Source organism: Aliarcobacter butzleri, assembly GCF_900187115.1.
Lineage (GTDB): Bacteria > Campylobacterota > Campylobacteria > Campylobacterales > Arcobacteraceae > Aliarcobacter > Aliarcobacter butzleri.
The window spans coordinates 346,029-461,371 of record NZ_LT906455.1 but is presented as its reverse complement, the minus strand read 5'-3'; the positions used below and the strand labels follow the sequence as shown (position 1 = coordinate 461,371).

Sequence of the window (115,343 nt, the reverse complement as noted above, 5' to 3'; positions counted from 1 at the left end):
TCATATAATTAAACACTTCATCAAGTGCAAAAAATTTATCTTCACTTGTTCCATGAACTTCATTGTAATAACACTTTCCAGTAGTTACATCAATAGCACTATAACCAACCAAATAAATACCTCTTATTTGATCAATTAAAAGTGAAGTTATATTATTTTCATCTTGGTCTATTACAAAATCAAAGTTTGTTCCAGGACTTACAACTGTATCCAAATATCTACTTACATTTGGAGGAAGTCCTTTTTGTCTGATAATTGCAATAGTATATTTTTGTTCAGATATTATTCTTGCTAAATGCTTTTCAAAAGCAATTGCTGGAACTCCAGCCATTATAGGATTTTCTTTTGAGTTTTCTAAAATAGATTTATTTTTTCGTGTAAGTTGAATGTTAAGAAGTTCTGCGATCTCTTTTGCTTTTCCTATTTTTTCTTCATCATTATTTACTTCATAAACCTCAAAAAAAGTTCCTATTTCCATAAGAACTAAAGCATTTGAACCATATTTTTTTTCAAATAACTTTTGAAGTTTAAAATAGGTAATAGTAAGAAGTTCACCCCTATTTTCTAAAAGTTCAGCAACTTCTTCTCTCACTATCTTCGCACTCCTGTCCAATCTCTTATTACTTTTCTATCTTCAGAGCTAATATTAGCTTTTGTATGTATTAAAAGATAAGGTTGAAGAGGCATAGCAGCATATATTGTTCTATAAATATCTTTTAAATGTCCTTCTTTCTCTTTTTCACTATAAGTTTCCCAAATTGAGAAGTTTAAAGCTTTTTTCCCTTCATTTACATGTTTTGAAATTGTCCAAGAAAAAGGAGCAATATATGAATACCAAGGATATACTGTTTCATTTGAATGGCAGTCATAACAAGCTGTTCTTAAAATATCCATGATTCCTTCTTCAGCTGTTATTTCTAAAGATTTATCTACAACTTCATTTTTTTTACTTGTTGGAATAAGTTGTATAACTAAAAAAAGTCCCAATAAAATTAATAAAAATCTTTTCATATGCCATCCATTAAATTATAAATTCTTCTTATTTCCTCTATAAATAGAGATAAGCTTATATTTCTTCCATATCGTTTAAACTCTTTTTTGTCAAAAAGTACAACGATTGTAGGAATTGAAAATACGCTAAAATGACTAGAAAGCTCTTTTGAAATATCTGTTTTTATTTCAAAAAGTTTCATTTTAGGAAAGTTCTTTGATACTTCAGTTTCAATTTTTGGTTTTAAAACTTTACAAACAGAACAATTATCTCCACTAAAATAAAGTATTATAGCTTGATTTTCACTTATAGCTTTTTTTAGTTCTTTTTCATTTTCTATTTGTATCATTTTATACCTCAAAAAAAAAGATAGCCCAAAAGCTACCTTTTATACTTGGTGTTCGCTACTTTTTGAAAGTCTTTTTTTCTGAGAAAGATAAGAGTTTAAAGCACCAATATATGCTTTTGCTGTTGCAAGCATAGTATCAATACTCAATCCATGTCCTACAAAAGCTGGACTTGTTTCATCAAAAGAAACTCTTGTTGTTACTTTTGCTAAAGCATCTTTACCTTCTGTTACAGAGATTACTTTATAGTCTTTTAATTCACCACTAAATCCTGTAATCCTATCAATCGTTTTAAAAATAGCATCCATTGTTCCATCACCAATTGCAGCATCTTTTATGATTTCATCTTTATATTTGATAGCAACAGCAGCTGTTGGAACACCATTTGTACAATCACTAATTTGTAATCCAATTAAATCATAAGTTTTATCATGATTTAAAGCTTCATCTGTGATTAACATTCTTACATCTTCATCACTTATCTCTTTTTTATTATCTGCTAAAACTTTAAATCTTTCAAATGCTGCATTTAACTCATCATCACTTACTTTATCAAACCCTAATTGAACAATTTTATCTCTAAATGCTGCTCGACCAGAGTGTTTTCCTAAGATTAAAGTACTATCTTTGATAACACCAACATCTTCAGGTTTCATGATTTCATAAGTTTCTTGATGTTTTAAAACACCATCTTGGTGAATTCCACTTTCATGTGCAAAAGCATTTTTACCAACAATTGCCTTATTTTGTTGTGGCTCAACTCCTGTGATTGTAGCAACCAATCTTGAAGTTGCATAAATTTCTGGAGTATTAATAGTTGTATACAAATCTCCAAATGCATCTTTTCTAGTTTTTATAGCCATTACAGCCTCTTCTAAAGCTGAATTTCCAGCTCTTTCACCTAAACCATTGATTGTTACTTCTATTTGTCTAGCACCATTTAAAACAGCAGCTAAAGTATTTGCAGTTGCTAATCCTAAATCATTATGATTATGTACTGAAATTATTGCTCTATCTCCTGCATAAGCACTTAATTCTTTAACCATTGCACCCAACTCTGTTGGTAATCTATATCCAACAGTATCAGGTAAGTTTATAGTTTTTGCACCTGCACCTATAACAGCATCCATAACTTCTTTCATAAAAGGAATTTCACTTCTTCCTGCATCTTCTAAAGAAAATTCAACATCATCTACAAAAGTTTTTGCGTATTCTACTGCTCTTATTGCTCTTTTGATAACTTCATCACCACTCATTTTTAACTTATATTGCATATGAATAGGACTTGTTGCTATAAATGTATGAATTCTACTTTTAGCAGCACTTTGAACAGCTAATCCTGCTTGTTTTATATCATTATCAACTGCTCTTGCTAAAGAACAGATACTTGAGTTTTTTATAATTTGAGCAATTCTACTAACTGCATCAAAATCACCTGGACTAGCTGCTGCAAATCCAGCTTCAATTACATCAACTCCTAATTTTTCTAATTGTAAAGCAACTTTAATTTTTTCTTCAGTATTCATCGAACAGCCAGGGCTTTGTTCACCATCTCTTAATGTTGTATCAAATACTATAATTTTATTTTTATCCATTGTAATTTACCTTTAAATATCTTATTTATTATATCTTTTTTTAATTAAAAAAAGAAAAACTGTCGCGTGATTGTATGTATTAAATTGTAATTATAAAAATTATAATTAGAGAGAAAAAGAAAGCAGGAGCAGAGAGTTTACACTTTTAATGAAATGGCTTTTATAAAAATCAAATATTTTCATATTACTCTCCTTTTTTATTTTTTGAATGATTAAGTATAGTTAATAAAAAATTTATTGTCAATAAAAAATTTTAAAATTTTATATAAATATTTATTAGTTTTTAATTGGTAATTTTATTATTACATTTGCTCCATTTTGCTCATTTTTAACTTCAATTTTTCCATTCATATTATTTTCTATAATAATTTTTGACATATAAAGTCCAATACCTGTACCTTTGCCTTCGTCTTTTGTAGTAAAATATGGTTCAAATATTTTATTTATGATTTCATCTTTTATACCTAAGCCATTATCTTTAATCGATATATAAATATATTCATCATCTATTTTTGTTTGAATAATAATCAATGGATTTTCTATTTTATTTTCTAAGACTGCATCTTTTGCATTTGTTAAAAGATTTAATATCACTTGGGAAAATTCATTTGCAAAACCAAAAAATTCTATTTCTGATGAAACAAAATCTTTTTCAAGTTTTATATTATTATGTTCAAAAGTTGATTCAATAAGTTCTACTGCTTTTGTGATACCTTCATTTATTTTAAAATTTTCTTTTGCTTTATTAGGTCTAAAAAAGTTTCTAAAATCATCTATTGTTTTAGACATATTTTCTGTTAACATAGTTGCTTTTTTAACAGATTTATCAATCATTTTTTCATCTAATTCACCAATTTCATAAGAGAACTTAAGATTTTGTAAAATCAAACCTAAAGCATTTAAAGGTTGTCTCCATTGATGTGCAATATTACCTATCATCTCTCCCATTGCTGCAAGTCTTGTTTGTTGAATTAATAATTGTTCTTGCTCTTTTTGTTTTGATGTTTCGACAATCACTTTTTCTTCTAATTCAGTATTTAGTTTCTTTTCTTGACTAATTAACTTTTCAATTTTTCCAGCCATTTCATTAAATGAATTTTCAAGTTGTCCAATTTCATCTGTTGAAGTTACTTTTATTCTATAATCCAATTCATTATTAGCAAATTTTTTTGTTCCAATTAAAATATCATCTATTTTTTTACTTAAATACGATGACATAAATAGTGCAATTATAATAACTAAAACAATCATTGCAAAAGTTACAGTTGATAATTCATTAATTAATGCTCGTATAGAATCTTTTATCTCAAATTTATTTTCATCCATAATTTTAGAAATAATTTGTGTTTGACTATCTAAGATTTTTGTAACTTCTTCTTTTGTTTCATTAGCAGCTGCATGAAAATCATCAACACTTGCACCTATTGAAACAAATCCAAAACCTCTTTTTGAGTTTCCATATTTACCTGTATAATAAGGAATTGTTGCGGCTGTTGTTAGCTTCCAAACATTGCTCCAATTAATTATAAATGAGCCATAACCTCCGTTTTGAGTTAGTTGCATCCAACCTTCGCATTGTGGAGCAAAATTTAGATATCTGCAATCAAGTCCAACATTTCCATCCTCTTTTAACTGTTTTAAATTTGGTTTTTTTTGCAAACTTTGTTCTTCAAATTTTGGATAGTTTTTCAAAAAATCATTAATATTTTGATTTGAACTATAAAATTTTTCTGCAACATCCAAACTTAACCAAGGCATAACTTTTTCGCCTGTATCTTTATCATAACCCAAAATAGAATAATGCCTTGGGTGAACTATACTTTTTCCTTCATAATCCCAAATAAAAGCATAATTACCTAAACTAGCATCTGTAATATTTTGTTTTAAATTGCTATTTGTTGGATTAACTGTATCTGTAAACTCTTGAAGATGTCTATGGTCTAATGCCAATGAAATATAACCAATTTTTTCATCATTTTTATATACAGGAGTTATAAATCTAATTATTCCTTCAAATCTTTTTCCTAAAGGATTTTCAATACCTGCATAACCATATTTTTCAGGTTCAAACTCAATACCTGATTTTTGTGCTTTCTCTTTTGTGAATAAACCAATAACTTTTGTTCCAATATATTCACCAATTACATCTGAAACATATATCTCATTTTTATTGAGCTTTTGAATCTCATCAAAATATTTTTCAGCCTTTATAAAAGTATTTTTACTATCTGAAACATTTACTTTTTGATTGTTTATTGTTGATACCTTATATTTCTCATTTCCTTGTAAATCAAAAAAACTTATCTCTTTGTAAATTGGTATATTTTTTGTTTTAAAATCAATTGGATCGATGTAATTAAACTCTTTTTCATTATCTTTCAAATTTGCAGTTTTTTTATCTCGTTCAACTTTTTTTATCTCTTCTTTTGTTTTATAACTATTTGTTTCATTGTCATAATAATATTCATCATGAATAGTTATCTCTTTTGTTTTTGCTTCAAAAAAGCTATCTAAAACTTTTTGATTTAACTCTAATTTAGATAAAAGAATCAAATCTCTATCTCGTTCATATAAGAAATTTGCGATATTCAAAGCAATTTCATTTGATAATCTTTCTAAAGACTCTTGTGATTTTTTATCCAAATTTTTTATACTATCTTCTATTGAAGCATTTGCAGTATTTGAAATAACTTCTTTACTTTGATTGTATAAAAAATTCGTACTTTTATTTAAATATTGTTCAAGTTTTAAAATTCCTTCATAAGCAATATAAGAGACAAATAATAAAGGAATAATCTTAATTAAAATAAAGATTATAATTAATTTAATTTTTATACTAAGATTTTTCATATTATTTCTTTAATTCATGTTCTAAAGATAAACTTTTTTCAATCATAGTTAAAAGTGCTTCTAAATTAAAAGGTTTTGATATATATTTATCAATTCCTAATTCCATAGCTTGGTTTAAATATTCACAATCATTATACGCTGTAGTTATTATGATTGGAATTTTAGGATTTATTTCTAGTATTCTTTTTGACATTTCTAAGCCGTTCATTTTTGGCATTTGAATATCTGTAATAATCATATCAATTTTATTTTTTAAAAAAATATTTATAGCTTCTTCACCATTTTTTGCTAAATATAGTTCTCCTAGATATTTTTGCAAAAAAAATGAAACCTCTTCTTGAGTCATCAAATCATCTTCAACATAAAGCAATTTTATATGTTTAAATAAATGAAGATTAATCTTTTTCATTATTGTCCTTATAACTATCTCTTATTGCTAAAAACTCATCTAAATTTTCAATAAATATATCTATTAGTTTTGGATCAAAATGTTTTCCTTTTTCATTTTTAAATAAGTCCAAAATATTCTCTAACGGCCAAGCTTTTTTATAACATCTATCACTTCCTAAAGCATCAAAAACATCTGCTACGGCAGTTATTCTTCCAAATATATGAATATCCTCACCTTTTAATCCCAAAGGATAACCTGTTCCATCCCATTTTTCATGGTGAGTATAAGATACAATCCCAGCAGCTCTAAGTGTTTCTCTTTTTGAATCTTTTAAAATATCGTAACCAATTTGAGTATGAGTTTTCATAATTTTCCACTCATCTTCATTTAACTTACCAGGTTTATTTAAAATAGCATCTGGAATACCAATTTTTCCAATATCGTGCATTGGAGAAGCAATAAAAAGTCTATTTACATCTTGTTGTGAAAGATTTACTTTTTGAGCTAAAAGTCTTGAATATTCAGCAACTCTTTTTACATGATTTCCTGTTTCACTACTTCTTGTTTCCCCTATTTCACCAAGTTTATAAATAATTTCTCTTTGAGTATCTTCTAACTCATCATGAAGATTTTCAATTTGTGTTATATCGTGTCTAACACTCATAAATTCTATAATCTCATCTTTTTCATTTCTTAAAGGAAAGAGTGTTACATGACAGTGAAAAACTTCGCCATTTTTCTTATAATTAGAGACTTTACCTTTCCAAATCTTTTCAGAAAATATCTCTTCTATTTTCTGATTTGACTCTTCTTCACTTAGATTATAATGTTTTAGTATTGAATAAGGTTTACCCAATAATTCATCTTTTGAATATCCACTAATATTATAAAATGCATCGTTTGCATAAGTAATATTTTTATTTGTATCAACTCTTAATATGATATTACTTTCATCAATTGCTTCTTTGTATGTGTTTACTAATTTTATTGTTTCATTTAAATCTAAACTATTTTTTTGTGTTAAATTTTCAAAATATTCTCTTGAAAGTTCTAAATCTGTAATATCATTAGCCAAAGATATAAATTCTAAAATATCTCCATTTGTATCTAAAATAGGTTTTACTATTAAATCTACAAAATATTCTTTTCCTTCTTTAGAAATATTTTTAATTCTTCCATGCCAAGATTTTTTTTCAACTTTAATTTTTTTCCACATATCTTTAAATATATTTTTGTCAATATTTGGATGACTAATTATATTATGAGATTTTCCTAATAATTCATCTTTTTTATAACCTGATATTTTTTCAAATGGTTCATTTATATAAGTAATTATTCCTTCTTTTGTGGCTTTTGAAACTATTGAACGTTCATCAACTACATCTTTATATTGCTTTAAAGTATTAAAAATCTCTTTATTTTCTTTTTCTAAAAAAATATTTTTTGAAACAGAAAATAGTGTTTCACTTAATGCATATAAATTTAATGGTTTTGTTAGATAGTTGGATATATTTAATTTTATAGCTTCAAATAAATATTCTATATCACTAAATGTGGTTACAATGACTGTTTGAACTTGAGGATTCATCTCTTTTATTGCTTTAATCATTTGTATTCCATCCATTACTGGCATTTGGATATCAGTTATGACTAAATCTGGATTATGTTTTTTGAATAGTTCTAAACCTTCTTGTCCATTTTTAGCAACAATTAGTTTTAAAGCTTTTTTTTCTAAAAAGTACTCTAACTCTTCTCTTGTATTATCATCATCTTCGACATATAATAATGTCATTTTTTTTAGATAAAAAAAATAGTCTTGTTTATTTTCCATTTTTTCTCTTTAGAAGTAAGATTTGATAAATTATACTACAAATAAAAAGAAAAGTGTTTTTAAATATTTTGTAAGTTTAAAGGTGAAAATTAGACTTAATCTAATTTCTACCTAATTTTTATTCATCAGTTGAAGTAGTTTTTTCTTCTGTAATTGCATCAGAGTGTAAATCTTCATCTTCAAAAACAGTTCCACCATTTTCTTTGATAATTTCTCTTACTCTTTCACCTGTAATTACTTCAATATCTAATAGTTCTGCTGTCATTTGCTCAATTGCGGCGCTATTATCTTTTAATGCTTGTAAAACAATTTCATATCTTTCATTTAATATTGTTTTTACGTGATTATCAAGTTCTTTTGCCATAGCATCTGAATAATCTTTTTGAGTTTGTCCACCTAAAAATTGATTTGTTCTTTTTTCTAAAACCATCAATCCAGCAATATCACTCATACCATAAATAGTTGCCATTGATTTTATAATTCCAGTTGCTCTTTCTAAGTCATTTCCAGCACCAGTACTAATTTCACCAATAAACACTTGTTCTGCTGCTCGTCCACCTAATAAAACATCAACTTCAGCAAGTAACTCATGTTTTTGCATCAAATATTTATTCTCTTCAGGAGTATTTAAAGTATATCCAAGTGCAGCAAGTCCTCTTGGAACAATAGATACTTTATTTACTTTATTTGCACCTTTTGTAATCTCAGCAATTAAAGCATGACCACTTTCGTGATATGCTACGATTTTTCTCTCTTTTGGAGAAATTCTTCTTGATTTTTTCTCTAATCCAGCAATTTGTCTTTCAACTGCTTCTTTAAAATCTTCTGGTCCTACTTCATTTTTTGAAGCACGTCCAGCTAAAAGTGCAGCCTCATTTACAATATTTGCTAAATCAGCTCCTGCAAGTCCAGCTGTCATTTTTGCAACTTCTTTTAAATCTACATTCTTACCTAATTTTACATCTTTGATATGTACATTTAAAATTTCAATTCTTCCTTCATAATCAGGTTTATCAACTAAAACTTGTCTATCAAATCTTCCTGGTCTTAAAAGTGCTGGGTCAAGAACTTCTGGTCTATTTGTTGCAGCTAATACAATAACAGGTGCATGTTCTGTTGAGAATCCATCCATTTCAGCTAAAAGCTGATTTAATGTTTGTTCTCTTTCATCATTTCCACCCATTGGTCCACCACTTGCTCTACTTTTACCAATAGCATCAATCTCATCAATAAATATAATTGCAGGAGCAACTTTTTTTGCTTGTTCAAATAAATCTCTAACTCTTGAAGCTCCAACTCCAACAAACATCTCAATAAATGCTGAACCAGAAACTGATAAAAACTCAACATTTGCTTCACCAGCAACTGCTTTTGCTAAAAGTGTTTTTCCTGTACCTGGAGGTCCTACTAATAAAACACCTTTTGGAATTTGAGCTCCAAGTCTTACATATCTATCTGGAGATTTTAAGAAATCAACAACTTCTTGAACTTCTTCTTTTGCTTCTTTGTTTCCAGCCATATCATCAAATTTTACATTTGGTTTTTCAGAATTTATCATCTTTTTTGATGAACCAATTCCAAGGATTCCTCCTGAACCACCACCCATAGATTTTTGCATTCTTTTTGCAATAAACATCCAAATAGCAAAGAAAATAAAGATTGGTAAAACCCAACCAAATAAAATATCAGCTAGAATATTTTCTTCATTTATTCCACCATAACCAATATTGTTTTTTTCTAATTCAGTAATCAAAGTTTCATCAGGTATTACTCGTCTTGCAGTATAAGTTATAACTTGTCCACCTTCACTTTTAGAAATAGCTCTAATTTGAGTATTTCCAATACCTACATATTCAATTTTTCCTGCACTAATTAATTTTTTCAAATCTGAATAAGCAATTGTTTTATTTGAACTTTGCCCAAATGCTTGAACATTAGAGTTTGACACTCCCATAGTTTCGTCAGAAAAAATAGTTTTAAATGCAAATATTGTAACTATTGCAAAAATTACAAATATTAAAATTGGATTATTGTTAAAAAAATTATTGTTATTATCGTTGTTATTGATATTGTTATTATCATTTTGTTGTTGTTTTTTTGACATTTAACTAAGACTCCTTATTCTTTTTAAATATTGCAGTTACCCATTCATTTTTATGAATAACTTTTATAACTTCTAAATCTTTAAATTTATTTAATACTCTATTCTCATGTTTATCTAAAATACCTGAAATAATCAGTAAACCATCAGGATTTAAAGATTTTTTTAAATCATTTGCTATCATAACTAAAACATCTGCTACTATGTTTGCTATTACAACATCATAAGTTTTTGTTGATTTATTTATAGAACCAACCCAACTATCATTAAATTTAGCATTGTTTAATTCAAAATTTGATTTTGTATCAACTATACAAACTTCATCTGTATCACAAATATCAACTACACAACCTTTTTTAGCTGCTGCAATTGCTAAAATACCACTTCCAGTTCCTACATCTAAAACTGTTTGTTTTTCTTTCACAAACTCATCTATTGCTTCTATACAAGAAGAAGTTGTTTCATGATGTCCTGAACCAAAAGATAATGCAGGGTCAATTATAATATCAATTTTATTATCTTTTTTTTCTTCCCAAGACGGACGAATAAAGAAATTCCCAACTTCAACTGATTTAACAGATTTTTGGTACTCTTTTATCCAATCAATATTCTCTTTTTTTTCATAAATTATTTCACATTTTACATCTAAAGCTTCAGAAAATCTCTCTATTCCAAACTTTAAATCATCTAGTTCATCTTCACTTCTAATAATTATACAACCATCATTTTCTTCAAAAGCATCTTCAGTTAATGACTCAAGTAGTTCTAAAAAAAGTTCGTAATTTTTTTTTGGTTTAAGCACCAATTCAAAATAGTATTTAGACAAATATTTCCTTTACAAAATACATTTTTACTTTTAAAAAGTGCAATATTCTATCGAAATAACTTTTTAATTCAATTAAAGTTATTAAAAAAAGTTTTCTATCATATCTCGCATAACATCAACTTCACTAACTTTATTTACAATATCTCGAAACTCGTTAGCTCCCGTGTAACCTTTTGAATATGAATGCAAAAGTTTTCTAAACATTATAGCACCATGATTTCCATGAAAATTTATCATAGAATCAAAATGTTCTAAAATAATCTCTTTTTTCATTTCATTTGAAATATCTTCAATTCCATGTTTTAGTTGATAAAACACCCAAGGTTTTCCAATAGCACCTCGTCCTATCATCACTCCATTTGCTTTTGTATATTCTAAAACTTCTTTAGCTTTTGCATAATCTTTAATATCACCGTTTGCAATAACAGGGATTGAAATAGCTTCTTTCATCTGTTTTATTGCATCATAATCAACTGGAGCTTTATATTTCCCAGCTCGTGTTCTTCCATGAACAGATACAAAATCAACACCACAAGCTTCAACTGCTTTTCCAATTTCAACTGGAATTTTTTCATTTACTCCAAGTCTTACTTTTGCACTTGTATATTGTTTTTTAGAGTATTTTTTTACTGTACTTAAAATCTCTTCAAGTTTTTTTAAATCTCCTAAAAGATTTGAACCAGAGCCATGATTAAAAACTTTTGGAGCAGGACATCCACAATTTAAATCAATTCCATCAATGCCCTCAACATCATTTAAAATTTCAACTGCAGCTTTGACTAAATCAACACTATTTCCTGCAATTTGTACAAAATATGGATCTTCAGTAGGAGATTTTTCTACCATTTTAAGTGTTCTTGCACTTTTATATACTAAAGCATTTGAACTAATCATTTCTGAAATAGTTAAATCAGCACCAAATTTTTTAACAACACTTCTAAAAGGTAAATCTGTATAACCTGCAAGTGGTGCTAACACCACTAAAGGTCTTGTAAAGTCGAGTTTATTCATTTATTTATATGATAGAGTTTCTACATTATATTTTTTTCCAGCATCTTTTAAATCTAAAAGTGCTTTGAAAGGAAGGAACTCATTTTCTTGCGTATTTGCTAATACTTCTCTTAATTTATCAATCATTTCAAACTCACATAAAACATGTAAATATGCTGTAGTTGCTTCATCATTTTCAGATGATAGTTTTTCAAAAATTGAGATGATTTCATCTGGATTTAATATTTTTTCATAAGTTTTTGCTAAATTTAAATAATCTTTTTTATCAAAATTAAGCTCTTTTACTAATGCTAAAATTTCTTCTTGAGTAAATCCAAATTCATTATTTAAAGCATCTTTTTCAAAAAGTTTTTGTGCTAACTCTTTATCTAATTTAATATTTTTATAAAGTTTTTTAATTGTAGTCATAGTTTTTTCACTTAAAACTTTTAAGAAAGCTTTTTTAACTACATCTAAAGAGTAATTTTCTGGTTTTTTTATAACATCAACTGCAAAATCAACTTGTTCTTCTATTTTATTTAAAAGATTTTGTTTTGCTAAATCAGAATTTTCATTTAATTTTACAGATTTAACAAATTTTCCTTTATTTATATCTTGTACAGCTGCAACAGTTTTATTTAAATCCTCATTTAAAGAAGTAAAAGTTTCTGATTTAACAGATATGTTAAGTTGAGATAAAATAGCATATAACTCTCTAAATTTTTTTGTTCTAAATTTTGTAGCACTATCTTTTCCAAGTAATTGTGCATTTATAAACTCTATCATTGTTTCATGGTCTTTTGATACTGCCCATTTTTTAAAGAAATCACATGCAGCATAAAAAAATAAATGTAAATATGTAGCTATTGCTAAAAACAAGAATGGTAAAATAATCCAAACTGAAACTGGTAAAATTTGACTATATCCAAATAGTGAAATTTCGTAATCACCTAACTCTAAACTATATAAAAATCCAAATAACAAAATAGCTAAAATTACAGTAGAAACAATATATCTTTTAAGCCCCATCTTATCTCCTTTTAGAACTTCTTTTTTTTAAGTTTTGATTATACAAAAATGTTTATAAATTACTTATGATATGGATGATTATTTTGAATACATAAGCTTCTAAATATCTGCTCAGTTAAAACAACATTTGCCACTTTATGCGCCATTGTTAAATCACTTAATGAAATTACACTATCACACTTATTTAAAAACTCTCTTTGAAATCCATATGCACCACCAATAAAAAAATTAACTTCATTTTTATTATCAATTAATGATGAAAAGGCATAAGTATCAACTCTTTTGCCTAAAACATCAAGTGCAATGTTATAACCTTTTAACAAAGGTTCATATGTTTGAGAATATGCAAGTTGAGACTCTTTTTCTCCAATAGTTTGCGCTTTTGCTATATTTTTATTAAATATATAATGAACTTCAACTTTTGCATATTTTGATGACATTTTTATAAACTCTTTTATAATTTGGTCAAAATTATCAGCTGTTGGTTTTAATATTGCATAAATATTAATTTTCATCAAAAAATCCACTTCCAACAACATTAAATTTTACATTTAAAATCTTATCTTCTATTTTTACACCACCAATAGCACAAACTGGATGTTTAGAAATTTTTGCTAAATAACTAATTTTTTCACCTAAAATAGTACTTACATCTTTTGTATTAGTTTGTTTATAAGCTCCAAGACCAATCATATCTAAGTTCAATTCATTTGCTTCTAAAATCTCTATTTCATTGTGAGTTGAAAGTCCAAGTAGTTTATCTTTGATTTTAGTTCTTACAAGTTTTATAGCAAGTTTTTTATCTTTATGAATTTTTTCTAAGTCTTCTTGACCTAAGTGCAAACCATCTGCAAAATCTATAAGTTCTATTTTATCATTTACAATTATTGGGATATTCAATTGTGATTTTAAATATAAAAGATTTATTTTTTGTTCTTCAAATGATGAAATTTTATCTCTATATTGGATAATTTTTACATCTTTTTTTCTACATAAATCAACAAAAGTTTCTAAAGAAATATTTTTTTTAAGTAGCGTTTCATAATCACATAAAACATATAAGTAGTTGAAAGCTTCAAGTTTAAAACCCAAAGCTTTTTCTAAATTTGAAATCATTTATTAACTAATTTTTTCTCTTTGAAACATTGTTAATAAATCTGTCAAAGTTTGCTTCATCTTAGATCTATTAACAACCATATCAATAGAACCTTTTTCAAGTAAAAATTCTGCTCTTTGGAAACCTTCTGGTAAATCTGCACCAATTGTTTGTTTTATAACTCTTTGTCCTGCAAATCCAATCAATGCTCCTGGCTCAGCCATAATAATATCACCTAAAAAAGCAAATGAAGCAGAAACTCCTCCCATTGTAGGATCTGTTAAAATAGAGATATATGGAAGTTTTGCATGATCAAGTTTTTTAAGTGCCGCAGAAGTTTTAGCCATTTGCATTAAAGCAAAAGTTGATTCTTGCATTCTAGCTCCTCCAGAAGCTGATACAATAATCAAACCTTGCTCTTTTTCAATAGCTCTATTTACAGCTCTTACTATTTTCTCACCTTCAACGCTTCCTAAACTTCCACCCATAAAAGAAAAATCAAAAACTACCATTTGAACAGGAATTGAATTTATAGTACACTCTCCACTCACAACAGAAGATGTTCTTCCTGTTTTATCAAAAGCTTCTTCAACTCTTTTTTTATAAGAAGTTTTATCTACAAATTTTAAAGGGTCATTTGGTTTTAAATCTGCATCAAATTCAACAAAACTATTTTCATCAGATAGAATTTCTATTCTTCTTTTTGCACCAATTCTCATATGAAAACTACATTTAGGGCAAACATTATCTTGATTTTCTACCTCTTTAAAGAACATTAATGCACTACAATTTGGACACTTTATCCAGTGAGTTGGTGCATCTTTTTTTGTTGGTTGTTCTTTTTTACTATCGAAAGATATTTTGCTAAATAAGTTTTTTAAATCCATATATACTCCTTTTAAATTGGTTCCCAATTTAAAAGGAACCCTTCTTTTTTATCTACTTTCAGGTCTTAAAAGTAGTAAATCTCTAATTTTTACTATTTTATTTAAAGATTTTTAAATTTTTCTAATTCGTCTAATTTTTCCCAAGGATAATCACTTTGTCCAACTTGTCCACGTGCAGCAACATCTGCATAAAGGAAAGTATCAGCACTTGGTTTATCCAAAGCAAATTTTTGTGTAATCCATCTTGGTGTTAATGGGAAATTTTCCATAACAAAAGCTGATAATACATCATCATTATGTTTTGTATAAGTTCCCATTGTATCAACAGCAACTGATGTTGGACGTGCAACTCCAATAGCATAAGATATTTGAACTATTGCTTTTTTAGCAAGTCCAGAAGCAACTATATGTTTTGCTATCCATCTTGCAGCATAAAGTCCACTTCTATCAACTTTAGTATAATCTTTACTACTTTGTGCTCCACCACCAATAGGCGCATATCCACCAAAAGAATCAACAATCAGCTTTCTTCCTGTTAAGCCACTATCATGTAATGATGAGTGATTTACATATCTTCCTGTTGGATTTATATGAATAATTGTACTATTTTTATCATATAATTTATCAGGTAACCCAGAGTTGTCAATTAACCCTTGAATCAATGTTCTTACTTCTTCAATTGGCATTCCTTCAACAGAAGGAGCACTTACAACTATTGTATGAATTTTTTGTGGTTTACAATTTTCAAAATTCTCTTTTGTACCATAATCAACAGTAACTTGAGTTTTTATATCAACCCCTAGTTTTTGATTATTTTTTAAAGCATAGTTATAAACTGTATCACAAAGTCTTCGTGCATATACTATTGCTGCAGGCATAAATTCAGCCGCTTCATTTGAAGCAAATCCAAACATAATTCCTTGATCACCTGCTCCAATTTCTCCAGTTGTTTGGTCAACTCCTTGAGAAATATCAGGACTTTGCTGATTTAATAAAACTTGTACTTTTACATCATCAGGATGAAGTGCTTGTTCTTTTGTAAATGCACTTTTTCCGTCATATCCAATTTTTGCTAATGCATCTTTTACTATTTTTTCATAATCATTTTGTGATAATTTTGCATTAGATTTTACTTCACCACCAATAACTATGTGTTTTCCAGCTACAAAAACTTCACTTGCAACTCTACTATTACTATCTTCAATTATTAATCTATCAACTATTGAATCTGCAATAATATCAGCACATTTATCAGGGTGTCCAGGGCTTACTACTTCACTTGTAAATAAGTATTGAGATTTTTTTTCCATTTTGTTTTCCATCCTTTGTTTTCCACAAGCTTTGCTTGAGTTGTTTTCCATCTTTTGTTTTCCATTTTTCTATCTCTTATAATTGTTAAGAAAATTAAAATAAAAATTTAAAGAATTCAATTTCCCTAAAAGGGAAAAAGTTTCTTATTTTAACAAAATTTAACTTATATGTTTTATATTTATTCGACAGTCACAGATTTAGCCAAGTTTCTTGGCATATCTACGTCATTTCCAAGTCTTATTGAAATTTCCATAGATAAAAGTTGTAAAACAACCAACATTTCAAAAAACTCTAACATATAGTGTTCTGATTTATTTATTTTTATAAAATCATCAGCCAAATCAAAATCAAGTGCAGAAATAGCACAAATAGTACTATCTCTAGCACTAAGTTCTTCTACGTTTGATTTAATTTTATCATAAAGTAAATTTTGTGGCATAAGTGCGATTGTAAAAAGTTCTGGGTCTGCAAGAGCAATAGGACCATGTTTCATTTCACCTGCTGGATAACCTTCAGCATGTAAATAAGAAATCTCTTTTAGTTTTAAAGCACCTTCTAAAGCTAATGGATAAAATACATCTCTTCCAATGAAGAAAAATCCATGTCCATGTAAATATCTTTTTGATAATCTTCTTGTTTTTTCATGTATTTTGTCACTAATACAAAGTGATTTTGGAACTTCTCTTAAAGTGTGAAGTTCAACTTCTAATTTTTCATTTGAAATTACATTTTTTGCTTTTGCAAAATATAAAGACAACATCCAAAGAACAACTGTTTGAGTAGAAAATGCTTTTGTTGAAGCAACACCTTTTTCAATTCCAGCTCTTGTAAGGATAGTAAAATCAGCTGTTCTTGTCATAGAAGAGTTATCAACATTACAAATCACTAAAGTTTTTAATCCTGCATTTTTTGCCATTTTTAAAGCTTCTAAAGTATCAGCAGTTTCACCACTTTGTGAGATAACAATAAATAAAGTATCTTTAGTTAAAAGTGGTTCTTTATATCTAAATTCACTTGCTACTTCAACACTACATTTTATTTTAGAAATTCTCTCAAATAAATATGAAGAAGTAAGTCCTGCATGATATGAAGTCCCACAAGCACAAATTTTTATTTCATTTATTCCATCAATTATTGATTTATCAATTTCATCAAATAAAATTTCATTATCTTTTATTCTTCCTAACATACAATCGCTAACTACACTACTTTGCTCATAAATTTCTTTTTCCATAAAAAATCTATATCCATCTTTTTGAGCAAACTGTTTTGATGTTGGTAATGTACTCCATTTATGATTATCACTGAAAAATTCTATACCAAAAGCAGTTGCAACTCCACCAACTTTGTCTTCTAAATAAACAACATCATTTGCTAATCCAATAAGTGGAGCATCAGATGAAGCAAATAAAACTTCATCTTCTTCAATTCCTCGTGCAACGATTAAAGGACTTCCTAATTTATAGAAAAATATTTTTTTAGGTTCAGCTTTTGAGATTAAAAGAATTGAAAAAGCACCTTCAAGTCTTGAAACTGTATTTTGAAAAGCTTTTGTAGCATCATTTAATTGGTTATTGTAATTTTCAAAAAGATGAACTATAACTTCTGTATCTGTTTGAGATACAAATTTATGTCCTTTTTGTGTTAATTCATCTTTTAACTCTTTATAGTTTTCAATTATTCCATTATGAACTACATAAGAATACTCTCCTAAATGTGGATGAGCATTTAGTTCTGTTGGTTTTCCATGAGTTGCCCATCTTGTATGACCAATTCCTAAATCATAATCTTTAGAAGGTACACTATTTACTTTTTCTTCTAAATTTACAAGTTTTCCTAATGCTTTAAAAACATCAATATTATCATCTTTAAGTACAGCAATTCCAGCACTATCATAACCTCTATACTCTAACTCTTTTAAACCATCTAATAATAATTTTGTAGTATCTTTTTTACCAATATATCCAACTATTCCGCACATTTTATAAAACCTTTATATATTTTTCAAAATTAATTATATTTAATAATCACTAAATATTTAGTTTTTCGATTAATTTATCATGTATTTTTCCATTTGTTGCAACTATATATTTATCTTCAAATAGATTATACTCTTCACCATTTATATTAGTGATTTTTCCACCAGCTTCACTTAATATTAAAACTCCAGCACTTACATCCCAAGGTTTTAAATTCATCTCATAATATCCTTCAAAAGTTCCACGTGCTACAAAACATAAATCAATAGAAGCACTTCCTAATCTTCTTAAGTCTTGACAAAAAGGTAAAACATCTTTTATTTTTTTCAAAACATCTTTTAAATCACTTTCATTTGAGCCACTTGTATATGGAAATCCTGTAGCAATAAGCGATTTTTGTAAATCTTCTTCGATACTAACTTTTAATTTTTTACCATTTAAAAAAGCACCTTTTCCCGCTCTAGCAAAATATAACTCATCTAAAATTGGATTATAAACAACTGCTAAAAAAGGTTTTTTATTTTTATAAACTCCAACAGATATAGCTGTATGTGGAACTCCATTTACAAAATTTGTAGTTCCATCTATTGGATCAATTATAATTGAATTATTAAACTCTACTTTTGAGTTATCTGACTCTTCAGCTATGATATTAAACTCTTCAAAATGTTTACTAAAATGTTTTTTTAGATAATTTTCAACAGCAACATCATATTTTGTTACTAAATCTTTTTTCGCTTTAAAAGATACTTCTTTATCTGAGTAATAACCATTTTTAAGTATTTTTCCAGCTTTTTTTATAATTTTTATTAATTTCTTTTTCATAGGATTTCCTAAATTTTTTTATTATTTTATCTAATTGAAACAAAATATATGTAAAATCCCTTTTATGAAAGATTTTATTCCTACTTTAAATCAAAACTTTACTTTTGGAAATTGTAAAAATTGCCAAGCACATTGTTGTAGTGGATTACATGGAAGTATTTATTCCCAAATTTTAAAAGAAGAGTTTGAAGCCACTTATAAAAATTTTCCTATCTTATTTATATTTGGTTCTTTAAAATTCATAAAACCTGTCATTTTGTTGTCTAATGGCTTTGATTTTTGTCCGCACTTAAAAAATTTTAAATGTACTATTTATGAAAATCGTCCAATCGTATGTAAAACTTATCCTTTAAGTCCAAATCTGGATAATCAAATTTATATAGATAGTTCTTGTCCTGAAATAAATAAAGGAAAAGAGCCTTTAAAGTTTGAAGAAAGTTATTTTAAAAACTATCAAGAAAAATATATAGAGACTCATTTTGAATTTGAAAATCTAAAAAAAGAAGATTTTATAAAAATATTTACTATTAGAAATATAGACTTTTTTAAATATATAGGTAACACAAACTCAAAATACCTGACTTTTCATAAACTATCATTATCAAATCTAAATAAATACTAAAATCAAATAAATATGAACAAAAATTCATATTTAATTCATCATATATTCATATTCAAAGATTAAACTTTCAAAAAATAAGAAAGGAGTTATCTTGGTTTCATATGCTTTTAAAGCACTATTTGCAAATAAACTAAAAACCTTTTTAATCGTTTTAAGTCTCATTTTTTCGATAGTTTCTATATTTTTGATTAGTTCTATTTCAAATGGAGTTATCTCTATGTATTCAACACTTCTAAAAAGTGATGGAGATATTATAGTTACTCAAGCAAAAATATCTGATACATTTTTTTCAAATGTAAATATCAACTTAATTGAACAAATAAATAACTTAAAAGATATAAAAGATACATCAGCGATGATTGTAGGAGCAAGTCCTGTTGAAAAACTTCCAATCATTGCAGTTTATGGAGTAACGCAAAATAGATTTAAAAATTACACTTTAACACAAGGAAAATATCCATCACAAAATGAAGTAATTATTGGAAAATCAATATTTGAACAACTAGTAAATAAAAATGAAATTCAAATTGCAAATAAAAGTTTTAAAATCTCTGGAGTTTTTAAAAGTGAAATTGGTTTTGAAAATGGTGGTGTTGTTTTAAATATAGATGATGCTGGAAATATTTTTAATAAATCAGCTTCAATGATTTTAGTAAACACAACTTTAAATGCAGATGTTGAAAATATTATAAAAGAGATTAAAAATTTATCAGAAGATATTGATGTTAAATCAACACAAAATTTTGTAGATAACTACAATCAATTCAAAATCATAAAAACTTCATCAAATGTTATTTCATTTATCGCTTTTTCCATGGGTTTACTTGGAATTGTAAGCCTTATGAGTATCACAATAAATCAAAGAAAAGCTGAATTTGGAATAAAAAGAGCTTTAGGAATAAAAACATCAAAAATCGTTTATTCAATAATGGTTGAGAGTTTTTTACTCGGAGTTTTTAGTTTTGTTTGTGCCTTTATTATTTCAAATGTAACTTTGTATTTTGTAAAAAATGCAAAAACTCTACAAGGTTATGTAAATGGAGAGATATCTATTGAATTAGGTTTTTATATCTTTGTTACTTCTATTTTAATGGCAATTATTGGTTCAATAATTCCAGCTTTAAATGCTGCAAAAACTGATCCAGTTGAACTTATTCAAGGAAATAAAATATGATAAAAGCAGTTCATTTAACACACTATTACAATAAAGATTTAGCTTTAGAAAATATAAATTTACAAATAAACAAAGGAGAATTTATATGTTTAGTAGGTGAAAGTGGAAGTGGAAAATCTACACTTTTATCACTTTTATCTACTCTTTTAAAACAAACAAGTGGTCAACTTTTTTTTGAAGGAAAGAATTATAAAGATATAGAAGATATCGATAGTTTTAGAAGAACAAATATCGGTTTTATCTTTCAATTTCATTATTTAATAAACTATTTAACAGTTAAAGAAAATATAAAACTCGCAAAAGAAAAAGCAACACATGAGGAAATTTATAATCTATTAAAAATTTTGAAAATAGAAAATCTAATAGATAAATATCCAAACGAAATTTCAGGAGGTCAAAAACAAAGAGTTGCAATAGCAAGAGCTTTGATAAACAGACCAAAAGTAATAATCGCAGATGAGCCAACAGGAAATTTAGATTCAAAAAACTCTTTAAACGTTTTTGAAATTTTTAAAAAATTAAGTGAAAGTGGAACAACAATAATAGTTGCTACACACGATAAAGATTTAGCAAAGTTTGCAAATAAAATTTATGAGGTAAAAGATGGAAAAATCAGTTAATTTTGAACAATTTATCAATAGACATTTTAAAATATCTATTGCTTTTTTTGCAATAGGATTATTTTTTGGAATTGTTTATTCATTAAACTTATTAGGATTTATTATAGATTCTGAAACTTTAAATCCTGTGAATATGAGAGCAATTCATATAAGTTTAATGCTTTATGGTTTTGTTCCTTTAATGCTTTCATATTTACCTTTCTTACTTATAAATAAAGAAGCTGGAATTTCAAATGAAGGACTTAAGTTTTTAAATCTTTATACTCTTATTTGGTATATATTTTTAGTTTTTATGGTTATGTCTTTACTTTTAGGTAAAAATAGAGGTTTAGCTTTTTATGATTTTGCTTATGAACTAAACTTTTTATTGGCATTTGCTGGACTATTTTATATCTTGGCTTTATACAAATTTATCAAACTTTATAAAGTTCTTCCTTTATGGATAAAAGTGTGTTTAAGAGTTGTAACAATTGCTCCATTTACACTTTTGATTTTGATGAATCCAACAATTGGACAAGTTGAAAGTACAATATCTGGACCTCATGGAGATAATACACTTGGAATGAGTTTAGCTTTAATTCCTATTTATTATTTAATCATCAAACTATTAAATGAGGGTGAATTCAAAGCTAGATGGAATATTTTATGGATTATTCCAACAATTTTTTATTTTAGTTCAGTTTTATACAGAATTTTTATTGGTCATCTATCATATAACCAAGAGTGGTTTTTGCAATATCTAACTCTTTTATATGTTCCACTTTTATATAGATGGTACAAAGATAGTAATATCAGTGATGTTGCTAAAAAAGCTCTATTAGTTTCTATTTTAGCTTTTTTATTTGTTGATGTTGAAGGAAATATTCTGTTCATTCCAGAAATTAGATGGGTATTTCATAGAAATGATTTAATAGTTGCTCATGCACATGTTGCTATGGGAATTGGAGTATTTTTTATGGTTATTTCAATGTTTATAAATCATATAAAAGAACTACATAAAAATATATTTTTAGAAATTTATTTAATTGGTATTTTAGGAATTTTTACAGCTTTAAGTATTTCAGGATTTACACAAGCTGGATTTAATTTACTTGAAACTCATACATTATGGATTTTTAGATCTTTATTTGGAGTTGTTGCATTTAGTTTTATATTTGCTTTTATAAAAATAAATACTTCTTACTCAAAGCTTCGATTATACAATCTAATAGGAATTTTAAGTGATGGAATTGGAGGAGTAATTTTAATTCTACTAGCAAGTTTTTTATATCCGATTTTAGGTTTTAGCTTTAGTGGAGTTTATGAATATGTTGTTTTTACTTTTGTAAGTACGACAGGAATTATTCACTACTTAGCTTTAAAAAATGAGAGTTATGAACAGTTATTAACAAATTTATCTGTGATTATTAGAGTATTTGCAAGTTCTATGTTTTTTGCTTTATATTCAAGTGGTAAACTTGGGATTGAAGGACTTGCAATTTGCCTTTTTGATTTAACTTTTGTTTTCATCTATTTAATTTTTATTCAAAAAAAGGAGTTTTTATGCAAAGATTAATTTTGATATTTTTTATTGCAAGTGAGTTATGTTATTACTTACTTATAGCACAAACTGGAATTGTTGAATATTTTTCATCAAACTTATTTTTAATAGCTCCTCTTCCAATTGGTGGAGTTATAGGTTCATTATTAGTTTCATACATAAAAATAAAAAATAAAATTTCACTATTTTTAGTTGCACAACTAATTTTAAGTTTTATGTATCCACATTACAACCTATTAACTCTTTTTATTTTAGGTTTTGTTGTTGGAAGTATGGCTCCACTAATTATAAATGAAGTTAAAAAAACTACATTTTTAGAACTTGGTCTTGCATTAAGTCTATCTTATGTTACAGGAACAATGCTTTTTAATTATGAAGTTTCTCAAAGAGAGATTATTGCAGTAACTCTTACGATGATAACTCTATTTTGTTCTTTATTTTTAAATTATATGAAAGAAGGAGAAAAACTAAATACAACAAGTCACTCTTTATTGATGATGATTTTATGGGTATTTTTAGATTCTGCACTATTTGAATCGCTTTCAAGAGATTTAGCCGTTTCTATTTGGAGAGGTGGTTTTACTTTTGAAATTGCATTATTTCATGTAATTGGTGTATTTAGTGCATTATTCTTTAAAATTGAAAAAAATCAAAAAGAGTTATTAATACTTACTCTTTTTGCACTTTCATATCTATTTTATTTTTTAAGGGAGGGTTTTATTTTATCATTGATTTACCCATTTGTAATTTCATATTACAATGTAGTAATTCTTCAATCTATAAAAAAATTAGATTTTAGAACAATCTCATTTTATATGATATTTATAGGTTGGATGGCTTCAGGTGCTGGACTTTCTATAGCTTTAGCTAACTTGATATTCTTTGTTCCAATTACTCTTTTATTTGCAATTTTTAGAGTAATGAGTAAAGAGTATTTACCAAATAGCAAGGAGATTAAATATGTTTAAAAAAATAGTTCTTTTAATAGTTTTAAGTTTTAGTTTGTATGCAAACAACTTATCAGTAGTAACAGGTGAAATAAAGGGTCATACAGAAGTTTTTGGCGATAGCGAAATCAACCCAACAACAAAAGAGGTAAAAGCTAATTTAATAGTTGAAAATAGTTTAGAATCAATAAAAGGTCAAATATTTTTCGATACATTAAGTTTAGTTAGCGAAAAAAAAGATAGAGATGCTCATATGTACGAATTACTAAATGAACCAAAATTTAAAACTATCTCTATTGATATAAAAAATATTGTAAAAAATGGTATAAATTACGATATTAATGGAGTTCTTGTTTTAAATGGTGTTTCAAAAGATATTACAGTAAAAAGCAATATAACTGAGCAGAATAATCAAATTTTATTTGATGGAGGATTTTCATTTAACCTAACTGATTTTAATTTAGAACCACCAACAATGTTCTTTTTAACAGTTAGAAATCAAATTGATGTTACTTATAAAATTCAATTTAAAAGATAAAAGATGATAAAACAACTTATATTATCGATAATTTTTGTAAATTCTTTATTTGCAGTAAATCTCAAAATTGAAGATAAAATAAGTAATTTTTCTTTAATAGACCAATTTGATAAAATTCATACAATTACAAATGATATAAAAATCATAATTGTAACTTTTGAAAAAGAGACTCTTTCGATGGTAAATAATTTTCTATCATCGAAAAGTCCGCTATTTTTGGAAAATCATCAAGCAATAGTTATAAATAATATCTCTTCAACTCCAAGTATAATTACAAAGATGTTTACTTTGCCAAAACTAAGGGATTATAAATATAGCATCTTGCTAATTTATGATGAAAACAATACAAAATTTACAAAACAAACTGGAAAAATAACTACTTATTCTTTGGAAAATGGTGTAATAAAAGATATTAGATTTTTATCTTCTACATATGAACTTGAGGAGTTTTTAAAATGAATTTAACTAAACATTTTCAAATCATAAATATAGAAGTAGAAGATAAAAAATTAGATGATTTAAAGATTCTTCATTTAAGTGATTTACACATAAATAAAAAAACTTCAATAGAAAAGATTTTAGAACTCGTAAATTTTTGTAATAATTTAGAGTTTGACTTTTGCATTATCACTGGAGATATAATCGATACAAAAGTAAAATTTATAAAAAAACAACTTGAAATTTTAAACTTATTGAAAAAAGAGGTTTTTTATATAAGTGGAAATCACGATTTATTTTATGGCTTAGAAGATTTAAAAAAAGAGTTAACAAATTTTATTTTTATGGATAATGAAACTTTAAAAATTAATTATAAAAATGAAATTATTCATCTAGCAGGACTTCCAGATAGATTTTCAAAATTCTTTAAAATAAAAAGAGAAGAAAAAGTAGTAGAAGATTTTTTACAAAACTCTCCATCAATATTTATTTCTCATCAACCAAAAGATTATAAAATTGCGTTAAATTCAAACTCAAATCTATTTTTGTGTGGTCATACACATGGTGGTCAAATCTATCCTTTTCACTATTTAGTAAAATTAGTTCAACCCTTTTTGGCTGGACTTTTTTATAAAAATAAAACAGCAATTTATGTAAATAAAGGCTTGGGAACTTGGGGAGTTGATTTTAGATTTAAAGCAGATGCAGAAGTTACAATATTAAAATTAATAACAAAAAGTGTAAAATGATTTCTATGAAGATACTAATAATTGAAGATGATTTAAAAATCATAAACTTTTTAAAAAAAGGTTTAGAAGAAGAGTGTTATATAGTTGACTTCTCAACAAATGGTGATGAAGGATTATACTTAGCTAGTATTAACACTTATGATCTAATCTTACTTGATATCATGCTTCCAGTTAAAAATGGAATTGAAGTATGTAAAAGTTTAAGAAGCTCAAATATTCAAACTCCTATTATTATGCTAACAGCTAAAGATTCTATTGAAGATAAAATCAAAGGTTTAGATATTGGAGCAAATGATTATTTAGCAAAACCTTTTTCTTTTGCAGAATTACTTGCCAGAATTAGAGTTCAATTAAGAATCACAACTACTACTCAAACAAAACTATCTATTGCAGATTTAGAGCTTGATTTACTCAATAAAACAGCTTCAAGATCAAATCAAAATATAGTTTTAACAGCCAAAGAGTTTTCACTTTTAGAGTATCTAATAAAAAATAAAAATAGAGTTTTAAGTGAAACAACAATAAATGAAGCACTTTCATCATTTGAAGATTCAAATATCAGTAATATTGTAAATGTTTATATTTATAGATTAAGAAATAAAATCGATAAAAATTTTGAAAATAAACTAATAAAAACAGTAAGAGGAATAGGATTTAAAATCAGTGAAGATTAATCTATCAATCAAAAAGAAACTTCTATTTTATAGTTTTTTTATTCAAACTATTATTTTAGTAATTTTTTCTTTTTCTTTATATAAAGCATTGGAAATTTCAACTATTGACAAACTTGAAGCAACGCTAAAAGTAATAGTTCTTGATATTACTGATGATATTTTAGAAAAAAATAAAATCACAGATAATATTTTAGATGAAGAAAAAGAGTACAATTTTGAACCTCTTTATATTAGAATTTTAGATACTAAAACTCACAAAGAAATAATCAAAACAGATAATTTCCCAAATAACATTGATCATAACGATGATTATTTAGATAAATTAAAAGAGAATGTAATAACTTTTGAAGAACAATACAGCTATTTTGTAAGTAGAATAAAAATAGATTTTCATGGTGAACAAAGTATCATTATTGAAGCAGTTACAACAAAAGATATTTTAACTTCAACTTTGGAAAATCTTCTTTATATTTTAGGATTTATTCTCCCAATAATTCTTATCTTTGCTGTTATTGGTGGAAATTTTGTAATTTATAAATCGTTTTTACCAATTGAAAATATCTTAGTTGAATTAAAACAGATAAATGCAAATGATTTATCAGCAAGATTAAAAACAACAAAATCAAAAGATGAAATAAACCAACTAATAAATGAAATTAATTCTTTATTATCAAGACTTGAAAACTCTTTTGAAAGAATGTCACAATTTAGTTCAGATGCTTCTCACGAACTAAAAACTCCTCTTACAATTATAAAAGGTGAAATGGAAGTAACCTTAAGAAAAGATAGAACGATAAACGAATATAAAGAAGCTTTAAAAACATCTTTAGAAGAGATATCAGGGATTGAACAAACAATAAATGATTTACTATTTTTAGCTAAAAATGAACAAGAGTTAATTGTAGATAAACAAGAAGAGTTTTATTTAGATGAACTTGCAGATGAAGCAATAAATGAACTTAAAAATTTTGCAAAACTTCATAAAATAAAAATATCTTTGATAATAGAAGATAGCTTAGAGATGAAAGGATTTGCAAGTTTATTAAAAATTGCAATAAAAAATATTTTGAAAAATGCTATTCAATTTAGTTATGAAAATAAAGAAGTTATAGTAAAAATATTTAAAGAAAATGATTTATTAAATATCTCTATTGAAGATTTTGGGATTGGAATTCCTACAAATGAACAAGAAAAAATTTATGAAAAGTTTTATAGAACAGATAAAAGTAGAAATAAAAATAGTGGAGGAACTGGTCTTGGAATGTCGATTATGAAGAAAATTGTAGATATTCACAAAGGAAAAATTTCTTTAATAAGCCAAGAAAATATTGGAACAAAAATAACTCTCTCTTTTTCTATTAAATAATTTTATAAAATTTCAGTTTGTTTTAATTTAAAAAGATGTTATAATTACATTATCTTTAAGATTATAGGAGGTTCAATTGACGAAAACTTCACCTTTTATAACTGTTAACTTTTAATTTAAACTATAAGTTTATTTCAAAGTAAACTTGATAAATAAAAGTCTTATTTATCGAAAAATAATTTTTAAAAGAGCTCTTTCGCGGAGCTCTTTTTTTATTTAAAATAATATCTATTTCGTTTATAATTTTCCTATTAATTTCATAACCATTTAGATTTTTATTAATTATAAATTAAAAAACCGCACCTTAAAAAAGGTACGGTTAAGAAAAATTAACAATTTTAGATAATTGTTACATCATTCCTGGCATTCCCATTCCACCCATGTCTGGCATAGAAGGCATTGCTGGTTTATCTTCTTTTATATCACTTACAGTTGCTTCAGTTGTAAGTAAAAGTGAAGCTACTGAAACAGCATTTTGCATAGCAACTCTTTCAACTTTTGCAGGATCAACAATTCCAGCTTCAAACATATCTACATATTCACCTGTTGCTGCATTAAATCCTAAATTTTCATTTGATGATTTTTCAACTTCATTTGCAACAACTCCTGCATCAAATCCAGCATTAATTGCAATTTGTTTTAATGGTGCTGAAATAGCTCTTAAAACAATATCTGCTCCAATTCTTTCATCACCAGTTAAATCAAGATTTACTTTTTTAGAAGCTTTAATTAAAGCAGCTCCTCCACCAATTACAATACCTTCTTCAACAGCAGCTCTTGTTGCACTTAAAGCATCATCAACTCTGTCTTTTTTCTCTTTCATTTCAGTCTCTGTTGCAGCTCCAACTTTAATAACTGCAACTCCACCAGAAAGTTTTGCTAATCTTTCTTGTAATTTTTCTCTATCATAATCACTTGTTGTATTTGATATTTCTGCTTTAATTTGATTTACTCTTGCAACAACTCTTTCATTATCACCATTTCCATCAACGATTGTTGTATTGTCTTTGTCAATTACGATTTTTGAAGCAGTTCCTAAACAACTAAATTCAGCTGTTTCAAGTTTCATTCCCATCTCTTCTGAAATTACAGTTCCACCAGTTAAAACTGCAATATCTTCTAACATAGCTTTTCTTCTATCTCCAAATCCAGGAGCTTTAACAGCAGCAATATGTAATGAACCTCTTAATCTATTTACTACCAGTGTTGCTAATGCTTCACCATCTACATCTTCTGCAATAATTACTAAAGGTCTTCCTGATTGATTTACTGATTCTAAAATTGGTAACATCTCTTTTAATGAAGAGATTTTTTTGTCATATAATAAAATGAATGGGTTATTAAACTCTGCAATCATTTTTTCAGGATTTGTTACAAAATATGGAGATAAATATCCTCTATCAAATTGCATACCTTCAACAACATCTAACTCATCAGAAATACCTTTTGCTTCTTCAACAGTGATAACACCATCTTTTCCAACTTTATCCATAGCTTCAGCTATCATTTTTCCAATAGCACTATCTGAATTTGCTGAGATTGTAGCAACTTGTTCAATCTCTGTTTTATTTGCTACAACTTTTGAAGATTTTTTAAGTTCAGCTAAAATAGCTTCGCAAGCTTTATCCATTCCTCTTTTTAAAGATATTGGATTTGCACCTGCTGTTACATTTCTAAGCCCTTCTTTGAAAATAGAATGTGCTAAAACAGTTGCAGTTGTTGTTCCATCTCCTGCTTCGTCATTTGTTTTTGAAGCTACTTCTTTTACAAGTTGAGCTCCCATATTTTCTAAAGTATCTTTTAATTCAATTTCTCTAGCAACACTTACACCATCTTTTGTAATTGTAGGAGCACCAAATGATTTTTGTAATAAAACATTTCTTCCTCTTGGTCCCATTGTAACTTTAACTGCATCAGCTAATTTTTCAACACCTGAATATAATCTATTTCTTGCATTATCACTAAATAAAATCTCTTTTGCCATTACATAACTCCTATAACATTTTCAATATTTAAAATTAGATATTCTTCACCCTCAAGTTTGAATTCAGTTCCTCTATATTGTTCAAATACAATTGTATCACCAACTTTAACATCTTCAACTTTATTTCCAATTGCAACAACTTTTGCAGTTTGTGGTTTCTCTTTTGCATTATCTGGAATATAGATTCCACTTGCTGTTTTGTTCTCAACTTCTGTTCTTTTAACAAGAACTCTTTCACCTAGTGGTTTAAAATTCATACTATTTCCTTATTATTAAATTAATTTTATATTTTTGAACTTATAAATTAGCACTCTAATTTTATAAGTGCTAAATTTTAATAAATTTTAAATTATTTGTCAATATATTTGAGTCAAATTAACTAAGAGTTTAAAATTATTTGTGTCTATTTATATATTTTAGAAGTAACTCTTCTAAAGATTTTTTTAAATTTTCTTCAAAAGTATTAAGAGAATCTATACATTTTAAAGCTAAATCATCAGCACTTTTTTTTGCACCATCAAGTCCTAATAAATTTACAAAAGAGTTTTTAAATCCATCATTTTGTGTAGTTTTACCAGCTTCTTCTTCAGTACAAGTTTCATCAATAATATCATCTTGAATTTGAAATAACAGTCCTAAATCTATTCCAAAATTATAAAGTTTTTCTTGTGTTTGCAAATCATATTCACTTATAATTGCACCCATTTTAAGGCTAGCTGCAATTAGTCTTGCCGTTTTATGAATATGTAAAAACTCTAATTGATTTAACTGTATTTTTTGTTTTTCAAAATGACAATCTATTGCTTGACCTATAATCATACCATTTATTCCACCATTATGTGCCAAACATTTGATAAGTTCAACTTTTATATCATTATGTAAAGAAGCATTTGCTATTAGGTTAAATGCTTCAGTGTTTAAAGCATCTCCAACTAAAATAGCTGTTACTTCATCATATTTTTTATGTAAAGTTTGAAATCCTCTTCTTAAATCAGAGTTATCCATCGCTGGTAAATCATCATGAATCAAAGAATACGTATGTAAAAATTCAACTCCTAATGCTACACTCATTGCATTTGGAACTAATAAAGATTTATTTGATTTTACAACAGATAATAAAAGCATCGGACGAAATCTTTTTCCACCTGCTTTTAACATATCAGCTAAAGCATCTTCAAAGTGAGGATGAAATGTTTTTGAGATAGGAAGATTTTTTAGTAAATAATCTTCAAAAGAATTTAATAAATCTTTCATCAAATCACTTTTGTCCAAATGAGCCTAAACCACCCATTAAGTTCATAGCCATCATTTTTTTATTTTCATCGCTTTGTTTAATTACATCATTCATACAAGAGATAAGTAAAATTTGTAAAGAGTCTTTATCTTCTAAAAGAGAATCATCAATTTTTAAATCAACAACTTCTGAATTTCCATTGATTGATATTTCTACCATTCCTCCACCAGCTTTTGAAGTAAAAATTCTTGAAGCATTTTCATTTTGTGCATTTTTTGCCATATCTTGAAATTGGTTTAACATATCACCTAAATTCAAATTTTTTAAATCAAGTCCATCAAACATATTTACCTCCTTCTAATTCATGAGTTATTAATTCAATATTATTTTTATCATCAACTAAAACAACTGTTGGTTTATAGTTTTCAAGTTCTGCTTCACTAAAAGTTGCATAAGCAATAACGATAATTTTATCGCCAATTTCTACTTTTCTAGCCGCTGCTCCATTTAAGCACATATCTTTAGAGCCTGCTTTCCCTTTTATAATATAAGTTTGAAATCTTTCACCATTATTAATATTTACAATATCAACTTTTTGACCAACTCTTAAATTAGCTGCTTTCATCAAATCTTCATCTATTGTAATCGAACCAACATAATTCAGATTTGCGTCACTTACAGTTGCTCTATGAATTTTGCTGTATAACATTTCAAATGTCATTTATAAGCCTTTTATTTTTTTATATTTAATAGTTAATAATTTCGTGCATTTTAACACTTTTTTTTTAAAGTATTATAAAATATCTTTTTTATCTTTTTTTAAATCTAATACACTATACTAATTTACTAAAAAATCTACAAAAAAGGCAATTTTATGAAAAGAATTTTATTTATTCTTTGTTGTTTTACACTATTTTTAAATGCTGCTAATCCAGTAGCTACATTTAAAACTTCAAAAGGTGATATTGAAGTTGAATTAAGACCAGACTTAGCTCCAAAAGCTGTTGAAAATTTTGTAACTCATGCAAAAAATGGATATTATAATGGTCAAATTTTTCATAGAGTTATTAAAAACTTTATGATTCAAGGTGGTGATCCAACAGGAACTGGAGCTGGTGGAGAATCTATTTGGAAAGAAGATTTTGCAGATGAATTTGCAAAAAATGCTGTTTTTGATAAACCTGGAATTTTAGCTATGGCAAATAAAGGTCCAAATACAAATAATAGTCAATTTTTCATAACAACTGTTCCAACTTATTGGTTAAATGGTTATCACACTATTTTTGGATATGTTATAAATGGATTTGATGTAGTAAAAGCAATAGAAAACGTAAGAACAAATGGAAAATATAATGGAGATAAACCTTTAGAAGATGTAAAAATTATCTCTATATCTATAAAAGAGTAAATCAAGAAATTCTTGATTTACTTAAAATCAGTCTTGTAACTCTTCTTTATCAACAACTCTTTCGATATCCATAATTACAAGCATTTGGTTATTATCAAGTCTAACATAACCTTTTAAATATTTAGGTGGAATTGCTGAACCCATTTCCGCAACTTGTGCTAACATACTAGTATCAAGTTTTTGAACATCATCAACTAAATCTACAACTATTCCTATCATTCTTTTATCTTCAGTAATAACTGTAATAATAGAAGTATTTTCATCATAAACAGCAGGTCCTGTGTTGAACTTTATTCTAATATCTAAAATAGGAACAACTTCTCCTCTTGAATTAATTAAACCCTTTACCCATTTCGAAGTATTTGGTAAAGTTGTAATATTATCTGGATAAGTTAAAATTTCTTTAATCTTTGGCAACTCAATTGCATACTTCATTGCCCCTAACTCAAATGTCATAAACTCAGTAATCTTTGAAGAACTTACAGCTTTATCACGATTATTTTCCATTAATATTCCCTCTCTATTAGATATGTATAAATTAAACGAATTTTCATTATTCTATCTATACTAAACTTAAATTCTATTGTTTTACTAATTTATTTAAAGTACAACTTGCAATATACTTTGGAGTTTGTAACTCTATTTCATCTCCAATTTTTAAATCTGCTAAATTTATAACTTTATTACTTTTACTAATTTGTACAAAACCATTTTTCTCTTTTTTATCTGGATGATTTGATAAATAATTTGATTTTAGTAAATCTATTTGATTTTGATAACTTAAAAATTTTTGGTTCAAATTTATTTTCAATGATGACTTTATAAAATTAATTTGAGTTTGTATGAAATTGAATTTTGTTTCAATAGAGTTTTGTTCAAATAATTTTTTCATATTTTTTAGCTCTTGCTCTTTATTGAATAAAATATTTTTAAATCTATTTGTAATTTCATTTTCTAAAGAATCAAGATAAATTCTATGTTCATTTATATCTGGAAGTGCTATTTCAATTGCATTTGATGGAGTTGCAGCTCGAATATCAGCAACAAAATCTGAAATTAAATAATCAACTTCATGTCCAACTGCTGAAATAATTGGAGTTTTTGCTTCATAAATTGCATTTGCAACAATCTCTTCATTAAAAGCCCACAAGTCTTCTATACTTCCTCCACCTCGTCCAACAATCATAATATCACAGTTTAATTTATCTGCATATTTTATAGAATTTGCTATGTCTAAACTTGCACCCTCACCTTGAACTAAAGTTGGGATTAATATAAATTCAACTAAAGACCAACGATGAGTTGCCACTTTTTTCATATCTTCTATTGCAGCACCTGTTGGAGAAGTTACTATTGCTATTTTTTTAGGATATCTTGGTAAAGTTTTTTTTCTGCTTCTTTCAAAGTAACCTTTTGCTTCAAGTTTAGTTTTTAATTGTTCAAAAGCTAAAGATAAACTTCCTATTCCAGAAGGTTCTATTTTATTACATAAAAGTTGATAATTTCCTCTTGGAGCATAAACAGTTAAACTTCCTGTAATTACTATTTTTAGACCATTTTCAAGTTGAAATTTTAGATATTTTGTATTCCCTTTAAACATTACACAAGAAAGCGTAGAATTTTCATCTTTTATTGAAAAATATATATGTCCTGAGTTATGATAAGTAAGATTTGAAATCTCACCTTCTACATAAACTTGAATAAATGTAGTTTCAAGTAAAGATTTAATTTGAAGATTTAAAGTTGATACAGAAATTGGTGAGTTCAAGATTTACCTTTATTATTGCAAAAACTATATTTTTTTTGCAATAATTAAAGTTGAAATATTCATAGAAAAAGCTTTCACATAAACTGGCTCTAAACCTGATTGTTTTAACTCTTTACATAAATTTTCAGTTGTTAAAAACTCATCAATTGAATCAGGTAAATATCTGTAAGCTTCTTTATTTTTAGAGATTAATCCACCTAAAACTGGAAGAACTTTATTTAAATAAAAATCAGTTAAATGATCAAGTAAATTTTCTTTTTTATTTTTAGTAAATTCATTTATTACAACTAAACCATCTTTTTTCAAAACTCTTGCAAATTCATCAAAAGCTTCTTGTCTTTGAACAACATTTCTAATACCATAAGAAATAGAGATAATATCTGCACTTTTATCAATCAAAGGCATTTGTGTAGCATAAGCTTCAATAAACTCAACATCAGGAAGTTTTTTCTTACCAACTTCCATCATACCAATGCTTGGATCAACACCAATAATATTTTTTAGATTAACACTATTTTCATTTGCAACTTGTTGCCAAAAAAGTATCATATCACCTGTTCCACAAGCAACATCAACTATCTTTTCTATATCTTTTTTTCCATATAATTCAAAAGTTTTATTACAAGCTTTATTTCTCCAAGATTTATCAATTCCCATTGATAGAACTCTATTTGCTATATCATAAGTTCCTGCTATATTATTAAACATCGATACAATTTTTTCTTGTTTTTCCATAATTTTCCTTTTAAATGATTCCCATTAAAAAGGAACCGTTTTATTTAATAACTACTTTTTAACGAAAACTTATAAAAAGTTTCTAAAAGTAGCAAAAGCTAAATGACTTTGAGAACAAAGTCTAAATTCTTAATTTTTTATAAAAGAAATTTTCCAATTAATAAACCAATAATCAAACCAATATTTCCAGCAACTAAAATTGCCATAATTGATAACTTTTTATCAGCATAAGGAAGTCTATTTATAATATCTTCTTGGTGTTTTAAAGTCTCTTCAAAGTTTTGTGATGATTTTTCTAAATTTTCCATTGCTTTATTTATAGCAATTTCAGAAAATTCCATTCTTTCAACTAGCTCTTTGGCTTGTTTGAAACTCATATCACTCATTTTTTAATTTCTATCCATTTATCTAAATCACAAAAAATTCTATTTAAAGTATTTAATACATAATCTTTTGCTTCTGTTTGTATTCTTCTAAAAAAGAGATATTTTCTTGCACTTTCTATATCTCCCATTTCTTTCGCACTCATAGCTTTTGCTGCAAAATCAGTATTATTATAAGCCATTTCCCAAACAGTACTTCCTAAATATCTACTCATTGTTATAATCTTGTCATTTTTAACTGGAAAATATTTTGGTTCTTTTACAAAATCACAAATTACAGAGTTTGAATCAAGATATTTATGTCCAAAAAAATTAATAAATTGCTCATTATAATAATCTTCGTCCATAGAAATAGCTCTTGTTAATGCAAAGATTAGATTATCTTCTGGATTTTTTTCAATTTTTTTGATTTTTTTCATAGTTGCAATAGCATTTTTCCCATCAAGTTCACCATCACCTAAAGGAATAATCCATTTTACATTTCCAAATGAACCAACTTTTTTTATCTCATCAAGAACTAAAGAAGATGTTTTATTTCCACCAACATCAACTATAACTTCATGTTTATCATCCATTAAGATTAGTTCATCTAAATCTGTTATTTTGTTTGTTCCAAGCATTCTTTTATCAACAATTTCTGTTCTTGTAAAAGACCTTGAATCATTATTTTCATCATCAATTTCTATGTAAGTTATCTTTTTACCGTGCTTTTTATATAAATAAGGTGCGATTACTTGCATAGCAACTGTCGATTTTCCAACGCCACCTTTTGTTTGAGGAATTATTATCATCAATTAAACCTTTTTTAGCAATAATGTATTGATTTTATCGTAAATATTATTAAATAATAATTGCTTGAGTAATGATTAAATTTGCATTATTACAATATTTTTTTATTTTAAAACTATCTTTTGCAATTCCATCTTCAATATCAACAACCATCATTTGTAAAATCGATTTACATGAGTTAGGAACTTCAAAATGTCCGCTTATTCCAGTTGTTGCTTTTTGTATAGGAATTTTAGCATCCATTCCAATAACATTATCATAACAACCTGTTAATCCAATATCTGTTAAATATGCTGTATTTTCAAAAATTTGTAAATCATCTGTTCCAACATGAGTGTGAGTTCCACAAATAGCACTAACTTGATTTTTTAAAAGCATTAATAAAACTCGTTTTTCACTCGTTGCTTCTGCATGAAAATCTACAAAAATATTTTTGATATTTTCTTCTTGAAGTTTTAAAATCAAATTTTTTGCCCAGTTAAAAGGGTTTTCAACAATTGGCATACCATATTGTCCCATTAAATTTATAACTGCAAGTTTTTCATCTTTTATTTCACAAATTTTTACTCCACTTCCAACTAAACCTTGCGGATAATTATCTGGTCTTAAAACATTCGAAGTTTCAAGCAAAGCTAACATATCTTTTTTCTTATCAAAGCTATGATTTCCACCTGTTATCAAATCTATTCCACTTTTAAAAAGCTCTTTAGAACTCTCAACAGTTAGTCCAAAACCATGACTTGCATTTTCTCCATTTGCTATTATAAAATCTATATTAAACTCAGCTTTTATTTTTATCAAATTTTCTTTTATAATTTTTCGTCCAGGTCGTCCAACAATATCGCCTATAAATCCTATTCTCATTTATCTACTTTCATCTATATATTTTTTTAATTTTATTTCAAAAACTGCACCAGCATCTTGATTATATGCCAATATATCTCCATTTTGCTCTTCTATAATTTTTTTAGCTATATTTAAACCAACTCCCATTCCACTATGATCTTTTGATGATACAAATGGTTCAAAAATATCATTTATTATATCTTCTTTTATGCCTCCTGCATTATCTTTAAATTTTACAATTATTTCATTTTCTTCTTCATATAATAAGATATTTAAAATTCTATTTTCATAATTTTCAATTTTTATTAACTCATCAAGAGCATTATTTATAACTATAACCCAAACTTGTTCTATTCTTTGTTTTTGCACTTTACTAAAAAATGAAAACTGATTTTTATCTATGTTGTTTATATCAAACTGCTCATTATTTAAGTAAATTCTACTTATTTGTTTTGAACGATTATGTACCATTGTTAAAGAAGTTATTAAAGTGCTATAAATATTTGTTTTTTCTTTTACTTCTTTGCTACTTTGAGCCATTTCTCTCATTGATTCAACAATATTTGCAATTCTATTTATTCCCTCTTTCATTTTTTCACTATCAAATAACATTCTATCTTTTATATCTCCATCTGGTAAATCTGAAATATCGTAAGACATCATTTCAAGATTACCTTTTATATAAGTAAGTGGAGTATTTATTTCATGTGTAATTCCAGCGGCTAGTGAGCCAATATAAGTTAGTTTTGCATTTTTTAGTTGTTCTTGTTGATGGAACTTATCTTTTTGAATATTTTTTTCAACTTCTTGTTTAATTTTTTCTGCCAAATCTAAATTTAACTCTTGTAATTTTCTTTTATCTTCTAAAGAATTTATCACAAAAACTACTCTTTGTTTATCACCTAAAAGACTTAAAGATAGTTCTAAATGAATTGGTGTTTTATCTTTTTTTATAAATATTTTTTCTAATTTTGAAATATTACCTATTTCATCTATTTCTTTTAAAATTTTATTTAAAATTGTTTTTGAATCATCTGCTATAACATCTAAACAAGTCATTGTTAAAAGTTCATCACTTCTAAAGCCTAGAAGTTCACTCATTTTGCTATTTAGTTTTACAAATTTTCCATCTAAATCAATCAAAGCAATTCCACTATGAACATTTTCAAAAATAGCATCATATTCATCAATTTGATTATTTAGATTATTATATAAATTTTCTATTTTTTTCTTATTTGTTCTATCTGTACAAATTATATTATAACAATCAATTTGTTCATTTTCAATAATTACTTCAATAAGTAAATCAAGCCAAAAAACTTCACCATCTTTTTTAGCTCCTTTTATTTCGTTTAGATGAAAGATTTTTTCATTTAATCGTTTTCGTACCATTCTTCCTAGATTTTTTATATCTTTATGAATCAAAATCTTATAATGATGTCCTATTAATTCAGCTTCAGAAAAACCTAGAAAATAGCAAAATGCTCTACTTACTTTTGTAATAAATCCATTTTTATCTATTCGAATAAACATAATATGATTATCCATAATCTCTTGATTTTCACTCAATTTTAAATATTTTTCTTTAATATTTAAATCTAATTTTTTATTATCTTCTTCAATACTTTTATTTAGTCTTGAAATTATTACTGAAAAAATTATAGCAATAAAAAAGGCTATTAAAAATCCTGAAATTATGATTGATTTATGATACTCTTCAATAAAATCTTTTTTTAATTTATCTTTTTTCTTTATAAAAAAAGTAAAATATTTATTCTCATTTATATAAACTTTTTTTGATAAAAACTCTTCTTCATCAAATGAAGTTAGATTAGAATCATTTAGAAATATTCCTTTTGGATCAAGAATTAACACTTTTTTAGAAAAATCACTAGATAAACCTTGAATTAGGTTTTCTAAATCAATTTTTAAAATATAAAAATCATCTTTATTTCTAATAATAAAATTAATAGTTTTTGAATTATCTTCATCACAATGATATAGAACTTCTTTGTATTTTAAAGTACGCATCTCTTTAAAATAAACTTTTGAAAATAAATTTTTTAACCTATAATCTCTTGATAGTTTTGTATTTTTTTCATTATATAACTTCAATATCTCTTTAGAATCTAAAGAAACTATTTTAAAAACTAAGATATTTTTATCTTCAAAGAGTGTATTTTCAATAAAATTTATAATTTCATTTTCGTTTTTAAACTCTGGAATTATAGATTGAATAAGTAATAGTTTTTCATCATATTTTTTCAAATATGATAAAAACTTATCTTCTTGCTGTTTTAAAACATTTTCACTGAGTTGTTTATCTTGTTTATCATCATAAAAAGTATAAAAATTATCAAATAAATAACTTACAAAACCTAATATTAAAATAGAAAATATAATAAATGCTAAAAAAAGTTTTACATAAAACGATACTTTCATTTTATCTCTTTTGTAAGTTTTATATAATATTTAGTTTCATCTTCACTATTTTTACACCAAAATAAACCACTATTTTTTTCAATAAGTAACTTTGATAAATATATAGATGTATCAAAATATTTCTCTTCAGAAGAGGTTAATATTTCATCAAGAATAATTTTTTTATTTTTACTTTTTATATCATCTTCTATTTTAATAAGAATATCATTATTCATATTTTCATAGATTGCAGTTATATATATTTTTGTACTTTCAATTCTATTTAACTCTACTTGTTCAATACAATTTTTTAATATATTTATTATGATAGTTTTTAACTCAGCTGATAAAATATTTATATAAATCTCTTTATCAATATCAAATTTTACTTCTATATTATATTTCTTCAACTCACTTTCTAAATAAGTAATTGCTTCAATAACAACTGTTAAAAGGTTTGAATTTTCGCTTTTTCTTGGATTAAAAATATTTTTGATTTCATTTAAAATATCAGATAAATTTTTTAGTTCAAGTTCAATATTTTTTTCAATCTCTCTTAAATTTCTTTCTGAAATATCATCTTTTTTAAGATTTTTTAATCTTAGTATTTCAAAAAATATTCTTGAGATTGGAACTTTCCATTGATGTCCTAAAGAGTCTAAGATTTTTGACATTAAAGCAACTTTTGCACTTTCAACCAAGTTTTTGTCTTTTACTTTTATATCATTTAACTTATTTGATAAATCTTCTTTTAATAACTTATTTATTTTTTCAAACTGCTTTGTATCTGTTATATCCGTTCTAATTGAACTATAACCTTCAATTTGATTTTTAAAGTTATATCTTGGAAATATTATAGATTTTATCCAATAAGTATTTCCAAATTTATCTCTATTTTTTATCTCTCCTTGCCAAGAGCCCTCTGTTTTTATAGTTTGCCAAAGATTTTTAAAAAATATATTTGACATATCAGGATGTCTTAAAAGATTTATATTTTTTCCTATAATCTCTTCTTGTGAATATCCTGAAATTTTATAAAAACTTTTTGTTGCAAATACAATATTTCCTTGTAAATCTAAATCAACTTTTATAATATAGTTATCAATTTCATTAAAAATATTTTCATACTTTTTATTTATTAAATCTCTTTGTGATTTAATATTTACCATCTTATAAATAAGAAAAATGATAAAAAATGATATTAAATTTAAAACTAATAATAATTTATTATAAAAAGAATCAATCATCTGTATTTCATTCTTCTTACTTAAATCATAACTCATTAAATAAATACTATTTTTATAAAATTCTGAATAAAAAATTGGTATAAAAACTACTGGAATATTTAAGTATCTATCTTGACTAACAAAACTTACTTCTTTTTTATTGCCAAAATTATTTATTAACTCTTTTTTTTGTTGTTCTGATATTTTAAAAGCATTTCCAAAATCAAAATTGTTTGAGATAATCTCTTTATATTCGATAGAATTATCTTTTTTCATATTTTTTATTAGATTTTCTAGTTTAAACTCTAAATTTACAACGCCTAAAAAGTTTAGTTTTTCATCAAAAATTGGTTTTGAAAATAAAATATAGATATTTTTTTCAACAATCCTAAAATTAACTTCCTCTTTTTTATTTGAAATAACTTGTTCAACTATTTTTGAAGTAAAGTTATCTTTTGAACTCTCTTTAAAACTAAAAAGCAAATCTTTTTTAGGACTATAAATAGTCATTTCATCTAAATTTAAAGTGGAATAAAAAGACAAACTAAGTTCAAGTTCATCATAAAGTTCTTTTTTTAATAAAGGCAAATTTACACTGCTTTTTAGTATTTTTATAATCTGTTTATTTTTTATAAATTCATTAAAATAGATAAGTTCAGAATTATTTGAATAAATATTATAATAGTTAGAGTACTCTTTATAAGTATTTTGTTTATAATTTTTTAAAGAAGTTTCAAACTCTTTTTCTTTAAAAAAATCTAAAAATAGAATTATTAAAAAAAAAGAGATTAAAAAATAGAAAAAATACCTAAAAAATAGGTTTTTATGGCTCATTTAGTGTTTCTCTAAAATATCTATTATCTTTTTTTCTAGATGTTGTAAAGAATCAAAAGGTTTCATAACATAATTTGTAGCACCCTCTTTGTGAGATTTTAAAACTTTATCCAAAGTCGAGTATGCAGTCATCATAATAACTTTTTGATTTTCATTCTTTTCTTTTATTTTTTCAAGAACTTCTAATCCATTCATTTGTGGCATCATAATATCTAATAAAATAATGTCATAACTGCTCATATTCAAAGATTCTAATGCAGCAAGAGGATTTGCATAATTTGCTACTGAGAATTTTGGATTTCTTGATAAAAATCTACTTAAAAGATTTAAAATTTCTACTTCATCATCAATGATAGCTATTGAATATTTTTTATCCATCTACTTTTTCTCCGTCGAATAATTTTTTAGCTGCTTCTTTCATAATCAAATCACTTTTTTCATCTAAAATTTTATCTAAATATATAAATACTTGTTCACTTGCTTTTTCTACTAACTCAATTTTATCTTCTATTAATTGTTTTGAGCAAGAAACTTTACTTCCAGAACACTCATTTGCTAATAAATTTGCTTCGTGATGTACAATATGGTGATGTTTTTCTAAACTTTTATAAGATGGAACAATACTAAATTGTTCTCTTCCTAAACCTGTATCATACCATTTTCCTAATCTACAATTATGATGATCTACTGGTTTAAAGTTATGTTCTCCTCCAAAGATTAGTTGATAAAGGTTATTTTTGTAAATAACGTGGTCAAGTTTTGCAAGATTTATAAAAATTCTATTTGAAATACTTTCAACTTCATAAACTCCTCTATTAGAATTTTTTTGGAAAGTATTCATCAATTTACTTAAAACACCAATTCTTGATTTAGTCTCATTTACTACACTTGATACTGTTTCTGAACTTTGTTTGATTTTTTCTGTTTCATTTTGAATTAGATTTACAACATCTTTTATCTGTTTTGCAGCATCAGCACTTCTTGTAGCTAGATTTCTTACTTCTTGTGCAACAACAGAAAATCCTTTTCCAGCTTCACCAGCAGTTGCAGCTTCAACAGCTGCATTTAAAGAAAGAATATTTGTTTGAAATGCTATTTCTTGGATTATATTTATAACTTGTGCAATATCTTTACTTTTTGATACTAAAGACGCTACAACTTCATTTTCAAGCTCTATTTCTTTATGCAAATTGTCTGTATCATAAACTATTTCATTTATTAAATTTAATCCTTGAGTTGAGCCATTTGCTGTCTCTTTAGACTCTTTAGACATATCTTGTAATTCATCTAACAAAGTTAAATATGTTTGTTGTGTTCCATTTAAAGAGTTTGTCATATTTATATTGTGTCTTGATAGTAATCCACCATCTTTGTTATCGTGAATTGAAGTTTTTCTAAGTGAAACTATTTTTTTATTTTCGTAATTTTTTACTTCTATGTGAGCTTCACAATCTTCTAAAACTAAACTAGGTTTTTCATTTAAAACTGCATCTAAAACAGTAGAAAAATCTTTTATATTTGATTTTGACAAACTGTTTGCAAAAAACAACTGATTATTTTCATCAAAAACAACTAATCCCTCTTCTTGCGAAAACGATGCTATTTCTTTATATAATTCGATATCTTTAGAATTTTTTTCTAAAACATTTTCAAGTTTAAATGAGTAATCTTTTTCAATCTCTTCAATTTTTTTATCTTTTTGAACTAATTGATTTTTTAAATCCTCAATTTCTCTTTCTAAATAACTGACTTTCTCTTCTAAATTCTTATTTCCAAAAAACATAAAACGCCTTTATTGATATCATTTATTAATATATCATATCAAAGATAATCTTATATGTTATTTAGGTACAAAGAGCAAATATAGGCTTGGCTAAATACTATTTGAAAATTAAACCCTCCAAGTTCTCCTGTTATATCTAAACATTCTCCTATAAAAAAAAGATTTTTTTGTTTTAAACTCTCAAAAGAAAGATGATTTATCTCATCTGTATTAATTCCACCTTTTGTAACTTCAGCTTTTGTAAAACCAAAATTTCCTGCAGGTGAAAACTCATAATTTTTCAATAATTTTAATTTTTCTAGCTCTTCTTGTGTTAATTTTGAAACAGCTTTATCTTCCAAATCTTGTGAAACTAAAAACTCTTGTATAAATCTTTTGGCTAATGGTAAAGATGATGAGATGTTTTTATTTCCAGTTAAAAACTTTTCAATTTTTTTATTTGGTAAAAAATCAAGTACAATTTTTCCTTTTTTCCAATATAAAGATGTAGTTAAAATAAGGGGACCTGAACATCCTTTATGTGCAAATAAAAGCGAACCTTCAAAAGTTTTATCTTCCACAAAAGCTTTAGCAGGAAGTGAAACTCCTGATAAATTTTTAAACCAAAATTGTTCTTTTTGTACAGTAAATCCTACAAGGGCTGGCTCTAACTTTTTAATCGTATGTCCAAATTTTTGCGCAATATCAAAAGCAATTGAACTTGCACCTAAAAGAGGAAAAGACAATCCTCCACTTGCAACTACAAGTTTTTTTGCTTCAATAGTTTTTGAATCAGTTTTTATCTTATAATATTCATCAAAACTTACATCTAAAACTTTTGTTTCAAGATACTTTTTTACATGAGTTGTAAGTTTTGAAAACATATCAATAACATCTTGACTAGAGTTACAAAAATATGTTCCTTTTACAATTTTTGGATTAATTTTTGGAAAAAGTTGATTTTTATTTAAAAAAGTCAATAAATCATCTTTTGAAAATCTTTCTAAAATAGTTTTTATAAAATTTTCATCACCTAAATAATTTTTATAAGTTACAAAATCATTTGTGATATTACATTTTGCTCCACCTGAAACTTTAACTTTTGGTGCTAAAGTTTTCGAACTCTCAATCAAACATATATTTTTATATTTTTTTTTATCTAAATTAGAAGCTAGCATTAAACCACTAGCTCCTGCTCCAATAATTGCTATATCGTAAATCTTTTATCCTTTTTTACAAATAAATCTATTTAAACCATTAATATGTTCATATTCTAAAATATAACCATTTGCTTTAAAAATATTGTAAACAATATATAATCCTAAACCAAAAGAGTTTTTTGATTTATCTTCACTTGAAAAAAATGGTTCAAAGTATTTTTCAAAAGGAGCCTCTAATTTTTTTCCCATATTCTCAAAAATTATATTTTCATTTTCTACTTTTATTGTTACTTCTTTATTTGGAGAGTATTTAACTGCATTATCTATTAAGTTTTTTATTGCAATAGAAAAAAGTTTAAAATTTACTTCTATTTTTTTATTTTCATAATTTTGAATAACTTTTTCATCTTCTATCATCAAAATATCTTTTGCATTATCGATAATATCATCTAAAAAATATACTTTTTTCTCTATATTTTTTGTTGAAGATATAAGTTCTTCTATTGTTGCAAACTCATTTATTAAAGATTCTAATCTATCAAATACTGATTTTAATTTTTCATTATTCTCTTCATTTTGTTCTAATTGAGTTAAGAATTTACCTTTTGTTATAGGAGTTTTTAGTTCATGCATAATATTTCTAATAAAAACATTTCTAGCTTCTTTTAGATTTTTTAGTTTTAAACTTGTTTTTTTAAACTCCATAGCAAGCGAAGAAACCTCATCTTTAGCTTCAATATTTTTATATTCAAAATCAAAATTTTCATCACCCAAACTTTTTACTTTATCTTTTAAAACTTTTAAAGGCATCAACTTTTTTAAAGACATAAAATATAAAATTGTAATTGTAATAAGTAAAATAGAAAAAACTAAAATAATATATATTTGTCTACTGTTACTAAAACCATTTTGGTCTTTTACTAAAACTTCATTATCTCTAACTTTCATATACAAATAATAGTCAGTGTTGTTTTTTAGAATTCTAAAAATATCTCCATGTTTAGGGTGAATTCTTTCTGAAAATATTTTCATATTTTTATCATTTGTTATTTTGTTTATCTCTTTTTTTTCAATATAAAGTTTATAATTCATCTCTTCAAAATTTTTTATAATCTCTTCACTAAAATCAAACTCAATTCTATTTATCATTTTTGAAATAGGAATATATCTATCATAGATTTGTTCTTCTTGTGCTTTGTAGCTATTTGCTAAAATAATTATAAAGCTAATTATTACCAATAAAATAGAGATAAGAAAGCTTATTAAAATAGTAAAAAAAATCGATTGTCTATTTATCATTGTATAAATTTGTATCCCATTCCTCTAATTGTATGAAGATATTTTGATTCTTTTGAATTATCTTCTATTTTGTGTCTAATTCTATTTATAATAACAGCCAAAGAACCTGAACTTTCATAATCCTGATTTAAAAGATCAGAATTTTCAAAAATATCTTCTCTACTTATTACAAAACCTTCTCTTTTTATCAATAAAGATAAAACTTCAAATTCAGCAGCAGTTAGTTTTATAAATTTTCCGTTTTTTGTTATCTCTCTTTTTTCTTCATTTAAAACAAAGATTTTACTTTTTGTATCTTCTTCACTACTTTGAGAGTTATTAAATCTTCGTAAAATTGTTTTAATTCGTACTTCAAGTTCTCTTGGGTCATAAGGTTTTGGCAAATAATCATCAGCTCCTAATTTAAGTGCTGTTACTTTATCTGTAATATCACTTCTTGCACTTGAAATAATAATAGGAATATTAAAACTTTTAACTATCTCTTTACAAACATCTAATCCATCCATTCCAGGTAGTGTTAAATCTAAAATTATCAAATCATACTTATTCATTTTTAAAGCACTAAGAGCCAAATATGGCTCTTCGTAATTTGTAACTTCAATATTGAATTGCTTTAAGTATTGACATAGAACTTCTGCTAACTCTAAATCATCTTCTATCATTGCAATTTTTATCAAAATTTATCCTTTTAAATAGTATCTATAAAAAACCTATTTTTTATCTCTTTTTTCTTTTCTTAAATCAATTAGAACTTTTAGTTGCTCTTTTTGTTTAGCATCTAAGATAGCATAAGTTTTTTCGATAACTTCAGCTTTTGATTTTATCATAGAATCTCTTTTTTCATTCTCAATTTGAATAAATTTTTCTTTATCAAATCCATCTTTTGAGAATGCATCAAGTGGAGATTTTTGAGCTTTTCTACTTTCATCTATAATTTTTCTAATATCTTCTTTTTGTTTAGAAGTTAAATTTAACTCATGGATTAATCCTAAAATACCATCATTTCCAAAAAAAGGCATATGACCTTTAAAATCTTTTTGATACATACAATTTGGTGCATCAAATCTTTTATCATCTTTTTTCATTTCACCATTTGCAGCAAAAAGTGCTCCTGCAACTAAACTTGTTATAACTAAACTTGAAACTATTTTTTTCATTTTGTACTCCTTTTTTTTAATTATGAAATTATTGCATCTTGCTTTTAATGATTTTTAAATTTTATATTAATCAAAACTTAACAATGTTTGGCTAACATATCAAGATGAAACTAAGAGTCGGAACATTTAACCTTTTTCAATTTTGCTCTCCACCATTCTCTTTTTATACAAAAAAAGAAAAATTCACACCTGAAGAATGGAATGAAAAAATAGCTTGGTGTAAAAATCAACTAAATCTTATGAATTGTGATATTGTAGGATTTCAAGAAGTTTTCTCTAATGATGAACTAAAAAATTTGTGTTTAGAAGTTGGATTTAAATACTTTGAAGTTGTGGATTTTGCAAAAGTTGATAAAAAAAATGAAAAAGTTTATATAAGTACAACAGTTGCAATTGCTTCAAAATTCCCAATAATAAATATAGAAAAAATAGATACAAAAAGTTTTAAGTTTGCAAGAATCCCAATAAAAGCCATAATTTCTCTACCAAATGAAAAAAATATAACAGTTTATATAACACATCTAAAATCAAACAGAGAAAATGAATTTGAATATATTTTTACAAAAAATGATACTTTAGAAGATAAACTAAAAAAAGTTGAAGTTGCTTTAAAAGACAACTATTCTTTATCTTTAAAACAAAGAATTAATGAAGCCAAAATACTTTTTTATGATATAAAATCAAATAAAACTCCTACGATTTTAATGTGCGACTTAAATGACAAAGAGTTTTCTATAACAATTGATGCTCTTACAAATAAACGATTTTATAATAAAAATCTAAAAAAAGATGACTATTTACTCTTTGATGCTTACTATTTACATAAACCAAAGATTTATAATCCTCATCCAGAATTTAAGGGAATAAAACGAACTCCTACAAGCTATTTTGCTGGAAAAGGAAATATTTTGGATTATATTTTTGTATCAAAAGAACTTCAAAAAATCAGCTCTTATGAAGTTTTTGACAAACATTTACAAAAAAATCACAATGGAAGTTTAAAACAAAGTGATCATGCTCAAGTTGTTTGTGAAATAGAAATTTAGATAGTTTTTTTCAATACTAAAAGTTTAAGTTCTTCATTTGTATTTGGTGTCCAATGTTCTGACTTTGGAAACTCTATAAAACTATTTGTATTTTGGTATCCTCTTCTAATATAATATTGCATTAATTCTGTTCTTGTAGATATCACCTCTATTAGAAAAGTAGATTTTTGCCAAAGTTTTGATGAACTATTTTCTGCAAATTCTAAAAGTTTTTTTCCTATTCCACTTGCTTGTGATTTTGTATCAACAGCAAAAAGCCCTACGTGAATACTCTCTCCTTGAAGTTTAACCTGAATAGTTCCAACTATTTTATTATCAACTTTTGCAATATATGTTTTAGTCTCTTTTTCTTCTAAAATCTCTTTCATCATATCTTCATTTACTCTAATTCCATCTAATATATGAGATTCAGTTGTCCAAGCTTTATCTTTTTTTTCTCCTCGATAAGCTTCATTTATCAAAAGAATAACTTCTTTTATATCTTCTTTTTGTAGTTCTTTAAATTGTAAGTTCATCGTTTCTTCTTTTATTTTCTTAAATATCTTAAAGTTGTATTTATTATGTCATCATCATCTTTTGATGGTGATTTTATACTCTCTTTTGTATCATCAGCTTTTGTAAATGTAATATTCATCTCATAAGAACTAATAGTTTGAATACCTAGTTTTAAAGCTAAAATTTTTATGATAATCAACTCAATAAACTGTTTTGTAACAATATCAGGTTTTCCAAATCTATCTTCCATCTCTTCTTCAATAGAATAAACTTCTTGAATATCACTAGCCTTACTTAACCTTCTATAAAGTTCAAGTCTAACTCTATCTTCACTAATGTATTCATCACTAATATATGCTGAAATAGCTAGTTTTATATCAACTGTTTTTTTCTCATTTTTTTCATCACCACTTAAAGTTGCAAGAGTATCTTCTAACATTTTAAGATATAAACCATATCCTATTTGTTTGATATGTCCACTTTGTGCTTCACCTATGATATTTCCACCACCTCTGATTTCCAAATCTTGATGAGCTAAAGCAGTTCCACTTCCTAAATATGAGTTTGACTCTAAAGCTACAAGTCTTTTTACTGCATCATCAGTTATTGATTTTTTATCTTCAACTACATAATAACAATATCCCTCTTTATTACTTCGTCCAACTCGTCCTCGAAGTTGATGTAAATCAGCAATTCCAAATCTATCTGCACCATCAATTATAATAGAGTTTGCATTTGGCAAGTGAATTCCTGATTCAACAATAGAAGTTGCAAGAAGAATATCAAACTCTTTGTTTTCAAAGGCTTCTATGATCTTTTCAGCCTGTTCTGGTTTTATTTGAGAATGAATAATATCTATTTTGATATTTGGAACTATTGCTTCTATATCTTTTTTCTTTGCTTCGATTGATGCTATGTTATTGTGAACATAAAATAGTTGTCCACCTCTTCTTTTTTCTCTTAAAATTATCTCTTTGATTAGTTTTTCGCTGTACTCTTTTACATAAGTTCGCACTCCCAATCTTTCACTTGGAGGTGTAAGAAGTGAACTCATACCTTTTAGTTTTGATAAGGCTAAGTTTAAAGTTCTTGGAATTGGAGTTGCACTCATAGAAAAAATATGTACATCTTCTCTTAATTGTTTTAATTTCTCTTTTTGTTTTACACCGAATTTATGCTCTTCATCGATGATAACTAAAGCTAAATTAGAAGTTTTTATATCAAGTAAAGAGTGTGTTCCAATAACAAGTTTTATATCTGCGTTTTCTAAACCTTTTTTGATACTTGTTTTCTCTTTTGCTGTTGTTTTTCCATCAAGTTTAGCAACTCTTATCCCAAAACTTTCAAGTCTTTTTTGAATACTATGATAGTGTTGAGTTGCCAAAAGTGTTGTTGGACATACAAATATAGTTTGATAACCGTCTAAAATAACTGCCAATAAGGCATTCATAGCAACTTCTGTTTTTCCAAAACCAACATCACCTGAAAGAAGTCTATCCATAACTCGACCGCTACTTAAATCATCCAAAATCTCTTTGATACTTCTTTTTTGGTCTTTTGTATATTCAAAACCTGCACTTTTTTGGAAATCTTCAAGAACTTTTTTATCTGTATTGATTTTAATACCATTTACAAGTTCCCTTGCAGCTGCTAGTTTGATAATATCATTTGCAATAGCAAAAAGTTTATCTTTTACTTTCTCTTTTAGTTTTGCAAAACTTCCTTTTCCAAGCTTATCAACAACAGCATAAGAGTTTCCATCAGCAACATATCTATCTATTAAATCAAGATTTTCAACAGGAACTAAAAGTTTATCTTCTCCTTGATATTGGATAATTACAAAATCTCTTTTTGCACCCATCACAGTAACTGGTTCAATCCCTTTATATTGACCAATTCCATATTTTTCATGTACCACAAAATCATTATATTGTAACTCATCAAGAACAAGTTTTACTTTTTTCTTTCTTCGTTTTTTTACCTCTTTATTTAAAGAGATTATTACTTCGTCATCTGAAACTAAATTTAAAATATAGTTTTCAAAAACATAATTAATATTTTTGTCACTTAAATCTAAATCATAACCTTTTACTTTTGCTTCACTTCCACTTATTATTGTGATTTTTTTATCATTATGAAAAGAGATAAACTCTTTTACATTTGCTGGATTTATCTCTTGATAATTTTTGCTATTGTAAATTTGAGGAGTAAGTAAAAACTTATCTTTGTTTACTCTTTTTTCTTCAAAAACATAAACTTCTTCTAGTTCATCTAAAGCATCTTGAGTGATAAATGAACTCATTTTTTGAGGTAAATACTCTCCAAGTTCTCCTAAATACCAAAATCCTAAAGAGTGAATATCTTTGATAAAGGCATCACTTGAAATAGTTTGGATTTGTTCATTTATTTCTTCAAAAGTTGCTTCATCAAGAGCAAGAAAAGCTGGATTAATCGAAAAGCTTTCTATCTCTTCTTTTGAAGATTTTTGGTCTTCAATATCAAACTTTCTGATACTTTCAACCTCATCATCAAACAAACTTACTCTATATCCAAAATCACTTCCTAAAGGACAAATATCTAAAATATCACCACGAAGTGAAACTTCACCTTCACTTGTAACAATATCTACAAAATAGTATCCCCAATTGTATAATTTACTTTTTAACTCTTCAAGATTTAATCTATCTGCAAAATTTATAGTAAAACTTTCAAAACATTTTTCTTTTGGAAGAGGATAAGAGATTGTTCTTATTGGAGAGATTAGGATTTTATCTTGTTTTTTGTATGAATAAAAATCACCTAAAGTTTTAGTTATTTCATGTAGTTCTTCACTAAAGGAAAGTAAGTCATCTCCAAAATTTGCTCTAAAATCAGCTAATAAAAAAGGTTTAAATCCTAAGTAAGAGACTATATCAGAAGCTATTTGAGCTTGTCTGTCATCATTTACGATTAAAAGTTGACACTCTTTTAATCTTTTTTCATCTTTTAAATTTTTTAAAAATTCATAAATATTTTTCACTATTTTTCTACTTCTACTAACTCAAATTCATTTGTATTTTTATCATAATAATATGCTGGATATGGCGTTTCATTTAATAAAAAAATCAAATTTGCACTTTTAAAATTTGTTTTTTGAAGACCTTTTTTAAATACTTCTAAAATATAAGCTTTTGTTGAAAAAGTAGTTGTTGTCGAGTGTCCTGTATAAACAAACTCTTCTCCTTCTACATTTTTAAAACCCTCTTTTTTTAAGTGTTTTTCAAATTTCTCTTTATCTTCTAACTCAACTACATCTAATAAAATTAAAACTTCGATTCCATTCATAAATATTGCCTAAAAATTTTTCGCAAATTCTAACATATATAAACTTTTATCCATTTATTACTATATTATTACTATATTATTGCTATTTTTATAATATAATATTTTACTAATTTTTTTAGAGGGATTTTTTATGAATTATGAACTACTAAGTAAAATTGCTATGAAAGAATCAGATGCATTAAAAAAAGAAGTTGCAATTTTACAAAAAAGAGACGAACTTTTAAACTTAGAAATCACAAATTTAAAATCTATGATAGAAATAATTGAGAAAGAAAAAACTGAATTAAGAGAAGAAAGAAACCATCTAAAAAACGAAAAAAATACTTTAAATGCTGAAAAACTACTTCTAATAGAAGAAAGAAATAGCTTAGAAAAAGAAATAATATCTTTAAAAAGAGATTTAGACTTTTTAAGAAAAACTACTAATATGGAAGATATAAAAGAGATTCAAAAAGGAAAAAAAGAAGAAATTCAACAAAAACAAACTTCTTTTGAATTTTATTCGTAACAGATTTTTTAAATCTATTACGATATTAACATACCAATAAGTCCAAATAATCCACCAAAAACTGCACCCCAAAGTACAAGCCAACTTAAATGTTCTTTTATCATATTTTGAACTATCTCTTTTACCATTTTAGGAGTTAACTCTTCTAGTCTTGCATTTACAATTTTGCTAATTTTTTCATATATTTCATCATTGAAGTTTTTTGATTTTATTACTTCATTTACAATAGTTAAAAATGATGGTGAATTTGATATATCTATCAGTGAAGTTTGTAGTTTATTTATAAAAGGTTCTTTTAGTGGTTCAAGAGCACTAGCACCTCCAAACATTGCTAACATTCCACCAAAAGGAGATTCAACAACAGATTCTTTTAAAGAGTAAAATGCTGGAGTAAAATCAACTTGATTTAATATTTTTTCAAAGTCAATACTATTTTTGCTATTTTGAACTTCCTCTTCAAAAAATTTTGCTAAGTTCTCTTTTGTAAAAAACTGATTCATTATCAAATCATGAATAGATATTTTAAAAGCTGTAAATTTACTTTCTATTACACCACTTCCGTATAAAAAAGGAATTTTTTCAAATAACATATAAATAGCAAGTGAATTCGTAACTGCGCCACTTAAAGCAAAAAGTCCAACCATAAAAACAAGCTCATTTGCATTTGAATAACCATAAGCCATAATCAAAACAGAAATTAAATTTGCAATATCACCCTTATTCATAATATCCCCCTGTAAAAAGGCAATTTTATCATATTTTTTTTAAAAGATTTTTGTAACTACTTTGTAACTTTAATTTCTTAAAATTCTCTAATTTAGGAGATATAAATGATTGATATACAAAAAGAGATAGAAAAAAAGTTTCCAAAAATAAAAGAAAAAGAAAATGTTCTAAAAAAATCGTTATTAAAAATAGCAAAAAAAATAGTTCATGAAGATTCTATAAATCAGTTCTTATCACAAAACTCTCACTTAAAAGGTTTTGATTTTGTAGATGCTGTTTTAGATTATTTTGATTTTGATTACACAGTTTCTAGTAATGATTTACAAAATATTCCATCAACAGGAAAAGTTATAATAATTGCAAATCATCCATTAGGTGGACTTGATGCTTTATGTTTATTAAAACTTGTTGGTCAAATAAGAAAAGATGTAAAGATTTTAGCAAATGACTTTTTAGTTGGATTTGAAGCTTTACACTCTCTTATGATTCCACTTGATAATTTCAAAGATAGACAATCAAAAGAGAGTATAAAAAAAATATATGAAGCTTTAAAAAATGAAGAAGCTATCATCATTTTTCCAGCAGGAGAAGTAAGTCGTGCAACACCAAAAGGAGTAAAAGATCCAGCTTGGAATAAAGGTTTTTTAAATTTTGCAAAAAATAGCAATTCGGCGATTTTACCAATATTTTTAGATGCAAAAAACTCTAAAACTTTTTATACTATTTCACTTATAAATAAAACTTTTTCAACACTTTTATTATCAAATGAGATGTTTAATAAAAAATCAAAAAATATAAATATAAAAATTGGACAAATAATCCCAAGTGAAAACATAACTCCAAAAGGTTTAAATAAAGATTTTTTAGTAAATTTATATAAAAAACATCTTTATGCACTAAAAAAAGGAAAAAAATCATTTTTCCAGACACAAAGTGCAATAGCACATCCAGTTAGTAAAATTGATTTATACAATGAACTAAAAAAGTCTCCACTTTTAGGACAAACAAATGATGGGAAAAAAATATATTTATATGATTATGTAGAAGATTCTATTGTATTAAAAGAGCTTGGAAGATTAAGAGAGATATCTTTTAGAAAAGTTGGAGAAGGTGTTAATAAAAAAAGAGATATTGATAAATACGATGTTTATTATCAACATATAATTTTATACGATAAAAATGAGTTGGAAATTGTGGGAGCTTATAGAATTGGAAACTCTGATATGATATTTAAAGAGTTTGGAACAAAAGGTTTTTATTCTAATACTTTATTCCAATTTAATGATGAATTTATGTTCTATTTACAAAACTCTATTGAACTTGGACGAAGTTTTGTGCAACCAAAATATTGGGGAACAAGAGCCTTAGATTATCTTTGGTATGGAATTGGAGCTTATGTAAAAGCAAATCCAAATATAAAATATATGTTTGGTCCAGTTTCAATTAGTGGTGCTTTTCCAGCAATTGCAAAAGATATGTTAGTTTTTTATTATAACTATTACTATTCAAGTGAAAAAAACTTGGTTGAAGCTAGAACTCCATTTTCTTATTCAAGTCATATCCATGATATAAAAGAGTTTTTTACTCTTGAAGATAAAAAACGAGATTTTAAATCTCTAAAAATTGCTTTATCAAATATTGGTGTAAATGTTCCAACTTTATACAAACAATATAGTGAACTAACACTTGATGATGGTGTAAAATTTTTAGATTTTAATGTTGATAAGAATTTTGGTGATTGTATTGATAGTTTTATTTTAGTAGAAATTGATAAAATCAAAGATAGTATGAAGCAAAGATATATGTGATTATCTATAATGCATTTGTTTGTAACCTTCAAGCCTTTTTTTGTAAGCAGAGTTTAACATCGCATTTTTTGAATCAAGAAAATCAATTGCCAAACACTCTTGATTTCCTCTTCCAATTCTTCCTAAATATTGAATCAATCGTCCATAATAAGAGATTGGTGTTGCAAAAAGAATAGTATTTAAGTGTGGAAAATCTATTCCTTCTCCAAAATAAGAAGTTGTTGCAAGAATAAGAGATTTAGTTTTTACTAAATTCATATTTTCAACTTGCTCTTTTTTATTTAAACTTCCATGAACACTTATATAATCAATATTCTCTTTTTGTAACAAATTTTCTAAAACATTTATATGTTCTATTCTATCTGTTAAAAGTAAAATCTTTCTATCTATATTTTTCTTTATTATGTCAACTATTAAATTATTTCTATCTTCATCAATACAAAGTTCATTTATAATAGTTGCATAGTTATCTGCATTACTTACAAACTGCGTTCTGATTATTTGTAGTTTATTTGTATGTGTCTTTTTCTTTTTATACTCATAAGATATTTCACCTAACTGTTGAAATAAAATTGGTTGAAGTTCATCTTTTCTATTTGGAGTTGCACTAAGTCCTAAAATGTATTTACCTTTAAAACTTTTGATAATTTGTTCAAAAGTAAGTGCAGGAATATGATGGCACTCATCAACAATCACAAAAGAGTAGTTTTCTATAATTTTTGGGTCATTTTTCAAACTTTGCATTGTTGCAACATCTATTTGACCATTTAATTTATTAAATCCTTTTCCTAAATATCCTATATCTTTTTTGTTGTATCCAAAATAATCAACAAATCTTTCAACCCACTGATTTAAAAGCATATTTTTATTTACAACGATTAATGTTGTACAAGCTCTTATTTCAAATATTTTTGCACCAAGTAGAGTTTTTCCAAATCCAGGAGGGGCAACACAAATAGAGTAATCAGATTTTTTAATCTCTTTTATTGCTTCGTTTTGTTCTGGACGTAAGTTAAAAGTTACTGTTTTAGTTTGGATTTTATTTAAAACTCTTTTATCAACAAAAGAGTATGAAACTGCATTAACATTAAAAAAATCTATTAAAGTCTCTTTTAATCCTCTTGGAAGCATCAAAAAATTTTCATTCTCTTCAAAAGACCTAATATATTTTGGAGTGTTAAAAAGTGGTTTTCGCAAACTTAATAAAACTTTTATTTGAGGATTTTCAAAAGTTGCAAATGATTTTAATTTACTTATTAGTGATTTTGATAAATTTAAAGTTGGTATATAAATATAATCTTCTAAAATTATCTCAATTTTTTGTAGTGGAAATTCAATCTTTTTTAAATCTTTTTGTACATTTGTTGAATTTGGAACATCAGCAAAATTAGAAATCGTTTGTTTTGAAACCTTTGAAACATTTGCTAAAACACTCCATTGGTCTTCATAAATTTTATTTGTATTCATATCAATAAAAACTGTTCGATTTTTATCCCTATGTTTTAAATGAAGTGGCAGTTCTATACTATTTCCCAAATTCTCTTTTGTTGCAAACTCTTTATTTGGGTAAGTTTTTGCACTAATATTTGCTTTTTTCAAAAGATATAAAGCAAAATTAAAAGCTATTTTTGAAGAGATTTCCTCTTCAAAAAATACCCAAACAAAAAGTGAATTATAAGAACTAAGTTCATAATATGCTTTTATATTTAAAGAGTTTAGAGCTATTTGCAGTTTAAATTTATCTTCATCAGCTATTTCGAAAACTACAAATTTAGACATATTTTTTTGATTTATACAATAACTTGCTAAAAAAAGATTTCCTCTTAAATGCTCTTCTATTTCATAATTAGTTAAAGGAGTATAATCTTCTCCTTGAAAAGTCTTTGTTACAGGAAAGAATCCTTGTTTTGAACCATCACGACTAACCCATTTTTTTGCATAAATATCAAATCTTGCAACAAATAATGATTTAAAAAGTTCAATCTTTTCATTTTTAGAAAAACTCTTTTTTTGATTTAAAGTAGCTTTTTCTTTTATCTGATTTGTTAGAAAAACTATCTCTTCTTCAATTTTAGTTTTTTGAATATATAGTTCTTCTAGTCTTTTTTCAAGAGTTTGCATCATAACCAATCAAAGTTAAGAATTTTTCAACAACTAAAAATGAACCAAATACTAAATACTCTTCATTTTCTTCTATTTTTATTGTCTTATTATTTGCTAATTCTAATTGTTTTATTAGTTTTTCTAACTCTTCTTTTTCTACTATTCTTTTATCTTCAACTTCTATTATTGTAATAGCTTTAATTATAGGTTTTAGTATTTTTAAAACTGTTTCATAATCTTTATCTTTGTAAGAGTTATAAATAAGATTTACTTTTTTATTTTTAAACTCATTTGCTAAAACTAATGCAGCAAGTGGATTATGTCCAACATCAATAGTTACATTTTTTAAAACTTTTTGGCATCTTCCAAAAAGTGGCGTATCATCAAAAAGTTTTAAATCAAGTGGAATTTTAAGTTCATTTAAACAAGCAATTACTAAATGTAAATTTCTTTTTAGAAAAGTTGCAAATTTAGGATTTAATTCATATTTATCAAACTCTTTAACTTCAATGATTTTTATATCTTTGTTTCTTTGCTGTTTTATTTGCTCTTTTACTTTATATGCTGTTTCTAAAACTTCAGGAAAGACTTGATAACCAATAAGCATTTTGTTATCAGCTGAGCGCATTTTAGTTGAGGCTATTTCTTCAACTGTGTTTCCTAAAAAACTTTGATGGTCAAGTCCAATAGTTGTAATTAGTGAAATATTGTTTTCTACAACATTTGTTGCATCAAACTCTCCACCAAGTCCAGCTTCTAAAACTAAATAATCAAAATCTTTTGATAAATAAAAAGCCAATAGTGTTGTATATTCAAAATATGTTAATTTTTCTAAAAGTTCTATTTCAAATAACTCTTGTAAAAATTTATGAGCAATTTCCAAATTTTCATCACTAACATCACTTCCATTTATCCAAATTCTTTCATTGAATTTTAAAATATGAGGTGAACTATAGTGTAAAACTTTGAACTCTTTTTTGTGTAAATAATGAGCTAAAAATCTTCCTGTACTTCCTTTTCCATTTGTTCCAACAATATGAATTACAAAAGGAAGTTTTATTTTCGCTGAAAGTTTATTCCAAGAAGACCTTACTATCGTAAAATCTATCTTGTCATAATAAAGAGTTTTATATTTTAAAAACTCTTCTAAATTTACTTTTTTTAAATCAAGTTTCATATCTATTTAAAAGATTGTACTGCAATTCTTGATACTACTTCACTTACAGCTTGGTCAGAAGCTTTAGTAATAGCATCATATCTATTTGCATCAGTGATTGTTCCACCTATATCAACAGCAAAGTCATATTCTCCATCAACTGTAAATGATTTTTTTATTCCATTTTCTTTTCTATAATAGTCAACTCTTATAAAAACTTGTGCTTTATATAATTTGTTATACCCTTTAGCATCATATTGTAAGGCGCTTAAATTAACAGAACTTATCCCTAAATTCATAACAACATCTGCATCTTTTTCTTTATCTACTAAATTTGAATCTAGTTTTTGAATCAAGATTTTTGTAACTGCGTCTTTTACTAAAACAGAGTTTCTAGGGTCAACTAAACTAACATCAAGTTTTACATAAACATTTCCTTCCATCTCTTTTTTAGCATAATAAGTTGATGGTTTATATCCACAAGCAACAAATAAAAAAGCCAAACTTACAGAAAAAATAGTTAATAAAACTTTTTTTGTATGAAACATATCTATCCTTTTATTACAAAGTTCACAAGTTTATTTGGAACAACAATCTCTTTTAAAATTTCACTATTTTCTAACCATTTAGCAGAAGCAATTTTTGCTTTTACTAAAATTTCATCTTTTGAAGTATCAGGAGCAACTTCAATTTCGCATCTTTTTTTACCATTTACTGTTACTGCTAAAATTATTGATTCAAGTGCAAAAACTTCTTCTTTTAGTTCAATTTTTCCATCAAAATTTTTCAAATCAAACAGTTTTTTTGATAATTCCCAACAAGCATGAGGAATAATTGGTTCTAAAATATTTGTTAAGATATAATAACCTTCTGCCCAAATACTATCATTTTTTTGAGTTTGAAGCGCATTTAAAGCTTCCATACAAGAAGCTATTAAAGTATTGAAAGTATAAGTTTTTGTAAATACCTCATTTGATTTTAACAGTGCCTCATATACTTTTTTTCTTGCTTCTTTTTCTTCTTTACTTAAAGCTGAATGGTCTATTGATTTAAAATTATCTAATCCATTTTGATTTACATTTTCTGCTCTTTCAAAGAATTTTTTTATAAATCTAAAAGCACCTTCAACAGCACTATCATTCCACTCTAACTCTTTTGTTGGAGGAGCAGCAAAAAGAATAAATAATCTTGCAGTATCTGCACCATATTTATCAATAATCAAATCAGGATCAACTACATTTCCTTTTGATTTTGACATTTTTGCACCATCTTTTAAAACCATTCCTTGAGTAAGAAGTTTTTTAAATGGTTCGCTTGAATTTGTATATCCTAAATCTCTTAAAACTTTTGTAAAAAATCTTGCATATAAAAGGTGTAAAATCGCATGTTCAATTCCACCAATATATTGATCAACATCCATCCAATAATCACTATCTTCTTTTGATATTCCAACTTCATTCCATTTTTTATTATCCGTTGCATATCTTAAAAAGTACCAAGATGATTGAACAAATGTATCTAAAGTATCAGTTTCTCTAGTAGCTTTTTCTCCACATTTTGGACAAGTGCAATGTTTCCAAGTTGGATGAGTATCTAAAGGATTTCCTTCTCCTGTAATTTCAACATCTTCAGGTAATGCAACTGGAAGATTCTCAATTTTTTCAGGAACTAAACCACATTTTTCACAATGAATAAATGGAATTGGTGCTCCCCAATATCTTTGTCTTGAAACACCCCAATCTCTTAACTTATAATTTACTTTTTTAATCCCAAAAGAATTTTGTTCAAAATGATAAATTATTGCTTTTTTAGCTTCTATATTTGTAACTCCAGTGAAATTCTCACTCTCTATTAATCTTCCTTCTGCTGTATAAGCTTCTGTTTGATTTTCAATAATTCCATCAGGACCAACAATAACTTGTTTTATTGGTAAATTATATTTTTTTGCAAACTCAAAATCTCTTTGATCATGTGCTGGAACTGCCATAACAGCACCTCCACCATAAGAACTTAATACAAAGTTTGCAACCCAAACAGGAATAGTTTTTCCTGTTAATGGATGCATTACTTCAATTTCTAAATCAATTCCTTCTTTTTCTTGAGTTGCTCTATCTCTTTCTGGAATTTTTTGCATAGCTTTTATAGCTTTAATTTTTTTCTCTGGTAAAAGATTTTTTTCAACTATATATTTAACTATTGGATGTTCAGGAGCAAGTGCAGAATAAGAAACTCCATAAATTGTATCAGGTCTTGTTGTAAATACAAAATATTTTGTAAAAGCTCTTTCTAATTTTGCTCTTGATTCTTTTGATAAATCAAATTTAAATTCTAAACCTTCGCTTCTTCCAATCCAATTTTCTTGCATTGTTAAAACTTGTGAAGGCCAATCTTCTTTTAATTTTTCTAAATCATCAAGTAGTTCTTGTGCATATTTTGTAATACCAATATAATATCCTGGCATCTCTTTTTGTACAACTTCAGTTCCGCATCTCCAACAACATCCTTCTTCAAGTTGTTCATTTGCTAAAACTGTTTGATCATGTGGACACCAATTTACAGTTGCAGATTTTCTATAGATGATTCCAGCTTCATACATTTTAATAATAAATTCTTGTTCCCATTTTGTATAAAGTTCATCACTAGTTGCAAACTCTCTGTTTTTTGAAAAAGATAAACCTAATGATTTTAATTCATCTCTCATATAATCAATATTTTCATAAGTCCATTTTTTAGGATGAAGTTTATGTTTTATTGCTGCATTTTCAGCTGGCATTCCAAAACTATCCCAACCAATTGGGTGTAAAACATTAAAATCTGATTTTCTAAAATGTCTTGCAAAAGCATCACCAATACAGTAGTTTCTAACATGTCCCATATGAATTCTACCACTTGGATATGGAAACATACTTAAAATATATTTTTTCTCTTTTGTTTTACTACTGCTTGGCTCAAAAGATTGATTTTCACTCCAAAAATTTTGCCATTTTTTTTCAATATCTTTTGAAATATATTCCATTAAAAATCTTCCTTATCTTGACTTTTTGCACTCTCTATTAAAGCTAAAGCTATTGAGAAAGCGTTTGCAACTATTGCACCAATTGCTAAAGATATAGCTAAAGGTAAATTATTTGTAAACGTTAGTACTAAAAATGATGGAATTAAATGTAAATCAGCCACTAAAGAACTAGCTAATAACTCTGCTGCAAGTAAATTTTTAACACCTAACTTTAATATTGTAGAAATTACATTTACGCCCGCGGCAATAAACAGTGCTATTGCATTTGGTTCATATAAAAAACCTGCTGTTGTAGTCAAAGACATTAACGAAAAGAAAATATATATTACTTTACCCCAGTCCATTTTTATCCTTTTTTATTTTTTATTAAAGATAAGATATTAACCAAAAAATGTTAAAAAAGTGCTTTTTACATAAATAACAAAATATTATGAGAATTTTTTAATAAATATTTAGATAGTATAATATATAAAAAATTCTCAGGATAATATATGGATTTATCAGTACTTATAGGTATGATTGGTGCGGTTGCTTCTATTTCAATTGGTGACTTAATGGAGGGAGGAAATCCTCTTCACGTTCTTCATTTTTCATCTTTTCTTATTGTTATTCCAACAGCTATGTTATCTGCTGTAACAGCGACTGAGTCACATGCAATATCTGCTGCTTTTAAAGAATTTAAGATGATATTTAAAAAGTTGCCTATAAATTTTGAAGCTAGAATTGATGAATTAGTCGAATATGCAATTACTGTTAAGAAACAAGGTGTTCTTGCTTTAGAAAAAGATGTACAAAATATAAATCATGAATTTTTAAAAGAAGCTTTGAGTATGGTTATTGATGGTTCAAAAGAAGAACAAATCGAAGAATCTTTAGAACCTGTTATAGAAGAAACAGAGCACTATTATCACAGTGCATCTCATTACTGGTTGCTTGCTGGAGAAACATGTCCTACAATGGGACTTGTTGGAGCCGTTTTAGGACTTATTTTGGCTTTACAAAAATTAGATAATCCAGCTGAAATGGCTGCAGGTATTGCAGGAGCGTTTACAGCAACTGTTACAGGGATTGCTGGTTCGTATATGTTTTTAGGTCCTTGGGGATTAAAAATGAAATCAAAAGGTCACGTTATAGTAAAAGAACAACAACTAATTTTAGCTGCAGCAAAAGGTATGGCTAGAGGTGATGCACCAGGAGAATTAAAACTAAAACTAACAAAAATGGTAACAGCAATGCCATTAAAAGTTTAATACATGGCAAAAAAGAAATGTAAATGTGAATGCCCAGCTGGTGAAAAGTGGGCAGTTCCTTATGCAGACTTTCTTAGCTTATTATTAGCACTATTTATTGCGCTTTATGCACTTGCTTCGATAAATGTTGAAAAGCAAAAAGCTCTAAAAGAAGAGTTTATGAAGATATATAATTTTGCAGCTTCAGACACTATAAAAGAGCAAGAAGAAACAGAAAAATCAATGACAACTGATCCTACAAATGAACCTGATGAAGGACGAAAACCTGTAGTTCAACCACTTACTAAACAAAATGAATTAGAAAATAAAAATGCAAAAGGTGGAAACTTACTAGAATTATCTGATGGAACTTTTATGAGTGTTCCTGCTCATTTAATTTTTGAATCAGGTAAAGCAGAATTATCTGGTGCAGATTCAGCAGATTTTCTAAAAAAATTAGCACAACTTATTTCTGCAATGCCAAGTGACACAGAAATAAATGTAAAAGGATATGCAGAAGATAGCGAAGTTAATAAATCAAGATACAAAGATGCTTTAGATTTATCAACAGCACGTGCAAATAACGTTATTAGAGAACTTCTAAAATATAATATTCCAAGTAATAGATTGTATTCAAGTGGTTATGGTTCAAATAAATCTGGTAATTTAAAAGACAAAAGAGTTGTTGTATTTGAGTTACAAACAATGCAAAAAGTTGAAGAAGGCGATGTTGATTTAGAAACAATATTTAACAACATGAAAGATAATGGACAACAATAGTAAACATGAAAGAAAAAAGAAGAATTCTCTGGCCAAAATCAAAATGTTGTTTAAAAAAGTTTCTTGATTTAGAGTTCCTTGCAAGGTACGGTTCAATAGCTATTATTATTGGCTCAATAGCCATACAATCACTAAATATAGTAGAAAATAAAAACTTTGAATTATCTTTTTTTTCGATAATCATTAATCTATTTTTTCTAGTTGTAGTTTTAACAAAATTAGAGATTATTAAAATTGATTCTTTGGAAAAATATTTGGATAGTTTATTAAAGATTATGATATTTATATTTCTTTTAAATTTTGTCGCTTATTTATTTGCTAACGATTTAATACAAAACTATGTATATGCACCATTAAGCTTTTTAGGTGCATATTTTTTCTTTTTACTGCTTTATAAAAAGTCTATTTAAAAACTTCCTTTAAAGCATTTCTTCTATCTTGAATAGAACTTTGTTGTGGTTCTTTATTCTCTACTATTTCTTCTTCAACTTTTTTATTGCTATCAATTATTTTAAAAATAATTGTAGTTAAAATAGCTAAAAGTAGAATTACAATACCTAATAATACTTTACTAGATTTCATATATTTTTAATCCTTATTTAAATACTCAAAGATTTTTATCTTTGAGTATTTTAATCAATATGTTTTGTTTAGATTGTTCCTTGTTCATACATTGAACGAAGTTTTTCTTTATCTTTTTTTCTTTTTATTTTTTCTGCTTCTTTATCTCTATAATCATCAACAGAGAAGCCAAAGAATTTTAAGAAACTTGAAACGAAATAAATAGATGAATACGTTCCAATTATAATTCCAACAAATAAAGTAAATGAGAATGAATAAATTATTTCACCACCAAAAATAAGCATCGTTGTTACAACGAACAGAGTTGAAAGTGATGTTAAAACAGTTCTTGACAAAGTTCTACTAACTGATTCATTAATAATCTTATCTAAATCTTTCTCTTTTGTTATTTGAACTTGTTCTCTAATTCTATCATTAACAATAATTGTATCATTTATTGTATATCCAACTAGAGTTAAAATAGCGGCAATCATATCTAAGTTAATATCAACTTTAAATAGACTTAAAAGTCCTAAAGTAATAATAATATCATGAATAAGACCTAAAATAGACGCAATAGCAAATCTCCACTCAAATCTCCAACCAATATATATCAATATTGCAGCTAAAGCTAAAATTAAAGATATTACACCTTTTTCTCTAAGTTCAGCACCCACTTTTGAACCAACCATATCAATTTTTCTAATCTCAAAATTACCAGTTGGAACTAAAATTTTATTCATTTCATCACTAATATCATGTGTTAAATCTGAGCTGCTTCCTGTAATTCTAATAGTTACTTCTTCAGTTGAACCAAACTCTGTTACAACTGCACTAGCATATTTAGTATCTTTTAAAACTTCTCTTATTTTTTCAATAGGTGCAGTTTGATCATATTTTACTTGAACAATTGTTCCACCAACAAAATCAATACCAAAGTTAAAACCTCTTGTAAAAACTAATACCAATGAAATAATCATCAAAATAGTTGAAAAAATCAAGAAAGGCCACTTTTTACCCATAAAATCATAGATTTTTTTCTGATTAAAAATTTCCATTATTTAACTCCAAACCATTTTTTATGGTCTTTATCTTTTACAATCTTTGGTAATATTGCTTGATAAATACCTTGTGTTCCTAAAATTGATGTTAACATTGAAGTTAAAATACCAATAGCAATAGTTACAGCAAAACCTTTAATTGGTCCTGTTCCATAAGCGTATAAAACCACAGCAACTAATAAAGTTGTAATATTTGCATCAACGATTGCTCTCATTGCATTTGAATATCCATCTTCAATTGCTTTTGGTATTGTTGCACCCATTCTTAAAACTTCTCTAATTCTTTCATTGATAATAACATTTGCATCAATTGCCATACCAATTGTAAGAATAATTCCAGCCATTCCAGGAAGTGTTAAAGTTGCACCAAATAGAGCAATTACTCCAATAATAATGAAAATATTTGCAACTAAAGCAACATTTGCAATAAGTCCTGCTCTTCTATAATAAGCTATCATAAATAGGAAAATCAAAACTGTACCAGAAACTAATGCTAACATAGAAGCTTTTATTGAATCAGCTCCCAAAGATGGTCCAACACTTCTTTTTTCTAGTAGCGTTACAGTTGCAGGAAGAGCTCCACTTTTTAAAGCAATTGCAACATTTCCAGCTTCAGCAACTGTAAATCCACCAGAAATTTGTCCATTTCCTCCACCAATTCTTTCATTGATATTTGGAGCAGAATAAACTTTTCCATCAAGTACAATAGCCAATCTTTTACCTACATTTTTTGCAGTAAAGTCTCCAAAAATTCTTGCACCAGCTGAATTTAGTGTAAATCCAATCACAGGTTGATTTTGTTGACTAAATGAAACATGAGCATCAACAATTTGACTACCATTTAAAATAGGTATCTCTTTTACAAGATATTTCTTATTTGAATCATTTGTATCTTCTAAAATCAAATCACCATAAGCTGCTGCTTGAGAAGATGTCATACTATTTACTTGGCTTGCTCTATCTTCATCAACTGCCATTAATTCTAAATTTGCAGGTTTTGAAATAAGTTCACGTGCAGATTTTTCTTCTTCAGCAGTTTTTATTCCTGGAAGTTGAACAACAATATCTGTTTCACCTTGTCTTAAAACTGTTGGTTCAGACAAACCAAATTGGTCAAGTCTATTTCTAATAGTTTCAACAGCTTGAGAAACAGCAAAATCTTTTGTTTTGATTTCATCTTCTTTAGTTAGTTTTATGCGATATTCTAAATCAGTTATAGAAATATCCAATCCTTTTATCTCTTTTAGCATAGTATCCATTTTAGGTATTTCATCTTTATCTAAAACAGAAAAAGTAATAGTATCATTTGAAATAGTCAATCCATCAATTAAAAGTTCTTCATCATCTGAAAAATATTTTATTGATGTTGCTACTGATTTTATTTTTGAAGTTACTGCTTCATGAGTATTTACACCTAAAAGTAAATGTAAACCACCTTGAAGGTCTAATCCTAAAGATATTTTTTTACCGTGTTCTGTTTGAAATAAAGATGGAATTGACAATGCAATACCAAAAATAATGCTAATGAGAAAAATTACGAGTTTATAATTAAAATTTTTCAATTTTTTTCCTTAAATCAGGTTAAAAAGGTGCTTTAAGATATGTAAAGAATACATATCTTAGAAAGTTTAGTCTTCTAAAAGTTTTGCAACAAACTCTTTTACTAGCTTCATTTCACTTCCATCGTTATTTTTTACTAGAAAATATGTCTCTTCTACTTTAACAACTTCTACCATTAAGCCACCATTTGTTACAATCTTATCACCTTTTTTTAAATTAGCAACCATATCTCTATGAGCTTTCGCTTGTTTTTGTTGTGGTCTAATTATTAAAAAATAAAAAATAGCAAACAATGCAACAAGAGGTAACAATGAACTTACTAAATCATTCATCTAATTTCCTTTTTAAAAGTGGTTTATTATGTTTTTGCTAAAACGGGAATATTTTATCCAAAACTTTATAATAAAAGGCTTGTTAACTGCAATTTTATTGAGTTTGTTTATTTACCTAAGTTATTTTGATATTGAAATAAAGATTATCAATACATTAATTGGTCTTTTAGGTATATACTTTTTACTTACAATTCCTAAAAAAGCTCTATTTATAGCAGGATTTTTTACTGGTATTTTATGGTGTAATTGGATGAGTGTTAGTTTACAATACTACGATTTAAAATATTTAACTCCTGTTTTAATACTTGGAATTGGTTTAGTTTATGGAATAATTTTTTATTTATTTGCTTTTATAGATAAACTTACAATTAGAATATTGATGGTTTTTGGATTTACTTTTTTTGCTCCTTTTGGCTTTAATTGGATGAAATTTGAATTGTTATTTATAGACTCTTATATAAGCACTTCAAAAATAGCTTTTGCTTTGATACTTATATCTTTTTATTTTATTATAAAACTAAAAAAACATAAACTTTTAGGAATTATTCCTCTTTTATTTATTTTTGACTTTGGAAAAGGAACTTATATAGATACTCCAAAAGCAAAAATTTATATGCCACAAATGTATATAAATCAAGATTTAAAATGGCAAAAAGAGTACCAAAAAGAGCTAAATGCAAAAAATATTGAGGAAATACACAAAGCAATAGATTTAAAAAAAGATTTAGTAATATTACCTGAAACTGCTTTTTCAACTGCATTAAATAGAAATGTTATTTTACTAAATGAGTTAAAAAATCTATCTTTTAGTATCGATATAATTACAGGTGCTTTATATGTTGAAAATAATCAAATATTTAATGCAACTTATCATATAAGTAATGGTGAAGTAAAAATCGCTCAAAAAGTTGTGCTTGTTCCTTTTGGTGAAAAAATTCCACTTCCTAAATATTTTGTTGATTTGATAAATAAAACTTTTTATAACGGTGCGCAAGATTATACGGAAGCTTCAGAACCAACTGATTTTGTAGTTTTAGGTGAGAAATATAGAAATGCTATTTGTTATGAAGGAACAACTGATACAATTTATGAAAATTTGGGCGATACAAGATATATAATAATGACTTCAAATAATGCTTGGTTTACACCTTCGATTGAGCCAACACTACAAAATTTGCTTTTAAAATATTATTCAAAAAAATATCAAGTTACAGTTTTTCATGTAGTAAATGGGAGTCCTAATAAAATCTATCGTCCATAAGTACTGAGTTTAAAAGTAGAACATAACTCCTACTTTTACTCTATCTTGTTTTTCATATAAATCATCATTTATATATTTTAAATTTAAAGCTAAATTTCTATCTATTTTATAAGTAGTAAAAGCTTCAAATTGATTGTTTTCTAAGCTTTTATTATATTTATCGTAAGTGTAATTTACTCCAATATTGAAGTTTTCAATCCTATTTGTAATAAATCCAATATTTACTCCGGCTGAATATAGTTGGTCATTCCCTTTATAATAGATATTTGAACCTAACATTGAGTAGATAAAATCTTTATCATTTCCAAAACTAACTCCAACTTCTGGTTTTATTTTAAAATAATCATCTTTATCTTTAAAATGTTCATAACCAGCATCAATTCCCCAAGAAATTGGTTTAAATATCATATCTTGAGAAGAATATGATTTTATTTTAATAAGTGTAAATCTATCAAGTTTTGCATCTTTATCTTTTTGTTTTTTGAAATTTAGTTCAAAAAAATCAATATATGCACCTTGCAAATATCCATCAACAATATCATACATATCATTGTATGCTGGTTTTATACTTGCTTCAAAACTATCATTTGAATCATAAAATAAACCAATTCTAGCTGAATCATGAGAAATAAGTGGGTCAAGAGGTGATTTTATGTTATAAGTTCTTGTTTGTTTATAAGCACTTCGCTCTTTTAAAAGTTTTAAATAGTTTTTTATATACTCTTTTTTTTCAGTTCCATCTTCTGAACGTTGATATTGAGTATAAGCAATCTTAAAATCTAAATATGAGATTTTATCACTTTGACTTAAACTATCTGGTAGTTCTATTTCATCATTTATATAAGCTTTTAAAAACTCTTTATTTTCTATCTCTTCATTTAAAATATGTTTCATCTTTTTCAAATTTGAGTATCTATATCTTGAATCAACTATTAAACCATCATATTTTGTTAATATTTTTATAGTATCAAGTGGAATTGCTTTAAAATCAAAATAACTAACTAAATCTAAACTTGGTCTTGCAATTTCCAATAACCATAAAACATTATATGAACAATTTTCTTTGAAAAAATAGTAATTTGCATAAGAATCTTTTAACTCCCAAGTATGAAGAACAAGTTTATTTATTTCTTCTTGAGATAAGTTTAAATCATACTCCCAAACATCTCTTTGTTCAAGGTTGTTGTACTCTTTTATCTTTTCATAATATGGCATTATTGAATATCTTCCTTCATATCCACCAAATAGTCCATTATAAGCAAAAATCAAACCATTTTTTTCATCTGTTTTTGCTGCATAATTTATAGCATTTGAAATAAGGGGTGTCTCTTTGTCTGAGCCAACTTTCAAAAAAGTGTGTCCATACATAGAAGCTGGTGAATTTATATGAGCTGTAGGAAAAACCATAGTTACATATTTTGCATTTGTCAATTCTAAAAACTTGTCTAACTCTTCACAAGAATATGGAACTATTTTTTCTTCTAAAGTTGGAATATTTTCTTTTAACCACTCTACTCTTAAAGGAAATCTACATAAAACATTATTTGTTCCAGTTTCCAAAGAATTTATAGTTTCAAATAACTCTTCTTTTAAATTTTCTTTTCCATTATTTGATATAAAAAAGTTAGTTGAATCTATTTCACTAATACCATCTCTATAGTGCAATAATTTTGCCCAATAAGAATTTTCATAAAGTTTATGTTCTTCGATGTAATTTTTTAGTTCTAAAGAGTTTGAAGCTGAGAAAAAAAGAGAAATAAGTATAAAATACTTAATTCCTCTTTCTATAAAATTAGATGTATTTTGCAATTGAATCAATTACATTTGCAGAAGTTACATTTTCACTAGAGTAAATTTCTGAGAAATTTGCTTGTAATTTAGCTGAAAATGCATTTGTATCTTCAACATTCATAAGTTTTGCAACTGTACTTAAAGTTTCACCTTTTCCTGCTGAAATATCCATAGCTAATTCATCCATGTTTTCATTTACGAATTGATTTAATTTGTCATTTGATACAAAGTTATTTGGTTTATTACAATTTGAAGTACCACTTGAAATACCAAAAGTTTGATTTCCAGAAGTTCCATTTGTAGTTGCTGCTAAAGCTTGTAATATTGTAGTGTTTTGGTTTTTGATAACAATTGAACCAAGTCCACAACCTGTATTTGTATTATTTGCATAAAGTGAAGTCGTAAGACCAACTGCTGCTACTAAAGTAACAAGTTTTTTCATAAATTTCTCCTTTTTTGAAAGTTATAAATGATATACAATTTCATTTGTTGTTTAGCTTAAAATTTATACTGCTGTCTAATTTTTTCTATTATGTTACTTTTTGATAAATCATCTTCAATTTGTAAATCAAAAGCAAAATCTAAAATCTCTTTAAATTTTTCAGAAGGAACAAACCCTAATTTTATTAAATCTTTTCCCAAAATTAAAGATTTTATAGGAGTATTTAAAATATCTAAACTTTTTAATATTTCAAAAACTTCTAATGAAATTGTATTTCCAAGAGCTTGATTTAATACTATTAAATCTTCAAGTTTTAATTTTAAAGAGAGTCTTTTTAATATTTTTATATCATTTGTTAAATTTGTTTCATTTAAAATCAAAATATTTTTTATAAACTTTTTATCATCAGTTAAATTTTTTATAAAAGAAAAAGTTTCATTTTCATTCATACCTTTGCATAAACAACTAAAAAATAAATACAATTTTCTAAAATCATCATAATTTTTATCTTTTAAAATAAAAGCTAAATTATCAATTTCTTCTAAATTTTGTTCAATATTCATAATATTAAACTCTTTTAAAAGACTCAAACCTATAGAAGGTTTTTTTGATTTTAGAAAAAGTTTTTTTAACTCTTCAAAAACTCTCTCTTTTGGTAAAAATTTTAATTCACCACTTGATACTATTTTTTTACAAAGTATTTTTGTATTTTCATCAATTTTAAATTCAAATCTTGAAGCAAATTGTACACTTCTATAAACTCTTAAACTATCTTCTACAAACGTTTTATCATCTATATGTTTTATAATTTTATTTTTTAAATCGTTCATTCCATCAAAAGGATCTAAAATCTCATTTTTAAAATAGTCATATCCTATTGCATTTATAGTAAAATCTCGTCTTATTGCTGCTTCTTTAAAAGATAGATTTGCATTTGTAGAAACTTCAAAATCAGTATGAGAACTTCCTACTTTTTTTTCAATTCGTGGAAGAGAAAAATCAAAATCATATTCATCAATTTTTAAAGTCAAAACTCCAAAACTTTTTCCAACAAGGTTGACATTTCCAAATTTTTTTAATGATTTTTCTAATATTTTTAAAGAGTCAAAATTAAAAATCTCTACATCATAATCTTTAATTTTTTTGTTTAAAAAGCTATCTCGTACACAACCACCAACAAGAATAGGCTTTGAGCCTAACTCTTGTAAATCGTTTAAAATTCTAATTAATATTTTTGGTAAATTAATTTTTATTATATTGATAAACCTCTTGTTTTGGATAAGGAATAGTTATTCCAACCTCATCAAATGTTGTTTTAATACTTTCTAAAAGTTCAGCTTTAGTACTTGCAAAATCAGAAGATTTAACCCAAACATTTATTGTAAGATTTACAGAACTATCAGCAAGTTCTGTTACATTAATTCCAACTGCTTTATCTTTTAAAACTTTTGAATTTTCATTTATAATATTTGCTAAAACTTCTTTTGCATGTTTTATATTATCTTCATAAGAAATTCCAACAATTATATCAACTCTTCTTGTATCATTTGCATTTACATTTGTAATACTTCCACCAGTAATTGAACTATTTGGAACAATTATCTTTTGATTATCTGCTGTTAAAAAAACTGTATTAAAAATAGTAACTTCAGTAACAATTCCAGTAACTCCACCTGCAACTACACTATCACCAACTTTAAAAGGTTTAAATATAACTATCATAACTCCTGAAGCAAAGTTTCCTAAAGAGTCTTTTAATGCTAAACCAATAGCAAGACCAGCCGCTCCAAGTATTGCTAAAAATGAAGTTGTAGCAATTCCTAATTTATTTAAAGCTGCTATTATAACAACTGTTAATAAAGCATAATAAACGATATTTTCTAGAAATTTTACTAAAGTTTCATCGATTCCATTTATTTTTCTTAAAACTTTTCCTAAAATAGTAACTATTTTATTTACAATCCACTTTCCAATAAAAAATATTAATAAAGCAACAATAAATGAAAAAACATGACTTGCTATAACTTCTACAATATTATTTGGAATATAAGATTTCAAATCTCTTGTGATGACATCAACATTTTTTTCTATTGATTTTTCTATTGTTTTGCTTATCTCTTTTTCTATTTCCATAAAAGCCTCTTTTATTTAACTAATTCTAAAATTTTAGAAATAACTTCATCTACTTTTACATCAATTTTTTCTAAAGTTTTTCTATCTACAATTTCAACTAAACCATCTTCTAATTTTTTACCAATTACAACTGCATAAGGAAAACCTAAAAGTTCAAAATCACTCATTTTAAAACCAAATCTAGCATTTATTCTATCATCTAAAATTGTACTAATTCCAGCTTGTTTTAATTTAGAGTAAAGTTCTTCTCCAACTTTTGCTTCTTCTTCTTTTTTAGAATTAGAAACAATGATATCAACCATAAAAGGAGCTGTTGCTTTTGTCCAAATACAACCTTTATCATCATGGTTTTGCTCAATCACAGCTGCAACAAGTCTTGAAACTCCGATTCCATAACATCCCATAATAAATGGTTTTGCTTTTCCATTTTCATCTAAAAAGTTTGCATTCATTGCACTTGAATATTTAGTTCCAAGTTGGAAAATATGTCCAGCTTCAATTCCTTTTGTATAAGATAACTTTCCACCACAACAAGCACAAATATCACCTTCTTGAACAGCAATTAAATCATAATATTTTACATCTTTTAAAGTTGATAAATCAGTGTTTACTAAATGATAATCTTCTTCATTAGCGCCACAAGCAAGTCCTATTTCATCTTTAAGTTCTAAATCAATAATAAAATTTATATTTGAAGGAAGATTAAAAAGTCCACAATATCCAGCAACTAATCCAGCTTCTTTGATATCATCTTCACTTGCATCAATTAGTTCTAAAGCATTAACTGCATTACAAGCTTTTGTCTCTTCTAATTCATCACTTCCTCTTACAAAGAAAATCACAATCTGAGTTTTTTCTTCATAAATAGCTTTTTTAATTACAGCTTTTATTGTTTGTTCTTTTGAAATATTTAAAAAATTTGCAACTTCTTCTATTGTTTTAGTATTAGGAGTGTGAATTTTTTTACTATCTGATTTTCTTTCAAAACTATAAGTTTTAGGTTTTCTTATCGCTGCTTCAATATTTGCTCCATAATCACAAGAATCACAAACAACTAAAGTATCTTCTCCACTATCAGCAATTACGTGAAACTCTTTTGAACCACTTCCACCAATTGCTCCTGAGTCTGCTGCAACAACTCTAAAATCAAGACCTAATTTTGTATAGATTTTTTTATAAGTTGTTTCCATAAGATTGAATTCTCTTACTAAATCCTCTTCGCTTGAATGAAAAGAATATCCATCTTTCATTAAAAATTCTCTTCCTCTCATAAGACCAAATCTAGGTCTTGCTTCATCTCTAAACTTTGTATTTATTTGATAAAGATGAAGTGGTAAATCTTTGTATGAAGTAATTCTATTTTTTACCATATTTACAACAGCTTCTTCATTTGTTGGACTTAAAACAAACTCACCATTTTTTCTATCTTTAAATCGAAGCATTTCTGCTCCCATAGTTGTAGCTCGTCCTGATTCTTGCCACAAAGTAAGTGGTGTAACAAAACCAAATTGAACTTCATTTGCTCCTGCTTCATCCATCTCTTCTTTTACAATAGCTCTAATTTTTTCTAAAACAATTTTTCCTAAAGGCATAAAATCATAAATTCCAGCTCCAGTTTGAGCTATAAATCCACCTCTTACTAAATATTGATGTGATGGAAGAGTTGCATCATTTGGAGTCTCTTTTGTTGTTGGAATAAACATTTTACTAAATTTCATTTACTATTTTCCTATATTAATTTTTTGATAAATGGTCACATTTATATCTATTTTTTGAAGTTGAATTCTCATTTAAAGAAAACATATTTTGAACAGTTCCTACAACTAAATCACACTCCATATTTTTTGAAATATCTTTTAATTGTTTTGCTGGATTGTGCAAATATTCAGTAATTACTGTTAAACACAGTTTTCTAATATTTTCTTCATCTTTTGAATCTATAAAACCTTTTTTAATAGCATTTTTTACTTTTTTATCTATTATTTCATTACCTTTTAAATAAAGATTTTTTACTATTGGTTCAATTTCAAGAGATTTTAACCATTCAAAAAACTCTAAAGACATACGACTTACTATCCCATAAGCAGTTTTTGCCTGTTCTGCTCTTAAACTCATATTTTCATTTACTATATCTTGTAAATCATCAACAGAAAAGATTTCTAAATTTGACATTGAGATATTTTCATCTATATCTCTTGGAACTGCAATATCAAACCAATATCTATTTATATTTGAACTTGGAGCATTTTCTTTAGTAATTATTGGATATGGAGCAGAAGTTGCTGTTATCATAATAGGTGTTGTTATTAATAATTGTGTTAATTTATCATAAGGCTCAACATTTACATGAACTTCAAAAGTTGAAGCTAGATTTTGAGCTTTTTTTGTATCTCTACTTATTATTGTTACATCAAATCCTGAAGCAATAAGATGTTTAACTGTAAGTTCACTCATCTCACCAGCACCAACAACAAGAGCTTTTACATCTTTTGTATTTCCTATTATATCTTTTGCTTTTGAAACTGCTGTTGAAGCAACAGAAACTGAACCCGTTCCTAAACTAGTTGCTGTTCGCACCTGTGCTGCACATTTAAAAGCATAGTGCATAACTCTTGTTATGTTTAAAGAACAATACCCTTTTGCTTGAGAAAATCTAAAAGCATCTTTTAGTTGACCAACTATTTGAGTTTCCCCAATAACAAGTGAATCAAGTGCAGAAGCTACTGAAAATAAGTGATGAACTGCACCATCTGCATCATAAATATCTGCTCTATCATATAAAACATCAAAATCAACTTTCGAATAAGTAGCCAATTTTTCAATAATATCTTTTGAACTTTGTTTTATATTTAAACTTCTTGTGATTATTTCAACTCTATTACAAGTAGATAGTAAAATAGCTTCTTTTGTAATATCATTTTCCAAAATTAATTTTAAAAATCTATCTTTATCTTCATCACTATTAAAAGCTAGTTTTTCTCTTAACTTTATATCTGTATTTTTATGAGAAAAACTAATTACTAAATAACTCATTAAAACTCTCTTTCTATCATTGCTTTCATTATTTGTACTAGAGTTTGACTATTTTCTTCATCTTTAACTGCTTCAATAGCACTATTTCCAATCGATTTTGCTTCTAAAATTGAATCTTCTAACGCTTTTGTTATTTTTAATTGCTCTTTTATCCAAAGAGATTCATCTTCCGATAACTCTTTTTTGTATAAAGATTCTAGCTTAGTTTTATCTTCAACTCTTTCATAAAGATACAAATATGGAATAGTTACTTTTCCTTCTACAAAATCAAGCATTGCAGGTTTTCCTAACGTTTTAGAATCCTGAGTAATATCCAAAATATCATCTATCATTTGAAATGCAAGCCCAAGATTTTTACCATAAGTTGCATATTTTTCTTCATCAAGATTTACTAAAATTGCTGCACTTCTTGCACTTGCTTCTATTAAAGAAGCTGTTTTTTTATAAATCATATCAAGATATTTTGTATAAGATGTATTAAAACTTTGTGTTAAATCAACATCCATCATTTCACCAATACTTAAAAGTGTTACTGCGTTTGAAATATGATAAGCAACTCTTTTATCCATTTGAGAAAGTTCTGTAAATGCACGTGAGTATAAAATATCTCCAAACATAATTGAAGTTTTATTATCATAAAGCGCATTTACACTAGGTTGTCCTCTTCTTGTATCAGCTTCATCAATAACATCATCATGTAAAAGTGATGCTGCATGAATCATCTCAACAATTGCACACAACTTAATGCTCTCTTCATTTATTCCAGCAATTTTAAGTATAAGTTTTGAACGCAACATTTTTCCTGTTGCCAATTTATCTAAAAGTTCTAAACTTTTTTCATAATTACAAACTTCTACAAATTTTTTTATCTGATTTTTTACTAATTCTAACTCTTCCACAAATAGCCTTTTATGAATCTAATCTACAAATAATCTCACCAGTAAACTCAACATAAAGACCTTTTTTCATAGCTTTTACTTTGTCTTCATTTTCTAATATATACTCTTTAATATGATTGTTTATATTAAATTCTTCACCTTTGTCTTCACTCATCATCATTTCTAAAACTGCTAATTTTTCTATTATTTTATCTATCTCTTCTTCAACTATATCTTTTGAAGCTTCGTTTACAACATCAAAGAATTTAGATTTTGGGCTACCCATAAAAATATCATCTTCATCTTCGGTAAACCAATCTTTAAATATCGACATAATTTTTCCTTATTTCTCTAATCTAACTCTTACAGATTTTGCGTGAGCTGTAAGACCTTCTGTGTCGGCTAAAATAGCACAAGCTTCTCCTAACTCATTTATAGCATTTTTAGAAAAGTTTATAATAGAACTTTTTTTCATAAAATTTTCCACATTTAATGGGCTATAAAACTTAGCTGTACTTCCTGTTGGAAGTGTATGATTAGGACCTGCTATATAATCTCCAATTGGTTCAGGAGTATTTTCACCTAAGAAAATTGCTCCTGCATGTTTAATAAATGGAAGTAATTCAAAAGGATTTTTTGTCATAACTTCTAAGTGCTCAGGAGCAATTTCATTCATAAGTTCAATTGCTTCTTCCATATTTGAAGCAACAATTATTGCTCCTCTTTCATCAATTGATTTTCTAGCAATTGTTTCTCTACTTAAAGTTTTTAAATACTCTTCAACTTCATTACTTGTTAAATTAGCAACTTCATCACAAGTTGTAATCATAATAGAACTAGCCATTTCATCGTGTTCTGCTTGAGATAATAAATCAATTGCTAAATAGTGAGGTTTCGCTGTTTCATCTGCAAGTATTCCAATCTCACTTGGACCTGCAATCATATCAATATTTACTTCACCAAATACAAGTTTTTTAGCTGTTGCAACAAATATATTTCCAGGTCCTGTAATTACATCAACTTTTGAAATAGTTTGTGTTCCATAAGCCATAGCAGCAATTGCACTTGCTCCTCCAACTTTATAAACTTTTGAAACTTTACATAAGTGACAAGCTGCAAGTAAAAGTTCATTTACTTCATTATTTGGAGTTGGAGTACATACAACTATCTCTTTTACTCCTGCAACTAATGCTGGAATTGCATTCATAAGTAAACTACTTGGATAAGCAGCTTTTCCACCAGGAATATAAAGTCCAGCTCTATCAACTGGAGTTACTTTTTGTCCTAAGATTGTTCCATTTGACTCAAAATCTATCCATGATTTTGGAAGTTGCTTTTCATGATAAGCTTTTATTCTATTAAAAGCAGTGTGTAAAGCAAGTCTTAATTTTTCATCAATATTAAGATATGCTTTTTCCATATCATCTTGTGAAATAAGAAGTTCTTCATCACTTTTAACTTCCCATTTATCAAACTTTTCAATATGTCTTTTTAAAGCAACATTTCCTTCATTTACAATTTCATCAATAATATTTGAAACAATAGAAGAAACACCTTTTATATCGCTTTTTGCTCTTGCTAAAATCGATTCAAATTCAGCTTTAAAATTTGCATCTTTTGTATTTATAATTTTCATTTTATATTTTCCCTAAAATCTCTTTTATAATATCTTTTATATCTTTTTTTTCAACATCAACCACTATTTTTGCAACTTTTTCATACTCTTTAACTCTTGAATCATAAAGTTTTATTGCTTCTTCAATATTTTGTAAAAGTGGTCGTTTTTTTAATTTATTTTGAGCATTTGGTGCTTCATTTATTCTATCTAGTATTCCTTGAAATGATGATTTTAGATAAACGACTTTTCCAATTTTATTTAAATTTTCTTGTTTATAAAATCCGCCACCAGTTGAAATGATAGTATTTGAGACATTTTTTTCTAACCATAAGGCAGTTTTTTTCTCTAAATTTCTAAAATATGGTTCACCTTCATCTTCAAAAATCTTTTTGATTTTTCTGTTTTCCATACTTTCGATTAAATCATCAGTATCTATTGCAAACATATCAGTTTTTTTTACTAAAGCTCTTGCAACTGTACCTTTACCAACACCCATAAAACCAATTAATATTATATTTTTCTTTTTCATAGTGAAGGATTATATCTAAGTTTGTAATAAAGTTATATAAAGTAAAAATATTGTTATATTTTATATTTAAATTTATATCTTTCAATCATAGATTTATTTCCCAAAACTCCACCTTGATGAATATATAAAAAAGTATATTTGTCTTTATTTTTTAAATTTTTTACATAATTTTCAAAAACTATCCAACCCAAACTATCATAAAGTAAATCAAATTCAATATTTGTTTGTTTTAAAATCTCTTTATGAATTTCATAAAATTCTTTGTATAGTTTTCCAAAATGATATTTTTTTTCTTTTTCTAAAATTTTAGGAAAATTTTCTTTTTCAAGTTCAAAAAATTGCTGTTTTAAATATTCATCATCTCCTACACAAGAGCATGTTAAAACGTCAAAAGGTATATATTTTTGTAAAAAAAGAGCAGTTGTTCCTGTACCACTTGGTAAAAAAATCTTTAAATTCTCAATATTTTCTTTTTTTACCCAATCTTTTATCTCATTTGCTAAAAGTTCTATTCCCAAAGAAGCCTCTTTTACAGCTCCACCTTCACAAATAAGAAGTTCATCATCATTAAAGCTTTTTGGCAAATCACCAACTATTAAATTCATACCATTTTTAACTGCTTCTTTATAATTACCATTTGGATTCTCTTTTAAAAATGAAGAAATATGAGAAACATAATAATCAAATTTTAGATTTTTTATTTTACAAAGAACTGATAGTGAATACATAGCATTTGATTGAGCTGAACCATAAGATATGATTTTATTTATTCCTTTTAAGTCATTTTTTAAAAAATAGTATAATTTTCTTGCTTTATTTCCTGAAAAATCAACATGGAGTAAATCATCTCTTTTTATAAAATATTTTTGATTATTAAAAGATATCTCTTCTATTGGCGAATTAGTGTAGTTCATAGCGAAAATTGTACCATTTATTAACAAAATTTCTGTACAATACACCAAAAAATAAAAAGGCTATTTATGAATTTTTTTGAGTATGTTGATAAAGGTGGAGTTATCGTATATATTTTAATATTTTTAAATATTGTAGGTTTTACTATCATTATTTGGAAGTTTCTTGTACTTTTTAAAAAGAACTTACTTATTCTTCAAATCAAAGAAAATCTTGACAGAACTAAACCTCTTGAAGCTCAAATTGAATATGAAACAAAAAAATTAGAATCTGGACTTACAGTTATAAAAAATATTGCAATTATTTCACCATTACTTGGACTTTTAGGAACAGTTGTTGGGATATATATTTTATTTGATCAAATTACTTTAAAAGGATTAGGTGATCCTACGATATTCTCAGGTGGAATTGCTATTGCACTTATTACAACAGTCGCAGGAATTATCGTATCTATTCCACATCAAATAGCTTATAATCACTTCATTTCAGCTATTGATACTATTGAAGTAAAAGCTAAAAAAGAGCTAGTTGGTCACATCTAATGAAAAGAAGAGAAGCTTTAGGCTTAGACTTAACTCCTGTTATTGACGTTGTTTTTATTCTTTTAATCTTTTTTATAGTAACAAGTGTATTTAAAAAAGAGGAACTTGCTCTTTTACTTGATTTACCTGCATCTAATGCAAAAGAAATGGAAGTAAAAGAGGGACAAATTTTTATAGAGTTAGGAAAAGACAAATTAGCAATTAAAGGAATAGAAGTATCATTTGATTCTTTAGAAGACAATTTAAAAGCTATAAAAAATAGAAATAATCCTGTAATCGTAAGAATAGATAAAAAAGTAGAATATGAAAGAGTTGTGAAAGTATTAGATTTACTTCAAAAATATAGTTTAGTAAATCTTGCTTTAGTTACAAATGAAGAAAAAAAGTAGCTAATTGCTAGCTTTTTTTTCTTCTTCTAAAAGTTGTCTATATTCGTCATCTGTAAAAATTCTAGATTGAGTTATAAACTGATAACCTAAATCTATCTCTAAAGAAAATGAGTTTCCAAAAGCTGATTTTTCTTCCTTTACATCAATAGTTATAAAAGTTTGTTTGAAATATTCATATTGTTCATGGTCTATAAAAAACTCACAACCACAAATTTCTCCCAACTTTATATTACGACTTGGAACTATAAAATCGGCTTTTTCATAACACATAGGAGCTGTTCCATCACAACAACCACCACTTTGATTAAAAACTAATTCTCCATGAAGTTCTTTTAGTTTTTCTATAACTTGGGCAGCTTTTGGTGTAACATCTAATCTTTTTAAAGCCATTTTAGACTCCTTTTTATAAGCCCATAACTTATCTTATGGGCTTAATTTATATTTTAGAAAAATCCTAAAGCATTTGGACTATATGAAGTTAAAATATTTTTTGTATGTCTATAATTATTTAACATCATCATATGAGTTTCTCTTCCAATTCCAGATTTTTTGTATCCACCAAATGAAGCATGAGAAGGATACATATGATAACAATTTACCCAAACTCTTCCTGCTTGTATTCCTCTGCTCATTCTATGAAGTTGATGTGCATCTCTTGACCAAACACCAGAACCTAAACCATAGATTGTATCATTTGCTATTTCTAAAGCCTCTTTTTCATCTTTAAAAGTTGTAACTGCAAGAACCGGTCCAAAAATCTCTTCTTGGAAAATTCTCATTTTATTATGACCTTTAAATAAAGTCGGTTGAATATAAAAACCATCTGGATTAACAGAAGAATTATATGCATCTCCACCAACTAATAGTTCAGCACCTTCTTCTTTTCCAACTTTTAAATAACTTAATATTTTTTCTTTTTGATTTAAAGAGCATTGAGCACCCATCATGCACTCTGTATCAAGTGGATTTCCAAGTTTAATTGCTTTTACTCTCTCTAAAACTCTTTTCATAAATGGTTCATATATTGATTCTTGAATTAATGCTCTTGAAGGGCAAGTGCACACTTCACCAGAGTTAAATGCGAATAGAACTAACCCTTCTATTGCTTTATCAAAGAATTCATCATCTTCATCCATAATTGATTCAAAGAATACATTTGGTGATTTTCCACCAAGTTCTAAAGTTGAAGGAATAATATTTTCTGTTGCATATTGCATAATTAGTTGTCCAGTTGTTGTTTCACCTGTAAATGCAACTTTTTTAATATCAGGATGAGTAGCTAAATATTTACCTATTTTTCCACCTGCTCCATTAATAATGTTTATAACACCTTTTGGTAAAGCTTCTTGAATAATTTCCATTAAAAGTAAAATTGACATTGGAGTTGCACTTGCAGGTTTTAAAACTACGCAATTTCCTGCAGCTAATGCAGGAGCTAATTTCCAAGCGGCCATTAAAAGTGGGAAATTCCAAGGAATAATTTGAGCTACAACACCATATGGCTCATAAATTTCTTGAGAAATTGTATTTTCATCTAAGTCAGAAACTGTTCCAGATTCTGCTCTTATGACAGAAGCAAAATATCTAAAATGGTCAACAACTAAAGGAATATCAGCATTTAAAGTTTCTCTAACTGCTTTTCCGTTATCTAATGTTTCAGCAATAGCCAACATTTCTAAATTTTTTTCAATTAAATCTGCTACTTTGTTTAACATTGTACTTCTTTGTACAACTGATGTATGTTTATAAGATTCAAATGCCTTTTTAGCAGCTTGTATTGCTAATTCAACATCTTTTTCATTTGATCTAGGAATTTTAGTAAGAAGTTTTCCATCAACAGGAGAAATATTATCAAAATATTCACCACTAACAGGAGCGATCCACTCTCCACCGATAAAGTTTTCATATTGCGTTTTGTACGTTGGTCTTGCATAAATCATCTTTTCTTCCTCTTTTTTATTTAAAGAAAAATTTCTTTTTCTTCATGCAAAAATTATACTCTTATTTCATAGCATTATAGTAACAAATAAATAATGATTTTTATTTTTATAAAAAAGAAGTTTATTTTAGGGAGTTTATTCCCTAAAATATTTAGTTTTTATTTAATGAACATAAATCAGAAAATGCAGTTTCAAGTCTAGCAATCATAGTTTCTTGTCCAGCTCTTAACCATTTTCTTGGGTCATAGTAGTTTTTATTAGGTTTATCTTCACCTTCAGGATTTCCAATTTGTCCTTGTAAATATCCATGATATTTTGCTTCATAAGCTCTAACACCATCCCAAGTTGCCCATTGAGTATCTGTATCAATATTCATTTTTATAACACCATAAGAGATAGCTTCTCTAATCTCTTCAAGTAAAGAACCTGAACCTCCATGGAATACAAAATCAACTGGTTTTGAAGAAGTTTTTAATTTATCTTGAATATATTTTTGTGAATTATCTAAAATTTTTGGACTTAAAATAACATTTCCTGGTTTATAAACACCATGAACATTTCCAAAACTTGCAGCAATAGTAAAGTTATCACTTACTTCTTTTAATTTTTCATAAGCATAACAAACTTCTTCTGGTTGTGTATATAGTTTTGCGTTATCAACATCACTGTTATCAACACCATCTTCTTCACCACCAGTAATTCCAAGTTCAATTTCAAGCATCATATCAAGCTTACTCATTTTTTTGAAATACTCAACACATGTTTCAATATTTTCTTCTAAACTCTCTTCACTTAAATCAAGCATATGAGAAGTAAATAAAGGTCGTCCTGTTTTTGAAAAGTGTTCAGCTCCAGCTTCAATTAATCCATCAATCCAAGGTAAAAGTTTTTTAGCTGCATGGTCTGTATGCAAAATAACTGGAATTCCATAAGCTTTTGCCATAGTATGTACATGGTTAGCACCACTAATTGCTCCAAGAACCGCAGCATCAGAAGATTTTAAACCTTTACCAGCGTAAAATCCTGCTCCACCATTTGAGAATTGGATAATTACAGGTGAGTTAACTTTAAGAGCTGCTTCAAGTACAGCATTTACAGAATCGGTTCCTACAACATTAACAGCAGGTATTGCAAAATTATTTTCTTTAGCAAAAGCAAAAAGTTTTTTTGCTTCGCTACCAGTTAAAACACCAGCTTTTACTATATCTAATACACCCAAACTAATCTCCTTATTTGATTACGATTTTTGCATCTTTTCTTAAATCTTCAACTAACTCTTTGATTTTTTTGTTAAGTGCATTTCCGATTAAAACTTGATTGATATTTTTTTCTACTTCAGTATATGCAAAAGTTTTTGAAGGGAATTTATCTTTTAAATATATTACATGATAACCAAATTGTGTTTTTACAGGAGTTTTTGAATATGTACCTTTTGCTAAAGCTTTAACTGCGCTTCCAAATTCTGGAACCATTTGCTCAACTGCAAATCTACCTAATGCTCCTCCATTTTTAGCAGAAGCTGTATCTAAAGATTTTTTTGATAATTCTTTGAATTTTTCTACTTTATTTGGTGCTTTATCTAATTGAGATATTATATCTTTTGCTTCAGCTTCTGTTTTTACTAAAATATGACTTGCTTCAAAAGTTTCAGGCTCAACAAATTTTTCTTTATTTTTTTCATAGAAATCTTTTTTATCTGCTTCTGTAACTTTTATTTTATCAATTTCATTTTTTTGCCAAACTTCTAGAGCTAAATTACTTTTTATTTTTTTCATAGCTTCTACATATTTTGCATCTTTTTCAACACCATCATCAATAGCATGTTGTGCTATTAGTTTCATGTTTACTATTTGCTCTAAAATTTGTGTTTTTGCTTCTTGAGGTAATTTATCAAAATCTACTCTTGGATCTTGTAATGCCATTGCAATATCTTGTTTAGTGATATTTTCACCATTTACTGTTGCATAAGATACATCAGCAGCATTTAAAGCTGTTGCTAGTGCAATAGATGCAACCAAACTTGAAACTATTTTTTTCATTTTATTCCTTAGAAATTAATTTTGCAATATTTTATCTTTTCATAGTTAATAAATAGTTGATTTTTATATGTAAATATTATTTTTTATTGAATAATTTTATAAATTTTAATATTTAACTTAAAAAGGCTTTAAATTTTCCATTTTTTATGTTATACTTCCGTCGAAAATTAAATTTAACTTAAATTTAAGGATAATTATGAGAATTTTAATTATTGAAGATGAAATTACATTAAACAGAACACTACAAGAAGGTTTAACAGACTTCGGTTATCAAGTAGATACTGCTGAAAATTACAAAGATGCAGAATATTTTATTGATATTAGAAATTATGATTTAGTATTAACTGACTGGATGTTACCTGATGGTGATGGTATTGAATTGTGTAAAATTGTAAAAAATAGAAGTTCAAGAACGGCTGTTGTTATCATTTCTGCAAGAGATGATAAAGAATCTGAAATAGAAGCACTAAAATCTGGTGCAGATGATTTCATTAAAAAACCATTTGATTTTGATATCTTACTTGCAAGAATTGAGGCAAGATTAAGATTTGGTGGAACAAATGTAATTGAGATTGATGATTTAGTAATCAATCCTGATGAAGAAAAAATTGAGTATGCTGGAGAAGAGATAGAATTAAAAGGTAAACCTTTTGAAGTATTAACTCACCTAGCACGTCACAGAGACCAAATTGTTTCAAAAGAACAATTATTAGATGCTATTTGGGAAGAACCAGAACTTGTTACTCCAAACGTAATTGAAGTTGCTATCAACCAAATTAGACAAAAAATGGATAAACCATTAAATATTTCTACAATTGAAACTATTAGAAGAAGAGGATATAGATTTTGCTATCCAAACGTAGCAGAGGATAAATAAATCTATATTTAAATTATGGAAATAATGGAAAATAAAAGTATATATAAACAATTTTACAATAAATTGATTATAGCAACTTCTATTTTCATTATTGTTCTTTCTTTTATTTTTTATGAATACGCTAAAAACTCTTTTTATAATGATATTCAAGACAATTTACTTCGTCAAGCACAACAAATAGAAAAAAATTATATTTCACCAGATAAATTTACTCCAGTTAAAACAGATATTCAAACTATTAATTTAGTAAAAAATTACAAATTAAAAGATATAAATTTTTCTAACTTTAACACTAATAATAAATACTACCTAGAATTATTATATCCTTTTGATTTAAAAGAAGGAGATTTTTTACAAATAACTAGAAATATAACTTTAGAAAGAGATTTGATATACTCAATAATATTTAAAAACCTTTTTATTCTTGCTATTCCAGGATTTATTTTAATGCTTTTATACTCTTTTGTAGTTTCAAGAACTTTATTAAAACCAATCATACAAATTAATAAAAAATTAGCAAATATGGATGAAAACTCTTTATCAAAAATTGATAAAAAAGATTTACCTGTAGAATTTCACTCTTTAGCAAATTCTATAAATTCTTTAACTCATAGAATTGGAACTTATGTAAAATTCAAAAAAGAACTCTTTATTGGGATTGCTCACGAATTAAAAACTCCTCTTGCTGTTATGAAATTAAAAAATGAAGTTTTATTAAAGAAAAAAAGAGAAATACAACAATATGAAGAGGCTTTAAAACTTACAATAAAAGAGATTGATGATATGAATATTATGATTTCATCTATCTTAGATATAGGAAGAACAGAAGGAGCACAGTTTGAACAAGCCACAGATTTAGATTTAGTAGAATATATTAAAAATAAAACAAATGACTACAAAATGTTAAGTGCTCAAAAAAATATTGATATTTCGTTTTTTTCAAATGTAAATAAACTTGATACTTCTATTCAAATAACTTTATTTAATCAAATTTTACAAAACTTTATACAAAATGCCATAAAATTTACTCCAAATAATAAATCAATATCTATAAAACTTAGAAAAAAAGGTGATGAAATAATCCTAACTGTTACAGATGAAGGTATAGGAATAGATGGAAATACTGATCTTTTTGCACCATTTAAAAAAATAGGAAATCAAAGTGGTGTAGGACTAGGACTTTATTTGGCAAAAATTGCAGCGGAAGCTTTAAAAGCTAGAATTTCTATAAACAATAGAAAAGATGATAAATCAGGATGTGTTGCAAAACTTATATTAAACAACACATCAAAAAATGATTAATTAAATAGTGCGTTATGCTCAATCTTAGTACATTTATTTTGTACTACATTTAGTCCTGCTTCTTTCGCTTTTTTTGCAGCTTCATTATTTGCTAAGCCTAATTGAAACCAAACAGTTTTAATATCACCTCTTTTTATTGCTTCATCAACAATCAAAGCAATAGCATCAGGTTTTCTAAAAATATCAACCATATCAATACTAAATGGTATTTCACTTAAACTTCTATAAACTTTTTCGCCTAAAATAGTCTCTTCTTTTGGATATATAGGTACTATTTTAAATCCAGCATTTTGTAAATAAGCTGCAACAATATTTGAAGCTTTAGTAGGATCTGGTGAAAGTCCTGCTATTGCTATTGTTTTTGTATTTTTAAAAATTTCTAATATCTCTTCACTTTTTGAATTAATTGTTGGGAATTCACACTCCATTTTCTCTCCTTTATGATAAATTATCCAACTTTTCTTGAATGTACTTTTTTACTTCTAAAATATCTATCGTTTCTTTAAAATCTTCAAATTTACAACCACTTGCATTTATATGACCACCACCATTTGCTAGTTTTGAAGCAAGAAGTGAAACATCAAGTTTTCCATCAGCTCTAAATGAAGCATTACCTTTTTTGTTTATATCTATAAAAAAATCATAATCACTATTTGCTCTTAAAAAAGTATTTGCAGGAATTGAAATAGAACCTAAACAGTAAGTTAAAAGCCCTTTTTGTCCTTTATAAAAAATTGTTAATTCATCTTTTATATCAGCCAAACATTTTACAAGATAAACAGCACTTAAATTATCTAAAGTATCATCTGTATTATTAAGTTTTAGAAACTCTTTTTTCATAAAATGTACTTCATTATCAAGTTTTATATGACCATTCTCTTCGTCTAAAAACTTTATAGCATTTTTAAGTAAGTAAAATTTAAACTCTCTATTTAGATTTGCAAATAAAATATTATTTATCTCTTTTACTTTAGTTATCATTGACATTAAAACTTTTCCAAACTCGAAGTTTTTTGTTTCATTCTCAAGCCAAATATCAACTGCATTTATAGCTTTAACTAAAGGTGAAAGATATGTAATTGGAGCATTAAATTCTTCAATCAAATAATCATAAACTATTTGTGTTGCACATCTTTTATCATCTAAAAAATACCATGAAAATTTCTCAGCACCTTTTTTTCCAGTTATATGATGATCTAATAACTGCAATTTTATATTAAAACCATCATTTATTAAAATATTTATTTCATTATCTAACTCTTCACTCTCTTGTAAAGTCAAGTTCAAGTCACTAATAATGAAAAGTATTTTTTCCTCTTTATAGTTTTTTATATCATCAAGTACTTTTTTTATAGATAATTTTACTTCTAAACCATAATTTGCATTATAAAATATCGCATCTTTAAAAAATTCATTCGTAACTAATTGACAACCATATCCATCTAAATCCGTATGTGAAATATGAAATAATTTCATTACGCAATATCTTTTAAAGTTAATTTTGATAGAAAATCATTTACTTTAAATTGTAAATTATTCAATAAAGGCCATATAATACAAGATTTAGCTTTATTATTTGGGCAACTTTGTAAAGATGGAGCACACTCAAAAACCATAGGAACTCTCTCTTCAGCTGCTTCAACTATTTCTAAAATAGTAATCTCATCTAAAGGTTTTTTTAGTACAAATCCACCATTTACTCCTCTATGAGATATTACTAACTCGTGTTTTGCCAAATTTTGCATAATTTTTGCTAAAAATGATTTTGATATATCTAACTCTTTTGATAAAACATCTACATTCTTTGGTTCTTTGTTTTTTGCAATAGAAATCAAAGAAAGTAAAGCATATTCACTTTTTCTGTTAATAACATATTATAAATTCCAATCTATTTTTATTTTGTTTCTATTTTACAAGAACTATTATTAAGATTACTTATTGAGCAAAAAAAAAGGGATTGTAGAATAAACTACAATCCCTTTTTTTAAGACAAAACTAAAATTATTTAGCTCTGATTCCTAAAGAATTTACAATATCAGTAAATCTAGCATAATCTGTTCTTTTTAAATATGCTAATAATCTTTTTCTTTTTCCAACCATTTTTAAAAGACCTAATCTTGAAGAGTGATCTTTTTTAAATACTTTTAAATGCTCAGTTAAAATTTTAATTTGCTCACTTAATAAAGCAATTTGAACTTCTGATGAACCTGTATCACCATCTTTTTTTCCGTATTTTGCAATAATAGCTGCTTTTACTTCCTGATCTAAAGCCATCTTGACCTCCTAATAGGTATATGTGAATTTTTTTTCATTTATAAAAATGAAATGGGATTTTATAAAAAAAATACTTTACTTTTGTTTAATAGGATATTATCCGCCTGTTTGATAAAAAGCTCTCGTTGAAACTTCATTATCATCTTTTTGTGACCATTTGTTTTTTTCTGGTTTATTTTTCAAAACTTTTTTTAAAATTTCTACTGCTTCATCTATTTTATTACTTTGAACTGCATTTTTTATACTCATTGCATCTTCAAAATATAAACAGGGGATTAAAAATCCTTCTGCTGTAAGTCTAATTCTATTACATGATGCACAAAAATCATCTTTATGTGGTTCAATAATTCCAAATTGATATCCATCTTCTAATTCATAATATTGTGCAGGAGAGCTTGTATCTCTTAAAACTGTTTTAAAATTTGGATACTTTTGTGCAATAATAGCTTTTATTTCATCGCTGTTTAAACCTTTTGCTCCATCTTTTGCATGAAAATTTTCCATAAATTCTATAAATCTTACAACAAAACCTCTACTTTTACAAAATTCTAAAACTTCTAGTACATCTTTTTCACTTACTCCTTTTAATGGAACGCAGTTTATTTTAATTTTTAATCCAACTTTAGATGCTTCTTCTATTCCTTCTAAAACTTTTTCTAAAACATCTTTTTGTGCTATTTTTTGAGCTGTTTCTTTATTTAAAGTGTCTAAAGAGATATTTACTCTTTTTAATCCTGCATCTTTTAATTTTTTTGCCATTTTTGATAATAAATAACCATTTGTTGTTAAGGCTAAATCAATATCTTTTTTATAATCAAAAACCATTTTTATAAAAAAATCCAAATCTTCTCTTAATAGAGGTTCTCCTCCTGTGATTCTTACTTTTTTTATTCCTTCATCAATAGAAGCTTTTATAAATTTAAACAGATCTTCATAAGACAAAAGATTTTCTCTTGGAACCCAAGAAAATGGTTTTTCTGGCATACAATATTGACATCTAAAGTTACATCTTTCAGTAACAGAAACTCTTAAATAGTCAACTTTTCTTCCAAATCCATCTATCAACATTTTTTGCCTTTTTTTCTAATTCAATCTTTGCCAAGATTCATCTAATGATGAAACTCTATTGGCAAATAAAAGAATTAAAGCGACATTAAACTTAGCAAGTTTTAAAATATTATTATCATGATTATTTACAATATTTAGAGACTCTTCCAAAGTAATATTTTTGAATTCTTTGTCATAGTTTATACCAAAGTCTTTTAAAGAAAAACTTCTTTCTATAATATCTTTATCTTCTCTTATCCAATATTTACCATCTTTAAAAACTTCTGGACTTCCTTCACTACCTTTTAAAACTACGACCTTTTTAAAATGAAAAGAAAAAATATCTAAATATTTTTGAACATAAGGTTTGTGAAAAGCTGTTGTAACTCCATATTCGCTTAGACTAGGATTTAAAAGTTTTTCTATCGTATTAAAAGCTGTTCTCAAACCTAACTCTTGCCTTAAAGTTGTCATATCGCTCAACTCTTTGAGGTATTGTACTCTATCAAAAAAGTGAATGTATTGACCTTCGTCAATTTGAGAAAAAATATCTTTTGTTGTTATTCCAACTTTTGCAGGTTGTAAATAATCTCCTGAAATAACTAAATTTAGTCTTTTAACATCTTGATTCTTTTTATAAAACTCTTCTAAAATATTTTCATAAAGAGGAAATAAAAATGGATTATCACATCTTCCATCAAAAGAGTATCCAAGTTCAATAGAGTCTTCTATTTTTTTAAATTTCATAAATTTTCTAAGTGCTAAAATTGCACCTTTTAATTCATCATCTGTTTCATATTTTGTTCTCCAACCTATCAAAAATGCTGCAGCTTGAGCAGGTGTTACTTTATTTAATAATATTTGTTCAATTGCATCAGCAGTTTCATCTATAGTTAAATCTTTATTTCCTTTTGGACCTGTTGCAACTGCTTTTATATATTTTTTAAAATTCATTATATTCCTTATTATATAGCGTATTAATGGACATTTTCGAAATCATAATATACAATAATAGCTTAAAAAAATAGCAAGGTTTGTTATGCATTTAATTGAGTATATAAAAAAAATAGATTTTTTTAAAAATCTAAATGAAGAAGAAATGAAGCTTTTATGTTCAATCTCAACTATGTCAAAGTATGAAAATAATTCGATTTTGTTTTACGAAAATGACATAAAAAATAGTCTTCTTTTTTTAGTAGAAGGTTTGTTGAAAATTTATAAATTTGATAAATTTGGAAATGAAATATTTTTATATCATATTTATGAAAACTCTTTAATTAGTGAATTATCTAGTTTAAAATCAACTGATATTTCCTGTTTTTCAAATGCTTCATTTATAGAAGATTCTACTATTTTATCTGTAAATTTTGAAAAACTTCAAGAGTATTTTTTATCAAAAAATATTTTGACAAATGAACTAATGCAGGCACTCCTTGATAAATCACATCAACTTCAATGTCTTGTTAATAGAGAATTAGTTTTTGATGCTACGGCAAAAGTTGCTTTTATGTTAAAACAAGATTTACCAATGTTTAATAAACTAAAACGGCAAGAAGTATCATTTATGTTACATATACAACCAGAAACTTTGTCAAGAGTATTAAAAAAGCTATCAAGAGAAGGTATAATAAACATTGAAAATGGTTATGTTTCAATAGAGGATAATGAAAAATTAATCTCTATATTTAAAGGGGTTGCTATATGAAAAAAAATAAAATTAGTACAAAAATAAAATTAATTGGTTTTTTATTTATTGTTTTAATGATAAGTATAATTACTACAACAATATATTTAAATGATAAAAATAAAAAAGATGCCTTAACAATAAATATTGTTGGTAAACAAAGAATGTTAACTCAAAATATCACAAAAAATATATTCTATTTATATCAACATAAAAATGCTTCTATGACTGAGCTTGATAACTCTACAACAGAGTTTATTTACAATTTGAATACGTTAATTCAAGGAAATAAACTTTCAAAAATTCAAGAAGCTCCAACAAGACAAATAGCAAACCAACTTGTAAAAGTTGATATTTTATGGAAAAGTTTTCATGAAAATATAGTTAAATTTAAAGAATTACTACAAAAAAATGATAAAGATTCTCTACAACTATTAGATAATGTTGTAAATTCTATTTATTTAACAAATTCAACACTATTAAATGAAGTTGATAATTTAGTATCTATTTATACTATATATAGTGAAGAAAAATTGAATAATTTACAATATATACAATATCTATTTGCTTTTTTAATTTTACTTTTAATGATTTATAGTTTTATTCAATTAAGAACTATGGAAGATAATGTAAAAAAATTCCTTGAAGAATCAGAAAAAATTGTAAAACAAAGTTTTGATGAACCATTAACTCCTATAAAACTTGAAGGAGAAAATGAAATAATTGAAATGTCAAAAAATATAAATTGTTTTGTTGATAAAATAAATTCCGTTATGTCTTATTCGACAAACGCGATAGAGCAATCAAAAAATGCTTCATTGAAACTTGATGAATTAAATGCAGAGTTTGATAATATTCTTGATGAATTGACAAATTCACCTGATATTGCAAAGCAGTTAAATAAAAGCGAAGATATTTTTATTCAATCTCAAGAGCATCTAATAAATTCTACAAGAAGATTACAAGATTTAAAAAAAGAGTTAGAGAATATTGTTATCTCTTGTAAAGTTCCTTCTTAGGCTTTAATTTTTTTTAGTTATAATTCCAGCGAATAACTAATATAAGGAAATATAATTGCCAAAAGTATATCTAACAGGAGCTGGACCTGGAGATGTTGAACTTCTTACTGTAAAAGCTGTAAAAGCTATTCAAAATGCTGACATTTTAATTTATGATAGATTAGTAAACCCTGAGATTTTAGAACTTGCAAAAAAAGAGTGTGAACTAATTTATGTTGGAAAAGAAGATAAAAAACATACTCTTCCACAAGAAGATATAAATGAACTTATATATCAAGCTTCATTAAAATATGAAAATGTTGTAAGACTAAAAGGTGGAGATCCTTTTGTTTTTGGAAGAGGAGCTGAAGAGGCTCTTTATTTAAGACAAAGAGGAATAAAGTTTGAAATCATACCTGGAATTACTTCAGCAATCGCTGTTCCAGCATATGCAGGAATACCTGTAACTCATAGAGGACTTACTACATCATTTAGAGTTGTAACAGGACATGAAAATCCAAAGAAAAAAATATCTCAAATTGAGTGGGAAACTTTTTTAAATGATGAAACAATTATTTTTTTAATGGGATACCATAATATTGAAATAATTTCTTCAAAACTTTTAAGCTTAGGAAAAAGAAAAGATTATCCATGTGCAGTAATATCAAAAGGCACAACAACTCAACAAAAAGTTGTTGTTGGAACTTTAGAAGATATTGTTGAAAAATCAAAAGATTTACCAACACCAGTTATGATTGTAATAGGCGAAGTTGTTAATCTAAGAGAACAAATTAATTGGTTTAATTGAAAATCCTTTTTTTATTTTAATTATTCAAATATTATATTTTTACTTATTTTATTAAATTAATATTTTTTTTTAATATTAATTTAATTTATACACTTTTTATACATTTCTTTTTATTAATATATTACTTATAACTATCTAGCAAATAAGGAAATATTATGAATACACAAACAGCAGACTTATGCGACAATAATAGAGAAAAAAAAATAGAAGTTCTATCTGCAAAATTTAAGAATTATGGTGGATTAAAAGAATTTTCAGGACAAATAGTAACTTTAAAACTTGACAAAAGCAATTGGCAATTACTTGAAATGTTAAGAGATGAAGATGGTGAAGGAAAAATCGTAGTTGTTGATAATAGTGAAGAATTTTTTGGAGTTGTTGGAGATAAATTAATGACATTTGCAAAAAACAATAATTGGAGAGCAATTATTTTAAACGGATATGTAAGAGATATAGATGAAACAAAAAATATTGATGTTGGTCTTTTTGCAATAGGAACTTGTCCTTTAAGAAATTTTGAGAAAACAGAATCTTTTAGAGATATAGAATTAAATTTTGGAGGAGTAACTTTTAATAGTGGAGATTATCTTTATGCTGATAATGATGGAGTTATTATTTCAAAAGATAAATTATTATAAAAGATAAAACACTTAATCTTAAGTGTTTTTATCTCTTATATTATGATAATAACCTATTCCTTGCATATTCTTCAAAAAATTGTCAGGTAATTTTTTTCTTAAATTTTTAATAAATAATCTCATTGCATTTGCCGTCATAATAGAATCATCATCCCAAACTGAATTTTCAAGTTCTTCATAAGTAATTATTCTATTTTTAGTAATAAGTAACTTTAAAAAAGCCGACTCTTTTTTTGTAAGAATAAAGTCCTCTTTTCCATTTGAAACACTAGATTTACTTGAGTCAAAAATCCAATTTTGATCAAGATTATATATTTTATTTTCATCATAAGATTTTACAAAAGATTCTAAAGCTTCCATAAGTTTATCATTTGTTATTGGTTTGACAATATATTTTATTAGATGTAGCTCAGTAGCTTCTAATAAATAATCCAAATCAGTATATGCAGAAGTGATAATAATCCTTATTTTAGAATCTGTTTCTCTAATTTTTTTAAGTAATTCAATTCCTGTTTTATCTTTCATTTTTATATCAGTTATGATTAAATCTGGTTTATTTTGTAAATATTTATTATATGCTTCATTTACATCAGTAGCACTCAAAACTTCTTTAAAAAGGTGTTTTAATATCTCTTCTATATTACTTCTAATACCATTTTCATCTTCAACATAAAGAACACAAAAAGCACTAAGTTTATTTATAAAATTTTTTTGCATATTATAAAAATCCTTATTAGAAAACATATGTTATGATAACAAAATAATGCTAATTAAGGGTTTATTTTGAATTTATCAATGGAAAATAATTTATCAAAAAGTATAATATTTACCTTTATTGTAATAATGTCTTCAATGATATTTGCAATATCTTATTTTTATGTAAATAATACTTATGATGATTTTGAAATAGAAATGAATAAATTTGTTGAAGAATATTATTTAAATAAAAGAATAACTCTAAAAAAAGAGATAAATACAATATTTGATATATTAAATTACAACACTAACAAATCAAATTTAACTGACGAACAAGAAAAAGCTGAAGCAATAAAACTATTAAATAATGTAACTTTTGAAGAAAATAAAAGCAACTATTTTTTTGTTTATGAAGTTAAAAATATGCAAGGTGGTGATAATTTTGCAATACTTGTTGTAAATCCGAATAGACCAGATTTAGTTGGACAATTAATATCAACTAATTATAAAGATGCTGATGGGAAAAAGTTTAGAGAAGAGTTTTTAAAAGATATAAGAGAAACTGGTGAATCATATACACAATATGCTTATAAAAAACCTGATTCTAATGAATCAAAGCACAAACTCTCATATTTCAAATATTATGAAAAATGGAATTGGATAATTTCTGCTGGAATATATACCGATGATATTGAAAATGAAATAGAGATAAAAAGACAAGATTTACAAAAAAAAGTAAAAAATCAAGTTGCTCAAAACATAATACTATTTTTGATGTTTTTATCGATTGCAATTTTAATTTCAATAGCAATTTCACAAAAAATTGATTTAACTTTAATGAATTATGAAAAAAAAGTAAAAGCAAATGCAAAAGAATTAGAAGAATTAAATCAATTTTTAGAAGAAAAAGTAAAAGAAGAAATTGAAAAAAATAGAGAAAAAGAACAACTTTTAGTTCAAAAATCAAAATTTATAGCTTTAGGAGAGATGATTTCAAACATAGCACATCAGTGGAGACAACCACTAAGTGAACTATCTTCTATATTAATGTTCATAAAATTTAAATATAGTATAAATGCTCTTGATAAAGAAACTATGGAAAAAAAATCACAAGAAGCAGATAGAGTTTTAGAATTTATGTCTCATACAATAGATGACTTTAGAAATTTTTTTATACCTAAAAAAGAGAAAGAAGAGTTTAATTTATTAAAAGAAGTTCAATTAGTAATTAATATTATTTCAAGTACTTTAGATAACTACAACATAAAAATAGAAATAAATATAGATAAAGATCTTAAAATAATCTCTTATTTAAATGAGTATAAACAAGTTGTTCTAAATATTTTAAATAATGCAAAAGATGTTTTAATTGATAAAGAGATAAAAAATCCTCTAATAAAACTAACAGCAAATGAAGATACAAATTATGTAATTTTAAATATAGAAGATAATGGTGGAGGAGTATTTGTTGAACCAAAAAGTAAAATATTTGAACCATATTTTACTACAAAAGAGAATAGTAATGGAACAGGAATAGGTCTTTATATGTCAAAAATAATAGTTGAAAAAAATATGAAAGGAAATCTAAAAGTAGAAAATACGAATAAAGGAGCTAAATTCTCTATTCATATTCCTAAAAGCAGTTTTTAAAAAGTAAGAGATAAACCCTTACTTTCTTATCCAAACATTAAATTTGGAAGCCAAAGAGAAATTGCTGGAATATAAGTTATCAACATTAATCCAATTAATAAAACTACTGTCATTGGTAATGAAGCTTTTATAACTTGTCCCATACTCAATCCTGTTATTCCACTTGCGACGAATAAATTTAATCCGACAGGTGGAGTAAGCATACCTATTTCCATATTTACAACCATGATAACACCAAGATGAATAGGATCAATTCCTAAAGCAATCCCAATTGGAAGCAATAAAGGAACTGTTATCATTACAACAGAACTAGGTTCCATAAATTGTCCCATTACTAAAAGTAAAATATTTACAATAAGCAAGAACATTAAAGGACTTACATCTGCTTCTATTATCATTTGAGTAATTTGTTGAGGAATTTGCTCATCTGTTAAAAAGTGTGCAAAAATCATAGCATTTGCAATGATAAAGAAAATCATAGAACTTGTTTGTGCTGAATCTAATGCAATTTTATGTAAATCTTTCATTTTTATATCTTTATATACAAAGAAAGAGATAAAAAATGCATACATAACACTTACAGCACCAGCTTCAGTTGGTGTAAATATTCCACCATAGATTCCACCAATAACAACAAAAATAATTAATAATGCCCAAAATGATTCTTTAAAAGCAATAACTATTTCTTTAAGACTAGCCATTTTTCCAGCTTTAAAACCATTTTTTCTAGCTAGAATATATGTCGCTATCATCATCATTCCACCTATCATAAGACCAGGAATTACTCCTGCCATGAATAGTTTTCCAATAGACTCATCAGCACTTACACCATACACGATAAATACAACTGAAGGTGGAATTAAGATACCTAAAGTTCCAGAAGTTGTGATTGTTCCAATAGCAAATTGCTCATTATATCCAGCTTGTTTGATAGCTCCATACATAACAGAACCAATAGCAGCAACTGTTGCAGGAGAACTTCCACTAATAGCTGCAAATATAATTGATGCTAAAATAGCTGCAATTGGTAAACCACCTGGTAAATGTCCAACTAAACTTTTTGCAAAATTAATAATTCTAGTTGCGGCACTTCCTTTTGATAGTAGTGAACCTGCTAAAACAAACATAGGAATTGCCATAAGAGTATACTTATTTAATCCATCAAAAATATGAGAAGCTGTTCCCATTAAATCTAAATTTGTGAATAAAAATGCTGAAACTAATGTACTAGCCCCAAGTGCTACTGCAACAGGAACTCCTATTAGCATTAAGCCAAAAAGTAAAATAAAAAGTGTAGCTATAACCATAACTATTTTTCTCCTTTAATTTCTTCTAAAATGGCTTCATGCTCACTAAATAGTTTAATTTTATCAGCATCAGTTCTATAAAGTTCAATAAGTTTTTCAAAAACTCTATACGCTGCAAGTAAAAATGCAATCGGTATAACTAATTGTGGTATCCACATAGGAACTTGTAAATCTACATTTATTTCACCGAAATCCATAAGGAACAATACAAGCTCATACCCAAAGTATGAGATTAAAAGCAAATACGCAATAGATAATAAACTTGCAAAAATCAAAAATCCTTTCATAACAGCAGGAGAGCACTTCTCTATTAACAATGTAATAGAGATGTGCGCACCTTGTTTAAATCCATAAGCAGCACCAAAAAGAGCTGCCCAAATGAAAAGATAATTAGTAAGTTCTGCGGCCCAAGGAAGACTCATATCAAAAATATATCTTAGAACCACATTAATAAATGCTAACAAAACACCCAATATCATTCCATAAACGGCTATTGTTTGATTTATTGTTCCGACTATAATATCCAAAATACTAAAAAGTTTTTTCATATTTCTACTTTACTTATTTTGTTTCAATAGCTTTTTTGATTAAATCTTCACCGATTACATCATAAAACTGTGGATAGATAGCTTCCATAACTTTTCTCCATTTTGCTACTTGTTCATCTGTTAATTGATAAATTTCAAGTTTTTTTGTATCAGCAGAGTATTTTTTTAAAGCTTCCATAATTTTTACATCTTCAATTGCAGTCTCTTTTCTTTCTAACTCTGTTGCTTCTTTCATAGCAATTGCAACTTTTTCTTGTAAATCTTTTGGTAATTTTTCCCAAAATTGTTGATTCATAACAACTAAATAACCTAAATAACCATGACTACTTAAAGTAAGACTAGATTGAACTTCATTAAATTTTTTTGTATAGAAGTTTGATAGTGGATTTTCTGTTGCATCAACAACACCTTGTTGAAGTGCTGAATAAACTTCAGAGAATGGTAAAATTTGTGGGTTTCCACCAACAGCTTTAAATTGTGCTTCTAACACTTTTGAACTTTGAATTCTAAATTTTAAACCTTTTGCATCTTCTGGATTAATAATAGGTTGTTTAGAACTTGAAAAGTGTTTAAATCCAGCATCCCAATAATCAAATGCAATCATCTGTTTTTTTGCATCTACATAAGATTTAAGTTTTGCTCCAACTTCTCCATCCATAACTTTATATAAGTGTTCTTTATCTCTAAAAAGAAACGGTAAGTCAAAAAGTTGAATTTGAGGTACAATTGATGGGAATTTTGATAAACTTGGCATAATTACTTGAACATTGTTCATAGCCAAAGCTTTCATTTCATCACCATCACCATATAATTGTGAGTTTGGAAATACTTGAACATCAATTTTTCCTTTTGTTAACTCTTCAATTCTTTTTTCTAAATAATCAGCAGCCATACCTTTTGGTGTACTAGCACTTACAACGTGGCTAATTTTCATTACATAATCAGCAGCCAATCCTGATGTTGCTAACATTGCAGCTGCAATTGTTCCTAAAACTACTTTTTTCATATCTATACTCTCCTTAAAATTTTGATATCAAAATAATTATATTTGAAAGTTATGTAATTATTATGTAAGTAAAATTATAACTAAAATTTTAAAATTTTAAAAAATAACAAAATTTTATTCATCTTACTGAGTTTAAGAGCTTAGAGTTAAAATAGGATATTTTTTATCTTAATTAAAACTTAAGCTACTTGACATACATCAATATTTTACATCTTTTTTATAGTTACAATTCAATGTTAAGAATTATATTTCATAAAGGAGAAATGATGTCACTTTCAAGAAGAGATTTTCTTAAAAGTTCAGCTGCAGCAAGTGCCGCTGCGGCTGTTGGTATGGCAATACCAGCTGATTTACAAGCACAAGCTGATGTTGCAGAAGGCGGTTGGCGTTGGGATAAAGCAGCATGTAGGTTTTGTGGAACAGGTTGTGGAATTATGCTTGCAACAAAAGAAGGAAAAATTGTTGCAGTAAAAGGAGATCCAGCAGCTCCAGTTAATAGAGGTCTTAATTGTATTAAAGGTTACTTTAATGCAAAAATAATGTATGGTGCAGATAGACTTAAACAACCTTTGTTAAGAGTTAACTCAAAAGGTGAATTTGATAAAAAAGGTGATTTTGCTCCAGTATCATGGAAAAGAGCTTTTGATGAAATGGAAAAACATATCAGAATTGCATTAAAAGAAAAAGGTCCAGAAGGAGTTGCTGTATTTGCTTCAGGACAACATACAATTATGGAAGGTTATGCTGCATTAAAAATGATGAAAGCAGGATTTAGATCAAATGCAATTGATCCAAATGCAAGACATTGTATGGCATCAGCTGTTGTTGGTTTTTATCAAACATTTGGAATAGATGAACCAAGTGGTTGTTATGATGATATTGAACTTACTGATACTATTGTAACTTGGGGTTCAAATATGGCAGAAATGCACCCAATTTTATGGTCAAGAGTAACAGATAGAAAACTAAGTAATCCTGATAGAGTAAAAGTTATAAATATTTCAACTTATAGACATAGAACTTCTGATTTAGCTGATATTGAAATTATTTTCACTCCAAATACAGATTTAGCTTTATGGAATTATATTGCAAGAGAGATAGTTTATAATCGTCCAGAAGCAATTGATTGGGATTTCGTAAAAGAGCATATAGTATTTGCAGCAAGTCCTATTAATATTGGTTATGGGATGAGAAAATCAGATGAAAAATCAATAAAAGATGGAAAATACTCTAAAGCTGAAATGGAAACTATTTCAAAAGAGATGGAAAAAATTGTATCTGAAGCTGAAGCTCCTGCACTTGCTCCTTATGGATATAAAGCTGGTGATAAAATTGTAAATAAAAATGCTGGTCTTGCTCACTGGGAAATAAGTTTTGAAGAGTACAAAAAATTCTTAGAACCTTATACTTTAAATTATGTTGCAAAAATTTCTAAAGGAAATCCAGATGAAGATATCGAAGAGTTTAAGAAAAAATTACAACAATTAGCAGATTGGTATATAGAAAAAGATAGAAAAGTTGTATCTTTCTGGACAATGGGAATGAATCAACATACAAGAGGAACTTGGGTAAATACTTTATCATACAATGTTCATTTTTTATTAAATAAACAAGCAAAACCAGGAAGTGGTGCATTCTCACTTACAGGACAACCAAGTGCTTGTGGAACAGCAAGAGAAGTTGGAACATTTACGCACAGACTTCCAGCAGATATGATGGTTGAAAATCCAAAACATAGAGAAATAACTGAGAATAATTGGAAAATTCCAAAAGACACATTGAATCCAAAAGGTCATCAACATATTATGAAAATTCATAGAGATATTGAAGACGGAAATATCAAATTTGCTTGGGTAAATGTTTGTAATCCATACCAAGATACTGCAAGTGCAACACACTGGGTAAAAGCAGCAAGAGAAATGGACAACTTCATTGTAACAAGTGATGCATATCCTGGAATTTCTGCAAAAGTTTCAGATTTAATTTTACCATCTGCAATGATTTATGAAAAATGGGGTGGATATGGAAATGCAGAAAGAAGAACTCAACTTTGGAGACAACAAGTAGTTCCAGTTGGAGATGCTATGAGTGATACTTGGCAATGGGTAGAGCTATCTAAAAGATTTACTGTAAAAGATTTATGGGGAGAACAAGTACTTGCAAGTACAAAAGGTGAAACAAAACTTCCAAATGTAATTGAAGCTGCTCGTGCTATGGGATATAATGAAAATAGTACTATGTATGAGATTTTATTTGCAAATGAAAAAGCAAAATCTTATAAAGCTGATCAAAAAGATCCAATACAAACAGGATTTGATAATACTGAAGCATTTGGAGATAATAGAAATGTTTTAGGAAGTGATGGAAAACCTTGGAAAGGATATGGATTCTTTATCCAAAAATATCTATTTGAAGAGTATGCAGACTTCGGTAGAGGACATGGACACGATTTAGCAGATTTTGACACTTACCATAAAGTAAGAGGATTAAAATGGCCAGTTGTTGATGGAAAAGAGACTTCTTGGAGATTTAATACAAAATATGACCCTTATGCAAAAAAAGCAAGTCCAGATAGTGATTTTGCATTCTATGGAACTTTAGCAAAAGAGTTAGCGCAAGGTGATTTAACTGGAATTAAAGATCAAACAAAAAAATCTTTGAAAAATAAAGCGAAAATTTTCGCACGTCCTTATATGGATCCACCAGAAGTTCCGAGCAAAGAATTCCCAGTTTGGCTTTGTACAGGAAGAGTTTTAGAACATTGGCATAGTGGAACTATGACGATGAGAGTTCCAGAACTTTATAGAGCGGTTCCAGAAGCACTTTGTTATATGCATCCAGATGATGCAACGCAATATGGTGTAAAACAAGGTTCTCTTTGTTGGGTAGAAAGCAGACGTGGAAAAGTAAAAGCTAGAGTTGAAACAAGAGGAAGAAATAGACCTTCAAGAGGATTAGTTTTTGTACCTTGGTTTGATGAAAAAGTATTTATTAATAAAGTTTGTTTAGATGCAACTTGTCCACAATCAGGACAAACAGATTTCAAAAAATGTGCAGTTAAAATTTATTCAGCTTGATAATAAAAGGTCACAAAATGAATATAGAGCAAAAAAAAACTATTCAAGAGCAAGATAGAAGAAAATTCTTTTTAACAGTTGCAAGAGCAGCTGGACTTGCTATTCTTGGTGGTTTGACATGGAGCGCTTATGTAGATGAAGTAAAAGCTACTTCATTAATTTTGCGACCTCCTGCTGCTTTAGATGAAGATGATTTTTTAGCAACTTGTATTAAATGTGGATTGTGTGTAGAAGCCTGTCCTTTTGATACTTTAAAACTTGCACGACCAGGAGATAATAAACCTTTAGGTACACCATTTTTTGAGCCAAGAAAAACACCTTGTTATATGTGTGTTGATATTCCTTGTGTACCTGTTTGTCCGACAGATGCCTTGAATATTAAATCAGTTCAAAATGAAAATAAAGAACTTGATATTTCAAAAGCGAGAATGGGTGTTGCTGTTATTGATGATAGTTCATGTATAGCATTTTGGGGAATACAATGTGATGCTTGTTATAGAGCCTGTCCGCTTTTAGGAAAAGCTATCACTATTGAATATACAAAAAATGAAAGAACAGGAAAACACGCTTTTTTAAAACCAGTTATAAATCCTGATATTTGTACAGGATGTGGTTTATGTGAAAAAGCCTGTGTTACACAAAAAGCAGCAATCTTTGTACTTCCTAGAGATATAGCTTTAGGAGAAGTGGGAGATCACTATATAAAAGGTTGGGATGAAAAAGATGAACAACGAGTTGAAAATGCACAAATTGGTACAACAAAAACATATATAAACAAAAAAGATGCGGTTGACTCTTTAAATAGTGGAATGGAGGATTTATTAAAATGATAAAAAAATATAAATTCCTAATTGCAAGAAGATTTACTCAAATTTCAATAATGGCTTTATTTATATTAGCAAATATATATGGGCTTGAAATCTTGATGGGAAATTTAAGTTCATCTTTAATTTTAAAAACTATTCCATTATCTGACCCTTATGCAGTAGCACAAATGCTTTTTGCAGGAGCGGTTTTGTCTTTTGATGTTATTTTAGGAGCCTTAATTGTTACTATATTTTATATGTTAATTGGTGGTCGTGCATTTTGTTCTTGGGTTTGTCCTGTAAATATTATAACAGATAGTGCAAACTTTTTACGAAGAAAATTGGGTTTTAATCAAATTCAGAAAAAACAACCAGCATCAAGAAGTATTAGATATTTTGTGATTGGTATTAGTTTTGTAATCTCTTTTTTTATGGGTATTACAGCATTTGAACTAATTTCACCAGTTTCAATGATCAACAGAGGAATTATTTTTGGTTTAGGTTTTGGTTGGGCAACAATGATTGTTATATTTTTATTTGATTTGTTTGTCTTAAAAAATGGTTGGTGTGGACATATTTGTCCACTTGGTGGATTTTATAGTTTAATTGGAAAATTCAGTCTAATTAGAGTTCATCATAATGCACAAAATTGTACAGCTTGTATGAAATGTAAAGAAGTTTGTCCTGAAAATCAAGTATTGTTTATGGTTACAAAAACTTCTATGCCTGTTTTAAGTGGAGAGTGTACAAATTGTGGAAGATGTGTAGAAGTATGCGATGATGAAGCTCTTAATTTTTCAATAAAAAATTTAAAAAAGGAGATATAAAATGAAATTACATAAATTAACTCTAGTAGTTATTGCGATTGCATCTTTTTTTATAAGTAGTGCATTTGCAGCAGATAGCAAAATAAAAGATAGTACGCTAGGACTAAGACATACAAATTTGTTATCTGAAGAAAAAACAGTTTCAGATGAAACAAAATATGGTACAGATGCAGCAGGAACAAGTACAAAAATTAAAAGAGCATTTGAAAATGCACCTCCAATGATCCCACATGATGTTGAAGGAATGTTACCTATTGAAATCAATAATAATCAATGTACAGCTTGTCATGATCCATTAGTAGCTGAATCTATGGGAGCAACACCAATTCCTAAATCACACTTCACAAGTTTTAGAGAAGAAGTAAAACTTGATTCAAATGGGAATTTAGAAAGAGAAGGAAAAGTTGTTGAAAATTCAAGTGATTTAAAAGGCGTAAAAAAACCTCTTGACCACTTATCAAATGCGAGATTTAATTGTTCTGCGTGCCACGCACCACAATCAAATAGTGCAAATGTTCCAAAAAACAACTTCTCTCCAGAATTTAGAAGTGGTGGATTAAATGATAGATCAAATTTAATAGATACAATTTCAGAAGGTGTTAAATAATGCAAAGAAGAGAACTTCTTAGTTCTCTTTTTGCTTATAAAGAAAAAGAGAATAAAGAAAAAATCATAAGACCTCCATATTTTAATGATGAAGAAGTTTTTTTTTCAAACTGTACTTCTTGCGAAGGATTATGCAGTAAAGTTTGTGAAGAAAATATCATTATAATTCAAGAAGATTCTACGCCAAAACTTGATTTTTCAATTTCTGGTTGTACATATTGTGACGAGTGTGCAAAAGCTTGTCCAAATGATGTTTTAAATATTGAAAATAAAAAACATATTGATGCTAAAATAGAAATCGATGTAATATCTTGTTTATCATGGCATCAAACTATGTGTTTTTCATGTAAAGACCCATGTTTTTATGACGCAATAGATTTTTTAGCTATGTTTAGACCAACGATAAACCAAAATTGTACAGCTTGTGGGCTTTGTATAAAATCTTGTCCAACAGATGCAATTAAAATTATTAGTTAGGATCAACTATGAAAATTTTTAACTATTTTATTCTTATATTTACTCTAACTTACAATCTTTTTGCAAATGATTTAAAACCAGTAAATATTTTAGAAACAAGTGGTGGAGTAACTGATTTAGTTCTTGATAAAAATAGATTATTAGCAGCAACTGTAAATTCTACTATTGATATTTTTGATATAAATTCAAAAGAAAAAATTGATACTATAAAAATTCCTAAAATAAAAGATTTTTTAGGTGATTTAATTGAATCAAAAATTTATAGTACAGATATTTTAGAAAATAAAATTTTGATTTTATCTCAAGGAGAAAGTGGAGGAAGAAATCTTTTTATATATGAAGATAAAAAGTTGATAAATATAATTGATGATAAAAAAAGACTATTTATCGCGTATGCAAAGTTTTTAGATGAAAACCACATAATCTATGCCCTACTTTCGAATCAACTTTTTATTTATGATATAAAAAACAAAACTACTTTAAATGAAGTCCAAGTTTCTCAATCAAAATTTTCTCACTTTAAACTATCTTTGGATAAAACAAAAGTAATTGTTGCAGATGAAAGTGGAGCGCTATCATTATTTGATTCAAAAAGTTTAAAACTACTTCAAGTATTTAAATCTCAAAATGTTGATAATGTTTTTCAAGTTGATTTAAAAAATAATACTTTAATAAGTGCTGGTCAAGATAGACGTTGTGCCATTTATAATATAGATAAAAATAACTCTTTTTATAAAGATAGCAATTTTTTAGTTTATAGTGTGGCTTTAAGTCCAAGTTCAAAAAAAGGAGCTTTTTCAAGTGATGAGAACAATAATGTAACAGTTTTCGATGTAAGTTCAAAAGAGAACTTATTTAGATTAACAAATATTCAAAATACTTTAACAAATATCTTATTTTTAAATGAAAATGAGCTATTTATTGCAAGTGATGATAATAAAATAAACTATTATAAATTAGGAGAATAAGATGAATATTTCAAGTATTGTGGTACAAACTTTACCAAAAAATTTAGAAGAAGTTGTAAAAGCATTAAAAGCATCTGGTGTTTGTGACTATTTTATGCACGATGAATTAGGAAGAATAATTGTAACAATTGAAGGAGATGGTGTTCAAGAAGAACTGAAAAAATTAAAAGTTATTGAAGCAATACCAAATGTAATAAGTGCCGATATGCAAATGGCTTATAGTCAAGAAGAGTTAGATTCTCATTTAGAAGTTTTAGAAAATAGTGATGCTGTTCCAAGAGTATTAAATGAAGATGTAAAACCTGAAGATATTGTTTACAATGGAGATTTAAAACAAAAAGATTTAATAGGTTTTGCAACAAATTTCGATAAAACTGGAAAATAAAATGGAATTCTTAAGCGGAAAATTCTTGTGCGAAACTATTGTTCCTAGAAATGAACTAATAGTTTCAAGAACAAATCTAAAAGGTGTTATTACTTATGCAAATGATACTTTTGCAGAAATTTCTGGTTATAGTGTAGATGAATTAATAGGTAAAAATCATAATATTGTAAGGCATCCAGATATGCCAAAAGTTATTTTTAAAGATTTATGGACAAAGTTAAAAGCAGAAGGTCATTGGAGTGGCTTTGTAAAAAATCTTAGAAAAGATGAAGGTTTTTATTGGGTATATGCAGAGATTTCTCAAGTAATAAAAAATGGTGAATTAGTTGAATATAAATCAGTTAGAACACCTATATCTTTTGAAAACAAAATAAAATATCAACTATATTATGATGAGTTAAAAGAAAAGAACAAGGAGTTATTAAGAAGAGTAATATACCAATAAATTATTATAATTAACATTATTATGGTACAATTACCCTCCATAAGAAAATTATTTTATTACTCCCTTAAAAAGAATAAGGGAAGGAGAGTTTATGAAACCTACTATTGACCCAGAAAATCTTTTAATACTAATATCTGAATATTCTCCTGATATGTTATGGATAAAAGATTTAGAAGGTCGATATTTATACGCAAACAATGCTATTTGTAAAGGATTATTAATAGCAACTCCTGATGAAGTTTTTGGAAAAGATGATAATTTTTTTGTAGAAAGAGTAAGAGAAAAGCATAAAGAAAATCCTGAATATCACACTTTTAGTTCATGTTCTGATTCTGATGAAGAGACTTTAAAAGCTATGAAATCATTAAGATTTATAGAAAAAGGAAACATCAGAGGTAAGTTAACTTATCTTGAAGTTGATAAGGCTCCTTTCTTTGATGAAAATGGAAAATTAGTCGGAGTTATAGGAACAGCAAGAGATATCACAGAAAAAATCTTACTAAAAGAAAAAAATGAAAAACTTGCTTATTATGACCAACTAACAACATTACCAAATAGACAAAAAATTATTTTAGATATAAATACAAATTTTCCAACTGCTTGTATAGTTTTCAATATAGATGATTTCAAAGAGATAAATGACTTTTTTGGAACAGAAAATGCAGATAAAATTTTGCAAGATATTGCAAATAGATTTTTAGATTATAAATATATTGTTTATAGAATTGATGGTGATGAGTTTGCTATCTTATTTTATGAAAATTTATCAATCGACCAATTGAAATCTCAAGCACAAAAGATATTAACTTTATTTGATGAAGAACCTTTTTATGTGGAAGATCAAACCATTTCAATAGGTTTTTCAATTGGTATTGCAAAAGCAAAAGATAATTTATTAACAAAAGTAGATATTGCTGTAAATAATGCAAAAAACTCTTCATCTGATATATCAGTTTATGAAGAGAGCGAAAATATAGAAAAAAAATATAAACAAAATTTAGAAATGGCAACTTCAATCAAAGAAGCTCTTTTAGAAGATAGAATAGTTTGTCACTATCAACCACTAATAGATATTGAAACTGGTGAAATTTACTCTTTTGAAACATTGGTTAGAATGATAGATAAAGATGGAAACATCATTCCTCCAATAAAATTCTTAGATTTTTCAAAAAAAGTAAAACTATATTCAAGCATCACAAGAAAAGTCATAAAAGAAGCTTGTGAAACTTTTAAACATAGAAATGAAAATTTTTCTATCAACTTAAATATTGCAGATATAAAAGATAAAGAAACAGTTAAAGAGATAATTAAAAATATCACAGAAACAAATACTGCATCAAAAGTTACTTTTGAGATTTTAGAATCTGAAGGTATCGAAAACTACGATGAAGTAATAAGTTTTATTAATCAAATAAAAGCATTAGGTGCAAAAATTGCAATTGATGATTTCGGTACAGGTTATTCAAACTTTGAGCATCTTTTAAGACTAGATGTAAACTATATAAAAATCGATGGTTCACTAATAAAAAATATAGCATCAGATGAAAAACATAGAATTATTGTTGAAACAATAGTAAGCTTTGCTAGAAGAATAGGAATTAAAACTGTAGCAGAATTTGTTGCGGATAAACAAATTTTAGAGATAATTAAAGAAATTGGTGTTAGTTGTGCTCAAGGTTATTACATAGGAAAACCTGAAAAACTTTAAATCATTATGAAAAAAGCAATCTTTATCCTAACTTTTTTTATCTCTAATATTTTTGCTATTGACTCAGACATTCAAAAAGCTTTTGCTGTTGGAATTTTTCATGAAAATGAAACTGGTGAAAATGTACAACATGTAACAAGCACAACTCAAAATTATAATGGAACTTGTTATTCTAAAATAGTAATTTTAGGAAACTATAATAAAAATACAAATGTTGAAGTTAGAATTGGAGATTCAATTGGAATTTACCAAAGTTATATTCCTATTTCAAATAAAATAACTAAAAAAATATTTGCTTATGAACTAACATTTAAACATCAAAATGTTACTCAAGGTTATTTTGAAGTAAAAGTAAACAATAAACTTTATGATTCTAAGGTTTTCGTGAAATAAGCTCTTCTTTGAATAAAAATAAATGAATAATTATTCATTTTTCTGCTTTTTCTTGACTTTGGTCAAGGCATAATTCGTTTTTCTTATTGTACAATTTAAAGTCATCTGGCATAAGGACTATACAATGAAAAACAAAAAGATAATTATCTATGGAGCAATTTTAAGTGCTACTATTGCTGCATTATTACTTGTTTACACAATGTATGCTTCTTCGATGTTGTCATATCTTTCTAGTGATCCTAAAGCCTGTATTAACTGCCATGTTATGCATTCAGCTTATACAACTTGGGATAATAGCTCACATAAAAATGTAGCAAAATGTATAGACTGTCACCTTCCAGTAGGAGATGAAGTCGCTAAGTATACTGCAAAAGCAATTGATGGTTGGAATCACTCAGTTGCTTTTACTTTAAATACTTATAAAAACAACATTAGAATAAGTGATAACGCCGCAGAACGTGTACAAGCAAACTGTGTAAGATGTCATAGCGGTGTGAGTGAAACTGTGCAAAAAAATGCAAGTTCTTATCACAACAAGGGAAATTTCGATAAAGATCGAAAATGTTGGGAATGTCACAAATATGTACCACATGGAAAAGTTAGAAGTTTAATTTCAACTCCATATAGTTTGGGAATAAAAGAACACTTAAAGTAAGAAGGGGAATATCATGAAAAAGTATAAATTTTTATTTGCAATTTCTATAATTGCGATAGGATTAATGACGGTATTATTGGCTTCAATAAATGAGAAAAAAGAAGAAAAAGAGAATCTATTATCTGTTCCAAAAATTGAAAAATGGGAAACAAAAAATGAAGAGTTTAGAAAATTCTATCCAAGAGAATTTGATTCATGGAAACAAACAAAAAACTCAGATCAAATAGATGATATGTTAAAACTACATCCAGAAATGGTTGTTTTATGGGCAGGTTATGCGTTTTCAAAAGATTATAATGCACCAAGAGGTCACTTTTATGCGATTGATGATGTAAGTAATTCTTTAAGAACAGGTGCACCAACAGATAAAGAAAGTGGTCCTCTACCAAGTGCTTGTTGGACATGTAAATCGCCTGATGTTCCAAGAATTATGCACGAACAAGGGAACAATGAATATTTCACAGGGAAATGGGCAAAATATGGTGCTGACATAGTAAATCCTATAGGTTGTGTAGATTGTCACAATCCAGAAACAATGGAACTTCAAGTTGGAAGAAGTTATTTAAATGATGCTTTAAAAGCTGAAGGTAAAAGCCCTACTTTAGCAACAGCAACTCAACAAGATATGAGAACATTAGTTTGTGCACAATGTCACGTTGAATACTATTTCAAAAAAACTCCTTTAGAAAATGGTAAAACAGCTATGGCAGTAACTTTACCTTGGGCAAATGGAACTACAGTTGAAGATATGGAAAAATATTATGACACAATTGAATTTAGTGATTGGGTACATCAAGTTTCTAAAACTCCAATGATAAAAGCGCAACACCCAGAATATGAAACTTGGAAAACAGGAGCTCATGGAAGAAATAATGTTTCTTGTGCAGATTGTCACATGCCATATACTCAAGAAGGTGGTATAAAATATACAGACCATAAAATTGGTAATCCTTTAGAAAATATGGATAAAACTTGTATGAATTGTCACAGAGTTAGTGAAAAATCTCTATTAGCAAATATTCAAGATAAAAAAGCAAGAAAAGATGATCTTAACCAAAAAGCAATGGAACAAATTGTAGCTGCTCACTTAGAAGCTGGAAAAGCTTGGGAAGTTGGAGCAACACCAGAAGAGATGAAAGATATTTTAACTGATATTAGACATGCTCAATGGAGATGGGATTTTGCAGCAGCTTCACACTCAGCATTTTTCCATGCACCAGAAGAGACTTTAAAAACTTTAGGAACAGCTATTGAAAAAGCAGGAAATGCAAGAATCAAATTAGCTAAAGTTTTAGCAAAACATGGTGTAACAGATTATAAAGCACCTACAATTACTGATAAAAAACAAGCTCAAGAATTGATTGGTTTACCAATGGGAAAACTAATTGAAGAGAAAAAACAGTTCACAAACGGTTTACTAAAAGATTGGAAAAATGAAGCAGAACAAAAAGGGCTTTACAATCCAAAAAGTAGAGAAGGCGTAGAAACTAAAACTTCATATTAATAAAATTAAGAGAAGATTTCTTCTCTTAATTCTTTCAAAAAGAGTACAAATGATTAATTTTTTAAAAAATATCTTTAGCATGCAAATTATGACTATATTTTTGATATTTATGGCTTTAGCTTGCGCAGTTGCAACATTTGTTGAAAATGATTTTGGAGTTCTTGGTGCAAAATCATTTGTATATGGACAAACTTGGTTTGAACTTATTATGCTAATTTTAACAGTTGGAATAGCAGTTAATATTATCATTTTTAAAATGTATAAAAAAAATAAATTTTTTACTTTTTTAATTCATATATCAATAATTTTTATTTTTATAGGTTCAGCAATGACTAGATATCTAGGTTATGAAGCTGTCATGACAATTCCTGAAGGAAGTATGGAAAATAAAGTTTATTCTACAAATGAATATATACAAATAAAAATTTTGGATAAAGATGGCGAAAAAAGTTATGAAAAAGAGGTTATGATAACTCCTTTAAATCAAACAAAATTTGAATATGAAACTACAATAAATAATAAACCTTTATCTATAAAATATAATAATTATGTAAATAATGCTATTGAAAAATTAGTTCCAAATCCTAATGGAAAAATTTCAATGGATATTTTGTTATCAGAAGCAATGGGAGCAAAAAATATTTTATTACAAGATAAAGAAAAATTTGATTCTAATTTTTTAACTTTTACACTTAATAACAACATAAAAAATGAAACTAAACCAACAATAAATTTTGAAACTATAAATGATGAATTTTATTTAACTTCAAATTTGCAAATAACTTTATATTCTAATGATTTAGAAAATGAAAAAACTATAAATGCAAATACACAAACAAAAATTGAAAAAAATAAAATTTATAAAATTGGACAAACTCAATTTAAAATTTTTGAAGCTTTAATGAATGGAAAACTTGAAGTTGTAAATAGTGATAAAATGTTCGATAAAAGCGAACAAGTTAATGCTATTATTGTTGATTTTAAATATGATAATAAAACTTCACAAATTCCTCTTTATAAAAAAGCTGATTCATCTTTAGGTGTTACTCAAACACTATTTATCGAAGATAAAAAAATTGAACTTCAATGGGGAGCAAAAGAGATAGTTTTACCTTTTTCAATTTTATTAAATGATTTTGTACTTCAAAGATACCCTGGTTCAAATTCACCTTCAACATATTCAAGTTTTGTAAAAATTTATGACCCAATAGAAAACAACTCTTTTGATTACACTATTTTTATGAATAATGTTTTAGACTATAAAGGATATAGATTTTTTCAATCTTCATACAAAATGGATGAAACTGCTACTATTTTATCAGTAAATAAAGACCCAGGGAAAATTCCAACTTATATTGGATATTTTCTACTTTTTTTAGGATTAATTCTGACTTTATTTGTAAAAAACAGTAGATTTTCAAAACTTGTACATAAAAGATATACTTTAGAAGATATTAAAAAATCATATTATTTAAAAAAGAGTTTGTGTTTAGTTATCTTTTCTTTTTTTATCTTTTTACCACAAAAAAGTTTTACTCAAGATTTAGAGCTAATTTATAATATAGACAAAATTCATAGTCAAAAATTCGGTTCACTTTTAGTTCAAGATTACCAAGGAAGAATAAAACCTCTTAACTCTTTGGCAATAGAAATATTAAATAAAACAACTAAAAAAAGTTTAATTGGAAATTTAGACGAAAACCAATTTTTTATTAGTATGATGATGTATCCTGAAATTTGGCGAACAATTCCTATTTATAAAGTTAAAGATGAAAATATTAAAAAACTTTTGGGGCTTTCTATAGATAAATCTTATTTCTCTTTTGATGATGTTTATGACAAATATGGTGGTTATAAATTAGCAGATGAACTTGAAATCAGCAATAATAAAAGTGCTTCAAATAGAACAATTTATGATAAAGAACTAATAAAAATAGATGAAGCTTTAAATATATCTTATTCACTATTTAATGGTGATTTTTTCAAAGTTTTTCCTCTAAAAGATGATTTAAATAATAAATGGCTAAATATAATTGAGGCAAATTCTTATAAGAATGAACAATCTTTACAAATAAACAATTTAGTTAAAAACTACTATTTCTCACTATTGGATGCTTCAAAAAACAACGATTGGGAAAAAGCAAATAATTATCTTGATGAAATAAAATCTTATCAATATAATCTTGCTTCAAATATCATTCCAAATAAGATTAAGATTCAAGCAGAACTTCTTTTAAATAAATTTGATATTTTTGAAAGATTAATGCCTTTTTATCTAATTTTAGGAGTTATTCTTTTATTTATTGTTTTTATAAACATCATAAATCCGAGTATAAAAGTAGAAAAAATCACAAAATTAACTTTTTATCTTCTAATTTTTGGTTTCATTTTTCATACTTTTGGATTAGCTTTAAGATGGTATGTTGCAGGACATGCACCTTGGACAAATGGTTATGAATCTATGATTTATATCTCATGGGCTATTGCTATATCTGGAATAATTTTTTCAAAACAATCACATTTAGCTCTTAGTTGTACAGCCATTTTAAGTGGAATTACACTTTTTGTTGCCCATTTAAGTTGGTTAGAACCTCAAATTACAACTTTAGCACCTGTCTTAAAATCATATTGGTTAACTATTCATGTAAGTGTAATTACTGCAAGCTATGGATTTTTGGCGCTTAGTTGTCTTCTTGGATTTTTTTCTTTAATTTTATATATTTTTGCAAATGCAAAAAATGAAAATGAAAGATTTTTTAGAATATTACTTAGTATAAAAGAAGCTTCTCGAATAAATGAAATATCTATTCTAATAGGTATCATACTTTTAGTAATTGGTAATTTTTTAGGTGGAATTTGGGCAAATGAATCTTGGGGAAGATATTGGGCTTGGGATCCAAAAGAGACTTGGACACTTATTTCAATAATAATTTATATAATAATAATCCATTTAAAATATATAAAAGATGTTATCAATGATTATGTTTTAAATCTTTTATCTGTTATTAGCTATTTTAGTATCATTATGACCTATTTTGGAGTAAATTATTTTTTAAGTGGAAAACACTCTTATGTGGCAGGAGAGCCCATAGTAATACCAAATTTTGTTTATATCACAATTGTTATTATTGCTTTAACAATAATTATTTCATTTAAAAATAGAAAGGTTTTATAAAAATAGAAATCTTTTTATTTCGTAGCAATAAAATAGCATTCTTTAAGTTTCAAAAGAGTATTATTTTATTGATCAAAGAGTTTTGCCCTCGCTTATCTCTCCTTAGTTAAAAAAATTGTAACCGATTTTTTTAGGGTGAAACTCTTTTCAAAGGTCGTTCTATTTAAGTTTAAGTTTTATTTTTCGTAAATGTTCTATTATTTTTTTAGTAAAACTTAAAAAAAAAGGGAAGTTTTTAAACTTCCCTTTTTTATTGTCCTAAAATCTATTTTTATAAATATTTTTTAAGTACCTCTGGAATTTTTACACTTCCATCAGCTTGTTGATAGTTTTCCATAATAGCTAATAGTGTTCGTCCAACTGCTAAACTTGAACCATTTAAAGTATGAGCTAAAATATTCTTTTTATCTTCTTTATATCTTATTTTCGCCCGTCTAGCTTGAAAATCTCTTGTATTTGAAATACTTGAAATTTCTCTAAATTTATTTTGTCCAGGTAACCAAACTTCTAAGTCAATAGTAACAGCAGCACTAAATCCTAAATCTCCACTACAAAGTTGCACTTTTTGATGACAAAGTCCTAAAGAGCTTAATAAATCACTTGCACAATTTACCATTTTTTCAAAAATTTCATCTGATTGTTCTTGTGAAGTAATAGCAACCATCTCAACTTTATCAAATTGGTGTTGTCTTATAAGTCCTCTTGTATCTCGTCCTGCACTTCCTGCTTCTTTTCTAAAACAAGGTGTATATGATGTAAGAAGAAGAGGTAACTCACTTTTATCAATGATTTCATCATTATAAAGATTTGTTAAACTTACTTCAGCAGTTGGAATTAGATATAAATCTTCACCTTCAATTTTAAATAAATCATCAGCAAATTTTGGAAGTTGCCCAGTTCCTTGAAGAGTATTTGAGTTTGCCATAAATGGAACATACCATTCATTAAATCCTCTTTGTCTATTAAAATCAAGCATATAATTTATCAAAGCTCGCTCAAGTCTAGCACCATCACCTTTAATTGCTGTAAATCTTGATTTTGCTAGTTTTACACCTCTTTCAAAATCTAACCAATCACAAGATAAATCCCAGTGCTCTTTTGGTGTAAAATTAAAAGTTGGTTTTTCACCAATAACTTCCAAAATCACATTTTCATTTTCATCAACTCCAAAAGGAACATTTTCATCAGGCATATTTGGAACACTTAAAATAATAGAATTAAGATCATCTTCTAAAGTTCTAACTTCATCTTCTAACTCTTGCTTTTTTGTTTTTAAAGCATTGATTTTTTCTTGAAGTTCACTTATATCAAGATTTTCTTTTTTATATCTTCCAAACTCTTTTGATAGAAGATTTTGTTCAGCTGTAACATCTTCCATTTCTTGTCTTTTTTGTTTTGTTTTTAAAGCTAAATCTTTTAAATTATTTAAAAGTGCGTTATCAACACCTTTTTTTTGTAAAGCTTTTACTACATAATCAAAATCTTTTTGAAGTAATTTTATATCTATCATATTCGCTCTTTATGTAATTTTTGGGCAATTATATCTA

The 115,343-nt window shown here is 26.7% G+C and carries 115 protein-coding genes (1 of these 115 only partly in view); 40 read left to right on the top strand and 75 right to left on the bottom strand.

What is annotated here, in order from left to right; translation table 11 throughout:
* The 17 genes from CKV87_RS02295 to CKV87_RS02215 form a co-directional block, all read right to left on the bottom strand.
* Positions 1-592 carry the beginning of a MutS-related protein gene (locus tag CKV87_RS02295; RefSeq protein ID WP_041644871.1) on the bottom strand. The gene continues 2,366 nt to the left of window position 1, outside the view, so only the first 592 of its 2,958 coding nucleotides appear in the window; its start codon is at positions 590-592; its stop codon lies off the left edge, out of view.
* Positions 592-1,011 carry a heme-binding domain-containing protein gene (locus CKV87_RS02290; protein WP_012012274.1) on the bottom strand — a complete coding sequence of 140 codons (420 nt, stop codon included), beginning with the start codon at positions 1,009-1,011 and terminating at the stop codon, positions 592-594. The genes CKV87_RS02295 and CKV87_RS02290 overlap by 1 nt, the downstream gene beginning before the upstream one ends.
* The gene (locus CKV87_RS02285) at positions 1,008-1,340 is read right to left on the bottom strand and encodes a thioredoxin family protein (RefSeq protein WP_012012273.1); all 333 of its coding nucleotides are present in this window, start codon (positions 1,338-1,340) and stop codon (positions 1,008-1,010) included. Before CKV87_RS02285 ends, CKV87_RS02290 begins: the two co-directional genes overlap by 4 nt.
* Before the next feature lie 39 nt (positions 1,341-1,379).
* On the bottom strand, positions 1,380-2,933 hold the full coding sequence (locus CKV87_RS02280; protein ID WP_012012272.1) for a 2-isopropylmalate synthase: 1,554 nt from the start codon (positions 2,931-2,933) through the stop codon (positions 1,380-1,382).
* Positions 2,934-3,209: 276 nt separating this feature from the next.
* Positions 3,210-5,783: a sensor histidine kinase gene (locus tag CKV87_RS02275; protein WP_012012271.1), complete on the bottom strand. Its 2,574-nt coding sequence runs from the start codon at positions 5,781-5,783 to the stop codon at positions 3,210-3,212.
* A 1-nt stretch (position 5,784) separates the two neighbouring features.
* Complete coding sequence (locus CKV87_RS02270) at positions 5,785-6,192, bottom strand: response regulator (RefSeq protein WP_012012270.1); 408 nt, start codon at positions 6,190-6,192, stop codon at positions 5,785-5,787.
* Entirely contained in the window at positions 6,179-8,005 is a 1,827-nt protein-coding gene (locus CKV87_RS02265) for a PAS domain S-box protein (protein ID WP_012012269.1), read from the bottom strand. The genes CKV87_RS02270 and CKV87_RS02265 overlap by 14 nt, the downstream gene beginning before the upstream one ends.
* A 118-nt stretch (positions 8,006-8,123) precedes the next feature.
* Positions 8,124-10,109, bottom strand: coding sequence for an ATP-dependent zinc metalloprotease FtsH (gene ftsH, locus CKV87_RS02260; protein ID WP_012012268.1), 1,986 nt, complete (start codon positions 10,107-10,109; stop codon positions 8,124-8,126).
* A 4-nt stretch (positions 10,110-10,113) separates the two neighbouring features.
* The gene (locus CKV87_RS02255; RefSeq protein ID WP_012012267.1) at positions 10,114-10,932 is read right to left on the bottom strand and encodes a 50S ribosomal protein L11 methyltransferase; all 819 of its coding nucleotides are present in this window, start codon (positions 10,930-10,932) and stop codon (positions 10,114-10,116) included.
* Positions 10,933-11,013: 81 nt separating this feature from the next.
* Complete coding sequence (locus CKV87_RS02250) at positions 11,014-11,943, bottom strand: tRNA dihydrouridine synthase (protein WP_004510516.1); 930 nt, start codon at positions 11,941-11,943, stop codon at positions 11,014-11,016.
* Positions 11,944-12,951, bottom strand: a complete 1,008-nt coding sequence (locus CKV87_RS02245; RefSeq protein WP_012012266.1) for a hypothetical protein — start codon at positions 12,949-12,951, stop codon at positions 11,944-11,946.
* 59 nt (positions 12,952-13,010) lie between these two features.
* On the bottom strand, positions 13,011-13,466 hold the full coding sequence (locus CKV87_RS02240) for a 23S rRNA (pseudouridine(1915)-N(3))-methyltransferase RlmH (RefSeq protein ID WP_004510514.1): 456 nt from the start codon (positions 13,464-13,466) through the stop codon (positions 13,011-13,013).
* A complete protein-coding gene (locus CKV87_RS02235; RefSeq protein WP_012012264.1) occupies positions 13,456-14,067 on the bottom strand; it encodes a thiamine phosphate synthase in 612 nt (203 codons plus the stop codon). The genes CKV87_RS02240 and CKV87_RS02235 overlap by 11 nt, the downstream gene beginning before the upstream one ends.
* 3 nt (positions 14,068-14,070) lie before the next feature.
* The gene (accD, locus tag CKV87_RS02230) at positions 14,071-14,934 is read right to left on the bottom strand and encodes an acetyl-CoA carboxylase, carboxyltransferase subunit beta (RefSeq protein WP_004510512.1); all 864 of its coding nucleotides are present in this window, start codon (positions 14,932-14,934) and stop codon (positions 14,071-14,073) included.
* 101 nt (positions 14,935-15,035) lie between these two features.
* Positions 15,036-16,244, bottom strand: a complete 1,209-nt coding sequence (metK, locus tag CKV87_RS02225; RefSeq protein ID WP_047022514.1) for a methionine adenosyltransferase — start codon at positions 16,242-16,244, stop codon at positions 15,036-15,038.
* A gap of 179 nt (positions 16,245-16,423) precedes the next feature.
* Positions 16,424-18,226: a glutamine--fructose-6-phosphate transaminase (isomerizing) gene (gene glmS / locus CKV87_RS02220; RefSeq protein WP_012012263.1), complete on the bottom strand. Its 1,803-nt coding sequence runs from the start codon at positions 18,224-18,226 to the stop codon at positions 16,424-16,426.
* A 49-nt stretch (positions 18,227-18,275) separates the two neighbouring features.
* A complete protein-coding gene (locus tag CKV87_RS02215; protein ID WP_012012262.1) occupies positions 18,276-19,049 on the bottom strand; it encodes an inositol monophosphatase family protein in 774 nt (257 codons plus the stop codon).
* A gap of 64 nt (positions 19,050-19,113) precedes the next feature.
* Here CKV87_RS02215 and CKV87_RS02210 point away from each other — a divergent pair, with 64 nt between their 5' ends.
* The 10 genes from CKV87_RS02210 to CKV87_RS02165 all read left to right on the top strand — a co-directional run bounded on the left by CKV87_RS02210 (position 19,114) and on the right by CKV87_RS02165 (position 27,717).
* Positions 19,114-19,671, top strand: coding sequence for a YkgJ family cysteine cluster protein (locus CKV87_RS02210; RefSeq protein WP_041645043.1), 558 nt, complete (start codon positions 19,114-19,116; stop codon positions 19,669-19,671).
* Between the two features lie 91 nt (positions 19,672-19,762).
* Complete coding sequence (locus tag CKV87_RS02205; RefSeq protein WP_012012260.1) at positions 19,763-20,845, top strand: ABC transporter permease; 1,083 nt, start codon at positions 19,763-19,765, stop codon at positions 20,843-20,845.
* Positions 20,842-21,465: an ABC transporter ATP-binding protein gene (locus tag CKV87_RS02200; RefSeq protein ID WP_012012259.1), complete on the top strand. Its 624-nt coding sequence runs from the start codon at positions 20,842-20,844 to the stop codon at positions 21,463-21,465. Before CKV87_RS02205 ends, CKV87_RS02200 begins: the two co-directional genes overlap by 4 nt.
* A complete protein-coding gene (locus CKV87_RS02195) occupies positions 21,449-23,020 on the top strand; it encodes a hypothetical protein (protein WP_012012258.1) in 1,572 nt (523 codons plus the stop codon). Before CKV87_RS02200 ends, CKV87_RS02195 begins: the two co-directional genes overlap by 17 nt.
* Positions 23,008-23,973 carry a hypothetical protein gene (locus CKV87_RS02190; protein WP_012012257.1) on the top strand — a complete coding sequence of 322 codons (966 nt, stop codon included), beginning with the start codon at positions 23,008-23,010 and terminating at the stop codon, positions 23,971-23,973. Before CKV87_RS02195 ends, CKV87_RS02190 begins: the two co-directional genes overlap by 13 nt.
* Entirely contained in the window at positions 23,966-24,490 is a 525-nt protein-coding gene (locus CKV87_RS02185) for a YceI family protein (RefSeq protein ID WP_012012256.1), read from the top strand. Before CKV87_RS02190 ends, CKV87_RS02185 begins: the two co-directional genes overlap by 8 nt.
* A gap of 3 nt (positions 24,491-24,493) precedes the next feature.
* Positions 24,494-24,949: a hypothetical protein gene (locus CKV87_RS02180; protein ID WP_012012255.1), complete on the top strand. Its 456-nt coding sequence runs from the start codon at positions 24,494-24,496 to the stop codon at positions 24,947-24,949.
* A complete protein-coding gene (locus CKV87_RS02175) occupies positions 24,946-25,677 on the top strand; it encodes a metallophosphoesterase (RefSeq protein WP_012012254.1) in 732 nt (243 codons plus the stop codon). The genes CKV87_RS02180 and CKV87_RS02175 overlap by 4 nt, the downstream gene beginning before the upstream one ends.
* The gene (locus tag CKV87_RS02170; protein WP_012012253.1) at positions 25,674-26,351 is read left to right on the top strand and encodes a response regulator; all 678 of its coding nucleotides are present in this window, start codon (positions 25,674-25,676) and stop codon (positions 26,349-26,351) included. Before CKV87_RS02175 ends, CKV87_RS02170 begins: the two co-directional genes overlap by 4 nt.
* A complete protein-coding gene (locus CKV87_RS02165) occupies positions 26,341-27,717 on the top strand; it encodes a sensor histidine kinase (protein ID WP_012012252.1) in 1,377 nt (458 codons plus the stop codon). The genes CKV87_RS02170 and CKV87_RS02165 overlap by 11 nt, the downstream gene beginning before the upstream one ends.
* Positions 27,718-28,066: 349 nt before the next feature.
* On the opposite strand, the gene groL is transcribed toward CKV87_RS02165, so the two are convergent.
* From groL to panD, 5 genes are all read right to left on the bottom strand, one after another.
* Entirely contained in the window at positions 28,067-29,701 is a 1,635-nt protein-coding gene (groL, locus tag CKV87_RS02160) for a chaperonin GroEL (RefSeq protein WP_004510496.1), read from the bottom strand.
* The gene (gene groES / locus CKV87_RS02155; protein ID WP_004510495.1) at positions 29,701-29,958 is read right to left on the bottom strand and encodes a co-chaperone GroES; all 258 of its coding nucleotides are present in this window, start codon (positions 29,956-29,958) and stop codon (positions 29,701-29,703) included. Before groES ends, groL begins: the two co-directional genes overlap by 1 nt.
* A 136-nt stretch (positions 29,959-30,094) precedes the next feature.
* A complete protein-coding gene (locus CKV87_RS02150; RefSeq protein WP_012012251.1) occupies positions 30,095-30,955 on the bottom strand; it encodes a polyprenyl synthetase family protein in 861 nt (286 codons plus the stop codon).
* A gap of 4 nt (positions 30,956-30,959) precedes the next feature.
* The gene (locus CKV87_RS02145; protein WP_012012250.1) at positions 30,960-31,280 is read right to left on the bottom strand and encodes a YbaB/EbfC family nucleoid-associated protein; all 321 of its coding nucleotides are present in this window, start codon (positions 31,278-31,280) and stop codon (positions 30,960-30,962) included.
* Complete coding sequence (gene panD, locus CKV87_RS02140) at positions 31,273-31,656, bottom strand: aspartate 1-decarboxylase (protein ID WP_004510492.1); 384 nt, start codon at positions 31,654-31,656, stop codon at positions 31,273-31,275. Before panD ends, CKV87_RS02145 begins: the two co-directional genes overlap by 8 nt.
* 153 nt (positions 31,657-31,809) lie before the next feature.
* On the opposite strand from panD, the gene CKV87_RS02135 reads away from it, so the two are divergent.
* Positions 31,810-32,343 (top strand): peptidylprolyl isomerase, encoded by a 534-nt coding sequence (locus tag CKV87_RS02135; RefSeq protein ID WP_012012249.1) that lies wholly within the window; start codon positions 31,810-31,812, stop codon positions 32,341-32,343.
* A 27-nt stretch (positions 32,344-32,370) separates the two neighbouring features.
* Here CKV87_RS02135 and CKV87_RS02130 read toward each other — a convergent pair whose 3' ends face one another.
* From CKV87_RS02130 to CKV87_RS02065, 14 genes are all read right to left on the bottom strand, one after another.
* The gene (locus tag CKV87_RS02130; RefSeq protein WP_004510490.1) at positions 32,371-32,850 is read right to left on the bottom strand and encodes a chemotaxis protein CheW; all 480 of its coding nucleotides are present in this window, start codon (positions 32,848-32,850) and stop codon (positions 32,371-32,373) included.
* A gap of 73 nt (positions 32,851-32,923) precedes the next feature.
* A complete protein-coding gene (xseA, locus tag CKV87_RS02125; RefSeq protein ID WP_012012248.1) occupies positions 32,924-34,111 on the bottom strand; it encodes an exodeoxyribonuclease VII large subunit in 1,188 nt (395 codons plus the stop codon).
* Between the two features lie 24 nt (positions 34,112-34,135).
* Positions 34,136-34,846 carry a bifunctional demethylmenaquinone methyltransferase/2-methoxy-6-polyprenyl-1,4-benzoquinol methylase UbiE gene (gene ubiE / locus CKV87_RS02120; RefSeq protein ID WP_012012247.1) on the bottom strand — a complete coding sequence of 237 codons (711 nt, stop codon included), beginning with the start codon at positions 34,844-34,846 and terminating at the stop codon, positions 34,136-34,138.
* Positions 34,847-34,983: 137 nt separating this feature from the next.
* Positions 34,984-35,232: a hypothetical protein gene (locus CKV87_RS02115; RefSeq protein ID WP_004510487.1), complete on the bottom strand. Its 249-nt coding sequence runs from the start codon at positions 35,230-35,232 to the stop codon at positions 34,984-34,986.
* A complete protein-coding gene (locus CKV87_RS02110) occupies positions 35,229-36,020 on the bottom strand; it encodes a P-loop NTPase family protein (RefSeq protein WP_004510486.1) in 792 nt (263 codons plus the stop codon). Before CKV87_RS02110 ends, CKV87_RS02115 begins: the two co-directional genes overlap by 4 nt.
* A 49-nt stretch (positions 36,021-36,069) precedes the next feature.
* Complete coding sequence (locus CKV87_RS02105; protein WP_012012245.1) at positions 36,070-36,882, bottom strand: TIGR00282 family metallophosphoesterase; 813 nt, start codon at positions 36,880-36,882, stop codon at positions 36,070-36,072.
* Positions 36,883-39,306 (bottom strand): PAS domain-containing sensor histidine kinase, encoded by a 2,424-nt coding sequence (locus CKV87_RS02100; protein WP_012012244.1) that lies wholly within the window; start codon positions 39,304-39,306, stop codon positions 36,883-36,885.
* Positions 39,303-41,345 (bottom strand): PAS domain S-box protein, encoded by a 2,043-nt coding sequence (locus CKV87_RS02095; protein WP_012012243.1) that lies wholly within the window; start codon positions 41,343-41,345, stop codon positions 39,303-39,305. The genes CKV87_RS02100 and CKV87_RS02095 overlap by 4 nt, the downstream gene beginning before the upstream one ends.
* Positions 41,346-41,723 carry a response regulator gene (locus CKV87_RS02090; RefSeq protein ID WP_012012242.1) on the bottom strand — a complete coding sequence of 126 codons (378 nt, stop codon included), beginning with the start codon at positions 41,721-41,723 and terminating at the stop codon, positions 41,346-41,348.
* A complete protein-coding gene (locus CKV87_RS02085) occupies positions 41,716-43,128 on the bottom strand; it encodes a methyl-accepting chemotaxis protein (RefSeq protein WP_012012241.1) in 1,413 nt (470 codons plus the stop codon). The genes CKV87_RS02090 and CKV87_RS02085 overlap by 8 nt, the downstream gene beginning before the upstream one ends.
* Positions 43,129-43,178: 50 nt before the next feature.
* Complete coding sequence (locus CKV87_RS02080) at positions 43,179-44,312, bottom strand: aminoacetone oxidase family FAD-binding enzyme (protein WP_265588062.1); 1,134 nt, start codon at positions 44,310-44,312, stop codon at positions 43,179-43,181.
* Between the two features lie 18 nt (positions 44,313-44,330).
* Positions 44,331-45,566 (bottom strand): ArsS family sensor histidine kinase, encoded by a 1,236-nt coding sequence (locus tag CKV87_RS02075; protein ID WP_012012239.1) that lies wholly within the window; start codon positions 45,564-45,566, stop codon positions 44,331-44,333.
* Positions 45,563-46,243: a response regulator transcription factor gene (locus CKV87_RS02070; protein ID WP_004510476.1), complete on the bottom strand. Its 681-nt coding sequence runs from the start codon at positions 46,241-46,243 to the stop codon at positions 45,563-45,565. The genes CKV87_RS02075 and CKV87_RS02070 overlap by 4 nt, the downstream gene beginning before the upstream one ends.
* Positions 46,244-46,276: 33 nt before the next feature.
* A complete protein-coding gene (locus CKV87_RS02065; protein ID WP_012012238.1) occupies positions 46,277-46,723 on the bottom strand; it encodes a Spy/CpxP family protein refolding chaperone in 447 nt (148 codons plus the stop codon).
* Positions 46,724-46,827: 104 nt separating this feature from the next.
* Between CKV87_RS02065 and CKV87_RS02060 the strand changes: the two genes are divergently transcribed.
* On the top strand, positions 46,828-47,769 hold the full coding sequence (locus CKV87_RS02060; protein WP_012012237.1) for an endonuclease/exonuclease/phosphatase family protein: 942 nt from the start codon (positions 46,828-46,830) through the stop codon (positions 47,767-47,769).
* Here the strand turns inward: CKV87_RS02060 and CKV87_RS02055 are convergent.
* From CKV87_RS02055 to CKV87_RS02045, 3 genes are read right to left on the bottom strand one after another with little or no spacing between them, the layout of a single operon-like run.
* Complete coding sequence (locus CKV87_RS02055; protein WP_012012236.1) at positions 47,766-48,284, bottom strand: GNAT family N-acetyltransferase; 519 nt, start codon at positions 48,282-48,284, stop codon at positions 47,766-47,768. The genes CKV87_RS02060 and CKV87_RS02055 overlap by 4 nt on opposite strands.
* An 11-nt stretch (positions 48,285-48,295) precedes the next feature.
* Positions 48,296-51,283, bottom strand: a complete 2,988-nt coding sequence (gene mfd, locus CKV87_RS02050; RefSeq protein WP_012012235.1) for a transcription-repair coupling factor — start codon at positions 51,281-51,283, stop codon at positions 48,296-48,298.
* Positions 51,283-51,588, bottom strand: a complete 306-nt coding sequence (locus tag CKV87_RS02045) for a hypothetical protein (RefSeq protein WP_004510470.1) — start codon at positions 51,586-51,588, stop codon at positions 51,283-51,285. Before CKV87_RS02045 ends, mfd begins: the two co-directional genes overlap by 1 nt.
* Before the next feature lie 130 nt (positions 51,589-51,718).
* Between CKV87_RS02045 and CKV87_RS02040 the strand changes: the two genes are divergently transcribed.
* On the top strand, positions 51,719-52,096 hold the full coding sequence (locus CKV87_RS02040) for a hypothetical protein (RefSeq protein ID WP_004510469.1): 378 nt from the start codon (positions 51,719-51,721) through the stop codon (positions 52,094-52,096).
* A 17-nt stretch (positions 52,097-52,113) separates the two neighbouring features.
* Here the strand turns inward: CKV87_RS02040 and CKV87_RS02035 are convergent, their stop codons facing one another.
* Entirely contained in the window at positions 52,114-52,821 is a 708-nt protein-coding gene (locus tag CKV87_RS02035) for a hypothetical protein (RefSeq protein WP_012012234.1), read from the bottom strand.
* A gap of 105 nt (positions 52,822-52,926) precedes the next feature.
* Here CKV87_RS02035 and CKV87_RS02030 point away from each other — a divergent pair, with 105 nt between their 5' ends.
* A complete protein-coding gene (locus CKV87_RS02030; protein ID WP_012012233.1) occupies positions 52,927-54,630 on the top strand; it encodes a GNAT family N-acyltransferase in 1,704 nt (567 codons plus the stop codon).
* On the opposite strand, the gene CKV87_RS02025 is transcribed toward CKV87_RS02030, so the two are convergent.
* Genes CKV87_RS02025 through CKV87_RS02005 form a run of 5 tightly spaced genes read right to left on the bottom strand, consistent with a single transcriptional unit; the run spans position 54,631 to position 61,249 of the window.
* Positions 54,631-56,754 (bottom strand): DEAD/DEAH box helicase, encoded by a 2,124-nt coding sequence (locus CKV87_RS02025; protein WP_228126923.1) that lies wholly within the window; start codon positions 56,752-56,754, stop codon positions 54,631-54,633.
* Positions 56,738-57,910, bottom strand: a complete 1,173-nt coding sequence (locus CKV87_RS02020; RefSeq protein WP_012012231.1) for a Mur ligase family protein — start codon at positions 57,908-57,910, stop codon at positions 56,738-56,740. Before CKV87_RS02020 ends, CKV87_RS02025 begins: the two co-directional genes overlap by 17 nt.
* A 2-nt stretch (positions 57,911-57,912) precedes the next feature.
* Complete coding sequence (lptE, locus tag CKV87_RS02015; RefSeq protein WP_012012230.1) at positions 57,913-58,437, bottom strand: LPS assembly lipoprotein LptE; 525 nt, start codon at positions 58,435-58,437, stop codon at positions 57,913-57,915.
* Between the two features lie 2 nt (positions 58,438-58,439).
* Positions 58,440-60,905 (bottom strand): leucine--tRNA ligase, encoded by a 2,466-nt coding sequence (leuS, locus tag CKV87_RS02010; RefSeq protein WP_012012229.1) that lies wholly within the window; start codon positions 60,903-60,905, stop codon positions 58,440-58,442.
* On the bottom strand, positions 60,905-61,249 hold the full coding sequence (locus CKV87_RS02005) for a DUF6394 family protein (RefSeq protein ID WP_004510461.1): 345 nt from the start codon (positions 61,247-61,249) through the stop codon (positions 60,905-60,907). Before CKV87_RS02005 ends, leuS begins: the two co-directional genes overlap by 1 nt.
* Before the next feature lie 147 nt (positions 61,250-61,396).
* Here CKV87_RS02005 and motA point away from each other — a divergent pair, with 147 nt between their 5' ends.
* Genes motA through CKV87_RS01990 form a run of 3 tightly spaced genes read left to right on the top strand, consistent with a single transcriptional unit; the run spans position 61,397 to position 63,324 of the window.
* The gene (gene motA / locus CKV87_RS02000; RefSeq protein WP_004510460.1) at positions 61,397-62,155 is read left to right on the top strand and encodes a flagellar motor stator protein MotA; all 759 of its coding nucleotides are present in this window, start codon (positions 61,397-61,399) and stop codon (positions 62,153-62,155) included.
* Between the two features lie 3 nt (positions 62,156-62,158).
* Positions 62,159-62,914 (top strand): flagellar motor protein MotB, encoded by a 756-nt coding sequence (gene motB, locus CKV87_RS01995; protein WP_012012228.1) that lies wholly within the window; start codon positions 62,159-62,161, stop codon positions 62,912-62,914.
* 5 nt (positions 62,915-62,919) lie between these two features.
* Positions 62,920-63,324: a hypothetical protein gene (locus tag CKV87_RS01990; RefSeq protein WP_012012227.1), complete on the top strand. Its 405-nt coding sequence runs from the start codon at positions 62,920-62,922 to the stop codon at positions 63,322-63,324.
* Here CKV87_RS01990 and CKV87_RS01985 read toward each other — a convergent pair.
* The 4 genes from CKV87_RS01985 to yajC form a co-directional block, all read right to left on the bottom strand.
* Complete coding sequence (locus tag CKV87_RS01985; RefSeq protein ID WP_012012226.1) at positions 63,317-63,496, bottom strand: hypothetical protein; 180 nt, start codon at positions 63,494-63,496, stop codon at positions 63,317-63,319. The genes CKV87_RS01990 and CKV87_RS01985 overlap by 8 nt on opposite strands.
* Before the next feature lie 68 nt (positions 63,497-63,564).
* Positions 63,565-64,533 (bottom strand): protein translocase subunit SecF, encoded by a 969-nt coding sequence (gene secF / locus CKV87_RS01980; protein ID WP_012012225.1) that lies wholly within the window; start codon positions 64,531-64,533, stop codon positions 63,565-63,567.
* Complete coding sequence (secD, locus tag CKV87_RS01975; RefSeq protein WP_012012224.1) at positions 64,533-66,098, bottom strand: protein translocase subunit SecD; 1,566 nt, start codon at positions 66,096-66,098, stop codon at positions 64,533-64,535. Before secD ends, secF begins: the two co-directional genes overlap by 1 nt.
* Positions 66,099-66,164: 66 nt before the next feature.
* Positions 66,165-66,428, bottom strand: coding sequence for a preprotein translocase subunit YajC (yajC, locus tag CKV87_RS01970; RefSeq protein WP_012012223.1), 264 nt, complete (start codon positions 66,426-66,428; stop codon positions 66,165-66,167).
* Between the two features lie 28 nt (positions 66,429-66,456).
* Between yajC and CKV87_RS01965 the strand changes: the two genes are divergently transcribed.
* Positions 66,457-67,689: an apolipoprotein N-acyltransferase gene (locus CKV87_RS01965; RefSeq protein ID WP_012012222.1), complete on the top strand. Its 1,233-nt coding sequence runs from the start codon at positions 66,457-66,459 to the stop codon at positions 67,687-67,689.
* 9 nt (positions 67,690-67,698) lie between these two features.
* On the opposite strand, the gene CKV87_RS01960 is transcribed toward CKV87_RS01965, so the two are convergent.
* Genes CKV87_RS01960 through CKV87_RS01910 form a run of 11 tightly spaced genes read right to left on the bottom strand, consistent with a single transcriptional unit; the run spans position 67,699 to position 79,027 of the window.
* The gene (locus tag CKV87_RS01960) at positions 67,699-69,498 is read right to left on the bottom strand and encodes an Lnb N-terminal periplasmic domain-containing protein (RefSeq protein ID WP_012012221.1); all 1,800 of its coding nucleotides are present in this window, start codon (positions 69,496-69,498) and stop codon (positions 67,699-67,701) included.
* On the bottom strand, positions 69,482-69,922 hold the full coding sequence (locus tag CKV87_RS01955; RefSeq protein ID WP_012012220.1) for a DUF3015 family protein: 441 nt from the start codon (positions 69,920-69,922) through the stop codon (positions 69,482-69,484). Before CKV87_RS01955 ends, CKV87_RS01960 begins: the two co-directional genes overlap by 17 nt.
* A 56-nt stretch (positions 69,923-69,978) precedes the next feature.
* A complete protein-coding gene (locus tag CKV87_RS01950; RefSeq protein WP_080504828.1) occupies positions 69,979-71,106 on the bottom strand; it encodes a tRNA nucleotidyltransferase/poly(A) polymerase family protein in 1,128 nt (375 codons plus the stop codon).
* A gap of 58 nt (positions 71,107-71,164) precedes the next feature.
* On the bottom strand, positions 71,165-72,055 hold the full coding sequence (locus tag CKV87_RS01945) for a mechanosensitive ion channel family protein (protein ID WP_012012218.1): 891 nt from the start codon (positions 72,053-72,055) through the stop codon (positions 71,165-71,167).
* Between the two features lie 11 nt (positions 72,056-72,066).
* Positions 72,067-73,773 carry a proline--tRNA ligase gene (locus CKV87_RS01940; protein WP_012012217.1) on the bottom strand — a complete coding sequence of 569 codons (1,707 nt, stop codon included), beginning with the start codon at positions 73,771-73,773 and terminating at the stop codon, positions 72,067-72,069.
* 16 nt (positions 73,774-73,789) lie between these two features.
* Entirely contained in the window at positions 73,790-75,088 is a 1,299-nt protein-coding gene (hemA, locus tag CKV87_RS01935) for a glutamyl-tRNA reductase (protein WP_012012216.1), read from the bottom strand.
* Positions 75,088-75,987 carry a polyprenyl synthetase family protein gene (locus CKV87_RS01930; protein ID WP_012012215.1) on the bottom strand — a complete coding sequence of 300 codons (900 nt, stop codon included), beginning with the start codon at positions 75,985-75,987 and terminating at the stop codon, positions 75,088-75,090. Before CKV87_RS01930 ends, hemA begins: the two co-directional genes overlap by 1 nt.
* Positions 75,988-75,997: 10 nt before the next feature.
* Positions 75,998-76,300, bottom strand: coding sequence for a DUF2018 family protein (locus tag CKV87_RS01925; RefSeq protein ID WP_012012214.1), 303 nt, complete (start codon positions 76,298-76,300; stop codon positions 75,998-76,000).
* A 9-nt stretch (positions 76,301-76,309) separates the two neighbouring features.
* Positions 76,310-77,602 carry a histidinol dehydrogenase gene (gene hisD, locus CKV87_RS01920; RefSeq protein WP_012012213.1) on the bottom strand — a complete coding sequence of 431 codons (1,293 nt, stop codon included), beginning with the start codon at positions 77,600-77,602 and terminating at the stop codon, positions 76,310-76,312.
* A 1-nt stretch (position 77,603) separates the two neighbouring features.
* A complete protein-coding gene (locus CKV87_RS01915) occupies positions 77,604-78,113 on the bottom strand; it encodes a shikimate kinase (RefSeq protein WP_004510442.1) in 510 nt (169 codons plus the stop codon).
* A gap of 53 nt (positions 78,114-78,166) precedes the next feature.
* Positions 78,167-79,027, bottom strand: a complete 861-nt coding sequence (locus CKV87_RS01910; protein ID WP_041644865.1) for a 1-aminocyclopropane-1-carboxylate deaminase — start codon at positions 79,025-79,027, stop codon at positions 78,167-78,169.
* Between the two features lie 66 nt (positions 79,028-79,093).
* Between CKV87_RS01910 and CKV87_RS01905 the strand changes: the two genes are divergently transcribed.
* Both CKV87_RS01905 and CKV87_RS01900 read left to right on the top strand, forming a co-directional pair.
* Positions 79,094-79,567, top strand: a complete 474-nt coding sequence (locus CKV87_RS01905; protein ID WP_004510439.1) for a MotA/TolQ/ExbB proton channel family protein — start codon at positions 79,094-79,096, stop codon at positions 79,565-79,567.
* On the top strand, positions 79,567-79,956 hold the full coding sequence (locus CKV87_RS01900; RefSeq protein ID WP_012012210.1) for an ExbD/TolR family protein: 390 nt from the start codon (positions 79,567-79,569) through the stop codon (positions 79,954-79,956). Before CKV87_RS01905 ends, CKV87_RS01900 begins: the two co-directional genes overlap by 1 nt.
* On the opposite strand, the gene CKV87_RS01895 is transcribed toward CKV87_RS01900, so the two are convergent.
* From CKV87_RS01895 to CKV87_RS01880, 4 genes are all read right to left on the bottom strand, one after another.
* Positions 79,957-80,346, bottom strand: coding sequence for a DUF779 domain-containing protein (locus tag CKV87_RS01895; RefSeq protein ID WP_012012209.1), 390 nt, complete (start codon positions 80,344-80,346; stop codon positions 79,957-79,959).
* A gap of 53 nt (positions 80,347-80,399) precedes the next feature.
* Positions 80,400-81,896 (bottom strand): aldehyde dehydrogenase family protein, encoded by a 1,497-nt coding sequence (locus CKV87_RS01890; protein WP_012012208.1) that lies wholly within the window; start codon positions 81,894-81,896, stop codon positions 80,400-80,402.
* Positions 81,897-82,047: 151 nt separating this feature from the next.
* Entirely contained in the window at positions 82,048-83,115 is a 1,068-nt protein-coding gene (gene fbaA, locus CKV87_RS01885) for a class II fructose-bisphosphate aldolase (RefSeq protein WP_012012207.1), read from the bottom strand.
* A 10-nt stretch (positions 83,116-83,125) separates the two neighbouring features.
* Positions 83,126-83,935 carry a foldase protein PrsA gene (locus CKV87_RS01880; protein WP_012012206.1) on the bottom strand — a complete coding sequence of 270 codons (810 nt, stop codon included), beginning with the start codon at positions 83,933-83,935 and terminating at the stop codon, positions 83,126-83,128.
* A gap of 196 nt (positions 83,936-84,131) precedes the next feature.
* Between CKV87_RS01880 and hsrA the strand changes: the two genes are divergently transcribed.
* Positions 84,132-84,812: a homeostatic response regulator transcription factor HsrA gene (gene hsrA, locus CKV87_RS01875; RefSeq protein ID WP_004510433.1), complete on the top strand. Its 681-nt coding sequence runs from the start codon at positions 84,132-84,134 to the stop codon at positions 84,810-84,812.
* A 24-nt stretch (positions 84,813-84,836) separates the two neighbouring features.
* The gene (locus CKV87_RS01870) at positions 84,837-86,114 is read left to right on the top strand and encodes a HAMP domain-containing sensor histidine kinase (protein WP_012012205.1); all 1,278 of its coding nucleotides are present in this window, start codon (positions 84,837-84,839) and stop codon (positions 86,112-86,114) included.
* Here CKV87_RS01870 and CKV87_RS01865 read toward each other — a convergent pair.
* From CKV87_RS01865 to CKV87_RS01840, 6 genes are all read right to left on the bottom strand, one after another.
* A complete protein-coding gene (locus CKV87_RS01865; RefSeq protein WP_012012204.1) occupies positions 86,111-86,542 on the bottom strand; it encodes a CoA-binding protein in 432 nt (143 codons plus the stop codon). The two genes, CKV87_RS01870 and CKV87_RS01865, sit on opposite strands and share 4 nt — an antisense overlap.
* A 10-nt stretch (positions 86,543-86,552) precedes the next feature.
* Positions 86,553-87,590 carry a DHH family phosphoesterase gene (locus tag CKV87_RS01860; RefSeq protein WP_012012203.1) on the bottom strand — a complete coding sequence of 346 codons (1,038 nt, stop codon included), beginning with the start codon at positions 87,588-87,590 and terminating at the stop codon, positions 86,553-86,555.
* On the bottom strand, positions 87,590-87,982 hold the full coding sequence (locus CKV87_RS01855; RefSeq protein WP_095065847.1) for an RrF2 family transcriptional regulator: 393 nt from the start codon (positions 87,980-87,982) through the stop codon (positions 87,590-87,592). The genes CKV87_RS01860 and CKV87_RS01855 overlap by 1 nt, the downstream gene beginning before the upstream one ends.
* A 133-nt stretch (positions 87,983-88,115) precedes the next feature.
* Positions 88,116-88,388, bottom strand: a complete 273-nt coding sequence (rpsO, locus tag CKV87_RS01850) for a 30S ribosomal protein S15 (protein WP_012012202.1) — start codon at positions 88,386-88,388, stop codon at positions 88,116-88,118.
* 96 nt (positions 88,389-88,484) lie between these two features.
* Positions 88,485-89,456: a GTP 3',8-cyclase MoaA gene (gene moaA, locus CKV87_RS01845; RefSeq protein WP_012012201.1), complete on the bottom strand. Its 972-nt coding sequence runs from the start codon at positions 89,454-89,456 to the stop codon at positions 88,485-88,487.
* Between the two features lie 15 nt (positions 89,457-89,471).
* Positions 89,472-90,389, bottom strand: a complete 918-nt coding sequence (locus CKV87_RS01840) for a glycosyl transferase (protein ID WP_012012200.1) — start codon at positions 90,387-90,389, stop codon at positions 89,472-89,474.
* 85 nt (positions 90,390-90,474) lie between these two features.
* Between CKV87_RS01840 and CKV87_RS01835 the strand changes: the two genes are divergently transcribed.
* The 4 genes from CKV87_RS01835 to rraA all read left to right on the top strand — a co-directional run bounded on the left by CKV87_RS01835 (position 90,475) and on the right by rraA (position 93,563).
* Positions 90,475-91,140, top strand: a complete 666-nt coding sequence (locus CKV87_RS01835; RefSeq protein WP_012012199.1) for a Crp/Fnr family transcriptional regulator — start codon at positions 90,475-90,477, stop codon at positions 91,138-91,140.
* Complete coding sequence (locus CKV87_RS01830; RefSeq protein WP_012012198.1) at positions 91,137-92,138, top strand: type IV pili methyl-accepting chemotaxis transducer N-terminal domain-containing protein; 1,002 nt, start codon at positions 91,137-91,139, stop codon at positions 92,136-92,138. Before CKV87_RS01835 ends, CKV87_RS01830 begins: the two co-directional genes overlap by 4 nt.
* Before the next feature lie 55 nt (positions 92,139-92,193).
* Positions 92,194-92,925 (top strand): uroporphyrinogen-III C-methyltransferase, encoded by a 732-nt coding sequence (gene cobA, locus CKV87_RS01825; protein ID WP_012012197.1) that lies wholly within the window; start codon positions 92,194-92,196, stop codon positions 92,923-92,925.
* Positions 92,926-93,080: 155 nt separating this feature from the next.
* Positions 93,081-93,563 (top strand): ribonuclease E activity regulator RraA, encoded by a 483-nt coding sequence (rraA, locus tag CKV87_RS01820; RefSeq protein WP_012012196.1) that lies wholly within the window; start codon positions 93,081-93,083, stop codon positions 93,561-93,563.
* Between the two features lie 18 nt (positions 93,564-93,581).
* Here rraA and CKV87_RS01815 read toward each other — a convergent pair whose 3' ends face one another.
* Positions 93,582-94,280, bottom strand: a complete 699-nt coding sequence (locus CKV87_RS01815; protein ID WP_012012195.1) for a response regulator transcription factor — start codon at positions 94,278-94,280, stop codon at positions 93,582-93,584.
* Between the two features lie 66 nt (positions 94,281-94,346).
* Here CKV87_RS01815 and CKV87_RS01810 point away from each other — a divergent pair, with 66 nt between their 5' ends.
* Positions 94,347-95,909, top strand: coding sequence for a cache domain-containing protein (locus tag CKV87_RS01810; RefSeq protein ID WP_012012194.1), 1,563 nt, complete (start codon positions 94,347-94,349; stop codon positions 95,907-95,909).
* A 26-nt stretch (positions 95,910-95,935) separates the two neighbouring features.
* Here CKV87_RS01810 and CKV87_RS01805 read toward each other — a convergent pair whose 3' ends face one another.
* From CKV87_RS01805 to CKV87_RS01795, 3 genes are read right to left on the bottom strand one after another with little or no spacing between them, the layout of a single operon-like run.
* Positions 95,936-97,216, bottom strand: coding sequence for a TRAP transporter large permease (locus CKV87_RS01805; RefSeq protein WP_012012193.1), 1,281 nt, complete (start codon positions 97,214-97,216; stop codon positions 95,936-95,938).
* Between the two features lie 2 nt (positions 97,217-97,218).
* Positions 97,219-97,764, bottom strand: a complete 546-nt coding sequence (locus CKV87_RS01800) for a TRAP transporter small permease (protein WP_012012192.1) — start codon at positions 97,762-97,764, stop codon at positions 97,219-97,221.
* A 13-nt stretch (positions 97,765-97,777) separates the two neighbouring features.
* The gene (locus CKV87_RS01795; protein ID WP_012012191.1) at positions 97,778-98,770 is read right to left on the bottom strand and encodes a DctP family TRAP transporter solute-binding subunit; all 993 of its coding nucleotides are present in this window, start codon (positions 98,768-98,770) and stop codon (positions 97,778-97,780) included.
* A gap of 266 nt (positions 98,771-99,036) precedes the next feature.
* Between CKV87_RS01795 and napA the strand changes: the two genes are divergently transcribed.
* The 13 genes from napA to ccsA all read left to right on the top strand — a co-directional run bounded on the left by napA (position 99,037) and on the right by ccsA (position 113,796).
* Positions 99,037-101,847: a nitrate reductase catalytic subunit NapA gene (gene napA, locus CKV87_RS01790; RefSeq protein ID WP_012012190.1), complete on the top strand. Its 2,811-nt coding sequence runs from the start codon at positions 99,037-99,039 to the stop codon at positions 101,845-101,847.
* Between the two features lie 17 nt (positions 101,848-101,864).
* Complete coding sequence (napG, locus tag CKV87_RS01785) at positions 101,865-102,677, top strand: ferredoxin-type protein NapG (protein WP_012012189.1); 813 nt, start codon at positions 101,865-101,867, stop codon at positions 102,675-102,677.
* A complete protein-coding gene (napH, locus tag CKV87_RS01780; RefSeq protein ID WP_012012188.1) occupies positions 102,674-103,480 on the top strand; it encodes a quinol dehydrogenase ferredoxin subunit NapH in 807 nt (268 codons plus the stop codon). The genes napG and napH overlap by 4 nt, the downstream gene beginning before the upstream one ends.
* 1 nt (position 103,481) lies before the next feature.
* Positions 103,482-104,087, top strand: a complete 606-nt coding sequence (locus CKV87_RS01775) for a nitrate reductase cytochrome c-type subunit (RefSeq protein ID WP_012012187.1) — start codon at positions 103,482-103,484, stop codon at positions 104,085-104,087.
* Complete coding sequence (locus CKV87_RS01770) at positions 104,087-104,563, top strand: ferredoxin-type protein NapF (RefSeq protein WP_012012186.1); 477 nt, start codon at positions 104,087-104,089, stop codon at positions 104,561-104,563. The genes CKV87_RS01775 and CKV87_RS01770 overlap by 1 nt, the downstream gene beginning before the upstream one ends.
* An 8-nt stretch (positions 104,564-104,571) precedes the next feature.
* Positions 104,572-105,531, top strand: coding sequence for a WD40 repeat domain-containing protein (locus CKV87_RS01765; protein ID WP_012012185.1), 960 nt, complete (start codon positions 104,572-104,574; stop codon positions 105,529-105,531).
* Between the two features lies 1 nt (position 105,532).
* Positions 105,533-105,916 (top strand): chaperone NapD, encoded by a 384-nt coding sequence (locus CKV87_RS01760; RefSeq protein ID WP_004510410.1) that lies wholly within the window; start codon positions 105,533-105,535, stop codon positions 105,914-105,916.
* 1 nt (position 105,917) lies between these two features.
* Positions 105,918-106,361 (top strand): PAS domain-containing protein, encoded by a 444-nt coding sequence (locus tag CKV87_RS01755; protein WP_012012184.1) that lies wholly within the window; start codon positions 105,918-105,920, stop codon positions 106,359-106,361.
* Between the two features lie 91 nt (positions 106,362-106,452).
* Positions 106,453-108,069: an EAL domain-containing protein gene (locus CKV87_RS01750; protein ID WP_012012183.1), complete on the top strand. Its 1,617-nt coding sequence runs from the start codon at positions 106,453-106,455 to the stop codon at positions 108,067-108,069.
* 6 nt (positions 108,070-108,075) lie between these two features.
* Positions 108,076-108,462 (top strand): hypothetical protein, encoded by a 387-nt coding sequence (locus CKV87_RS01745; RefSeq protein WP_012012182.1) that lies wholly within the window; start codon positions 108,076-108,078, stop codon positions 108,460-108,462.
* Between the two features lie 124 nt (positions 108,463-108,586).
* Complete coding sequence (nrfH, locus tag CKV87_RS01740) at positions 108,587-109,117, top strand: cytochrome c nitrite reductase small subunit (protein ID WP_004510406.1); 531 nt, start codon at positions 108,587-108,589, stop codon at positions 109,115-109,117.
* 13 nt (positions 109,118-109,130) lie between these two features.
* Positions 109,131-110,621: an ammonia-forming cytochrome c nitrite reductase gene (nrfA, locus tag CKV87_RS01735; RefSeq protein ID WP_012012181.1), complete on the top strand. Its 1,491-nt coding sequence runs from the start codon at positions 109,131-109,133 to the stop codon at positions 110,619-110,621.
* A gap of 49 nt (positions 110,622-110,670) precedes the next feature.
* Positions 110,671-113,796, top strand: a complete 3,126-nt coding sequence (ccsA, locus tag CKV87_RS01730; protein WP_012012180.1) for a cytochrome c biogenesis protein — start codon at positions 110,671-110,673, stop codon at positions 113,794-113,796.
* A 271-nt stretch (positions 113,797-114,067) separates the two neighbouring features.
* Here the strand turns inward: ccsA and serS are convergent, their stop codons facing one another.
* Positions 114,068-115,306 carry a serine--tRNA ligase gene (gene serS / locus CKV87_RS01725; protein ID WP_012012179.1) on the bottom strand — a complete coding sequence of 413 codons (1,239 nt, stop codon included), beginning with the start codon at positions 115,304-115,306 and terminating at the stop codon, positions 114,068-114,070.
* Between the last annotated feature and the right edge of the window lie 37 nt (positions 115,307-115,343).

What these genes read in the sequence shown, in the direction of transcription:
- CKV87_RS02290 (WP_012012274.1), bottom strand. Translation starts at nt 1,011, where the DNA reads ATGAAAAGATTTTTATTAATTTTATTGGGACTTTTTTTAGTTATACAA.
- CKV87_RS02285 (WP_012012273.1), bottom strand. Translation starts at nt 1,340, where the DNA reads ATGATACAAATAGAAAATGAAAAAGAACTAAAAAAAGCTATAAGTGAA.
- CKV87_RS02280 (WP_012012272.1), bottom strand. Translation starts at nt 2,933, where the DNA reads ATGGATAAAAATAAAATTATAGTATTTGATACAACATTAAGAGATGGT.
- CKV87_RS02275 (WP_012012271.1), bottom strand. Translation starts at nt 5,783, where the DNA reads ATGAAAAATCTTAGTATAAAAATTAAATTAATTATAATCTTTATTTTA.
- CKV87_RS02270 (WP_012012270.1), bottom strand. Translation starts at nt 6,192, where the DNA reads ATGAAAAAGATTAATCTTCATTTATTTAAACATATAAAATTGCTTTAT.
- CKV87_RS02265 (WP_012012269.1), bottom strand. Translation starts at nt 8,005, where the DNA reads ATGGAAAATAAACAAGACTATTTTTTTTATCTAAAAAAAATGACATTA.
- ftsH (WP_012012268.1), bottom strand. Translation starts at nt 10,109, where the DNA reads ATGTCAAAAAAACAACAACAAAATGATAATAACAATATCAATAACAAC.
- CKV87_RS02250 (WP_004510516.1), bottom strand. Translation starts at nt 11,943, where the DNA reads ATGAATAAACTCGACTTTACAAGACCTTTAGTGGTGTTAGCACCACTT.
- CKV87_RS02245 (WP_012012266.1), bottom strand. Translation starts at nt 12,951, where the DNA reads ATGGGGCTTAAAAGATATATTGTTTCTACTGTAATTTTAGCTATTTTG.
- CKV87_RS02240 (WP_004510514.1), bottom strand. Translation starts at nt 13,466, where the DNA reads ATGAAAATTAATATTTATGCAATATTAAAACCAACAGCTGATAATTTT.
- CKV87_RS02235 (WP_012012264.1), bottom strand. Translation starts at nt 14,067, where the DNA reads ATGATTTCAAATTTAGAAAAAGCTTTGGGTTTTAAACTTGAAGCTTTC.
- accD (WP_004510512.1), bottom strand. Translation starts at nt 14,934, where the DNA reads ATGGATTTAAAAAACTTATTTAGCAAAATATCTTTCGATAGTAAAAAA.
- metK (WP_047022514.1), bottom strand. Translation starts at nt 16,244, where the DNA reads ATGGAAAAAAAATCTCAATACTTATTTACAAGTGAAGTAGTAAGCCCT.
- glmS (WP_012012263.1), bottom strand. Translation starts at nt 18,226, where the DNA reads ATGTGCGGAATAGTTGGATATATTGGTAAAAAAGATACTACAAAATTA.
- CKV87_RS02215 (WP_012012262.1), bottom strand. Translation starts at nt 19,049, where the DNA reads ATGAAAAAGAAATTAATAAAAATTATAAAAAAAGCTGGAAAAATACTT.
- CKV87_RS02210 (WP_041645043.1), top strand. Translation starts at nt 19,114, where the DNA reads ATGAAAGATTTTATTCCTACTTTAAATCAAAACTTTACTTTTGGAAAT.
- CKV87_RS02200 (WP_012012259.1), top strand. Translation starts at nt 20,842, where the DNA reads ATGATAAAAGCAGTTCATTTAACACACTATTACAATAAAGATTTAGCT.
- CKV87_RS02195 (WP_012012258.1), top strand. Translation starts at nt 21,449, where the DNA reads ATGGAAAAATCAGTTAATTTTGAACAATTTATCAATAGACATTTTAAA.
- CKV87_RS02190 (WP_012012257.1), top strand. Translation starts at nt 23,008, where the DNA reads ATGCAAAGATTAATTTTGATATTTTTTATTGCAAGTGAGTTATGTTAT.
- CKV87_RS02185 (WP_012012256.1), top strand. Translation starts at nt 23,966, where the DNA reads ATGTTTAAAAAAATAGTTCTTTTAATAGTTTTAAGTTTTAGTTTGTAT.
- CKV87_RS02180 (WP_012012255.1), top strand. Translation starts at nt 24,494, where the DNA reads ATGATAAAACAACTTATATTATCGATAATTTTTGTAAATTCTTTATTT.
- CKV87_RS02175 (WP_012012254.1), top strand. Translation starts at nt 24,946, where the DNA reads ATGAATTTAACTAAACATTTTCAAATCATAAATATAGAAGTAGAAGAT.
- CKV87_RS02170 (WP_012012253.1), top strand. Translation starts at nt 25,674, where the DNA reads ATGATTTCTATGAAGATACTAATAATTGAAGATGATTTAAAAATCATA.
- groL (WP_004510496.1), bottom strand. Translation starts at nt 29,701, where the DNA reads ATGGCAAAAGAGATTTTATTTAGTGATAATGCAAGAAATAGATTATAT.
- groES (WP_004510495.1), bottom strand. Translation starts at nt 29,958, where the DNA reads ATGAATTTTAAACCACTAGGTGAAAGAGTTCTTGTTAAAAGAACAGAA.
- CKV87_RS02150 (WP_012012251.1), bottom strand. Translation starts at nt 30,955, where the DNA reads ATGAAAGATTTATTAAATTCTTTTGAAGATTATTTACTAAAAAATCTT.
- CKV87_RS02145 (WP_012012250.1), bottom strand. Translation starts at nt 31,280, where the DNA reads ATGTTTGATGGACTTGATTTAAAAAATTTGAATTTAGGTGATATGTTA.
- panD (WP_004510492.1), bottom strand. Translation starts at nt 31,656, where the DNA reads ATGACATTTGAAATGTTATACAGCAAAATTCATAGAGCAACTGTAAGT.
- CKV87_RS02135 (WP_012012249.1), top strand. Translation starts at nt 31,810, where the DNA reads ATGAAAAGAATTTTATTTATTCTTTGTTGTTTTACACTATTTTTAAAT.
- CKV87_RS02130 (WP_004510490.1), bottom strand. Translation starts at nt 32,850, where the DNA reads ATGGAAAATAATCGTGATAAAGCTGTAAGTTCTTCAAAGATTACTGAG.
- ubiE (WP_012012247.1), bottom strand. Translation starts at nt 34,846, where the DNA reads ATGGAAAAACAAGAAAAAATTGTATCGATGTTTAATAATATAGCAGGA.
- CKV87_RS02115 (WP_004510487.1), bottom strand. Translation starts at nt 35,232, where the DNA reads ATGAGTGATATGAGTTTCAAACAAGCCAAAGAGCTAGTTGAAAGAATG.
- CKV87_RS02110 (WP_004510486.1), bottom strand. Translation starts at nt 36,020, where the DNA reads ATGATAATAATTCCTCAAACAAAAGGTGGCGTTGGAAAATCGACAGTT.
- CKV87_RS02105 (WP_012012245.1), bottom strand. Translation starts at nt 36,882, where the DNA reads ATGAGAATAGGATTTATAGGCGATATTGTTGGACGACCTGGACGAAAA.
- CKV87_RS02100 (WP_012012244.1), bottom strand. Translation starts at nt 39,306, where the DNA reads ATGAAAGTATCGTTTTATGTAAAACTTTTTTTAGCATTTATTATATTT.
- CKV87_RS02095 (WP_012012243.1), bottom strand. Translation starts at nt 41,345, where the DNA reads ATGAGCCATAAAAACCTATTTTTTAGGTATTTTTTCTATTTTTTAATC.
- CKV87_RS02090 (WP_012012242.1), bottom strand. Translation starts at nt 41,723, where the DNA reads ATGGATAAAAAATATTCAATAGCTATCATTGATGATGAAGTAGAAATT.
- CKV87_RS02085 (WP_012012241.1), bottom strand. Translation starts at nt 43,128, where the DNA reads ATGTTTTTTGGAAATAAGAATTTAGAAGAGAAAGTCAGTTATTTAGAA.
- CKV87_RS02075 (WP_012012239.1), bottom strand. Translation starts at nt 45,566, where the DNA reads ATGATAAATAGACAATCGATTTTTTTTACTATTTTAATAAGCTTTCTT.
- CKV87_RS02065 (WP_012012238.1), bottom strand. Translation starts at nt 46,723, where the DNA reads ATGAAAAAAATAGTTTCAAGTTTAGTTATAACAAGTTTAGTTGCAGGA.
- CKV87_RS02060 (WP_012012237.1), top strand. Translation starts at nt 46,828, where the DNA reads ATGAAACTAAGAGTCGGAACATTTAACCTTTTTCAATTTTGCTCTCCA.
- CKV87_RS02055 (WP_012012236.1), bottom strand. Translation starts at nt 48,284, where the DNA reads ATGAACTTACAATTTAAAGAACTACAAAAAGAAGATATAAAAGAAGTT.
- CKV87_RS02045 (WP_004510470.1), bottom strand. Translation starts at nt 51,588, where the DNA reads ATGAATGGAATCGAAGTTTTAATTTTATTAGATGTAGTTGAGTTAGAA.
- CKV87_RS02040 (WP_004510469.1), top strand. Translation starts at nt 51,719, where the DNA reads ATGAATTATGAACTACTAAGTAAAATTGCTATGAAAGAATCAGATGCA.
- CKV87_RS02035 (WP_012012234.1), bottom strand. Translation starts at nt 52,821, where the DNA reads ATGAATAAGGGTGATATTGCAAATTTAATTTCTGTTTTGATTATGGCT.
- CKV87_RS02030 (WP_012012233.1), top strand. Translation starts at nt 52,927, where the DNA reads ATGATTGATATACAAAAAGAGATAGAAAAAAAGTTTCCAAAAATAAAA.
- CKV87_RS02025 (WP_228126923.1), bottom strand. Translation starts at nt 56,754, where the DNA reads ATGATGCAAACTCTTGAAAAAAGACTAGAAGAACTATATATTCAAAAA.
- CKV87_RS02020 (WP_012012231.1), bottom strand. Translation starts at nt 57,910, where the DNA reads ATGAAACTTGATTTAAAAAAAGTAAATTTAGAAGAGTTTTTAAAATAT.
- lptE (WP_012012230.1), bottom strand. Translation starts at nt 58,437, where the DNA reads ATGTTTCATACAAAAAAAGTTTTATTAACTATTTTTTCTGTAAGTTTG.
- leuS (WP_012012229.1), bottom strand. Translation starts at nt 60,905, where the DNA reads ATGGAATATATTTCAAAAGATATTGAAAAAAAATGGCAAAATTTTTGG.
- CKV87_RS02005 (WP_004510461.1), bottom strand. Translation starts at nt 61,249, where the DNA reads ATGGACTGGGGTAAAGTAATATATATTTTCTTTTCGTTAATGTCTTTG.
- motA (WP_004510460.1), top strand. Translation starts at nt 61,397, where the DNA reads ATGGATTTATCAGTACTTATAGGTATGATTGGTGCGGTTGCTTCTATT.
- motB (WP_012012228.1), top strand. Translation starts at nt 62,159, where the DNA reads ATGGCAAAAAAGAAATGTAAATGTGAATGCCCAGCTGGTGAAAAGTGG.
- CKV87_RS01990 (WP_012012227.1), top strand. Translation starts at nt 62,920, where the DNA reads ATGAAAGAAAAAAGAAGAATTCTCTGGCCAAAATCAAAATGTTGTTTA.
- CKV87_RS01985 (WP_012012226.1), bottom strand. Translation starts at nt 63,496, where the DNA reads ATGAAATCTAGTAAAGTATTATTAGGTATTGTAATTCTACTTTTAGCT.
- secF (WP_012012225.1), bottom strand. Translation starts at nt 64,533, where the DNA reads ATGGAAATTTTTAATCAGAAAAAAATCTATGATTTTATGGGTAAAAAG.
- yajC (WP_012012223.1), bottom strand. Translation starts at nt 66,428, where the DNA reads ATGAATGATTTAGTAAGTTCATTGTTACCTCTTGTTGCATTGTTTGCT.
- CKV87_RS01965 (WP_012012222.1), top strand. Translation starts at nt 66,457, where the DNA reads ATGTTTTTGCTAAAACGGGAATATTTTATCCAAAACTTTATAATAAAA.
- CKV87_RS01955 (WP_012012220.1), bottom strand. Translation starts at nt 69,922, where the DNA reads ATGAAAAAACTTGTTACTTTAGTAGCAGCAGTTGGTCTTACGACTTCA.
- CKV87_RS01945 (WP_012012218.1), bottom strand. Translation starts at nt 72,055, where the DNA reads ATGGAAATAGAAAAAGAGATAAGCAAAACAATAGAAAAATCAATAGAA.
- CKV87_RS01940 (WP_012012217.1), bottom strand. Translation starts at nt 73,773, where the DNA reads ATGAAATTTAGTAAAATGTTTATTCCAACAACAAAAGAGACTCCAAAT.
- hemA (WP_012012216.1), bottom strand. Translation starts at nt 75,088, where the DNA reads ATGAGTTATTTAGTAATTAGTTTTTCTCATAAAAATACAGATATAAAG.
- CKV87_RS01925 (WP_012012214.1), bottom strand. Translation starts at nt 76,300, where the DNA reads ATGTCGATATTTAAAGATTGGTTTACCGAAGATGAAGATGATATTTTT.
- hisD (WP_012012213.1), bottom strand. Translation starts at nt 77,602, where the DNA reads ATGAAAATTATAAATACAAAAGATGCAAATTTTAAAGCTGAATTTGAA.
- CKV87_RS01915 (WP_004510442.1), bottom strand. Translation starts at nt 78,113, where the DNA reads ATGAAAAAGAAAAATATAATATTAATTGGTTTTATGGGTGTTGGTAAA.
- CKV87_RS01910 (WP_041644865.1), bottom strand. Translation starts at nt 79,027, where the DNA reads ATGAACTACACTAATTCGCCAATAGAAGAGATATCTTTTAATAATCAA.
- CKV87_RS01905 (WP_004510439.1), top strand. Translation starts at nt 79,094, where the DNA reads ATGAATTTTTTTGAGTATGTTGATAAAGGTGGAGTTATCGTATATATT.
- CKV87_RS01900 (WP_012012210.1), top strand. Translation starts at nt 79,567, where the DNA reads ATGAAAAGAAGAGAAGCTTTAGGCTTAGACTTAACTCCTGTTATTGAC.
- CKV87_RS01895 (WP_012012209.1), bottom strand. Translation starts at nt 80,346, where the DNA reads ATGGCTTTAAAAAGATTAGATGTTACACCAAAAGCTGCCCAAGTTATA.
- CKV87_RS01890 (WP_012012208.1), bottom strand. Translation starts at nt 81,896, where the DNA reads ATGATTTATGCAAGACCAACGTACAAAACGCAATATGAAAACTTTATC.
- CKV87_RS01880 (WP_012012206.1), bottom strand. Translation starts at nt 83,935, where the DNA reads ATGAAAAAAATAGTTTCAAGTTTGGTTGCATCTATTGCACTAGCAACA.
- hsrA (WP_004510433.1), top strand. Translation starts at nt 84,132, where the DNA reads ATGAGAATTTTAATTATTGAAGATGAAATTACATTAAACAGAACACTA.
- CKV87_RS01870 (WP_012012205.1), top strand. Translation starts at nt 84,837, where the DNA reads ATGGAAAATAAAAGTATATATAAACAATTTTACAATAAATTGATTATA.
- CKV87_RS01865 (WP_012012204.1), bottom strand. Translation starts at nt 86,542, where the DNA reads ATGGAGTGTGAATTCCCAACAATTAATTCAAAAAGTGAAGAGATATTA.
- CKV87_RS01860 (WP_012012203.1), bottom strand. Translation starts at nt 87,590, where the DNA reads ATGAAATTATTTCATATTTCACATACGGATTTAGATGGATATGGTTGT.
- rpsO (WP_012012202.1), bottom strand. Translation starts at nt 88,388, where the DNA reads ATGGCTTTAGATCAGGAAGTAAAAGCAGCTATTATTGCAAAATACGGA.
- moaA (WP_012012201.1), bottom strand. Translation starts at nt 89,456, where the DNA reads ATGTTGATAGATGGATTTGGAAGAAAAGTTGACTATTTAAGAGTTTCT.
- CKV87_RS01840 (WP_012012200.1), bottom strand. Translation starts at nt 90,389, where the DNA reads ATGAATTTTAAAAAATATATAAAAGCAGTTGCAACAGGTCCAAAAGGA.
- CKV87_RS01835 (WP_012012199.1), top strand. Translation starts at nt 90,475, where the DNA reads ATGCATTTAATTGAGTATATAAAAAAAATAGATTTTTTTAAAAATCTA.
- CKV87_RS01830 (WP_012012198.1), top strand. Translation starts at nt 91,137, where the DNA reads ATGAAAAAAAATAAAATTAGTACAAAAATAAAATTAATTGGTTTTTTA.
- rraA (WP_012012196.1), top strand. Translation starts at nt 93,081, where the DNA reads ATGAATACACAAACAGCAGACTTATGCGACAATAATAGAGAAAAAAAA.
- CKV87_RS01815 (WP_012012195.1), bottom strand. Translation starts at nt 94,280, where the DNA reads ATGCAAAAAAATTTTATAAATAAACTTAGTGCTTTTTGTGTTCTTTAT.
- CKV87_RS01805 (WP_012012193.1), bottom strand. Translation starts at nt 97,216, where the DNA reads ATGGTTATAGCTACACTTTTTATTTTACTTTTTGGCTTAATGCTAATA.
- CKV87_RS01800 (WP_012012192.1), bottom strand. Translation starts at nt 97,764, where the DNA reads ATGAAAAAACTTTTTAGTATTTTGGATATTATAGTCGGAACAATAAAT.
- CKV87_RS01795 (WP_012012191.1), bottom strand. Translation starts at nt 98,770, where the DNA reads ATGAAAAAAGTAGTTTTAGGAACAATTGCAGCTGCAATGTTAGCAACA.
- napA (WP_012012190.1), top strand. Translation starts at nt 99,037, where the DNA reads ATGTCACTTTCAAGAAGAGATTTTCTTAAAAGTTCAGCTGCAGCAAGT.
- napG (WP_012012189.1), top strand. Translation starts at nt 101,865, where the DNA reads ATGAATATAGAGCAAAAAAAAACTATTCAAGAGCAAGATAGAAGAAAA.
- napH (WP_012012188.1), top strand. Translation starts at nt 102,674, where the DNA reads ATGATAAAAAAATATAAATTCCTAATTGCAAGAAGATTTACTCAAATT.
- CKV87_RS01775 (WP_012012187.1), top strand. Translation starts at nt 103,482, where the DNA reads ATGAAATTACATAAATTAACTCTAGTAGTTATTGCGATTGCATCTTTT.
- CKV87_RS01770 (WP_012012186.1), top strand. Translation starts at nt 104,087, where the DNA reads ATGCAAAGAAGAGAACTTCTTAGTTCTCTTTTTGCTTATAAAGAAAAA.
- CKV87_RS01765 (WP_012012185.1), top strand. Translation starts at nt 104,572, where the DNA reads ATGAAAATTTTTAACTATTTTATTCTTATATTTACTCTAACTTACAAT.
- CKV87_RS01760 (WP_004510410.1), top strand. Translation starts at nt 105,533, where the DNA reads ATGAATATTTCAAGTATTGTGGTACAAACTTTACCAAAAAATTTAGAA.
- CKV87_RS01755 (WP_012012184.1), top strand. Translation starts at nt 105,918, where the DNA reads ATGGAATTCTTAAGCGGAAAATTCTTGTGCGAAACTATTGTTCCTAGA.
- CKV87_RS01750 (WP_012012183.1), top strand. Translation starts at nt 106,453, where the DNA reads ATGAAACCTACTATTGACCCAGAAAATCTTTTAATACTAATATCTGAA.
- CKV87_RS01745 (WP_012012182.1), top strand. Translation starts at nt 108,076, where the DNA reads ATGAAAAAAGCAATCTTTATCCTAACTTTTTTTATCTCTAATATTTTT.
- nrfH (WP_004510406.1), top strand. Translation starts at nt 108,587, where the DNA reads ATGAAAAACAAAAAGATAATTATCTATGGAGCAATTTTAAGTGCTACT.
- nrfA (WP_012012181.1), top strand. Translation starts at nt 109,131, where the DNA reads ATGAAAAAGTATAAATTTTTATTTGCAATTTCTATAATTGCGATAGGA.
- ccsA (WP_012012180.1), top strand. Translation starts at nt 110,671, where the DNA reads ATGATTAATTTTTTAAAAAATATCTTTAGCATGCAAATTATGACTATA.
- serS (WP_012012179.1), bottom strand. Translation starts at nt 115,306, where the DNA reads ATGATAGATATAAAATTACTTCAAAAAGATTTTGATTATGTAGTAAAA.